This window comes from Dactylosporangium sp. CS-033363 (assembly GCF_050942475.1).
GTDB lineage: Bacteria > Actinomycetota > Actinomycetes > Mycobacteriales > Micromonosporaceae > Dactylosporangium.
In genome coordinates, this window is sequence record NZ_CP192032.1 from 5,757,427 (window position 1) to 5,872,769 (window position 115,343).

A 115,343-nucleotide genomic window follows, 5' to 3' on the forward strand; every position below is an offset into this window, starting at 1 on the left:
GGTCCTCGACCGGCGCGAAGTCCTCGGGGTGGGCGAAGTAGCGGCGCTCGAACGCCGCGTACAGGCCGTACTCGAGCGCGTAGAACGCGTGGTTGTACCGCTCCTCCAGGTGCTCCCGCTCCCAGTCGGCGTCGGCGATCCGGCGGGTCAGGGCGGCCAGGTCCGGTAACCCCAGGTAGTCGAACGCGTCGGCGGCGGCCAGGACCTCGTCGCGGGTGGAGGTGTCGAGGACGGCGGAGGTGCCGCTGCCCATGATCCGGCCGTACGGTTTCGACATCGCGCCCAGCTGCAGGTCGCCGATCCGGCCCCCGGTGGCGTCCATGCCACGGTTCCAGACCTGGACCGAAGCGGGGGAAGAATCCAGCATCGCACGGACGGTACAGTCGGCGCGTGGCCACGGTCCAGGTAACCTTCGTCGATGCCGGCAGCGGCCAGCCGTTCGCCCGCTCCGAGATGCCGGCGGAACAGCTGCCCGAGAGCTTCGCGGCGCAGACCTCCCTCCAGCTCGGCCAGGACCAGTGGGTGGTCGAGCGGGCCGAGCCCGAGACCCGGGCCGAGGCGACCGCCCGCGGGCAGATGGTGCTCACGCTGCGCCGCGTCGAGATGATGGCGCCGCAGGACATTCTGTACTCGCTGCCGACGCTCTGCGCCGAGCTGCCGCCGCTCGCCGACGAGGCCGCCGGGGCCGATGCGCTGGTGCTGCACGAGGACGACTGGCGGCAGGTCGAGCTCGCCTCCCGCGGGAACGCGGCCGCGATCGACGGGGAGCTCGCGGCGATCCGGCGGATCTTCACCGAGCACCGCCGGGGCGCCGGGTTCGACCAGATCCACCTGCGGGAGCTTGCCGCGCTCGGCGAGCCGCTGCCGTCCTGGGCCCAGGTCCGGGCGAACCTGCCGCGGCCCGATCGGGAGCTCGGCGGGGTCCGTTTCCGCGACGCCCCCAACCGCGTCGCCGGATCGTTCGCGCTCGCCTACGGCGCCGGCTCCGTCTGCTACGGCGTCGTGCAGCAGGACCGGGTCACCGTGCTCGGCCTGATCGGCACGCCGCCGGTCGCCGACCTCGCCCGCGCACTGGACCTCGTCGTACTCGACTGGTGCCGAGCCAACGGCTGAAGAGGCAATGATCACGTGGCAGAACGCGGCTCGGCGGGCATGATCAACGGGTGAGTGGTGCGCGCGGCGACGGGCTGGTCGAGGTCGGGGCCGGGGACCTCACCGTCGTCGTGGGGGCGGCGGTGCCGACGAGCCTCAGCCTGTACAAACGGCATGCTGAACTTGCCGAGGACTTTGCGGGGGCGCGGACCGACGGGTTCAGCTTCGTTGCCGTCCGTGACGTCGGGGACTGGCCGCGGCTCGTCGTCACGCAGCGCTACTCCCCCGCCGAGAGCGGGTTCACGCCCGGTGTGCTGCTCGTGCCGAAGCGGCGGCAGGTGTTCGTCGGAGCCGGCACCCGGCTGCTTGCCTACGAGGCCAGGGAGGGCACCTGGCGCCGGCAGTGGGAGGACACCGCCGAGGGCGGCTTCTGGCAGTGGCGGCGCCACAAGAACACCGTGCTCATGAGCGCCGAGCTCGAACTCGCGGCGTGGACCAGCGACGGCGGCAAGCTGTGGTCGACGTTCGTGGAGCCGCCGTGGTCGTACCGCGTCGACGGCTCCACCGTCACGCTCGACGTCATGGGCTCGGTCCGCCGCCTGGCGTTGCGCACCGGCCGGTGAAGCGCCGCCGGGTGCACGCTTCGACGCGGGCGGAAAGGTCGGCGTCGGTGACGCGGCCGGTCCGTGCAGGCCGGCCGGGCGGGGCCGGCCGGCCTGCTCCCCTCGGGTGTGGTGCTACGGGACGGTTTCGATCTGCGCGAGCGTGAACTGCTGGTTGGCGCCCCCGCCGTAGGTCCATTGCTGGATCGTGGCGCCGTTGGCGGTGGAGACGTCCTGGACGTCGAGGGCCTTGCCGCTCACCTTGTTGACGATCTTGACGGTGCCGGTGGCCGCGGTCGTGATCTGCCAGCGCTGGATGTCGGTGCCGCGGTCGTCCCACTGTTCGACGACGGCGCCGTTGGCGGTGGAGGAGCCCCGAATCTGCAGGACCTTGCCGGTACCCGTGGAGACGATCTTGTAGTAGCCGCCGCCCGCGGGCTGCAGCCGCCACCGCTGGTTGGGGTTGCCGACGTAGTCCCACTGCTGGATGGTGCCGCCGTTGGCGGTCGACACGTCACGGACGTCGAGGGCCTTCCCGCTGTGTTTCGCGGCGATCTCGTAGGAGGCGTTGGGGTTGATGGTGGGGTCGCCGGACGGGCTGGCCGTCGGGCTCGGTGAGGCCGTCGCCGTGGTCGTGGGTGACGGGGTGCCGCCGGGCAGCCGGCCGGTGACCTGGAGTTCGTAGAGCGAGTATCCGTAGGTGGTGGCGCGGGCGGTGCCATAGAGGCGCAGGTACCGGCCGGTGCCGTTGACGGTGAGGGCGTCGGTGCCGCCGTCGCCGCTGGTGGTGCTGGAGATGGTGGTCCAGGTGGCGGCGTCGTCGGAGGTCTGGATCTGGTAGGCGCGGCCGTAGGCGGCTTCCCAGTTCAGGGTGACGCTGTCGATGGTGTAGGTACGGCCGAGATCGACCTGCAGCCACTGCGGGTCGCTGAACGCGCTGGACCAGCGGGTGCCGGGGTCGCCGTCGGTGGCGGCCTCGGCGGGCGTGCCGCCGTTCTCGGCCGAGGATGCGGTGGTGGGCCGGCCTTCGGCGAGGTTGCCGGACTGCGGGCAGCCGCTGGTGTCACCGTCGGCGTCCGGCCACAGATAGGTGCCGACGGTCTTGGCGGGCAGCGTGGTGGTGATGTGCTCGCAGCCGGCCCGCAGCGTGAACGGCTGGTCGTTGCCGGTCTGGTTGACCACGACGGTGACGAGGGTGCCGTCGGGGTTGCGGAACGCGACGTCGGTGACGGTACCGGAGTTGCCGTAGTTGCTCTTCACGCGCTGGGCGCCGCGGGCGACGAACTTGGAGAACTGGGCGAAGATGTAGTACTCGGGGAGCGCCCAGTAGGTGTCGGGGCTGCTCGGACTCTGGATGAGCATGCTGGGGTCGGGCGAGCCGGACCACTGCTCGGGTCGGCGGTTCTGGTCGAGCATCGTGACCCAGTCCTGGTACATGATCGACTGGTTGCGGAAGTACTGCACGATGCGGTCGGCGCCGGAGGTACCCCAGACCGCCCGTTCGGTCATCGCCATGTCCTTGCCGGGGTAACTGGTCTTGACCTGGCTCATGGCGGGTGGGTCGCCGCCGTAGTCGTGGAACGCGATGCCGTCGACGGCGTCGAACGCGTCACTGGGTGACCCGGGCCGGCCGAGGACGCCGGCGGCGTAGCCGGGGCCGTCGGAGAAGTTGTGGTCGAACGCCCAGATCCTGGTACTGCCGGCGCCGTTGCCGTTGAGCTCGGCGCGCAGGGCGACGGCGAGGCGGCGTTCCTGGTCGGGGGTGACGGTCATGCCGGGGTAGTCGCCCGGGGCGAACAGCGGCTCGTTCTGCAGGGTGAGGGCGTACAGGGGCAGGCCCTGGGCGGCGTAGGCGGTGACGGCCTTGCGCAGGTAGGTGGCGAAGGTGGGGACCTGGGCGTCGAGCAGCGGGCCGCCGGTGATGGCGTTGTTGGCCTTCATCCACGGCGGCGCGCTCCAGGTGCTGCCGAACAGCAGCAGGTTCGGGTTGATCGCCTTGGCCTCGCGCAGCACGGCGATGATGTTGGAGTCGATGTCCTTCTGGATCGAGAACCGGGACAGGCCGGGATCCGCGGGACCATCGTCGTAGGTGTAGAACTGCCGGGAGGTGAAGTCGCTGGTACCGAGGGGGATGCGGGCGACGTTGAACCCGGCGCCGGTGACCGGGTCGAGGAGCGTGCGCAGGGTCGCGGTCCGCACCGCGGGGCTCATCCGGGACAGGTTGTAGATGGTCGTCTCCTCGAGGGAGGAGCCGACGCCGAGGATCGACTGGTAGCGGGTGTCCGGGTCGACGGTGATGGTCGCCGGTCCGGTCGCGGCGCTCGTGGTCAGGTCGGTCTGCCGGGACAGCCGGTAGGGGGTGGCGGCCAGGCCGGCGGCCGGGTCGGTGAACCAGTTGCCGTCCTTCGGCCCGAACCCGGAGGCCCGGGACTCGGAGCTCCAGTACGCCTGGACGGTGGCTGCGGCGGCCGGTTCGGCGGTGCCGGTGGTGGTGGCGGCGGCGACGGCGGTGCCGGCCAGGACCGTCGCTGCGGCGGCCGCGGCGGCGATGAGCTGCCGGCCGCGTCGGGGTGGGCGGGTCATCGTGGGGTGTCCTCCTACGGGCGGGCGCTCGACGGAGCCGGGCTCCCGGCTGGCGGCGGGAGCCCGGACGCTGTCGCGGTCGGCTACTGGACGGTGAACTGCTGGGCGGCGCCGCCGGTGCAGGACCACTGCTGCAGGCGGGCGCCGTCGCTGGTCGACACGTTGGTGACGTCGAGGCAGTTGTTCGGGTTGTTGCGTGGCGTGAAGTGGTAGCTGCCGTCCGCGTTCTGCACGGGCTTCCACTGCTGGTTGGTGCCGCCGCTGTAGGTCCAGAGCTGGATCTGGGCACCGTTGCCGGTGGCCCCGGCCCCGCCGGCCACGTCCCAGCCGAGGCTGGTCGCGTTGCGGGTCACGACCTTGTAGTAGCCGCCGTCGGTGGGCTGGAACTGCCACTGCTGGTTGTTGTTCCCGGCGTAGCAGGTCCACTGCTGCAGCGCGGTGCCGTTGCCGGTGCCGCCGTTGGCCGCGTCCAGGCACTTGGAGCTGTTGGCGTTGACCACGGAGTACCACCGGGCCGGGTCGATGCCGCCGCCACCGGTCCCGCTCGTGGTGACGTTCACGGTGTTCGAGGCGGCCGAGACGTTGCCGGCGGCGTCGAACGCCCTGACGGTGAAGCTGTAGGCGGTGGACGCGCTCAGACCGGTAGCCGTGTAGCTCGTCGAGGCCGTTGTGGCGATCTGCGTGCCGTTGCGGGAGACGCTGTAGCCGGTGACGCCCACGTTGTCCGTCGACGCCGCCCAGCTCAGGTTCGTCGACGTCGCCGTCGTACCGCTCGCCGTCAGGTTGCCCGGCGCCGACGGCGGGGTCGTGTCGGTGGTGCCCGAGCCGGCCCAGGTGTAGGTCGCGAGCGCGTTCGGCGGCAGGGTCTCGGTGGCGACGTTGCCGTTGAACGTGATGCTGAACGTCTGCGTGCCGCCGCCGTTGTTGCCGGCGATCATCGCGTAGCTGCCGTCCGGGTTGCGGAAGGTGACGGTGTGCACGTCACCGGCGTTGCCGGAGCCGACCCGGACCGCGCCCGGCTTGACGAACTTGCTGGCGTGGCCGGTGATGTAGTACTCGGCGTTGTACGTGATGGTCGTGCCGTCGATCGCGATCGTGCCGGTGCAGGTGCCGCAGCCCTGGTTGTGCGGGTTGCCACTGGAGTCGAGGGCGAGGTTCCACCACGCCAGGCCCTTCGCCCAGTTCTGCAGCGAGGGGATCAGGACGTTCTTCACGTGCCAGTTGAGGGTGTCGGAGAAGTACTGCGACAGCGGCTGCCCGGCGTCGTGGCTGCCGGAGCACTCCGTCATCCACACGTCCTTGTTCGGGAACGCGTTGTGCTGCGTGGTCTGCGCGCCGGCGTCGCCGTAGTAGCAGTGGTACGCCGTGCCGGCCAGGTACTGGGCGGCCGAGCTGCGCATGATGTCCGCGGCGTAATTGAGCTCGGGGTCCTCGCCGAGTTTCTGCGCGGATGCGGTGTCGTTGGGATGCTCGGCCCAGTTGTGGTCAAAGCCCATGATCTTGACGTTGCCCAGACCGTTGGACTGCAGCATCGGCCCGAGGGCGTTGACGACCGCGATCTCGGCCGCCTCCTGCAGGTCCGTGCCGGGGTACCCGAGCGGGGTGCGGTTCTGCGGTTCGTTCTGCACGCTCAGCGCCCAGATCGGCACGCCGGCCGCCTGGTAGGCCTGGATCGACTTGAGCAGGTAGCCGGCGTAGGTGCTGTAGTACTGCGGCAGCAGGTGGCCGCCGACGAGGCTGCCGCTGTCCTTCATCCAGGCCGGCTGCCCCCAGGCCGCGAGCACGACCTTCAGGCTGGGGTTGAGGTTGATCGCCTGTTTGACGAGCGGGATGATCTGCGCCTGGTCGTGCGCGATCGAGAAGTGCGCGAGCGACGGGTCCGTCTGGCCGGACGGCAGGTCGTCGTACGTGTAGAACGGGCCGTCGACGAAGTCGGACGCGCCGAGCGGCTGGCGCAGCCAGCTCATCCCGGTGCCGGACGTCGGGCTGAAGATCGAGGCCATGACCGCGTCGCGCTGGCTCTGCGGCAGCCGGGACAGCAGCACGGCCGAGGAGTCGGTGATCGACGCACCGAAGCCGTCGATGGTCTGGTACGTCGTGTTCGGGTCGACCGTGATGTTGTTGGACTGCGTCGACCCGGTGCCGAACGTCACCGGCGCGCCGGGCGACAGCTTGCGCGACATGTCGGGCGTCGTGACCCACGACGAGATCGTCGGTCCCGTCGCGGCGTACGCCGGCAGCGTGACGAGGCCGACCGCGGTAAGCGCGACGGCGGCCGAAGCGGCCACAAGCCCTCGCCCTTTCCGGACCCGCCATCGGCCGAACACGTGCATGGTCATTGGCATGCCTTCCTTGCCTGGGGGTGCGTGGACCGTCGGGAGTGGCGGCCCCCGGTGCGAGCCTGCTGCAGGTCTGTAACAATTGAAACAAGCCTGAAACATCGAACGACATGGAGCAAACCACCGGCAACCTCGCACGTCAACTGCCATCAATGGCTGGGATTAGGCAACCAGACTTTCTGTTAAGAAGCCGCGTATGTAACAACTGTTGAAACTGTCTGTTGACCTGCGATGGCGCCGCCGGCGCGGCAGCGTCCAGCGACGCGGGCACGGCCCGGAACGCGCCGACAGTCGCGAAGACGTTGCCCTGCAAGGCGTCCGGGCGGGAGCATGATTCGCACGCAGCCGGCGCCACGCATCGACCGGCGCCTGAAACGCCGCGTTTCGGCGGGGAGATGCGATCGCCGCGCGGCCGGTATGCTGCCCGCGTGAAACGTGGCGTTGAAACAGATGGGTAGCCGGCCCGATCGGCGGGTCACGGTCCGGGCGATCGCCGCCGAGACCGGGCTGTCGATCGCGACGGTGTCACGCGCCCTGAACGGGCACCCGCACGTCGCGCCGGACAAGCAGGAAGCCGTCCGGCAGGCCGTCGACCGGCTCGGCCAGCAGGACCCGGGCGGCCCCGCCGCGGCCCGGACCGCGGCCCCGGCCGTGTTCGTGCGCTGCCCGTACGAGCTCACCGACTACTTCGGGCTGATCGTGTCCTCGATCGCCGAGACGCTGCAGCTGCACGGACGCAACGCCATCCTCGACGCCGGCCAGCTCGCGCAGCACGAAACGGTGCTGCCCACCCTCGCCACCCGCCCCGGCATCGACGCCGCCCTCCTCATCCTGCCGCCCGAGCCGGCCGAGGACCTGCAGCACCTGCGCGACCAGCGATTCCCGTTCGTCGTCATCGACCCGCGCACCCCGCCGCCACGAGACATCCCCGCCGTCTCCGCCGCCCACTACAGCGGCGCCCGCGCGCTCACCGAACACCTCCTGGACCTCGGCCACCGCCGCATCGGCGTCCTCGCCGGCCCGCAGAACTGGCTGGCCGGCAAGGCCCGCCTCGCCGGGCACACGTCCGCCCTCGCCGACCTCGGCACGCTGACCGACCCCACGCTCATCCGGACCGCCGAACCCACCGTCCAGTACGGCCAGCGCGCGGCCGACGAGCTCCTCGACCTGCCCGACCCGCCGACCGCCATCATCGGCTTCAACGACAAGGTCGCGGTCGGCATCCTCGCCACCGCCGCCCGGCGCGGCCTGCGCGTGCCCGCCGACCTCTCCGTCACCGGCTTCGACGACATCGACCTGGCCACCGCCACCACGCCGCAACTCACCACCGTGCGGCAACCCTTGCAGGAAATGGGGCGCATGGCCGTCAGCCTCGTCATCCGGCTCCTCGAACAGCACCGCCTCGACGCACTGCACATCGAACTCGCCACCGACCTCGTCGTCCGCGCATCAACGGCAGCGCCGAGCGCCGAGCGCCGACCCGTCCGGTAGCGCCGCACGGAGTGGGCCCGTCGGCGGACCCAGCGCCATGCCGGTGCCGGGCACGAACGGTCGGCGACATGGTCGGCCCGCGGCACATCACACGCGGGCTCGGCTCCGCCTGGGCCGTCACGGTCGCCGCCGGCGGCGAGGAGGCGCTGGAGCCGGCCGCCCGGTCCGCTCCCGACCTGATCGTGTCCGACGTGATGACGCCCCCGCATGGACGGCTTCGCGCTGCTGCGGCGGGTAGGCGCCGACGGGGTGCCGGCCGCGACGCCGGCGAACGGCGGTTCCGGACCCCGCGGCGCCCCTGATCACAGCACCCGCCGCACGCCCGGGATGCGCCGCACCGGACCGGCGATCAGGAAGCAGACCGGCAGCGCGATCGCGGCGCCGAGCGCGAACTTCGCCAGCGACGGCAGGTCCGTGCGCGACAACGCCAGGCCGGCGGCGGTCACCACGATCGCGTGCAGGACGTACACGGGGAAGACGGAGCTCGTGAGGTACCGACGCAGCCTCTTCTGCCTGTTGAGGCGGGCCCGGAAGAACGTCAGCAGGGCGAGCACCAGGCCGACGGCCAGGGTCGAGTCCCACAGGGCGTAGAACAGCGAGGCCAGGGTGCCGCCGCCGAGCCACGCGGACAGGCCGCTGGCGAGGGCGAGAGGCAGGAACACCACGGTGCCGCCGAGCGCGAGGGCGAGTCCCGTCCAGCCTATCCGGGGCGTGGTGGCGGTCAACCAGCCGCGGCGGGCGGCGAGGGTGCCGACCACGAAGAACGAGACGTACTGCGGCAGGTACGCGCAGGTCGGGAAGTCGATGACGGGCACCCGGAACCCGATCGGGATCACGATCCGCACCAGGTACGTGACTGACGCAAGATGAGCACGATCCGCAGGTTGTCCACGAACCACAGGCGCGGGGCGGTGATCTCCATGGATCTGACGCTAGGATCGGTACGGCCGCGCCGGTATGCGCCTGGACGCCGCCTGGAGTGGGCCTGGCCCCACTCGTCGCCGGACGGTCGGCGGGTGCAGAGTGGGCTCATGAAGGTGATCGTGGGCTTCTGGCGGTCCTGCCTGGTGGCGGCCGCCACGCTGCCCGTCGCGGCGGTCTGGGCCGGAGCGGTGTTCGTCGCCGTCCTGTGGCGGCACAACCCCTGGTCGTGGTTCGCGCCCGCGGTGTGGGCGCTCGCCGGCACAGTCCTGCTGTCGCGTCCTGTCTGCCATTGGTACCGCATGCTGGTGCTTCGATGGACGGGCACGCCCATCCCGCCGGGGTACCGCGAGCCGGCCCCCATCACCCGCCTGTCCACCGGGTACTGGTGGAACGGCCACTCCTACGAGCGCAGCCGCCGCCGCGCCGAGCAGGACCAGCGCTTGCGGGGATATTTGACCGATCCGGCGGTACGACGGGACCTGCGTTTCGCTCTTGTTGCTCCGTGCACGGCGGGCGTGGTGTGCGCCGTCCCGCCGGTCGCGCTGGGCCTGGCGTTGCTCGGCGGGTGGTGGCTGCTGTCGGTGCCGCTCGCCGCCGCCACGGCCCCCTTCGCGTGGCGGGTCGCCGCGCCGATCGGCCGGCGGTTCCTCGGCCCCACGCCGGCGATGCGCCTCGCGGCACGGGTGGACCAGCTCACGGCCCAGCGCGCCGACACCACGGTCGCGCAGGCCGCCGAGATCCGCCGCATCGAGCGCGACCTGCACGACGGAGCCCAGGCCCGCCTCGTCGCCCTGGGCCTGTCCCTGGCCACCGCGGAGCGCCTGATGCGCACCGATCCAGACCAAGCCGCAGCGGTACTGCGTGATGCCCGCACCGGCGCCGCCACGTCCCTGAGCGAGCTGCGCGAACTCGTCCGCGGGATCAGCCCGCCGGTGCTCAACGAGCGCGGCCTGGTCGACGCGGTCCGCGCGTTCGCCCTGGACTGTCCACTGGAGACTACCGTCTCGGCGTCCCTCCCCGTGCGGCTCGATCCGCCGATCGAGGCCGCCGTGTACTTCGGCGTGGCCGAACTCCTCACCAACGCTGTCAAACATGCCCGAGCCAAGTCGGCCGCTGTGGTCATTCGCCTTGTTGTAGAGCAGCTGGTCGTCGAGGTGACCGACGACGGCCGCGGCGGCGCGACGATCCCGGCGGCGGGCGGCTTGGCGGGCCCGCGCCGGCGGCTCGCCGCGTTCGACGGGACGCTGGAGGTGGCCAGCCCGCCCGGCGGCCCGACCCGTGCGACCATGACGGTGCCATGCGAATCGTCGTAGCCGAGGACCTGTACCTGCTGCGCGACGGCATGGTCCGGCTGATCGAGGCCTTCGGCCACACGGTCGTCGCCACCGCTTCGACCGGCGAGGAGACCCTCGCCGCGCTGCTCTCGCATCGCCCCGACGTCGCCGTGGTCGACGTGCGGATGCCTCCGGGCCAGTCGGACGAGGGCCTGCGCGCGGCGCTGGCGGCCCGCCGTGAGGTCCCCGGCCTGCCGATCCTGATCCTGTCCCAGCACGTCGAACAGCTCTACGCCCGCGAACTGCTGGCCGACGGGGTGGGCGGCATCGGGTACTTCCTCAAGGAGAGCGTCTTCGACGCCGACCAGTTCATGGACGCCCTGGAACGCGTGGCGGCGGGCGGTACGGCGATGGACCCGCAGGTCATCGCCCGGCTGCTGGGGAGCGGCTCCTCGCAGCGGCTCCTGGACGGGCTGACGCCGCGGGAGCTGGACGTGCTGCGGCTGATGGCCGAGGGCCTGTCGAACCAGGCCATCGGCGGGCGGCTGTTTCTGAGCGAGAGCGCGATCGGCAAGTACACGACGTCGCTGTTCGGCAAGCTCGGCCTGCACGACGACGACACCACGAACCGCCGTGTGCTGGCCGTGCTCGCCTACCTCAACAACCCGTAAGCGCTGCCGACCGGTCAGGTGGCCTCGGGATCGGCTCCGTTGGCCGCTCGGCCGCCGTCGACGGCGAGGACGACGCCGTTGACGAACCCGGCCGCCGGCGAGAGCAGGAACGCGACGGCGTCGGCGACCTCGTGGGCGGTACCGACGCGGCCGAGCGGGTGGAGCGCCGCCATCTGCGCGTCGACCTCGGGGTGCTCGGCCCGGTACTGCTCGAAGCGGCCGGTGCCGATCGAGCCGAGCGCGACCGCGTTGGTGCGGATGCCGGCCGGACCGTGGTCGACGGCGACGGCCCGGGTCAGGCCCTCGATGGCCGCCTTCGCCGTGGCGTACGGCAAGGCGCCCCGAACAGGCCGCTGCGCCTGGTGCGAGGAGACGTTGACGATGGCACCGGGCCGCCGGCAGTCCAGGAAATGATTGACGGCCGCGTGGCAGCCGGTCAGCGCCAGCCGCAGATTCGCGGACACGAGCTCGAGGATCTCGGCCGCCGACGCTCCGGCGAGGCTCGCGTCGCGGAAGACCGCGGCGTTGTTGACCCATCCTGCGAGCGGGCCGGCCGCCTCGGCGGCCGCCGCCGCCAGTCGCGCCGTGTGAGCATCACCGGCGTCGCCGACCAGGGCTGCGATCCGGTCCGACGGCCAATCACCGGGGTCCTGCACGTCGACCACGACGACGTGGCCCTCGACGGCCAGAAGCTCGGCGATGGCGCGGCCGATGCCCTGCGCGCCCCCGGTGACCACGAACGACGGACGAACGTCCACGTCAGCAGTATGCAGGCTTCGCCGCGACCAGGCCCAGCACGTCAGGAACGCCGCCCGGGCCGGCCTCCTCCACACGCTCGAGCCGCAGCCCGGCGGCGACGACCGCGTTGAGCAGATCGGCCAGCGGCACATGCCAGGCACCGACCCGGGCGCGGACGCCGGCCGGGCACCACGCGTCGTACGTGTGGGAGCGGTCGGCGTACCGCGCATCGACCACGACCGCCGGTCGCGCGCTCCAGTCGGCGAACGCCCCGACATAACAGGGATGCACGCCGATGTGGACGAACCGGCCGCCGGGCTGCAGCACCCGGGCGACCTCGCGGAGGACGGCGGCATAGTCCGGCAGGTCGGTGTGCGCGAGGACGCAATCAACCGCCGCAACGGTACCGTCGGCAAACGGCAGCACGGCCGCGTCCGCCCGCACCACCGGGAGCCGCCGCACCGCGTGGCGCAGCTGCCCGCCGGACAGGTCGAGCCCGACCGGTTGCCATCCGAGCGCGGACAGTTCGGCGGCCTGGACCCCGGTACCGCAGCACAGATCCAGGCACACGCCGCTCCCGGTGCCGAGCAGCCGGCGCAACAGGTCCTGCCGGCGCATCGTGTACTCGGCGGCGGCGCCGGTCACGTACTCCTCGTACCAGTCGGCGTGGGCGTCGTAGGCGGCCTTCGTCGTCATCATCGGACCGTAGGCCAGAACCTCCCACGGCACCGACCGAAGCGACCGCCGTTCGCAACCAGCGAACGCGCCCGGATGCGAGGTTGAGTCTCACGCTTGCCCGGCAGAACTTCCTGAGCTTCGGCGCCTGCGACGAGCGAAGCCGGCAGTTCGTCCGTGCACCGCTCGACGCCGAGCGGCCCCGGCCGTAACACCCCTCGCCGTTACCCGCGGCTGTGGATGGCTTCGGGCTCAGGCGGCCGTGACCGCGTTCGCTAGCATCGGCTGCACCGGCGCGCTTGCGTGACGAACGGTCGGTCATCAGCGGACGGGCGGGCGAGGTGGCGGCGCAACGGAACCCGGGCCGACGCTGGTGGGCCGCATCGACGGTGGCGTGGCTGATCGCGACCGGGCTCACCGCCGTGATGTTCACAGGTGGGCTGGCCGGGTGGAATCTCGTCGCTGCCGCTCGTGCACGGCCGGATGGCCATGCCACCCCACCCGGTCCCGACGCATTCGGACCTGGTGACCGGTACCTCCTCGCTTCAGGACTGTTCCTCGCCGCGGCGATCGTGGCCGTGTCGCTGGGGCTGCGGTTGTGGCGGTGGCAGCGAGCCGCGAACCGTCCGGGCGCCCCGATGCGCGGGATTCCGCGCAGCGCCGACAGTGTTGACCGCAGCAACAAGCTGACGGTCGTCTGGCTCGAGTTGTCCGGCGCGGATGGCCGAGTCCGGTACCAGCGGGTCGGCTGGGAGCCTTGGCTCGGCACGATCCGGAAGCCCGTACCGATGGAGGCCTGCCGGACGCCCGGCCCGCGTGCCGGGCACGTGCTCGTGGTCCCGGGGCGGGGAGTGTTGCTGCCGACGAGTCGCACCCTCGACCGGCCGCCCCGGCTGTTGTTCCTCGGCGACCCGCCGAACCCCCGGGTCCGTCGCCGCTGGCCGACGCTCGCCCTGTTCGTGGTCGCGTTCGTGGCCCTCTGGCCGATTGTCCACCTGCCCGTGGCCGCGTTGATCACCGCCGCTCTGGTGCACCTGTGGATGTGGACGGGTGGCTCCCCCGCGCCCGGGATCTTGCCTCGGCTGGCGGCCGCCCGCCGCCGGTAAGCCGACCAGGTGAGCGGTTGTCGACTACGCTGCCCGGACCAGCGGGAGCCGGCCGGAGCGCCCAGGTACGGAGGACGCCGGCGACGACGACGTCGGGCTCCGGCCGAAGCCCTTGCGCCATCAGGTCAGCCGCGTCGTCGAGCCATCCCACCATGCCTTCGGCCTCCAGGCCGAACATGCACAGGTCCGGAGCCCTCAGCGAATGCCAGCGGCGAGATCACGTGGTGGTGGGCCGTCTCGCCGAAGGCCGCTGCGAACCGGCCTGGGAAGCCTCGCTGGTACTGCCCGATGGCCGGCCGCTCCCCAAACAGACCACGATGGTGGGCCGAGGACCGCACCTGCATGTGTTCACCGAAGCGACCTGGTACCGGCTGAGCCTCGATGACCTGTTGACGTAGTGCGCCTCGGCCGGCCGCCGCCCGCCGCCGGTAGGCCGACCAGGCGACTAGGACTGGGCCCACCGTCACGCGGTCTGGATCGAGTAGCCGATCAGACCGACATCGGCGTGCAGTTCCGCGAGCGTCGCGTCGGGGTTCAGCGCCCGCACCACGGCCTCGGTGAGCGGGCGATGCGCGACGATGTGCTCGACCGCCGTACGGTCGATCTCGATCTCGTAGTAGTCGGCGGCGAACTCGGCGAACCGGTCGACGATGTCGTCCAGCAGGATCGCCAGCATGCCGGACCCGTCGATGTCCGTGTCGTACGGGCCGCGTGGCGGCGGGAAGTCGATGCCCTCTCCGGCGTGCCAGCGATCGTCGCCGGCGCGGCGCCAGAGCACCGCGGTGGCAGAGAACTGGCCGTCCTCGTCGCCGAACGCCGGCTCCTCGACCTGGGCACGGAACGCCGAGGGGAGCCCGTCGAGCAGACCGGGCCACAGCTCGTGGTCCTCGTCGCGGTACGGCGTCATCGGGGACTCGTGGTCGAAGACTCGGATGAAGGCGCCCTGCGCGGTGAACACGACGGACCATTCGTCGCCGCTGCCGTTGCTCATCAGCGCCGCCTCGTCGTCACCCCACCGTGTGGTGTAGGCGTAGTACGGCTCGCCGCCGTCGATGATGCGTTCCAGCACCGCGAGGGCTTTGCAGCGGTCGCGCAGCACGTCGATCGGTGGCAGCTTCGCAGCCACGTCGTACACGGTCACCGGGGCGACTCTACGCTGACCATGCGTGCGCCAGTTCCTCGACCAGCCGCTGCTGTTTCGAGCCGTCCGGGGTCGCGGTCACGGCGGTGTACGCCCGGGTCAGCACCGGCGCGCGCTGGTCGGCCGGCAGCGCGGCCGCCAGGCGGATCAGCTGGTCGGCCCGGTCGTCGGCCTCGGTGAGCATCTCGACGGCGTCCAGCGCGGTCCGCACCACGGCGGGCCGGCGGCTGTGCGGTACGTGCGGCACGATCGCGGCCAGCGCCTGTGCGCGCAGCTGCGGGTCGCCGATGCCGGTCGCGGCGGCGACAGCTTGGTCGATGCGGATGTCGCCGAGGTGTGGCGCGATGCCGGCGAGGGCCTGGGAGCGATGGTCCTCGTCGGCCACCTCGAGGAGCGCGGCGATGGCCTCGTCGAGGCGGTCGCCGCTCAGGTACGGGGCGAGGTGTTCGATACCGTCGCAGAGCGCGAGCGGATGGTCGTGCGGGTCCGCCACGCGGAAGGCCTCGTCCACCTGTTCCGCCGTGAGGTACTGGGCGAGGAAGGCGAGGCCACGCCCCCAATCGCGGTCGTGGATCCGCCCGAACAGCGACACCGCGCTGCGCGCCGCGGCGGTGCGCTGTTCGGCCGGGAGGTACGGCACCAGCTTGGCCAGATCCTCGTCGACGTATCTCGGGAGCCGCGCGCCGGTCAGGTCGTCGCCGAGCCGGCGCGGTGCGAGGTAGTCGGCGACCGCCACGGCCAGCCGCTGCGGTGTCGCGTAGGGGGCCACGGACTTCAGCCACGAGTGCGAGTGACTGTCGAGTTCGGCGGCGTCGGCATCCAGTACCACGGCAGCCTGGTCTTGATCTACCAGCGGCAGCAATTCATGCAGGGCGATCCGGCGCAACGTGTCCCCGCCGGACGGCTTCATGAGGACCGCGGTGAGTGCGGCGGCGATCGCTGCCTGACCCCTTGGTTCGGGCAGGTGCGGCGCGACGGCGGCGAGCCCCCGCGCTCGGGCGGCGGGGTCGTCGATCGCGTACGTCGCGGCCTCCGCCGCGACGAGGTACTCGCCGGTCACCGATCGGGCCAGGCTCCCCAGGGTGACGGCCCGCAGGTTCCCGTCCTCGATGGCGCAGACCGTCAGCCATCCCGAGGCCGCGTCCAGCGCTGCGGTCCGCTGCTCGTCGCTCAGGAACGGCGCGAGGCCGATCAGCGCCCAGGGTTGGCCGGCGCCGGCGGCCCGCTGGACGGCGAACGCGACCAGGTCCTGCATGGTGGTGACGGTCTCGCCGGTGTCTGCGCTCACGGCGGTGATCATCGCGCTCCGCCGTCCGGCGCGCGCCACGGGGTGTTGCGGGCGACAGGTAGCTTCTCGACGTGAGCTTCATGGATGGCGTGCATGGCGCACTGGCGATCATGGGCCTGGGCGCGCTCTACTTCGGCTGCCACGTCCTGCTCACCGGCAAGGTCCCCGGCGGCGGCATCACGGCGCCCGCGGAGGTCCGCAGGTACGGCGTCGGGTTCCTCCTGTTCAGCGGCTTCCCCCTGCTGCAGGTCGTCGGGTACCTCGGGACCCGGCTGGGTTTATGGCCGCAGACCGTCCGCGGCCTGCTGCTCCTTGCTGGGTTCGCCCTTGGCGTCACCGTCCTGGTGAAGTTCCGGCCGGTATTCTCGCTGACCAGGTTCCGCCGCCCTGGCGGCGACATTGCCGACCACCACGACTGACGTGAGGCTCACGGGCATGCATGTGGACGACTTCTGGACCTTCCTCGAGCTGTCGCGGCAGGCCGGTCCGAGCCAACCCGAGCGCGAGACCTTCCTGGGCGAGCGGCTCGCCCGGCTCCCCCGCGCGGACCTGCTCGACTTCGTCCAGCATCTGTCCGCGACCCGCGAACCGGCCAACACGTACCGGCTGTGGCGGGCCGCGGACCTCATCGTGACCCAGCCCAGCAGCATGGACTCCTTCCACTACTTCCAGATGTGGCTCGTCGGGCTGGGCCGGCCCGTCTACGAGGCGGCGATCGACGATCCCGACAGCCTCGCCGGTGTACCGGAGGTGGTCCGGTTGGCGGCCGTTCCACACCCGTGGGACGACGAGGACTACCCGGAATGGGAGTCGCTGGAGTACGTGGCGTGCCAGGTCGGCGACGGCCGGGCCGACATCGACGGCGACATCCGCGACGTGGTCGCCGAGGAGCGCCACGTCCGGCTCCGCATGGACCCCGACCCCGACGACGCCGAATGGGCCGGGCTGTCCACCGCCGAACTTGCCCGCCGGTACCCCCGGCTGTGGACGCTGTTCGGCGCAGCCTGGAAGCAGTAGGCCGGAGGTCTGACCATTCGAAGACCTGTATCAGGGACGTGGGTCGAGGCATCTCTCCTGGGAGCAGGGAGGGGCCATGACGTCGCGTCTCGTAGTAGTTGTTCCGTCCATCATGGACGATTTCGGGCCCTGGGAGGGGCTCGTCGGCCGGTTGCAGGCGCTGCCCGGGTACGGCCCCGCCGAGTGTCATTGGGAGCTGATCCGGCACGGCGCGAAGTGGCACTCACGGCGGTCGGTGCTCGACGTGGCCAGGCACGTCGCGGCGAGGATCAACCAGCGGTGGGTGGCCGACGGCGGGTACGACGACGTCGTGCTCGTCGGGCACAGTCTCGGCGGGACGCTCCTGCGGCAGGCCTACGTCGATGACCTCGCCGCGAAGGAACCTACGTGGGCGGCAAAGGTGTCGCGGATCGTGTTGTTCGCGAGCATCAACCGCGGGGTCGCGCTGCCGCGGGCGGCGGCGGTTGCGCGGTGGTTGCCGTACGTGCGGCATTGCCTGTTCCACGATCTGCTGCGCGGGTCGGCGTTCATCGCGAACCTGCGGATCACCTGGATGCGCGAGGTCAACATCCTCGATCATCCGCCGTTGATCGTGCAGTTTCTCGGGGACCGGGACGGGCTGGTGCGGGACGACGACAGCAGCGACATTCAGCAGTTTCCGACCGGCGATCAGGTGATCGTGCCCGACGCGGGGCATGGGGATCTCATCCGGCTCGATCTCGCGCCCGAGCCCGAGCAGCGGTTCGCGCTCGTCGCGAAGGCGTTCACCCGGGCGCTGAAGACGGCCGTGGTGCCGGAGATCGGGGACAACGGGCGGACCGTCGTCATTGTGCTGCACGGCATCCGGGCCGGGAACACCACGTGGGTACGGGACATCGAGGACCATATCAGCCGCACGTACCCCGGCGTGGACGTCGTCGCCGCCAGCTACGGAAGGTTCTCGGCGCGGAAATTCATCTTCCCGGCGATGCGGCGGCGGTTCATCGGGTGGCTCGAGGACGTGTACGCCGAGCGGCTCGCGCTGAACCCGAAGGCGACGTTCCACTTCATCGGGCACAGCAACGGGACGTACCTGCTGGGGCATGGGCTCGCCACGATCCCGGGGATGCGGTTCGGGCGGGTGCTGCTGGCCGGGAGTGTGCTGCCGACGTCGTACGACTGGCGGGCGCGGTTCGAGCGCGGGCAGGTCGGGCACGTCCGCAACGACCGCGCCGCCCGTGACATCCCCGTCGGGGTGCTGTGCGCGGCCCTGCGCGGGCTCGGCATGCGCGACGTGGGCACGGGCGGCGTGGACGGCTTCTACGCGTGGGACAGCGACGCCAAGACCGAGGTCTACTACTACCCCGGCGGGCACAGCGCGGCGCTGGCGGCCGAGAACCTGCCGGCTCTGGCCGCCTACGTCCTCAAGGGTGACACCGCGGCGCCGGCCGGGCTGTCCCGCGATGTCTCCGCCGGGTTTGCGCTGCTGTCGCGGTCGTCGACGCCGCTGGCCTGGCTGCTGCTGTCGGGGCTCGCCGCGGCCGGGGTGGCGCTCGTGCTGCTCGGTCCCCTGGCCTGGCCCTTCAACGCGTTGATCCTGGCCACGGTACTGCTGGCAGCGTTCCTGATCCTCGACCTCGTCTAGTGCAGCGTGGGCCGGTAGACGAACTCCTGGGTGCGCCCGTCCAGCGTGCGGGTCTCGACCAGGTCGAGGTCGAAGTCGGGCGCGCCGGCGAAGATCGGCTCCGTACCGTTGCGGCCGGTGATGACCGGGAAGATCGTGACCTGGACGAAGTCGACGAGGCCGGCGGTCATCAGGGCGCGGTTCAGCGACAGGCTGCCGTGCGAGCGCAGGGGGACGTCCGACTCCTGCTTCAGGCGGGCGACGACATCCACCGCATCGCCGCGCACTACCGTGGCGTCCGGCCAGTCCAGCGGGCCGTCGAGGGTGTTGGAGATGACCGTGGCCGGCAGGTGGCGCATGCGGGTCACCCAGGGGTCGCGGACGTCGGCGTCCTCGGCGCTGGCGGCGAGCATCTGGGCGAACGCGCGGTACGTGTTCGCGCCGAAGACCATGCGCTGGGCGTCCTTGTACAGGCCGAGGCGGTGCTCCAGCAGCTCCGGGCCCTGCTTGCCCCAGTAGCCGGTCCAGTCGCCGGTGGCGGTGCCGAAGCCGTCGAGGCTGCAGAAGACGTCGAAGGTGTAGGTGGCGGTCATGGGGTCCTCCCGGTGAGTTCGGTGTGGCGGGACTGCAGGTAGTCGCGTTCGGTCTCGTTCGTGGCCAGGTCCGCGGCCTCGGCGTAGGCGGCCGCGGCCTCCTCGGTGCGCCCGAGCCGGGCCAGCAGGTCGGCGCGGGCGGCGGGCAGGCGGTGATAGCCGGGCAGCTCGACGTGTTCAAGAGCGGCAAGAGCCAGACCCGGCCCGTGTACTTCCGCCACGGCGACCGCCCGGTTCAGCGCGACGATCGGCGTGGGGGCGATGGCGAGGAGCTGGTCGTAGAGCGCCAGGACCTGCCGCCAGTCGGTGGCGTCGCCGTCGGTGTGCACGGCGTTGATCGCGGCCTGGATCTGGTACGGGCCGGGGCGGTTGCGCCGCAGGCAGCGGCGGACCAGGTCGTGGCCCTCGGCGATGAGCGCGCGGTTCCAGCGGGTGCGGTCCTGGTCGGCCAGCAGCACGAGCTCGCCGCCGGCGCCGATGCGGGCCGGGCGGCGCGCCTCGGTGAGCAGCAGCAGTGCGAGCAGGCCGAGGACCTCGGGCTCGTCGGGCATCAGCGCGGCGAGCTCGCGGGCCAGGCGGATCGCCTCGGCGCACAGGTCGGTGCGGATGTGCTCGGGGCCGGCCGTGGCCGCGTACCCCTCGTTGAACATCAGGTACAGCACGGTCAGCACCGGGGGCAGGCGGTCGGGCAGCTCGTGGGCGTGCGGCACGCGGTACGAGATGCCGGCCTCTTTGATCTTCTTCTTGGCCCGCACGATCCGTTGCTGGATGGTCGGCTCCGGGACCAGGTAGGCGCGGGCGATCTCCGGCACCTCGAGGCCGCCGAGCAGGCGCAGGGTCAGGGCGGTGCGGGCGTCGGGCGAGAGCGCCGGGTGGCAGCAGGTGAAGATGAGCCGCAGCTGGTCGTCGCGCACCGGTCCCACCTCCTCGGGTTCGTCCTGCGCGTACAGCAGCAGGGCCTGGGCGTGCTTGGCCTCGCGGGTCGTCTCCCGGCGCAGCCGGTCGATCGCCCGGTTGCGGGCGGTGGTCACGATCCACGCGCCCGGGTTCGGCGGCGGCTCCTGCCACTTCTCCACCGCGGTGGCGAAGGCGTCCTGGACCGCCTCCTCGGCGAGGTTGATGTCACCGAGGAGGCGGGCCAGGGTGGCGACGCAGCGGCCGTACTCCGCGCGGTAGATGCCCGCCAGATCCATCGCCGCTCAGGCCTGCGACAGCTCGTCGAACGGGCGGACCTCGATCGGGCCGCAGACGGTCGCCGCCTGCGCGGCCCAGGCGAGGGCCTGGTCGAGGTCGTCGCACTTGAGGACCCAGAACCCGGCCAGGTGCTCCTTGGTCTCCGCGAACGGCCCGTCGGTCATCGTCGTGTTGCCGCTGTCGATCCGCACGACGGTCGCGACCTCGGGCGAGACGAGCCCGCCGGCGAAGACCCAGGCGCCGGCGGCCTGCATCTCGTCGTTGATCCGGCCGGTCTCGCGCATCATGTGCTCGGTCTCCTCCGCCGACATCTCGGGCGTGCCCTCGACGTAGAAGACGGACAGCAGGTACTGCTTCATGATCGTGCTCCTTCTGCTCGGTTTCGGGTGGGTGGATCAGGCGGCGAGACGGCGGGCGACGGCGGGGATGACGATCGCGGCGGCGACCAGGTGGGTCAGCATGAGCAGCGCCTTGGTGGCCGGCGCCGAGTCGGCGAGCACGTCCGGCACCAGCGAGAGCGCCGTGAGCACCACCGTGGTACGCACGAACGCCCGCCGCGGCCGCCCCGCGAACCGCGCCAGGGTGACCGCCAGCACCACCCCGACCAACGAGAACATGGCGGTCAGGGTGCCGAACCCGGCCACCGGGATCGGCGCGCCGGCCATGTCGAGGCTGATGCCGGCGGCATGACCGGCGGCGGCGACGGCCATGGTCGCGGCGCTGGCCACGGCGGTGGCGGCGAGCCCGGTGCCGATCAGCGCGGCGTAGGCGGTGGTGGCGCGGCTCGTGGTGGCGGTGGTGGTCATGATGTCCTCCAGCGGGTGTGCGGCCCGGCTCCGTGCCGGCCTCTCACCAGGGCTACGAACGCGACCCGCCCCGATCGACACCTCCGCCGAGATTATTTTCGAGGCGCCGGGTATCCGCATCCGATGCGCCCACTGCTGTTCACCGAGAACGAGTCGTTCTGGTTCGAGACGCTGCGCAGCTTCGGCCACGCCGCGTACGGCGGCGCCGACTTCGGCGAGGTCGCCACCACCGCCCAGCAGATCACCGCCGGCGACTACGACGGCTGGCACGACCAGTGGCTTTCCACCGCCGACCGGGTCGCGACCGGCGCCGACAAGGCCGCCGCGGCCGGGCACCGGGTCAGCGCCCGCGAGGCCTTCCTGCGCGCCTCCAACTACTACCGGTCCGCCGAGTTCTTCCTGCACGGCCACCCCGGCGACCCACGGATCGCACACGCCTACGAACGCAGCGTGACGTGCTTCCGCATCGCGGCGGGCCTCATGACCCCGCCGATCGAGCCGGTCGCGATCCGCTACGAATCAACCACCCTTCCCGGGTACTTCTACCGCGCCGCCGACGAGCCCCGCCCGACGATCGTCATGTGCAACGGCTTCGACGGCACCGTCGAGGAGATGCACTTCTACGGCGCGGCGGCGGCGGTCGAGCGCGGGTACCACGTGCTGAGCTTCGACGGCCCCGGCCAGCCGGGCCCCCGCCACCGCGAGGACCTCGGCTTCCGCCCCGACTGGGAGCACGTCGTCGGCCCGGTCGTGGACTACGCCTTCTCGCGCCCGGAGGTCGACCGGGACCACGTCGCGCTGCTGGGCCTGAGCATGGGCGGCTACCTGATGCCGCGCGCGGCCGCCTTCGAGTCGCGGGTGAACGCGCTGATCGCGATGGACGGCGTGTACGACCTCGGCGACTGGGTGACCGCCGCGCTGCCCGGCTCGCGCGATTCGCTGGACCGGCGGCTGCGGGCCACCGTCGACGAGGACCTCGACCGCGCTCTGGCCGCCGCGATGGCCGCCGACCCGGCCGTACGCTGGCTGATGGAGCAGGGCATGTGGAACTGCAACGCCCCGTCGCCGCGGGCCTTCTGCGCGGGGTTCCTGGAGTACCACCTGCGCGACGGCATCGCGGAGCAGATCGCCTGCCCGACCCTGGTCTGCTCGGCGGAGGACGATTTGTTCTTCCGCGGCCAGCCGGAGCGGCTGTTCGAGCACCTGACGTGCAAGAAGACGCTGATGCCGTTCACGACCGCGGAGGGCGCGGGCGCGCACTGCCAGTCGGGCGCGCAGCGACTGGCGTTCGCCCGCATCTACGACTGGCTGGACGAGGTCTTCGGCCGCCGCTGAACGCGCCGCTCCTGCAGAATGGCGGCATGCCGGTCGTCATCCCCGTGCTCGCCGACATCACTCAGCGGGAGGTGCGGCTCGTCGCCCTCGACGAGACCGTGCAGTAGTACCTCCGCGCACGGTCGGCTCCTTGTTCGAGCGGCTTGCATCCAGTTTCGTGGCGCGCGGCAACCACTACCTCTGGCGCGAACTGCGGGCGCGGTTCGCCGGCACGCCACTGCCCGGCGACGCGGCCACCTTGCACGCGCTGCTCACCGACGCGATCGACGACGTCACCGGCGAACCGCCGGCCGGCCATGAAAACACGGCCTGGCTGGGCGAGGCGGCGACCGTCTACCTGCCCGAGTTCAACCCGGGCCACGGGATGTCCGCCGGCGTCGTGCACCTTCCGTGGTGGATTCACACGGCGATCCCGATGCTGATCGACCGGCACGAGGCGATGCGCGCGGCTGAGGAGGTCCGGGACTCAGGCCGAGATTCGCTCCCGGAGCAACGCGACGCCGTCGCCGGTCAGGTCTTGCAGCGCGGCGGGGCGGCCGCAGATCGCGAGCAGGACCGCCTCGGCGGGGCCGCGGACGGGAGGGCCGTCGCCGGAGGTCCAGTCCAGGTCCGTGGTCTCGAAGCGGAGCCCCTCGATGCGCCCGCGTTTCGGGACGAAGCCCGGCGCCCGCCCCGACACCAGAAAGCGCAGCGACACCAGCAGCCGAGAAGGCTCCAAGGCGTGCGGAAGGCCGAGCGGCCGCCGCATGTCCTGCCCGTGTACCTGCAGATCGGTCAACTGCCCCGCGAACCCCACGATCGGCGGGCGGAACGGGTGCTCGGCCTTGTCGCGCAGCACCGCCGCGATCTCGGCAGGCGGCCGCGCGCCCATGTGCCGGGCGAGGCGGGCGTTCGCCGTATGCAGCCGAAACCCGCTCCGCACCAGGTACCGCAGGGCGAGGGACCCACCGGCCAGCGGCGCGATGAGGTGACCGGCCACGTCGCGCACGGTCCAGTCGCCGCACAGGCTCGGCGTGGCGAGCTGGGCGGGGGTCAGCGATGAGACCAGGTCCGCGATCCCCCGGCGCTCGGCGGCGATCATGCCGAGGACGTCATCCATTCGCGGCGGCGAGGATCTGCACGCGGTCCAGCAGGGCCTCGACGATGCCCTCCAGGACCATGTCGTCGTCGATGCCGGCCAGGTACCGGGCCGACGCCGCGATGTTCGGGTAGCGCTGGGCCGGCAGGGAGCGGTACTCGTGCGACCAGGCGGCCTCGTCGCCCTGGCGGCTCGACTCGTCGAGGGCGGCGTAGGCGCTGCACATCGCGGCGTACGAGAACACGGTTTCCGAGTAGACGAGGTGCTGGAAGGCGGCCTGCTGCTCGGTCAGGCCCGCCTCGCGCAGGGCGCCGAGGACCGCTTCGACGTTGCGGAACTCACCGGGGCGGCGGGTGGTGCGCAGGGCCACGATCGGGGCGATCGCCGGGTGGGCGACGAACATGCGCACCGTCTGGCGGGCGAGCCATTCCAGGCGCGGGCGCCACGGCAGGCCGGGCGGGAGGGCCTCGACGGTGGCGGCGACGAGGCGGTCCGCGACCTCGAGGATGATCTCGTCCTTGTCGCGGAAGTGGCGGTAGATCGCGGTCGGGTCGGCGCCCAATTCCTTACCCAGGCGGCGGACGGTGAGTGCGTCGGCGCCGGCGGTGGCCGCCAGGCGGCTCGCGGTGTCGATGATCAGCTCGGGCGTCAGCGCGGCGCGAGTTCGCAATCAGGGCTCCTGTCCCAATCCGGCGGTCGCCCTCAATCGTAGGGCCCTGTCGGGAAGCTCACGCTCAACACCGTTGTCAACGCCGTTGACTACGCCGTTGACAACGGTGATGATTAGGCGCATGTCCATAGCCTCGCTCGCCGATGTCACCTTCACGCCGTACTGGCTGGAGGACCCGGGCCGGCCCGCCGCCCGGGCGCCGCTGACCGGCGAGCTGACGTGTGACCTGGCCGTCGTCGGCGGCGGGTACAGCGGGCTGTGGACCGCCCTCATCGCCAAGGAGCGCAATCCCGGCCTCGACGTCGTGCTCGTCGAGGGCGACCGGATCGGGCACGCCGCCTCCGGGCGCAACGGCGGATTCTGCGCGGCCAGCCTCACCCACGGCCTGGGCAACGGGCTGCGGCGCTGGCCCGACGAGCTGGGCGAACTGGAGCGGCTCGGGGCCGAGAACCTGGCGGCGATCGAGGCGTCGCTCAGGCGGTACGAGATCGACTGCGACTTCGAGCGGACCGGCGAGCTCGACGTGGCCACCGAGCCCCACCATGTGGCCCAGCTGCGCGCCCATGCCGCGGCGGCCCGGCGGCTCGGGGCCGACGTGGACTTCCTCGACGCCGACGCGCTGCGCGGGGAGATCGACTCGCCGCGGTTCCTGGCCGGGATGTGGGATCGCGACGGTACCGCCCTGCTGCACCCCGCCCGCCTCACCTGGGGCCTCGCGGCGGCGTGCGAGCGGCTCGGCGTGCGCGTGTTCGAGGGCAGCCGGGTCGAACGCCTGGTCCGCGAGGGCGCCGGCGTCGCCCTGCACACCGCCGCCGGAAACACCGCCGGAAACACCGCCGGAAAGTCCGGCAACGGCAACACCGGCGGCGGGAAACTCGTTGCCGGGAAAGTTGCTTTGGGCACGAACGTGTTTCCGTCGTTGCTGCGCCGCACCCGCGCCTACGTGGTCCCGGTGTACGACTACGCGCTGGTCACCGAGCCGCTCACCGAAGCCCAGCGGGAGTCGATCGGCTGGCGCAACCGGCAGGGCATGTCCGACTGCGGCAACCAGTTCCACTATTTCCGGCTCACCCGCGACCACCGGATCCTGTGGGGCGGCTACGACGCCGTGTACCACTTCGGCGGCAAGGTCCGGAAGTCCTACGAGCACCGCCCGGCAACGTACGGAAAACTCGCGGAACAGTTTTTCCTCGCGTTTCCGCAGCTGGACGGGTTGCGATTCACGCACGCCTGGGGCGGCGCGATCGACACGTGCACGCGGTTCTCGGCGTTCTTCGGCACCGGGCACGGCGGGCGGGTCGCGTACGCGGCGGGATTCACCGGCCTCGGCGTCGGCGCCACCCGCTTCGGCGCCGAGGTGATGCTGGACCTCCTCGAAGGGGCCGACACCGCACGCACGCGCACCCGCATGGTCCGCGAGCGGCCGCTGCCGTTCCCGCCCGAGCCGGTGCGCTGGGCCGGCGTGCAGCTGACCCGCCAGGCCATGATCAGCGCCGACGCGAACGGCGGCCGGCGCAACCTGTGGCTGCGCGCCATGGACAAGATTGGCTTCGGCTTCGACAGTTAGGCGACCGCCGCCGGTACCTCCAGTGCATGCTCGGCCAGCCACCCGTCGAACGGCACCGGGGCGCCGGTCCCGTAGCCCTGCGCGTAGTCGACCCCGATCGCGCGCAGGGCCTCGAGGATCTCGGTGTCCTCGACGAACTCGGCGATCGTGCGCAGCCCCATCTCGTGGCTGATCCGGTGCACGGACTCGACCACGGCCCGGTCCAGCGGATCGTGCACGATGCCCCGCACGAACGAGCCGTCGATCTTCACCAGGTCGGCCGGGAACTGCTTGAGGTACGTGAAGCCCGACAGCCCGCTGCCGAAGTCGTCCAGCGCGAACCGGCAGCCCAGCGCCCGCAGCTCGCGGATGAACGCGACCGCCCGCCCGACATCGCCCACCGCCACCGTCTCGGTCACCTCGAAACAGATCGCGCGGGGCGGGACGCCGTGCTCCTCCAGTTCGTCGCGGATGTACTGCAGCAGGCTCGCGTCCCCCAGCGAACTGCCGGACAGGTTGATCGAGAAGACCTCGTCGCCGGGATCGGCGTCGCGGTACCGCTCGGCGAGCCGCTCCAGCGCGGCGCCGATGACCCAGCGGTCGATGGCGGTGACGAGGTTGTACCGTTCGGCGGCCGGCAGGAACACGCCCGGCCCGATGAGCCCGCCGTCGTCGCCGCGCATCCGCACGAGCAGCTCGCCGAACCTGGCGCCGGTCGGGCCGGCGGTGGGGACGATCGGCTGGTAGTACAAGACGAGGGTGTTCTGATTCATGGCGTTCATGAGCCGCTCGGCCCAGTGCGCCTGCCCGCCCTGCCGGGCCAGGTCCTTGTCGCCGGCGGAGACCACGTGCACCCGGTTGCGGCCGTGGTGCTTGGCGGCGTAGCAGGCGGCGTCGGCGGCCCGCATGACGGCCTGCCGGTCGTCGCCCTCGTGGACCGCCGCGACGCCCGCGCTGAGCCCGACGGTGAAGTCCCGGCCCTGATACGGGAACCGGTGCTGGCCCACCACCCGGCGCAGCCGCTCGGCGACGACCGCGGCCTGCTCGGCGGTGCTGCCGTGCAGCAGGATCACGAACTCGTCGCCGCCGACCCGGGCCAGCACGTCCCCGGCCCGCAGCGTGTCCCGCATGAGGTCGGTGACCTGGCACAGCAGCGTGTCGCCGGCCGCATGCCCGCAGCTGTCGTTCACAATCTTGAAGCGGTCAAGATCAAGGAAAACCACCGCGTGTGTACCGTCTGACGCGCCGGCCAGCCGCCGGTCGAACTCGCGCCGGTTGAACACGCCGGTCAGCGGGTCGCGCTCGGCCTCGTACTCCATGCGGGCCGCGATGCGCCGCTCCGCGTCGTGCGCCCGGTCGGCGAAGCTCCAGTTCACGATGGCCGCGACCGCCGCGCCGGCGATGAACAGGGTGTGCACCAGCGCCCACTGCACCGGGTGGTGCTGGGCCTCGGAGTGGTCGTACACCAGCTGCGGCGCCAGCACCCCGACCACGGCGTGCTCGGCCAGCACGAACCCGGCCGCGAGCAGGAACGCCCGCCACTCCTGGTAGAAGGTGATGACGAACAGCATCACGAAGAAGTGGAAGTGCATCTCGATCACGCCGTCGCCGAGCTGGACGAGCACCGCCGAGCTGGCCATCAGCCCCAGCGTGGCCGCCCCGGCGCGCACGTTGCGGGAGAACACCCGCTGCGCGGCCGCGGCGAACGCCACGCCGAGCGGGATGACCGCCAGCGTCGCCCCGCCCACCCCGTGCCCGCGGACCAGGGCGAAGGCGAACAGCCCGCCGATGTGCAGGGCGAGAATCCACAGGATCGCGCGGTGGCGCGGGTTCCACTCGCGGGCCGGCAGGGGGCGGCCGCTGGGCAGAGCGCGCGCGAGCCTCCTGATCCATCCGGTCATGCCGTGGTCATCGACGCCACGCGGGCGCGGCTGAGCGCGGCAACGATTTTTCTCCTGGCGTGAACCGATCGGGCACTCGGCGACGTTTCGCCCCGGGCATGAACCGAACCGGGCACTCGGCAGCGTCTCGCCCCGGGCGTGAACCGATCGGGCACTCGGCAACGTCTCGCCCCGGGCATGAACCGAACCGGGCACTCGGCAACTTTTCGCTCCGGGCGTGAACCGAACCGGGCACTCGATCCGATGAGGGGGTGTGAGGGGAAACGTGACGGAGGACCGGGACCTGCTCCTGCTGATCGCCGGCGGGGACCGCGGGGCGTTCGAGGCCTTCTACCGGCGCCACGGCGTGTGGCTGACGATGCGCCTGCGGTACCGATGTCCGGACCCGGCCGTCGTCGACGACGTCGTCCAGGAGACGTTCCTGGACGTGTGGCGGGGCGCGGCACGGCATCGCGACGACGGCGACGTCCCCGGCTGGCTGTGGCGGATCGGGTCCCGCCGGCTCATCGACGCGATGCGCGGCCACGGCGCCCGGCAGCGCCTGACCCGCCTCCTCGCCCGGCTGCGCGGCCGCGACGAACCCTCGGCCGAGGAACAGGTCCTCGCCGGCGTCGAGCACGGCGACCTGGCCGGCGCGCTGGCCCGCCTCTCCCCCGAGCTGCGCGCCGTCATGCAGGCCACCGTCCTGGACGGCCTGTCCACCGCCGAGGCCGCGGCCCTGCTCGGCATCCCGCCCGGCACGGTCAAGTCCCGCGCCATGCGCGCCCGCCGCCAACTTCGCCAGGAGCTGACATGACCCCCTCCCCCTCGACCGGCGCGTGGCATCAACCCGACGACCTGTCCACTGCCGAGCCCGGCATCCGGCCCGGCATGGCCGAAATAGGCCGCCAGCTCGGCGCGGTCGTAACCCGCCGCCAGCTCGGCAACCCGCTCGGCACAGTCGAAACCCGCCGCCAGCTCGGCAACCCGCTCGGCACAGTCGAAACCCGCCGCCAGCTCGGCAACCCGCTCGGCACGGCCGAAACCCGCCGCCAACCTCGCCTGGAGCTGACATGACCTCCTTCCCCGCGACCGGCGCGTGGCACCTGGCCGCCATCCCGCCCGGCACGGTCACGTCCCGCGCCATGCGCGCCCGCCGTCACATTCGCCTGGAGTTGACATGACCTCCTTCCCCGCGACCGCCGCGTGGCATCTGCCCGACGACGACCTGCACCACTACGCGGCCGGCCGGTGCGCGCCGCCGCTGCTGTGGTCCGTCGAGTCGCACCTGCTGGCCTGCCCCGCCTGCCGGGCCCGGCTCACCGCGGCGGCCGGCCCGGCGCTGCTCGACGACGGCTGGGCCGCGCTGGACGCCGCCCTGGACGCGCCGGTCCCCGGTCCGGTCGAGCGGGTGCTGCGGCGGACCGGGGTGCCCGAGGCCACCGCCCGGCTGCTCGCCGCGACCCCGGCGCTGCGGATGTCCTGGCTGGCCGCGATCGCGCTGACGCTGACCCTCACCGTGCTGTTCGCCTGGGCCGCGGCACCGGTGCTGTTCCTGGCCGCGGCGCCGGTGCTGCCGCTGGTCAGCGTGGCGGCGTCGTTCGGGCCGGGCATCGACCCGACGTACGAGCTGGGCCTCGTCGCCCCGATCGGCGCCCTGCGGCTGCTGCTCCTGCGGGTCGCCGCGGTCGTCGCCGTGAACACGGTCCTGTGCACCGCGGCCTGCCTGACCCTGCCCGACCTGAGCCTCGCCGCGGCCGGCTGGTTCCTGCCGTCCCTGGCCCTGACGGTCCTCGCCCTGCTGCTGGCGACTCGGCTGGGCATGGTCCCGGCGGCGGTCGCGGTCGGCTGCGGCTGGGTCGTGCTCGTCGCGGCCACGCTCTCCGCCCCGTTCACCCCGGCGGGCCAGCTGACCAGCGCCGCCGCCGCGGTCGTGGCGGGGGTGGCCCTCGCCCACCGGGCCCGGACCTACGACCCGTCCCGGCTGTTCCCGCGCCGCACCCTCACGAGGAGACCCCGATGACCACCAGCATGGGCACACACACCGCCGTGCGGCCCTGGATCCGTCCCGGTTGTCACCGCAGCTCCCCCCACGAGGAGACCCCGATGACCACGAGCACCAGCACTCACACCGCCGTGCGGCCGGCCGGCGGCTGCGGCCCACGACCCGCCACGGCCGTCACCGCAGCGCCCCTCACGAGGAGACCCCGATGACCACGAGCACCGGCACTGACACCGCCGTGCGGCCGGCCGGCGGGTGCGGCCCACGACCCGCCACGGCCGTCACCGCACCGCGCCTCACGAGGAGACCCCGATGACCACGAGCACCGGCACTGACATCGCCGTGCGGGCCACTGGGCTGCGGCTGCGGTACGGGCGGACCGTCGCCCTCGACGACGTCACGATCGGGCTGGCGACGGGCGTGACCGGCCTGCTCGGTCCGAACGGCGCCGGCAAGACCAGCCTGCTGCGCATCCTCGCTACCGCCGTGACCCCCGACGCGGGCGAGCTGTCGGTGCTCGGCCACGACCCGCTGAGCGCGCCGGGGCGGCTGAGCGTGCGGCGGCGCCTCGGGTACCTGCCGCAGGACCCCGGCTTCCACCTGACCTTCACCGCCTTCGAGTTCGTCGACTACGTGGCGATCCTCAAGGAGCTCACCGACCGCCGGCAGCGCCACAACGAGGTCCGCCGCGTCCTGGCCGCGGTCGGTCTCGACCAGCACCGCCGCGCCCGCATCCGCAGCCTGTCCGGCGGCATGCGCCAGCGCGTCGCCCTCGCCGCCGCACTGGTCGGCGACCCCGAGCTGCTGATCCTCGACGAACCGACCGTCGGCCTCGACCCGCAGCAGCGGATGCGGTTCCGCGAGCTGTTCGCCGACCTGGGCGAGCACCGCGTCGTGCTGCTCTCCACCCACCAGACCGAGGACGTCATGTCCCTGTGCCGCGACGTCATCGTCATCGACCAGGGCCGGGTCCGCTTCACCGGGCCGCCGACCGGCCTGGCCGCGCTCGCCGAGGGCCGGGTGTGGACGAGCGCGGCGCGCGAACCGGCCGCCCTGGCCTCGTGGCGCACCGGCACCGGCCTGTTCCGCCACGTTGGCGAGCCCCCACCAGGCGCCGAACTCCTGACCCCGACGATCGAGGACGGTTACCTGATGCTCGTCGACGCCCCCGCGGACGGTGATGACCGTGGCTGACCTGCTGCCCGTCGGGTGCGTCGCCGGCGACCCGAGCATTCGTACTGCGGTCCGGGCGAGTTCCGGCGCCGACCAGGGAGCGAGCCGTGACTGAGCTGCTGACCGCGCCGCGCCTCACGAGGAGACGCGGCGCCGACCAGGGAGCGAGCCGTGGCTGACCTGCTGACCGCGCCGCCGGCACCCGTCACCGCCGCGCGGCGGGCTGGGCATGGGTGGGCCATGGTGGCGCTCGCGCGGGCCGAGGCGGTGCGGCTGGTGCGGCATCCGCTCACGATCGTGGCGGTCGGGCTGTTTCTGGCGCCGTGGGTCTACGGCCTTGTGAGCGGCAGCGCCGACGGGTTTCCGGTGCTGCCCGACGCCGCGGTCGATCTGCAGGTGGTCGCCGTGTTCGCGCTCGGCAGCGGGGCGCTGATGACGGCGAACCTGGCGGTGCTGCGGGGGCATCGGCACCGTACCGAGGAGTTCGACGGGACCCTCGTCCTGCCGCCGGCGTGGCGGGTGGGGGCGGTGTTGCTGGCGTTGGTGCCCTATGCGCTGGTGGTGACGCTCCTCGCCGGTGTCCGGCTCGGGGTTCTCGCGCTGCTGCCGGGTGCCGTGGGGCGGCCCGATCCGTTCGAGGTGCTGACCACGCCGGTGGTTGTGGTGCTGTTCGGGGTGGTCGGGGTGCTGCTGGGGCGGCTGGCGCGGTCGGCGGTGGCGGCGCCGCTCGTGCTGGTGCTCATCGTGGTGTCGATGTTCGCCGCGCTGGCCGCCGGGGCGCTGGGGCGTCCGTGGCTGCTGGGGTTGACGCCGATCACGCCGCTGGATCGGAGCTATCCGCTGCCGGCAGCACTCGTGGATCGGGCGTCGGGGCGGCACCTCCTCTACGTGGCCGGGCTGGTCGCCGTGGTCGCGCTGCTGGCGCTGGCCCGGTCCGGGGCCCGGCGCGTGCTGGTGCCGCTCGGCGTCGCCGTCGCGGTGACCGCCGTCGCGGGGGTGGTGCAGTTCCGCGCCGATCCGGGCGTGCAGCGGCTGCGGGCCGAGGTGACCCGGGACCCGGCGCCCGTCGAGAACTGCCGGCAGGTCGGCGACGCACGGTACTGCGCACTCGGCGAGTTCGAGGCCTGGATCCCCTCCTGGGCCTCGGTCGTCGCCGGTGTGACCCGTCCCGCGCCCGCCGTCGCCGGGCCGGCGCTGGTGGTGCGGCAGCGGGTCTGGCTCGTCGGGCGGCCGGACGCGACCGGGTCGTTCACCAGCAGCGCGACCGCCGATGAGGAGCGGGTCGCCGGCTGGCAGGACGCCGACGCCGCGGCCGGGTTTGCCGAGGCGGTCACGATCGGCGCGGACTGGGGGCCGGACCGGGCCGCGGCCACGTTCGCCGGGGCCGTGGCGTACCGGGTGATGACCGGGACCGCCCTCGCGACGCAGCAGCCGATCTGCGGGGCCCGCGGTGCGCTGCTGATCTGGCTGGTCGGGCAGGCCACCCCGGCGGCCGCCCGCGGGCTGCGGGCCGCGGACGACTCCTCGTGGGGTGCGGTGACCCTGTCCGACGAGAGCCTGCTGACGTCCATCGCCGTCCCGGACCGCGACGCGGCCCCGGCGTTGACCCTGCTGACCCGGCCGGTCGACGCGACGACCGCCGTGGTCCGCGCGCACTGGGCGGAGCTGACGGCGGCCGACACCACGCTGGAGCGGTTCGGCGAGCTGCTCGGCGTTCCGGTACCGGCGGCGCCTCCGGCCGAGGAGCGCATGACATGCGCCGCGTGACCGCCGCCCTCGCCCTCATCGGGCCGACCGTGCGGGCCATGCGCCGCGGGCCGCTGCTCGGTGCGGCGGGGGCGGGCCTGCTGGTCGTGGCGGTGCCGGTGGTGCTCGGCGTCGACCTGGGTGTCGACGACCACGCGAACCTGATTCGGCTGGCCGCGGTGTGTGCCTCGGTCGGGCTCGCGTTCGTGTTCGACGACCCGGCGAAGCCGACGACGGTGGTGGTGCCGGTGCCGCGGTGGCTGCCGGCCGCGATCCGGGCCTTGGCGGCGGCGCTGGCCTTCGCGGTGTGGTGGGTCGCGGCGGTGGCGGTCACCGGTGATCCGCACCTGCCGGTGGGCGGGCTGACCCTCGAGGTCGCGACGATCGGCGGCCTGTCGCTGCTGGCCGCCGCGACGGCGTGGCGGTGGGCGGCCCGGGGCGTGGGCGGGCCGGTCGCCGCCCCGGCCGCGTTGCTGCTGGTGCTTGCCGTGGCCCTGGTACCGGTACGACCGCCGATGTTCGTGCCGGCGACGAGCCCGGCCGCGACGTGGGCGGGCGTGCATCACCGCTGGACGGTGCTGTTCCTGCTGATCGCGGCGGCGAGCGTGGTCACCGTCGCCGCCCCTGGGAGGCGGGCGGTGCGTACGCGCGGCGACGCAGGCGACGCCCAGCACGAGCGCTCCATGAGGCGGGCGAGGCGTACCCGCGGCGACGCAGGCGACGCCCAGCACGAGCGCTCCACGAAGCGGGCGGTGCGTGCGCGCGGCGACGCAGGCGCCGCCAGCAGGAGCGCTCCATGAGGCGGGCGGTGCGGGCGCGCGGCGACTCAGGCGCCGCTCAGCAGGAGCGCTCCATGACGAGCCGGTCCTCGCCCGGCCCGAAATAGCCGTCCGTGGCGGAGACGATCCGGAAGTCGAACGCCGCATAGAGCGCGACCGCGACCTCGTTGGCCGGGTCCACGGTCAGCAGCAGCCGCTTGACGCCGGCCCGCTGCATCCCCTCCAGCACGCCGGCCACGAGCGCCGTGCCGATGCCCTCGCGCCGGTGTGCCGGGTGCACGCCCATCGACCACAGCCAGGCCGTGTACGGCTCCTCGGCCACCATGGTCAGCGAGTACCCGACGATGGCGTCGTCCCGCACGGCCACCCGCAGCCCCGACCCGAACGTGTCGACGACCTGCCGCAGGACCGAGTACGGATAGCAGGAGCTCCCGAACAGCTCCTGCTCCAACGCCGTCAATGCCGGCAGATCCGCAAGGGCCGCCCGCCGCAACGCTAATGCAGTATGCAAGAGCGATTGTCTCCCTCGAGATTTATGGACGAATTGTAAATGAGATTGTAATTGATGACCAGCTGCCGAATTTCCTCGGCCTGGAACGTAAAATAGTTCCACTGACCTTCGCCGCGCTCGTTCGATCGGGTCTCGTAGCCGCAGTCGTCGTCCCAAATTATCAGGTCCAGCCGCAAATGCGGCGGCAACTTGTCTCGATGGACGCGAAGTACGTGGACGCCACCTGCGGATTGTTCGCGAGCGAGCCGGTCGAGGTCGTCGTTCCAGTCGTGGTAGATGAAGACCCTCTCGCAATGCACGCCGCGGCGCATCGCCTCCTGGAGGCGTTGCCAGTACTTTTCACCCAGGGGCGAGAGCCACCAATCGAGGTCCACGCTCTGCAGGCTGGTCGACACGATGCTGCGCCGGGACCGGTCGGCCTGCACCACCAGCGGGCCGATTTCCTCGTAGTCGAACAGCACGTGTCCCAATTCGAGCCGGGCCAGTTCGTTGACGCAATTCTCCAGCACCCGGTGGCTCGCCTCGGTCGCGATGGTGTTCGGGTACTTCTCCTCGACCGCGGCCGTCGAGCGGACAATCTTGTCGACCATGTCGGGAATCCACTGGACCCGCTCGATACCGGCGATGATCCGGTTCTGGCGGGTCGTCTTCTGGTCGTCGTGGCGCTCGCGGAGCATCGACTCGACCTGCAGCGTCAGCAGCGTCACCTGCAGGCCGGCGATGAATCCGAGCACCGGCACGACGTTGGTCAGATAGGTGACGGCGAGCCCGGTGCCGACGGCCAGCAGCACACCGGCCGCGAGCCGGACGCCGCTCGACGCATTGCTGTTGGACAACACAGGCCTCCATACGCGTCTCCGTGCAGCGGCAGGCGATCCACTCACCGTAGCGATCGAGGCACACGCGAGGAAGACATCGACCAGGCGACCAGGGGTCGACCGAGCGTCACTTCGAGGTGACGGATGGCTATCCACTACGGTGAATGCGTTTCGTGACCATCGGGGAGGACACGACCATGCAGCCGAACCAGCCACAGCAGGAGCCCATCGATCCGTGGGCCGGGCACGATCCGACGGGGCACGTACCGGTCACCGGCCAGTTTCCCGCGACCGGGTCGATGCCGGGCACCGATCCGTGGGCCGCGCAGAACCCGCCGGCCTACCAGCAGCCGCCGCCGCAGTATCAGCAGCAGCCGTATCAGCCGCCGTACGCGCCGAACCCGGGAGCGGCGGGCGAGCGGCGCAAGGGGCTGTTCGTGGTCGTCGGGGTCGTCGCCGCCATCGTGTTGCTCGCGGTCGCCGGCGGTGTCGTGTGGCTCGTCGGGCAGGCAGGCGGGAAGGGCGATGCCGGGCAAGGCGGCACGCCCGCGGCCGCGGTGGGGTGGAACGTCGGGTCCTGCATCTACGTGTCCAAGAACAGCTGGACCCGGCCCACGCCGAGTCCGCTGACGCCGGAGATCAAGCGGGCGATCGAGCAGTCGAAGCAGTACAGCCCGATCGGCTGCGACGACGCCAAGGCGCTCGCAAAGATCACGGCGGTCGGGACAGTGGGGACCGCGGCGGGGGGCCAGGCAGGCGGCGACGGATGTCCTGACGACACCGACCTGGCCGTGCAGGAGAAGTCCGCCGTCAACGGCAGCAGCGGCAAGGTGTACTGCACCCGCAACGTCAAGGACCCGCACCCCGGCGACCCCGGAGGTGGCGGCGGGGCGATCGTGGCCGGGGACTGTGTCTACGTCGGCAGCACCAACGCGGCCCGGGCGCTCAACGACCAGATCGCCGAGGAGGCGTGCGCCGAGGGGTACTTCGGGAAGGTCACCGCCCGCGCCGCCGACAAGCAGGGGTGCCCGGCGGAGACGATCACCCGCGTCGAGGTCAAGGACGCCAAGGGCGGGGTCCTGTGCCTGGTGCAGGGTGACGGCAAGTCCTACATCGCCAAGCCCGGCGACTGCGTCAACTGGCCCGGCAACCAGTACACGCCGGCGACCAGGGACGACTGCGGGCGCGGGCCGGGCGTGTTCGGGCTCGCCGGGTTCGCCGACGACGCCAAGGGGTGTCCCGCCGGGTCCACCGGACGGCAGCACACCGGGTACGACCGGTTCCTGTGCCTGAAATCGCGGTAGCCGACCGCCGCTCACCGGACCCGCTGGGCGGTCCTCAGCTCGGTCAGGTAGCGCTTGACGACCTGGCCCCCGTGGTCGGCGTCGATGAGCCGCGCGATGGCGTGCAGCAAGCCGTTCCGCTGCGCGTCCGGCAGGGCACGGTGACCGGAGTAGGTCAGCAGCACATCCAGGTAGGCCGCGGTCGAGTACGGCAGCTCCCACTCGTACCGGTGGAAGCTCGCCGGCCCGAACCGCTGCGACGAGGTCAGCTCCCGATCGTCCTGCGCAATGTCCCGGGCACCTTCAAGACGCAGGCCCGGCGGGGTCGAGGGATCGAAGCGCTGGTAACACCGCTGGATCTCGGCGAAGAACGGCTCGGTCCAGGTTCCACCGGCGATGTGGTGGGTTCCCACGGTGGCCAGCAGACCACCGGGCCGCAAGGCGTCGGCGGACTTCGTCACCCGCACGGCCGGATCGATCCAGTGAAACGCCGTCGCGGAGAACACCACGTCGAACGGTTCGCTGGGCAGGGGCCAGTCCTCGAACGCGGCCGTCACGACCTCCACCGAGCCGAACCCGGCCAGATTTCGCCGCGCCACGTCGGCCAGGTCCGCGCCCAGCTCGACGGCCACGATCCGGTAGCCCCGTTCCGCCAGCGGCACGGTCGCCTGCCCGGTGCCGCAGCCGATCTCCAGCACCCTGGCCCCGGACGGTACTCCGGCCGCGACGAGATCATCGAACACCTGCGCCGGGTACCGGGGCCGGGCCCGGTCGTACCGTTCGGCGTCCTCGTCGAAGGTCTCGCGCAGCTCCACGTGGTCAAGAATACGAACGTCACGTCTCCGCAGTCTGCAGGCGGCCCCGGCGCTGGCGCCACAGGCCGCCCAGGACCGTCAGCACCACGATCAGCCCCGTGAGGGCCACGGCGAGCGGGGTGGGCACGGCGTCGACCACGTCGTCGGCCACCGCGATCGCGATCACCGCGGGCACGGCCAGGCTCGGCCACGGCCAGGCCGCGCGCCACCGGCCGGAGGTGCCGGCGACGACGGCGGCGGTGCCCGCCAGGAAGAGGGCCATGCCGCCGTGCAGGGCCCAGCGGGCCGCGTCGGGCAGTTCGTCGGCGGGGTGGACGATGTACTGCTCGGCGCCGACCGCGAAGATCGCCAGGCCCAGGGTGAGCGGCAGGTGGCCGTAGATGTAGGCGTCGGGGACCCAGCTCTCCTGGTCGTCGCCCTCGTCCTCGAGGCGGCGCTTGCCGGCCGCGCCGCCGAGGTCGAAGTAGTTCCACCAGGCGGCGGAGACGGCGACGAAGGCGATGCCGGCCGCGGCGACGGGGGCCGCCCGCCATTCGGTCTCGTGGATGCCGGTGGCGATCGACATGATGGACTCGCCGAGCACGAGCATCACGAACAGGCCGAAGCGCTCCGGCAGGTGGTCGACATGGAGCGGGACGCCGCCGCCGAAGCGGGTGGCGAGGATCGGGGCGGCGGCCTCGGCGAGGAGGCCGGCGGTCCACAGGACGTAGCGGGCCGTACCGTCGACGGCCAGGGACACCGCCCAGAGCGCGGCGCCCGCGGCGATCCCGGCCAGGTAGATGCGGATCGTGGCGCGGGCGTCGGCGACGTGCCGCCACGCCCGCAGGTACAGCAGGAACAGCAGGACCCGGGTGGCGAGGTAGCAGCCGGCGAACACGGCCGCGGTGCCGATGCCCGCCGCCATGCCGATGACCGCGGCGGTGCCGGCGAGCTTGGCCAGGCGATAGATGACGTCGTTGGTGTCGAAGCGGTTGGCGTACAGCGTGACGGTGACCCACGACCACCACGTGACCACGAACAGCCCGGCGAACCTGGCCGCGCCCGCCCACGTGAGGTCCTTGGCCAGGTCGGTGGCGAGTTCGGCCATGACGAGCAGGTACGCCAGGTCGAAGAACAGCTCGAGCCGCGACGCCGACCGCTCGCCCTCGACGCGCAGCTCAGGGGGGCGGATCAGCGGGGCGGGACGATCTTCGTGGTCGGCCATCCCACCCCGTTGCCCCGAACTACCGCTCCCCAAGCATCCCGACGGCCCCGTAGACGGCCACCTCGGCGCCGGTCGGGCGGGGCGGCGGCTCGTTCTCGGAGCGCCAGTCGTTGACCAGCACCACGCCCGGGTCGACGAGCTCGAGGCCCTCGAACAGGGCGCTGAACTCGGCCCGGTCCCGGGGCCAGATGTCGGTCTGGCCGGCCGCGAGCATCCGGTCGTACAGGGCGGCGACGGCCGGCGGCGACGGGTCCTTGGTCGCGTTGCTCGCCACCAGGTAGCTGCCGGGCGGCAGGGCGGCCAGCAGCTCCCGGACGATCGGCAGGCCCGCGCCCTCGCCGTGGATGAAGTGCAGGACCGCGACCAGCATCAGCCCGATCGGCCGGCTGAAGTCCAGGGTGGAGCGGACCTCGGGGTGGGCCAGGATGCGGCCCGGCTCGCGCAGGTCCGCCTCCAGGTACGCGGTGCGGCCCTCCGGCGCGCTGGTCAGCAGCGCCCGGGCGTGGACCATGACCATCGGGTCGTTGTCGACGTACACGACGCGGGTCTGCGGCGCGATGGCCTGCGCGACCTCGTGGGTGTTGTCGGCGGTCGGCAGCCCGGTGCCGATGTCCAGGAACTGCCGGATGCCGACCTCGCCGGCGAGGTAGCGCACGGCGCGCTGCAGGAAGCGGCGGTTCTCCCGGGCGGCGATCGGCGCGCTGGGCCAGGCCGCCGCGATCGCGTCGCCGGAGGCCCGGTCGGCGGCGAAGTTGTCCTTGCCGCCCAGCCAGTAGTTGTACCGGCGGGCGGGATGGGCTACCGAGGTGTCGATCCGCTCAGTGGACACGCGGACAGCGTAGTGCACCGCATAATCGACACTCGATGAACGCTCGGATCTCCAGGCTCCCGGTCGTGGCCGCCGCCACGACGGCCGTGGTCTCGTGCGGGCTGCTCGCGCTCGCGGTCGCCCGCGGCTGGCTCGGGCCGGACGTCGGGCGCGGGAACACGTTCTGCGAGGCGGCGCGGGCCGGGCTGGTGAAACAGCCGGCGAACACGTTCAGCAACCTGGGGTTCGTCGTGGCCGGACTGCTCATCGCGGCCGGCCGGGGCGGCAAGCCGATCAAGACCGTGATGGCCTGCATCGTGGTCCTGCTCGGGCCGGGCAGCGCCGCCATGCACGCCACGCAGAGCGCGGCCGGCGGCGGCCTCGACGTGCTGAGCATGTACCTGATCGCCGCGTTCGCGTTCGCCTACGCCGTGATGCGGTGGCGGCGGGCGGGCTGGGCGGCGATGGGCGTCACCTTCGCGGCGGGGGTCGCGGGCTGCGAGCTGGCCGGGCTGTGGCACGAGCCGATCCCGGTCGTCATGTACGCCGGCAACGTCGCCTTCGGGCTGCTGCTCGCCGCCGCGGCCGGGCTGGAGATCGCGATCATCCGGCGCGGGGAGACCACCGGCCGGCCGGGCTTCGCGTACGCCTCGATCGGCGCGATGCTCGTCGCGTTCGGGGTGTGGAACGCGACCCAGACCTGGCTGTGCGACCCGCACTCACCGGTGCAGGGCCATGCCGTCTGGCATCTGATGACGGGGCTCGCCGCGTACCTGCTGTACCGGTACTACGACAGTGAAAACCCGCGGCCGCCCGGGGGGTGAGCGGCCGCGGTGCCTGGTTACGCCAGAAGGTACGGGCATGAGTTTCGATGCCGCTATGGGTTGGGACCCGGTTGTCCGTACGGAATCGTGTGGACTTGCCACGGGAACCAACCAAGCGCTTTGGCACCGTACGATGCCTGCACGAGCGAAACGGGGGTCACCGATGGCGCTGGCGCCGCCCGACCCCGCGCGGGCGCGTGGCCTCGACGAACTGGTCGGCTGCCTGCGCGGGCTCAAGGTGTGGGCCGGGGACCCGTCGTTCGAGACGATCACGCGGCGGATCAACCAGCGCTGGCGGGCGGCCGGGCGGCGGGCGGACGAGCTGGCGCGGCGCAGTACCGTCGTGGACTGCTTCAAGCTCGGCCGGCGGCGCATCAACGCGGACCTGATGGTCGCGGTGGTGCAGGCGCTGCACGACTATCCCGAGTACCTGGCCCGGTGGCGGGAGGCGCTGCGCGACGGGCGGGTCGGCACCGAGACGGCGGCCCAGATCCGGGTGGCCGACCGGCTGCCGCCCGGGCCCGCCGCGTTCGTCGGGCGGGCGGCCGAGCTGGCCCGCATCGACGGGCCGCTCACCGTGCTGACCGGCATGCCCGGGGCCGGCAAGACCGCCCTGGCCGTGCACGCCGCGCACCGCCTCGCCGCGGACGGGCGCTTCGAGGTCACCGTGTACGCCGACCTGCGCGGCTTCCATCCCGACGCGGCGCTGCCACCGGCGAAACCCGGCCAGGTCCTCGACGCGCTGCTGCGGCTGGCGATCGGCGGGCGGGCCCTGCTGGTGCTGGACAACGCGGCCTCGGCCGAGCAGGTCCACCCGATCCTGGAGGCGTTCCCGGCCGCCGAGGCGCTGGTCACGTCGCGGCGGCGGATCGGCGGGCCCGCGGTCGAGGTCGGTCCGCTCGGCGCTGAGGACGGCGAGCGGTTCCTGCGCACCCGGGTGCCGGGGGTGCCGGTCGGTTCGGACCCTTCGGCGTACCGCCGGATCGCCCTGCACTGCGGCGGGCTGCCGCTGGCCCTGGACCGGGCGGCGGGCGACATCGCGGCGCGGCCCGGCTGGACGGTCACCGACCACGCCGACCGGCTCGACGAGGGCCGCGGGCGCCTGGAGCTCGACGAGGGCCTCGAGGGCGTGTTCCAGCAGTCGTACCGCAAGCTGCCGCCCCGCTCGCAGCTGCTCCTGCGCCGCCTGGCATTGCACCCGGGCCCGGACCTCGGCGCCGGGGACGCGGCCGCACTGCTCGGGGCGGATGCCGAGGCGCACCTGGCCTGCCTGGCCGACGAGCACCTGATCCAGCGCCGTCCGGGCGGCCGGTACGCGCTGCACGGGCTCATCGCCACCTACGCCGCACGGCGAGGCCACGACGAGGACCGCCCCGCCGACCGCGCCGAGGCGATGGCCCGTCTCAAGAACGCCTAGGGCGCCACCGACCCGGGCAGGCGAATCACGGCCCAGACCGTCTTGCCGTGCCCGTCGGCGGCGCAGCCCCAGGCGGTGGCGTTGCGGTCCACGACATGCAGCCCGTCGCCGGGCGGGTCGGCCAGCACCGGATCGCTACGCCGCAGCGGCAGCAGCCGGGCGGGAGCGTCGGGCCGCCCGTCGCGTACGCCCAGATGCAGGTAGCTGCCGCGAAGGCTGACGGTCACGGCAATCGCGGTCCCGGCGTGCACGGCCGCGTTGTGCACGAGCTCGAACGCGACCCGCCGCGCCGCCGCGGTCACCTCCGGCACGCCCCACATCGTGCAGGCGTCCTGGGCGAGCAGCGCGGCCCGGCTCGGGGCGAGGCCGTCGGGGTCCAGCGCGAGCCGGAAGCGCTCCGGCGGCGGCGGGCCGGCCTGGGCGGCGACCCCGGCGCGGGCCCGGTCCTCGAACAGGTGCAGCTTTCGCCGCCAGAACCCCAGGTCGAGCTGGGTGCGCAGCGGCCCGCCGGCCGGGGTCACCCAGAGCAGCAGCACGCCGTAGTACTCGCGGGCGCTGTCGGCCGCCGCCTGGAACATCGAGGCGGCGGTGCCGGTCGGGTCGTCGAACGCGGTGAGGTCGACGATCACCGCGCGCGGGCAGGCGACCAGGGCCTTGCCGATCCAGACCCGCATGTCCAGCTTCTCGGCCAGGGTCAGCCGCCCCTCGACGGTGATCCAGATCAGTTCACGGTCCAGGTCGTGCACGGTCTCGGCGGTGATCACCCGTGCACTCTAATCGGCATTTGTCCGAATTAAACATATTTTCGCGGAAAACGCCGTGAGGGCATCGACGGAGATGATTTGTCGGTCGCGGGTGGCCGTCAGGTCACGCCGCGTTCACCTGTTGCTATCCGGCAACCGATGACATTCCAGTCAGCACCGCGCGGAAGGAACCACGTTTGAGCACCGTCGAGCGTCCCTGTCTCGGCCACGCACTGTTGCGGGAGCAGCCCGCCCTGCACCGGTACGTCACGTCCCTGGTCACCACCGACCCGCACCACGTCGAGGACATCGTCCAGGAGACGCTGCTGCGGGCCTGGCAGGACGCGGACCGGCTGGACCGCGACGCCCGCCCGATCCGGATGTGGCTGTTCCGCACGGCCCGCAACCTGGTCATCGACGCGTGGCGCAAGCGGCGCGCGGTGCCGGCGGGCCTGGCCCCGGAGCTCGGCGTGGACCGGCCCGACCACGGCAACCTGGCCGAGACCGTCTGCGACCGGGTGGTGCTCACCGACGGGCTGCGCCGCCTGCCCGACGCCCAGCGCGAGATCCTGGTGCACGTCCACCTGCTCGGCCGGGCCGGCGAGGACGTCGCCGCCGGGCTGGGCATCCCGCCGGGCACGGTGAAGAGCCGCACCCACCACGCCGTCCGCGCCCTGCGGGCCGTGCTGGAGCAGGCCGCGTGATCGACTTCTTCTCGCGCAATCGGGGCCCGATCAGCCTGCTCATCGGCGGGCTGGGCCTGTTCATTCTGGCCCTGATTCTCGCGACCCGGGCCGTGCGCCGGGCGGGCGGCTGGAAGGTCGTCTTCCGGCGGGCCGGCCGCGAGCTGAGACTGACCGGCGCCGCGTTCGTCCGCCCCTTTCGGCTTTGGCTCCGGTACCGCCTGAGCCTGCGCCGCCTCACGCGCGCCCTCGCCGACCCGGCCACCCGCGCCGACGCCGACCGGGCACTGCGGGCCGCGAGCGGCGGGCCCGCCCAGCCGTACGCGGTGCTCGTCGGCCCCACGTCCACGGCCGTCCTGCTGGCCGGGCGCGACCCGGGCACGCCCCCGGAGCCGTTCGCCCCCGACGAGCACGACCCGCGCCTGTGGTGGGCCGAGCGCGCGGACCTGCCCGAGCCCGACGGCGGCGATCCGCTGCCCGTGGCCCTCGGGATGACGGCGAAAGACCTCGTCGTGTACCTCGACCTGCACACCGGCCCGCGCCTGACCGCCGGCGCCGGCGACCCGCGCACCACCCGCGCCCTGATCCAGGCCATCGCGGCGCAGCTCGGCCTTGTCCTCCCGGCCGGCGCGGTGCAGGTCACGGCGGGCGTGCACCCGCGCTTCCCCGGCACCGAACCGACCGCCGACGCGGCGTTCGTCGTCTGCCCCGAGCCGCCCGCCGAGCCGGTCGCCGCGCGGGTCCTGGCCGTCGGCGGGGCCCGTGGCCAGGCGCGGCTGCTGCGCACCGAGCGCGGCGGGGTGGTGCGCATCGCGGGCGTTCCGCTGACCATCGAGACCGCCGCCCTGCCCCGGGCCGTCGCGCGACTGCTGAAGTCGGAGCCACAGGAAGTACAACCGCGGCCTGTTGAAAAGGCTCCAGAAGTGCCGGTGGTCCAGGAGTTCATGCCGGAGGAGCCGGAGACGGTGACCGGCGTGTCCGCGAACACCGCGACCGTGGCCATCGTCGAGCCGCCCAACGACTTTGACGAGCCCGAATTCGACGACGCGGCCGTGGGCCGGCGAGCCGGGGGAACCGCGTGAAGGTCATGCTCACCGCGTTCGACGCCGAGGAGGGCGCCGCCCGCGACCACATCGTCGACGTGCCCGACGGCGCCACCGTGCGCGGGCTCGCCGACGCCGTCGAGAGCCCCCTCGGCGCGGGCGGGCAGCGGGTCTACCTCGACGACCGGCGCCTGGAACCCGACGCGCCCGTGCGGGGCAGCGGCATCCGGCCCGGCGGCACCATCGGGCTCGGCGCCCCGGCCCCGGCCGCGAAGGGCGTGCGCACCGACCTCACGTCCGGCGGGCCGCTGCTGGCCGAGGTACACCTGGTGTCCGGGCCCGGCGCCGGCGCGACCTGGCGGCTCGGCGCGGGCAGCTTCGAGATCGGCGCCGCCGAGCGGTGCGCGATCCGCATCGGCGGGCCCGAGGCGCCGGCCGGCGGGCTGTGGGTGACGGTCGCGGCCGACGGCGGCGCGCGGTGGCACCTGACCCGGCCCGACGACGGCGTACGGCCCGCCGGCATCGCCCCGCCGCCCGACCCGCACCCGGTCACCGGCCTGCCGACCGCGGCCCGGCCCGTCCGCGGCGCGCTCGGCGAGCGCTGGGCCGACGGCGCCGACCTGTGCGTGGGCCCGGCCCTGCTGCGCCTGAGCGCGCCGGTCGAGCCCGACGCGGCGGTGACCGCCTCCGCCGACGGGTTCGGGCTGGACTACAACCGGCCGCCGCGGATCGCCCCGCACCTGGACGCCGAGCGGGTCCGCCTGCCGGTGCCGCCGGGCCGCACCCCCCGCCAGCCGTTCCCGATGCTGCTCCTGCTCGCCCCGATCGTGCTCGGCCTGGTCCTCGTCGGGGTCTTCCACTCCTACTTCTACCTGGTCTTCATCCTGTTCACGCCGGTCATGGCGATCACCAACTGGATGGTCGGCCGCAAGACCAACCGCAAGCAGCATCAGGAGCAGCAGCAGCGGTACGACCAGCGCCTGCGCAGCCTCGCCGGTGAGATCGACGCCGCGGTGCGCCGCGAGCGTGACGTGCGCTGCATCACCGGACCGGACCCGGCGACCGTCGGGCTGATCGCCACCGGGCCCGGCGCGCGGCTGTGGGAGCGGCGCCGCCGCGACCCCGACCACCTGCTGCTGCGCCTGGGCACCGTGGACGTGCCGTCGGTCAAGGAGATCGACGACCCGGCCCGCGACGAGAACCACCGCACCGTGCGCTGGACGATCCGCGACGTACCGGTGGGCCTGGAACTGCCCGAGATCGGCGTCCTCGGCGTGGTCGGGCCGGCCGAACCCGTGCAGGCGCTGACCCGCTGGTTCGTGGCCCAGTCCGCCGTCCTGCACAGTCCCCGCGACCTGCGGGTCGTCGTGCTCACCACGCCCGAGCGGTCCGAGGGGTGGGGCTGGGTCCGGTGGCTGCCGCACCTGCGCCCGGCCGGCGGCGGTGGCGGCGCGCACGCGGCGATCGGCAACGACCCGGAGAGCATCGCCAACCGCGTCGCCGAACTCGTCGCCCAGGTCCAGGCCCGCCAGCGGGCGCTCGGCTCGTCGATGGGCCGGGCCATGTTCACCGACCCCGACCTGCTCGTCGTCGTCGACGGCGCCCGGGCCCTGCGCGACGTGCCCGGCATGGTGCAGATCCTCGCCGACGGCCCCCGCGTGCGGATCTTCAGCGTCTGCCTCGACGAGCAGGAGCGGCTGCTGCCCGAGGAGTGCGGGGCCGTCGTCGCCGCCGACACCACGGGCCTGACCCTCAAGCGCACCGGTACCGCACCCCTGGAACACATCCGCGCCGACCTGGTGCCGGTGCCGTGGTGCGAGCGGCTCGCCCGGGCCCTGACCCCGCTGCGCGACGTCAGCCCCGAGCACGACGCGGGCCTGCCGCGCGAGGTACGGCTGCTGGACCTGCTCGACCAGGAACCCCCGGACCCGGCCGCCCTGCTCGACCGGTGGCGGCGCCGGCCCGCCTCCACCACGTTCGTGCTCGGCAGCGGCTACGACGGCCCGCTCAGCCTCGACCTCGTCCGCGACGGCCCGCACGGCCTGGTCGCCGGCACCACCGGCTCCGGCAAGTCCGAGCTGCTGCAGTCGTTCGTCGCCTCGCTCGCCGCCACCAACCGGCCCGACGAGCTCACCTTCGTGCTCGTCGACTACAAGGGCGGCAGCGCCTTCCGGGAGTGCGCGCAGCTGCCGCACACCCTCGGCATGGTCACCGACCTCGACGCCCACCTGGTGCAGCGGGCCATGGACTCCCTCGGCGCCGAGCTGCGCCGCCGCGAGCGCATCCTGGCCGCGGCCGAGGCCAAGGACCTGCCCGCGTACCGGGCCAAGCGGGCCGCCGACCCGGCCCTGGCCCGGCTGCCGCGGCTGCTGCTCATCATCGACGAGTTCGCGACCCTCGTCCGGGAGCTGCCGGACTTCGTGCCCGGCCTGATCAGCATCGCCCAGCGCGGCCGCTCGCTGGGCATCCACCTGATCCTCGCCACCCAGCGCCCGGCCGGCGCGGTCACCCCGGACATCAAGGCCAACACCAACCTGCGCATCGCCCTGCGGGTCACCGACACCGTCGAGAGCCAGGACATCATCGACACCGGCGAGGCGGTGCACATCTCCCCCGGTACGCCGGGCCGCGCCCTCATCCGCGCCGGGCACCGCAGCGCCGTGCCGTTCCAGGCGGCCTGGGTCGGCGCCGAGCGGCCCGGCACCAGCCCGGAGGAGCCGGCGGCGCCGGCCGTCCCCGACCGGGTCCGCACCGCGGAGCTGTCCTGGCAGCGGCTCGGCCGGCCGGTGGAGCTGCCGGTCGAGGACGTCGACCCGCTGCTGCCCGGCCCCGTCGTCCCCACCGACCTGCAGGCCCTCGTCGCGGCGATCCGGGCCGCGGCCGAGCGGCTCGACGACTTCGTGCGCCAGCCCAGCCCGTGGCTCGCCGCGCTCGAGGACAAGGTGCTGCTTGAGGAGCTGCCGGCGGTACCGACGCGGAAGGACCGGCATGCGAGCGTGCCGGCGCCGATCCCGTATGCCCTGGAGGACGTGCCCGCGCTGCAGCAGCGGCGGGTGGCCACCGTCGACCTCGCCACGTTCGGGCACCTCTACGTCGTCGGCGCGCCCCGCTCCGGCCGCACCCAGGTGCTGCGGACGATCGCGGCGTCGGCGGCCCGGCGGGCGGCGGTGGCAGACGTGCACATGTACGGCATCGACGCGGCCGGCGGCGGCCTCGCCGCCCTCGAAACCCTGCCGCACTGCGGGGCGGTCGTGTCCCGGCACGACATGGAACGCCTGGAGCGGCTCCTGCGCCGGCTCGGCCGCGAGCTCACCGACCGCCAGGAGCGGGCCGCGAACGCCAACGCGGCCGGCATCGTCGAGCTGCGCCGCCGCCTGCCCGCGGCCGAGCGGCCCGCGCACATCCTGCTGTTCGTCGACGGCTGGGACGCCCTGGCCCCGATCCTCGACGAGCACGACCAGGGCCGGCTGCTGACCGACATCACCCGCCTGGTCCGCGAGGGCGCCGCGGCCGGCATCCACGTCATCGCCACCTCCGAGCGGGCCCTGCTCGGCGGCCGGCTCGCCGCGCACAACGACCACAAGCTGCTGCTGCGCCAGGCCGACCGCAACGACTACCAGCTCGTCGGCATCCTGCCCAGCAAGGTCCCCGGCACCATCGTCGCCGGCCGCGGCTGGCACGTGCTGAGCCGCACCGAGACCCAGATCGCGCTGCTGGACGCCGACGACAGCGCCCAGGCCGAGGCTCTTCGGCGTATCGGCTCTCGCCTGGTTGTCGCTGAGAATTCCTCAAAGCCGTTCCCGGTGGCGCCGCTGCCGGGGCGGGTCGCCTTCACCGACGCGTACGCGCTCGTCCCCGACGCGCAGAAGCGGCCCATGCAGGCCCTGCTCGGCGTCGGCGGCGACGAGGGCGGCGCGGTCCTCGCCGACCTGACCGCCACCTCGTCGTTCTTCGTCGGCGGCCCGGCCGGCGCCGGGCGCAGCAACGCCCTGGCCGCGATCGCCGTGTCGCTGCTGACCGGCGGGACCGGCCTGGTCGTGCTGACCCCGCGCGACTCGCCGCTCAGAGCCCTGGCGCGCCAGCCCCGGGTACGGCTGCTCGACGAGCCGGACCCGGCGGCCGACGCGGTCGCCGCGGCCATGGACGAGCTCGGCGGCCCGGTCGTCGTCCTCGTCGACGACGCGGACCTGCTCACCGCCCCCGCCGCCGACAAGGTCCTGCGCGACGTGGCCGCCGGTGGGCGCGACAAGGGCCGCGCCGTCGTCTACGCCGGGTCGGCCGACGCGCTGTCGATCGCCCTGGGCAGCTGGCTGACCGCGGCCCGCCGCTCCCGCCGCGGCCTGCTGCTCACCCCGCGCTCGATCACCGAGGGCGACGCGATCGGGGCGCGGCTGGTCAGCAGCCAGGTCCGCAACGCCGCCCCGCCCGGCCGGGCGTTCACCGGCGGGCCGGGCGGGGCGGCGATCGCGGTCCAGATCCCGCTGACCGTCCTGCGGGAGGACTGAGCGGCTACTGCAGGATGCGGTAGTCGTAGCCGCCCTTCGCGTCGCCCCGCATGAGGTCGGTGCGGTACTTCTCGCAGTTGCCGGTGGTCGGGTCCTCCACCGGGCACTGGGCGTTGAGGACGACGAGGGAGACGGTCACGTACTGGCCGTCGGGCAGGGTCGTGGTCATCGAGGGCGGTTCGCCGCCCGGGCCGCAGACGCGCCGGCTCGCCGCGTCGCCGAGCCGGGTCCAGACGCCGGTGGACCAGTTCAACAGCCAGAAGGTGCCGCTGCTCGCGTTGCAGTTCCACAGGTCGAGGGTCTTGATGCCGACCTGCGGCGGCGGGTCGGTGTGCCCGCAGACGTTGACGAACCGGTCGGCGTACCCGGTCTTCTCGGCGAAGATGGAGACGCAGAAGTCGGCGTTGGACGGCAGCCCGGTGAAGGTCGCCTTCAGGAACCCGCCGGTGCCGGCGGCGGCCGGGACGAGCTGGGTTCCCCGGCTCGACGCCACCCGGTAGCGGTCCTCGCCGTTGGCGTTGTCGCGCCACTCGAACGTGAGCGAGGTCGGGGTGACGGCGACGACCCGCGCCGCGTCGGCCTGTGGCAGAGCCGGATAGAGCACCAGCACGCAGCTGGCCGGCCCGGTCGCGACCCCGTAGGCGTTGCTGGCCGAGGCCCGGTAGCAGTACGTCTGCCCGCCGGCCGCGGTGCGGTCCTGGTACGTCTGGCCGGCGCCGTTGCCGGTGAAGCTCTGCAGCAGGCCCCACGGCCCGTTGGCGGTCGGCGCGCGGTGCACCTGCCAGGCCGTCGTCTCCACGCCGGGCGTCGCCACCCGGACCTGGGCGAACGGCGTGGCGTCGAGGCCGCCGTTGGTCGCGGTGAGCACCGGCGCCGTCGGCGGGCCGCCCTGCACGACCGTCCTGCAGCCCAGGCTCGTGTCGGCGCCGCCGGCCACGTTGAGCGCGACGACGCAGGCCTCGTAGCTGCCGCGCGGCTGCGGGTAGGTGACGTCGTAGCCGTGGGCGGAGCCGTAGACCGGGAAGACCGCGCCGACGTCGGGCCGGTTGCCCGACGCGGTGAGCGTGGGCTGGACCGCGCCGTTCAACGCGATGCGGACCGCGATCGGCGCGGTGGTGTCCTCGTCGATGGCCCAGCCCTTGACCCGTACGCCGGCCGGTGACGCCGACACCTCGTCGAGGTAGCCCATCGGCGACACCCGCAGCGGCCCGGGCAGGCAGCCGACGCCGTTGGGGGCCACGACACCCTGGTTGAGGGCGATCGCGCAGACCGAGGCGGCGTCCTGGGCCGCATAGCTGCCGCCGAAGGTGCCGGTGCTGCCGACGAGCCAGGTCGTCACGTACGTGGTGCCGACCCTGAGCCGGACCGTCAGCCGGCCGGTCGCGTCGGGGTCGTAGGCCCGGCCGGCGATCGTGAAGCCGGCCGGGGTCCGGCTGAAGCTCGTGATCTCCACCGTCGGCTCGATGCCGTTGTCGCCGGGCGTCTCGCAGACCGGCGGCGGGTTGGGGACGTCGCAGTTCGGGGCGGCCGCGGCCGGTCCCGCGCCGGCGGCGACCAGGCCGCCGGTGAGCAGGAGCGCCGCCGCCGCCAGGCGTAAGAGTCGGGTTCGCATAGCAGCGAGGGTGGACGGCGCCGGTCGTGTCCGGCGAGGTTCCCGGACAGCGGGCGACGGAATGCGGACAGTCACGGGAGGTCACGACCGTCGATTCCTACCGTGGCCGGTGTGAGCCTGGTCGATCCGACGGACGAGTTCGCTGCGCAGCTGCGCGACCTGCGCGCGGCGTGCGGGAACCCGAGCGTGCGCAAGCTCGAGGTCGCGCTGCGCGAGGCCGGTCACCCGTTCCCGCGCTCGACGATCAGCGACAAGCTGGCCGGCGTCTCCCGCCCGTCGTGGGAGTTCGTGCACGCCTTCGTGCTCACCTGCGCCCGGCTCGGTGAGGAAGTAGTCGACGTGCACGACTGGCGGGCCCGGCACCGCCGGATGCTGCGCCGCCTCGCCGCCCGCCGCAGCGAGGACCGGGCCGCCGGCGCCGCCAGCAGCGAGCTCGCCGACCGCCCGCCGCGCCTGGAGCCGGTCTACCACGACACCATGCGCCTGCTCACCGCCGACGGCCCGCACGCGCCGGTCGACCGGTGCGTGCGGGTCGCGCTGGTCCAGGGCGTGCGGTTCGTGGCCCACCTGGCCGGCGTCCGCCCGACGATGACGATCGCGGAGCTGGTGGCGGCGCTGGGCGAGGAGGAGTTCGTCCGCTCCGTCGCCGCCGAGCTGGACTAGCGGGTCAGCTCGTACAGCGTGTTGAACGGGTTCTCCATGTCGACGCGGCGGCAGGCGGCGAAGCCGGCCTCGGCGGACAGGCGGGCCAGGACGGGCTCGGGCAGGCCCAGGGTGCCCAGCCCGGCGCCGCCCTCGGCGAGGGAGGTCGTCATGCAGTACAACATCGAGAAGCCGTAGAGCAGGGTCGCGATCGGCCCCACGTTCTCCACCGTCCGGTCCGAACAGTTGATCTCCAGGCACAGGTAGCGCCCGCCGGGCCGCAGGCCGTCGCGGATCGCGCGCAGCAGCCCGGCCGGGTCGACGGCGTCGTGCACCACGTCGAACGTGGTGATCACGTCGTAGGCCTCGGGCAGGCCGCCGGAGGCGTCGAGCACCTCGTAGCGCAGCCGGTCGGCCACGCCCGCCGCCTCCGCCGCCGCCCGGGCCGCCGCAACGGCGCTCGGCGACACGTCGTAGCCGGTGCCGGTGGCCGTCGGGTAGGCCTTGGCCAGCTCGATCAGGGCCTGGCCGGTGCCGCAGCCGACGTCGGCGATCCGGGCTCCGGCGCGCAGTTTCGCCTCGACCTCGGGTACCAGCGGCAGCCAGAGTTGCACGAGCATGTTGCGGTGCCACTGGGCGGTGAACCGGCTCGTCCCTTCGGCGACGTCGGGGTGCAGCTCGTCGGCCCGGACCCCGCCGCCGTCCCGGAACGCGGAGGCGACGGTGTCGTAGCGCTGGGTGGCGCCGACGAGCTCCTGGTGCACGCCGCCGAAGAACGCCGGGCCGGGCTCGACGGCGAGCGTCGGGGCGTGCTCGGCGGGCAGCTCGAAGCGCTGCTGGGCCGGGTCGTAGCGCAGGTATCCGGCGGCGTGCAGGCCGGCGGCCCACTCGCGCACGTACCGCTCGTCGAGCCCGGCGCGGCGGGCCAGTTCGCCGCTGGTGCCGGGGCCGCCCTTGGCGAGCTCCTTGAACAGCCCGGCCCGGTCGCCGAGCGCGGCGAGCACGACGGTGGCGAAGGCGGCGGTGTCGGCCAGCACGCGCCCGGTGAACTCGGCGGCCTTGGTCTCGTCCATCTGGTACCTCCAAAATCGTTGTTGCCTCCTGCGGCGTTCATCGGCCCGTTCACCCGAGCTGAACACCGCACCGAACGGCCTACGGTGGCCACGTGGAGGTGTTCGTCGGCCGCGAGCACGAGCTGGCGGCGCTGGCCTCGGCGCGGGCGGCCGCGGCGGCGGGCGAGGCGCGGCCGGTCCTGGTCTGCGGCGACCCGGGCCTGGGCAAGACCGCCCTGCTGCGCGAGTTCACCCGCCGCGCCCGGGCCGGCGGCGCCACGGTGCTGTGGGGCGGGGCGTGGGAGGACGGCGGCGCTCCCCCGTACTGGCCGTGGATGCAGGTCCTGCGCCAGGCCGGCGACGACTCGCCGTTCACCGGCGCCGAGTTCGGGTCGCGGTTCGCGCTCTTCGACGCCGCCTGTGCGGTGCTGTCCCGGGCCCCCGCACCGCTGGTGGTGGTGCTCGACGACCTGCACGCGGCGGGGCATCCGTCGGCGCTGCTGCTGCGGTTCGCGGCGGCCAACCTGCCGGGGGTACTGCTCGTGGCGGCCCTGCGCCCGGCCGAGGCGCGACTGGACCCGGGGCTGCGCTCGGTGGTCGCCGCGCTGGAGTCCTCGGGCACGGTGCTGACGCTGCCGGGGCTGGCCCCGGCGGAGATCCGGCTGCTGCTGCCCGACGCGGGTGACGCGGTGCTCGACGCCGTAGCCCGCCGGGGCGAGGGCAGCCCGCTGTTCGTGACCCAGGTCGCTCGGCTGCTCGGACGGGAGGCGGCGACCGTCGAGGAGGTTCCCGTGCCCGCCTCGATCCGCCAGGCCGTGGCCCGGCTGATCGCGCCGCTCGGTCCGGGCGCTCCTGACGTGCTGGCCACGGCGGCCGCGCTCGGCGCCCACGTCGATCCCGCGCTGGTCGCCGCGCTGGAGGAGGAGCCGGCGCGGGCGGTGCTCGACGGTGCGGCGCAGAGCGGCCTGCTGGTGGCCGGGCCGGGGGGTTACCGGTTCGGGCATGCGCTCATCCGGGAGGCGCTGCTGGCCGACCTCACGCCACTCGCGCGGGCCGAGCGGCATCTGCACATCGCGGGCGCCTTGGAGCTTCCGTCGTGGCGTGGGCGGACGGGTGCCGCCGAACTGGCCCGGCACTACCGGCTCGCCCAGGCCACCGGACCCGCCGCCGTGGCCGCTGCCGTGCGATATGCCACGCTCGCCGGGGACGAGGCCCTCACCGCGCTCGCACCCGAGGAGGCGGCCGAGCAGTTCCGGCATGCCCTCGACGCGCTCGGCCGCAGTCCCCGGCCCGAGCCTGGCCAGCGTGGCGACCTGCTGCTGCAGTTGGCGAGGGCCCTGGACGCGGCGGCCGATCCGGGGGCCGCCGCGGTGGTCGGCGAGGCCGTGGAGCTCGCCCGGCGGACCGGTGACAGCGGACAGCTCGCCGCCGCGGCACTGCTCGCCGCGCGGCATCTGGACTTCAACGCGCCCGGTGACTCGATCGCCGCGCTGCTGCGGGAAGCCGCCGAGGCGCTGCCGATCGGCGAGGCCGCGCTGCGGGCTCAGGTGCTGGCACGGCTCGCGTTCGTGCAGGCGCCCGATCTGGAGGCGGCGCGGGTCACCGCCGACGCGGCCGTGGCCGAGGCCGGGCGGGCCGATCCGAGCGAACCGGCGGCGCGCGCGGCCGCCCTGGCCGCGCGGCACCACACGCGGTGGGGTACGCAGGAGCCCGCCGACGCCCTCGCCGACGCGAGCGGCATCGTCGACGCGGCGCGGCGGGCGCGTGATCCGGGTACCGAGCTCGACGGGCGGGTCCTCGTGCTCACCCACCTCCTGGAGGTCGGCGACGGGCCCGCCGCGCGGCGCGTGCTGCCCGAACTGGACCGGCTCGCCGGCACGCTGCGGCACCCCTCGGCGCGGCTCGTCGCGCTGTCGCGGCGGGCCGCCCTCGCCACGCTCGACGGGGACTTCGCCGAAGGGGCCCGCGCGGCGACCGAGGCGTGGGAGGCCGGGCGCCGGGCCGGACTGCCCGACGCCGACGCGGTGCGGTGGGGGCAGGTCCACGCCATCTGGGTGCACACCGACGTGCCCGCCGAGGACCTGGACTGGACGGTGCGGACGCTGCGGGAGCTCGTCGCGCACTCGCATCGGGCGTTCGCGCATGCGCCGGCGCTCGTGCAGTTCGAGGCGGCCGCCGGAGACGTCGAGCAGGCCCGGGGGCGGCTCGACGACCTCGTCGAGCACGGGCTCGACCGGCAGCGGCCCGACATGGTGCTCGTCTGGGCGCTCACCCACCTGGCCGAGGCCGTCTGTGTGCTCGGCGCCGCCGAACATGCCCGCCGGGTGTACCGCGCGCTGCTCCCCTACGCCGGGCGCGCCGCCGTCGAGGCCGGGGCGGTCTCGTGTTCCGGGGCCACCGACTTCTACCTCGGGCGGCTGGCGGCACTGGACGGGGACGCCGAATCCGCCGGGCGGCACTACCGGGTGGCGGAGCGGCTGCACCGCTCGCTCGGGGCGCGGCCGATGCTGGCCCGGACGCTCGCCGAGCTCGGGGAGGTCGCCGAGGCGCGGGCGCTCGCCGGGGCCTGCGGGATGACCCGGCTGCTCGCCCGGCTCGGCGATGCGCGGCTCGTCCTGCGCCTCGAGCAGGACGGGTGGCTCGTCGCGTTCGCGGGCGAGTCCTCCCGGGTGCCCGACAGCCTCGGCCTGCGCTACCTGGCACTGCTCGTGCGCAGTCCCGGCCGGGAGGTTTCCGCCGTCGAGCTCGTACAGCTGGCGGCGTCGACCGGCACCGGCAGTACCGGCGAAGGCTTGGACATGGCCGGTGGTGGACGCGGCGACGAGGTGCTCGACGCGCGGGCCCGCGGCGAGTATCGCCGGCGGCTCGCCGAGCTCGACGACGACCTCGCCGAGGCCGAGCACTGGCACGACCAGGAGCGCGCCGCGCGGCTGCGGGCCGAGCGGGACTTCCTGATCCAGGAGCTCAGCGCGGCCGCGGGGCTCGGCGGGCGGACCCGGCGGCTGGGCTCCGACGCCGAGCGGGCCCGGCTCAACGTGACCCGGGCCATCCGCACCGCCATCGCCCGCATCCGGGAGCGGGCCCCGGCGACCGGCGCCCACCTCGACGCCGCCGTGCGCACCGGGACGCGCTGCTCGTACCGACCCGGCTGACACGGATTGCGAACACCCCGCCGTGTGACACGCGGTGCCGGCCGGGACTCGTGGGGCGGCGCTGGTTGCCGGGTGGTTGCCGGTGTACAGCACCTGAGTGCACCCCTCAACCGGGCGGATGACACGCCGACGTCCCTGTCGACCCATCAGCCGGGTCCAGCCACGACGAGTCAGGGGACACGGAATATGAGCACGGATGCGATGACCACCCACCACGAGCACGCGGCCACCTGCACGGCGGCCCGGCCCGGCCGGCACGCCCGGCACGCCCGCGCGGGCATGGGCGGGAAGGTCCGCCGGGTCACCGCGCTCGGCCTGGCCCTCGGCGGCGCCGTGCTGATCGGCAACGGGGCGTTCTCGAGCTGGACCACGACCGCCGAGGTCAACTCCGGCGGGCTGTCCACGGCCAGCGGTACCCCGACCCTCGTCGACACCAACGGCGGCCAGTTCGTCACCGCCGTGTCGAACCTGCTGCCCGGCGACTACTTCTACCGCTACGTCGACGTACGCAACGACGGCACCCTGACCAGCACCTTCACCGGCAGCGTGGGCGTCACCGGGGACCTCGCCGGGCAGATCGCGGTCGACGCGACGACCTGCACCGCCACCTGGACGACCGTGAACGGCGTCAGCACCTGCTCCGGCACCACCGGCGGCATCGGGTCCGGCACGCCGGCGCTGAACAGCCCCGTCGCCATCAACCACGGCTCCCTCGCACCGGGGGCGGCGGCGACGCAGCACGTGCGGTACAAGTTCACGTTCTCCAGCTCTGCCCCGGCCTCGCTGCAGGGCAAGAGCGGCTCGATCAGCCTGTCGGTGAGCAACGCCCTCGTCGGCGGCAGCGACCGGACCGGCGGCTGACCCAGCCATGCGCCAGGCGGACTGTGCCTGCGGGGGCGGTGAGGAGCGCCGCCGCGGGATCGTGACGCGGACGCTCCTCGCCGTGGCCCTCGTGGCCACCGTCCTGTGCGCCGGCCCCATCCGGCCGGCGCACGCCGCCTGGGGACCGCCGACGACCCGCGCGGCGGCGATGTCCAGCGCCCTGCTCAGCAGCGCCTTCCAGGTCGTCACGGGCGGGGGCGTGCTGAGCGCGGACGGGCGGCAGTACCAGATCGCCAGCCTGCTCGTCGGCGGCAACAGCTACATCGACCTCGTCAACACCTCGACCGTGCCGGCCACGCTCGGGCTCAAGCTGTCGCTGACCACGATCCTGGGCTCCAGCCCGGCCATCGTCTGCTCGGTGGCCTGGAACCAGACCACCAACGCCTGCCCCGGCACGTCCACGACGGTCGGCATCACCGTCACCATCGGCACCACCACCGGCGCCTACACCACGCCCGCGCCGCTGCCGGTCGGCGGCCACATCTACATGAAGGTCGTCAGCGGCGGTATCGCCAGCGGCGTCACCTTCACCGCCGACACCGTCACCGCCGCCCGCACCGCCACCGACAGGAGCGCCGCATGAGCCTCGTCCGCCGTACCGGCACCGCCCTGCTGCTGCTCGCCGCGGCCGCCTTCGCCGTCGCGAGCCTGTTCGGTGTCCGGTTCCTGCCGATCCTGACCGGTTCGATGACCCCGTACTCCCCCGCCGGCTCCCTGGTGGTGACGGTCCCCGTCGACGCCGCCCAGATCCACACCGGCGACGTGATCGCGTTCAAGCCGCCGGCCCCGTTCGTCGTCAACGGCGGCCGGCCGGTCATGCACCGCGTGCAGACCATCGGCACGGCCGCCGGCAAGCCGTTCATGACCACCAAGGGCGACGCGAACCAGCAGGCCGACCCGTGGCAGGTGTCCCTCGACGGCGGGCAGTTCCGCAAGGCCGTGTTCGTGGTACCGCACGTCGGGCGGATCTTCGCCGGCGGCGTGCAGTCGAACCTGATGCTGGTGGCCGGTGGGGTCGCCCTGACGATGGGCCTGGGCACGCTGCGCACCCCGGCCCCGGCGCGCCGCTGCTGCTGACGCTTGTCAGGCGGGCGGCTGCCAGCCGTGCTCGATGATGTCCATGATGCGCCCGGCCGCCGCCTCGGGGTCGGGGTGATGCTTGGCGAGGGTCGGGATCTGCAGGAAGAACCGGGCGAGGGTACGGCAGGCGAGGTCGTCGTCCGGGAGGCCGTACTCGCCGGCGATCGCGGCGCCGAGCCGCTCGGCGTGCCGGGTCCACATGCGCTCGGCGTACTCGCGCAGCGCCGGGGTGCCGTCCACCAGCGCGGTGAACCGGGCCAGCTCCGGCGACGTGCCGACGGGCAGCCAGGTGCCGCGCACGTACCCGCGCAGCGCGTCGAGCACGCCGGTGCCCGGGGCGCGTTCGCGCACGGCGGCGACCAGCCCCGCCTCCCGGTCCTGCTCCTCGTCGAAGACCAGCGCCTCCTTGCCCGGGAAGTGCTTGAACAGCGTCGTGGTGGACACGTCGGCGGCGTCGGCGATGTCGCGGATGCTGACCTGGTCGTAGCCGCGGGCCAGGAACAGTGCCAGGGCGGCGTCGGCGATCGCCTGGCGGGTGGCGGCCTTCTTGCGCTCGCGGCGCCCTCCTTCACTCATAGGTTGACTCTATCACTAAGTTGAGTCATTGCACTTTTGTACTGAGTCTGCTGTTCTGAGGTCATGCTGCACATCATCGGAGCGGGGCCCGGTGGACTCACCTGCGCCCGCATCCTGCAACGGCACGGCATCGACGTCACCGTCCACGACCGCGACGCCGGCCCGGACGCCCGCAACCAGGGCGGCACCCTCGACCTGCGCGCCGAGGACGGCCAGCTCGCGCTGCGCGAGGCCGGCCTGTTCGACGAGTTCCTGCGGCTCGCCCGGCCCGAGGGGCAGGAGATGCGCCAGGTCGACACGACCGGCGCGACGCTGTTCCACCATGTGCCGGAGGCGGGCGAGCTGTTCAAGCCCGAGATCGACCGCGGCCAGCTGCGCGACCTGCTGCTGCACTCCCTCGAACCCGGCACCGTGCGGTGGGGCCGGTCCCTGCGGGCCGTCGGCCCGGCGGTGGACGGCGTCCGGGAGCTGCGCTTCGCCGACGGGACGACCGAGCAGGCGGCGCTCGTCATCGGGGCCGACGGGGCCTTCTCGCGGGTGCGGCCGGCGGTTTCGGCGGCGGTACCGCAGTACAGCGGCGTGAGTTTCCTCGAGGCCTGGTTCACCGGCGTCGAGGACCGGCACCCGGACCTCGCCGCGTTCGTGGGCTCCGGCAGCACCGCCGGGGCCGACGGCGAGCGCGGCCTGTTCGCCCAGCGCAACAGCGGCAGCGCCATCCGGGTGTACATCATCCAGCGCGTCGCCGCCGGCTGGCTCGCGGAGGCCGGGCTGGGCATCGGCGACACCGAGGCGATCCGCGCCCGGCTCCTCGACGCGTTCGCGGGCTGGTCGCCGCTGCTGCGCCGGCTGATCACCGACAACGACGGGCCGTATGTCGAGCGGCCCATCTACGCACTGCCGGTACCACATGGGTGGGAACACGATCCGACCGTCACCCTGCTCGGCGATGCCGCGCACCTCATGCCGCCGCTGGGTGTCGGGGTCAACCTGGCGATGCTCGACGCGAGCGACCTCGCCCTGTCCCTCGCCGCGCATGCGGACCTCGGCGAGGCGGTGCGGGCCTACGAGGCGGCGATGCTCCCGCGCTCGGCGGACATGCAGCGCGCGACCGAGGGCGGCGCCGAGTTCCTGCTCTCCGCCGAGGTGCCCGATTTCGGGTACGGCGAGCAGGCCTGACGGCGCCGCCTCGCGCGACTCAGCTGCCGGCGCTGCGGATCTTGCCCGCCATGTCCGTGTCCATCTCCTCCATCGAGGTGCGGATGTCGCGGAACTGCTTGGCGAAGTCGTTGATGCCCTTCATCGCGGCGAGCAGCGAGGTGTTGAACTTCTCGTAGGACTCCTTCATCGCCGGGCTGGACTGCTGGAACACCAGGCCGTCCTCGAGCAGGTTCGACACGTCGCTGCGCAGCGACTCCAGCATCGGCAGGATGTCGCGGACGGCGCCGTCGAGGCGGGTCGACGTCGCCTCGATCTTCTCGTAGTCGAGGGAGATGTTGGGCATTGGGGCGGACTCCTAAAACATCGGCGTCGGATAATATGTGTCGTCCACGGGCTCGGTCTTGCTCGTCTCGTCCCACTTGGCGTAGCGGTCGGGGCGCGAGTACTCGGTCACCGTGCCGTCCGGCTCGCTGACGGTCATGGTGCCGCCGCCGTTGTCGTTCAGCGCGATGACGGTGTGCGTGGTCTTGCCGTCCTGATCGGTGGTGTCGGTCGTCGACGAGCCGTGCTCACCGGTCGTGGTCACCGAGTGCGTCGTGCTGCCGTCGCTGAAGACGGTGTCGGTGGTGTAGTTCTTGCCGCCGTCGCTGTACGTGGTCGTCGAGGTGTACTTCTGGTCGCCGTTGACGACCGTCGTCTCCTCCTTGACCACGTTGTTGTGCTCGTCCAGCGTCAGGTGCGTGTGCACCGAGCCGGTGGCGGTGTTGATCGTCATGTCGGTGGGCGGCGGCCCCGGGTCGGTCGCCGAGCAGAAGTCCGGCATCGTGCCGTCGGCGCCGGGGACGCAGTCGCCGCGGTGGCCCTGCAGGTAGTCCCACTCGGCCTTCTTGTCCTTCCACCGGTCCAGGTCGAGGGTGGAGCCCATCATCCCCATGCCGTCGGCGATCTGGGCGTCGACGTCGAAGTACCCGTCGGCCACGGCGCCGAAGATGTCGCCGAGCTCGCGCAGGTCGTCCTCGGCCTTGCTCATCGGGTGCTGCGCCCGCCGGTACAGGCTGCGGAAACTCTCGGCCAGTCCCTCGTTGCCGAAGACCGCGTCGCTGTCGCCGTACTCGATGCTGCCGACCTGCGAGAACACGGTGTCGCCGAGCCGGGGCCCGATCCGGTCGGCCAGGTCGTGCAGGTCCTTGCGGGCCTGGTGCAGCAGCCCGTAGTCGATCGCGAAGTCGGGCAAGGCGGCGCTCCTTCCGGGGGTCCCGCCTCGACCACGTCTGAGCCCGCCCTGCGGTTCACCCGCGTTTCAGAAGCTGACCAGCACGATCCCGGCGACGACGATCCCGGCCGCGACGGCCCGCCGCGCGCCGAGCCCCTCCTGGAAGAACACGGCCCCGATGAGCGCTCCGATGACGATGCTGGTCTCCCGCAGCGCCGCGATCGCCGCGGTCGCGCCGCTGGTCTGGGCGACGAGCACGAGTCCGTACGCCACGAGCGACACCAGCCCCCCGCCGACCCCGATGGCGACGGTGCCGAGCCCGGTCGTTTGCAGCTCGCGCCGCCGCCGGATGAGGGCGATGACCGGCAGGACCGGCCCCTGCAGCAGGAACATCCAGGCGGCGTACACGGGAACGGGGCTGACCTGCACCGCGGTAGCGTCGATCACGGTGTACGCGGCGATGGCCACCCCGGTCGCCACCGCCGCCCCGACCGCGCGCCGGTCGCGCCGCCCGCCCCGCGCGAGGCTGAGCAGTCCCAGGGTCACCACGAGGATGCCGGCGGCCTGCACGAGCGGCAGCCGGTGCCCGAGCGCCACCTCGACAACCGCGACGAGCCAGGGTGCGGTACCGCGGGCGATCGGGTACGACTGGCTGAAGTCCCCGAGCTCGTAGCTGGCCCACAGCAGCAGGACGTAGACGACGTGCACGGCCGCCGAGGTCACGACGTAGGGCCAGGCGGCGGCCGGGGGCAGCCCGAGCAGCAGCGCCCCGGCTCCCCCGGCCCCGACGTAGGCGAGCCCGATCAGCGCGAAGCCGACCAGCCGATCCTTGACCCCGTGCGCGAGGGCGTTCCAGGTCGCGTGCAGCACGGCGGCGAAGAGCGTGAGCGCGATGACGTGCGCGTCCATTGTGGAGGCTCCTTGGCGTCGGCCCACCGTTCGATGGGCACGTCGGAAACGGAGCCCTCCGGGTTTCTATCCCTTCAGGTGTCGGCCGCGGCCATAGCTGTGTATGGCGCTGACGACCGTGGCGCCGCTCGGTCCAGACCCTGACCGCCCTGATTGTGGGGCAGAAGGCGGGCGGCAGACGGAACCCAAGGCGCAACCACGTGCTGCCTCGACCCTAGTGGATCTGTCCCGGGACGTCACACCGCCGGCCTGTGATCCGGGTCGCCGCCGGTCGTCGCGTCACGGCACACCGTAGATGCCGGGCGCGGTCACGGCGGCGTCGTCGATCGTGTTCGGGTCGACGCTCCACCGCCCGGCCATGGCCATCACGTGGGACTCGGACGGCGTCGTGGCGAACCAGGTGTCCCACTCCTCCTCCGACCACAGCTCCATCCCCGGTTCCATGCCGCGGGTGCCGACGCCCAGCGCGACCTCGTCGGCGGTCGGCTCGCCGAGGAACATCGGCACGTCACCGCGTTCGCCGATGAAGCAGTACCCGCGCAGCAGCTCCCCGCCGGCGGCCCGCGCCCAGGCGTGGTACTCGGGGACCCGCTCGTTGGCGAAGAACTGGACCTCCCCCAGGCGCCGGCTGAGCTCGCACAGCCACCCGGGAAAGCGCGGGTCGGTCGCGTCGAACCCGGCCGGGACGTCCATCCGGCCGTGCGCGAGCGTCCAGCCCGGGACCGGCGCCGCCACGTACACGCCGGACTTGTACGCCCGGTCGGTGCCGTCCGCCCAGCCGAGCACCTGCCGCTCCCGCAACGCGAGCGCGTCGGCGACCTCGTCCACGGTCCGCTCGCGCACCGCCAGCCACGACGTCTTGTAACTGAACCCGGCCACGGGCCCGATCATCGCAGAACCGGCCTGGGTCATGCTGACCCGATGGAGCTGACGTGGCTGGACGGGCCGACGCTGGACGCGGTTCGCAACGGGCTGCGCGCGGTGTCCGATGCGATCGGCCCGCTGCCCGACCCGACGACGCACACCGAACCTGTGCCGGCGCAGTTCGTGACGCAGTATCAGCGACTGACCGGCACAACGGTCGACCTTGACCGCGTCATGGCCTGGCACCTGCGCACCGTCCTCGGCAACGCGCTGTGGCGCACCGAGGCCGGCGTCGCGTTGCCCGACGGGCGCACCCCGGCGCAGTGGGTCGACGACCCGACCGGCCGGTTTCAGGCCACCCGCGACAGCGCGCTGTTCGCCACGTCACGCGTCACCTGGCAGTTGTGATCGGCCTGGGCCGGCGTCAGGCTCGGCAGGAACTGGTAGTACCCCCAGACCAGCGTGTCCGCGCGGCGGGCCGCGTACTGGCACAGGCGCATCGGGACCGCCTGATCGGCATCGGTGACCAGGTTCGCGCACGACTCCTCGGCGGGCGACTCGCCGTTCGTGACCGGCGCCTGGGTGACGCTCTTGTCGCAGGCCCACCGAAGCCCGACCGCGGAGTCCTCCCGCCGCTGGGCCGGGCTTCCGGTGTACTCCTTGTTGATGTTCAGCCGCAGGACGCTCCAATCCCCACGGCTCACGTTGCTGACCTCGCACACACCGCCGGAGCCCGCATCGTCGGACGTGGTCAGCTCCGAGACGCTGATGGACCCGTCGGGAACAGCGGCATCGAGCAGCCCCGCGTCGAACAACGAGCAGACATTGCTCGTACCGAGCACAGGCGCACTGTCCCCGCAACCAGCCAGGCTGCCCAGCACGGCGGCCGCCAGTACCAACCGGATGGCGCTGCGTGCTGTAGAACGGCGAGCATGATTGTCGTCGTGACGGGCCCCAGCGCGGCGGGGAAGACGATCTGGTGCTGCGAGCACCATCCGGCCGACACCGTGCCCGAGTACGTTCCGGCCGCCGGAGACCTCGCCGGCCCGGACCCCGCCGAACAAGCGGCGTTCTGGTGCGACGTCAACGCGCGACGCTGGTCGCAGGCCCTGCACCGGGAGCGCGCCGGTGGACTCGCCGTCTGTGACGACGATCCGCTCAAGCTGCACTACAGCTGGTCGCTGGCCCGCATCGGCGCCCTCTCCCGGCATCACTGGCGGGCCGAGGTCGACGCGCACCGGCAGGCCGTGGCCGAAGGCCGGCTCGGGTTCGCCGACCTGATCCTCGTGTCCACGCCACCGGAAGAGGAACTCCGCCGGCGTCGCGACGCGGATCCCACGCGCCGACGACGCAACTTCGACCTCCATGTCCGCCTCGCCGAACCCCTGCGGCAATGGTACGAGGCCGTCGAGCGCGCCGGCGCGGCCCGGGTCGTCTGGGGACTGCCGCCGACCGGCCTGCCGGCGGCGCCACTCGGTCCAGCGGCGGACCGCTACAACCTCGCCGCCTTCGACGCCGTCCTGACCGAGTTGCCTGGCGGGGATACTTGGTGGCTGTGACGATCAAGGCGCTGATCTTCGACTTCGACGGCCTGTTGATGGACACGGAGAGCACGCTGCTCGAAAGCTGGCGTTGGGAGTGGCGGCGGCACGGTCTGGAGCTCGACCCGGCCGGCTTCTTCGCCGACCACGGCGGTGATGCGAACGAGCCGCGGTACGTGGCGCTGGCGGCGGCGGCCGGACCGGCCTACGACCGCGGTGCCAGCCACGCGTTGCGGATGGCGTACCGGGCGGAACTGAACGCGGCGCTGGACCCGGCCCCGGGCATCGTCGACTGGCTGGAACGGGCCGCGGAGCTGGGACTTCGGCTGGCGGTGGCGAGCAGTTCGGCCGTGTCCCACGTGGGCCCGATGTTGGATCGGGTGGGGCTGCGCGCGCGGTTCGAGGTGCTGGCGACCGGCGAGGAGGTGGCCGCGCACAAGCCGGACCCGGCGGTGTATCTGCTGGCGCTGGACCGGCTCGGGCTCCAGGCGCGCGACGCGGTCGCGTTCGAGGACACCGAGCACGGCGTGGCCGCGGCGCAGGCGGCCGGTCTGCGCTGCGTGGCCGTGCCGAACCCGCATGCCGACCACGCCCGCTTCGCGGCCGCCGATCTCCTCCTGGCGAGCGCCGCCGAACGGTCCCTGGACGAGGTCCTGGCCGCGCTTGAGCTCACCGCGTGAACTCGGCCCGCCGGCGGGGGTCGCCCGGGTCAACCCACGGTTCCGCGCACCTGGTCGAGCAGCGCGCCCGGGTCGGCGGGGACGGTGTCGGCGCGCCACGCGATGTGCTGGTCCGGGCGGACCAGGACCAGGTTGGCCCCGTACCGCGGCCGCAGCCCCCGGTCGCGCAGATCCAGCTGCCGCAACGGCACGCCGCGCTCGGACGCCGCGTCCACCAGGCCACGAACCTCCTCGGAGCCGGCCAGGAGGAGCAAGGTCAGGCCGGGGCCGAGGTCGTCGTAGAGGGAGTGGCCGGGGCCGAGCCAGGTGTGGGGCAGGCGCGACCCGCCGCCCGCGGCGATGGCGGGACTGGCCAGGGCGATGTCGAGGACCAGCTCGAGGGAGTGGAACTCGGCGTGCTTGGTGGCCTGGATGCGCGCATCGGCGGCGTGCCGGGCCGCCTCGCTGGCGTCGAGGTTGTCGGCGAGCAGTTCGGTGGTCAGGACCGACATGTTCGCGGTCGCCTCGCGGATGACGCGTTCCTGGACGGGGCGGCGTTCAGTCTCGTACGTGTCCAGGAGGTCGTCGCCGGACCACCCGTCCAGGACGGCGGCCAGTTTCCAGCCCAGGTCGACCGCGTCGCCCAGGCCGGTGTTGAGGCCGTGCCCGCCGAACGGTGGGTTGAGGTGGGCGGCGTCGCCGGCCAGGAAGACGCGCCCGTTGCGCATCCGGTCAGCGATCTGCATCCGGGCGGTCCACGGGTCCGTGGAGCGCACCCGCGCCGGGACGGGACGGCCCACGGCGGCGTCGATGATGGCCTGGGCGGTTTGTTCGCCGGTGTCGCGGTCCACGCCCATGGCGATGAGCCACCAGGTGCCGGTCCGGTCGATCGGGCCCATCAGGGCGGGCGCCGCCGGGTTGATGATCCAGTAGTGGACGGCCGGGCCGTGGCGGACGTGCTGCCACAGGTCGGGGGCGTCGAAGACCATGCCGAAGTTGGGGCGCAGGGCCAGTTCTCCGACATAGTCGGCGCCCATCTGGGGGCGGGTGACGCTGCGCGGGCCGTCGGCGCCGATGAGGTACTGCGCCGTGACCGTCGAGCGGGCGCCGTGCTCGTCGGTGAGCACTGCCCGTACAAGAGCGGCGTCTTGTTTGAAACCCTCGAGCCGGAAACCGGTGGCGAGGGTGCAGGGCGGCAGTCGGGTGACGGTCTCGCGCAGCACCTCCTCGAGGACGTATTGCGGGACCTGCTGGCCGAGTTCCGGGAACCGGTCGCCGTCGGGGACGAGGCCGAGGACGCCGGTGAAGCGGGACAGTTCGTGGCCGGTGAGCGAGGTGCAGAACACCACGTCCTGCGACCAGCTCGTCGGCAGGGGGGCCAGGGCGCGCAGCCGGTCGGCGATGCCCCAGCGGCGCAGGTGCTCCATGGTGCGCACGTTGAGGGTCTTGCAGCGCGGCCGCGCGTGGGACACGGCCGCGCGCGGTTCGGCGACGAGGCACTGCACGCCGCGGCGGCCGAGTTCGACGGCGGCGGCGAGACCGACCGGGCCGCCGCCGGCGATGAGGACGGGGACGTGCGCAGGGAGCACTAGCGGCGCTCCGCCCAGGCGGCGCACTCCTCGGCGAACGCGAGCTGGCGCAGGTGCAGGGCGTGGCCCAGGGTGTGGTGGTCGATGCTGTGCCCGGTGCCGCGGGCGACGGCCGCCTCGACGAACGGCGCGTTGCTCAGCATCCCGGCGAACCGCGCGACATGTTCCGGCGCGCTGTCCCAGAGCATGTCGTGCTCCGCAAGAGCATTGTGCACCGGTACCCGCACCAGCGGCGCCAGCCCCGCCAGCCGCTCGGCCGGCCAGGCCGGGGCCTGGATGAGCTCGCGGACGGGTACCGGCGCGTAGGAGTCGTGGGCGGCCTTGACCGCCTCGGCGGTGAACGTGCCCTCGGGACCGAACATGACCTTGTCCCGCTCCTCGTACGGCAGGTCGATCGTCCCGTCGGGCGGCAGGGCGGCGAGGGCGTGCGCGGCGCCGTTGCTGTTGAGTTCGGCGCCCATGCCGGTGACCGACATGCCGATCAGGCCGAAGCGCGGCTGCGACGCGGCAACCATCGTGGCGATCATACCGCCGATGGAGTGCCCGACGAGGAAGACGCGGTCGGCGCCGGCCCGCTCGGCGGTCAGCGCGATCGCCTCGGCGAGCAGGTCGGCGTGCCGGTCGAAGGTGTTCTCGGCGGGGGCGAGGGCGGTGCTGCCGCCGTACCCGGGGCGGTCGAAACTCACGACCCGGTAGCCGGCGGCCGCGGCGGTGTCCATGAACGAGCCGTGCGCCGAGCCGGGCACGGCGAAGTAGCGTCCGGTGTACGTGCCGCCGTGCAGGGCGGCGATCAGCGGGCGGGCGGATGCGTCGGGGCCGGCGGTGTTGGCGGTGATGGTGAGGCCCTGGACGGTGAGCTCCATCGGGATTCCTTACTGCTCGACGAAGTGGTGGCGCATAGTGCCGATGCCGGCGGCGTGGGTGACGAGTTCGTCGCCGACCTGCAGCAGCTGTTTGGGGGTGCGGGCCCAGCCGATGCCGCTGGGGGTGCCGGTGAAGATGAGGTCCCCGGGCAGCAGGGGGACGACGGCGGAGAGGTACTCGACCAGCTCCGGTATCGAGAAGATCATGTCTGCGGTCCGGCCGTCCTGCATCTGGCGGCCGTTGACGAGGCAGCCGAGGGCGATGTCGTCGCGGTCGGCGAACTCGTCGGGCGTGACCAGGACAGGTCCGATGGGCGCGAACCCCGTGAAGGACTTGCCGAGGTTGAACTGCTGCGGCGGCGACCCGGCGAACTGCAGCTCCCGTTCGGAGAGGTCCTGCCCGGCGGTGAGGCCCGCGACGTACGACCAGGCCTCCTCGCGCGCCACCCGCTCGGCGCGGCGGCCGATCACGGCGACGAGCTCGGCCTCGAAGTCGACCGAGCCGGCCGGGCGGGCGATGGCGCCGGACGGTCCGGTGACCGAGGCCGGGAACTTGGTGAACACGACCGGGCGCTCCGGCAGGGCCAGCCCTGATTCCGCGGCGTGGTCGCGGTAGTTCAGGCCGATGCCGAAGATCTGCGGCGGGCGCGGGACCGGCGGGCCGAGGCGGGCCTCGTCGATCGCGACGTCGGGCGGGCCGTCGAAGGCGGCGGCCCAGGCGGTGAACTCGTCCCAGCGCGCGTAGACCGCCTGGATGTCGGCCGGGAAGCGGCCCCGGCTGGCGGTCTCGACGTCCGCCGCGGCCTCGGGGGTGCGGCCGAGGGCGAGTCGGTTGTCGAGGTTGTAGATGCGCATGAGGACCTCCGGGCTCCCGTTGCCGGAACCCTAGGCCTTATATGTGATAACAGCAAGCGCTACTTCGGCGGCCGCCCACGACGGCGCGGCGCGGCCGGCGCGGCCGACGCGGCCGGCTCAGCGACAGGCGCACGCAGCGCCAGCAGCGCCGTCTGCTCGTTGCGAGCCAGATGCTGGTGTACCGCCGCCGCCACGACCTCCGGATCGCGCTGCCGGAACGCGTCGAGCAGCTCGACGTGCGCATGCTCGCGCCGCTGGTGCTCGTCCGGGTCCGGGTCGAGCCGCCCGAACCCGATCCGGATGTAGCGCTCCGCGGCCCGCCACAGCGTGGTGAGAATCCGCAGGTCCCAGCCGGTCGCGGCGGGCGCGAGCAGGGCAAGGTGGAAGGCGTGGTGCGCCTCGTAGATCTCGTGGATCGTCCGCTCGCCGGCGCCGAAGCCCAGCGCGTCCTTCTCCAGGCGGTCCAGCTCGTCGGGTGCGAGCAGCCGGCACGAGCGCTGCGCGATCTCGGGCTCGAGGCGCCGGCGCAGGCGGTAGATGCCCTGCAGCTCCTCGAGGTCGAGCGGGGCGACGACGGCGCTTCGGCCCGGGCGCATGTGCACCAGGCCCTGGCTCTCCAGGCTGCGCAGCGCCTCGCGCACCGGAATGATGCTGACCTGCAGCATCTCGGCCACCTCGCGGAGGCTGAACTCGCGGCCGGGGGCCAGGTCGCCGGCCAGGATGGAGCGGCGCAGCTCGGCCATCACCTGCTCAGCCACGGAGCGGGACTCGATCGGGCGGACGGCCGCCCCCGGCTGCTCCACGCTGACGTTCGCCTCCCCTGCCGGCCTCGTGGCATCAACTATATGGCTGCGGCCCTCTTGCGCGCATTCGTGCGCTGCACCACTATGGCTCACGTTATATGTGATAACACGGAGGTGGTCATGACGGCGGCACTGCAGGAAGTCGAACAGCGCGTCCTGTGGCTGGCCACGGCGATGATCGACCACGCCAACCGGGTGCGGCCCAACGCCAGCGGGCTCAAGGTCGGCGGCCACCAGGCGTCCAGCGCCTCGATGGCGACCATCATGACCGCGCTGTGGTTCGGGCACCTGCGGCCCGAGGACCGGGTCTCGGTCAAACCCCATGCCTCGCCGGTACTGCACGCGATCAACTACCTGCTCGGCGAGCTCGACGAGCCGTACCTGCGGACCCTGCGCTCCTTCGGCGGCCTGCAGAGCTACCCCAGCCGCTCCAAGGACCCCGACCGCGTCGACTACTCGACCGGCTCGGTCGGCATCGGCGCGACCGCACCGATCTGGGGCGCCCTGGCCCGCCGCTACGTCGGCACGCTCGGCGACGGCGCGGGCGGGACCGGCCGGCAGTACTCCCTGGTCGGCGACGCCGAGCTCGACGAGGGCGCCTGCTGGGAGGCGATCCTCGACCCGATGGTCGCCGGGCTCGGCGAGGTGTGCTGGATCGTCGACCTCAACCGCCAGTCGCTGGACCGCGTGGTGCCGCAGATCGCCGCCGACCGGCTGCGCGCCATGTTCGAGGCGGCCGGGTGGCAGGTGCTCACCGCGAAGTACGGCCGGCTGCTCACGGAACTCTTCGAGCGCCCGGGCGGCGACGGGTTGCGCCGCCGCCTCGACGCGATGTCCAACGCCGAGTTCCAGCGGCTGCTGCGGTGCACGCCGGCCCAGCTGCGCGAGCGGCTGCCGGACGCACCGGCGGTACAAACGCTGCTGGACGACCTCGACGATGCGACCCTGGGCGCGGCGCTGCGCAACCTCGGCGGCCACGACCTGCAGACCCTGGGCGCGACCCTGGACGCGATCGACGACGACCGGCCGACGGTCGTGTTCGCCTACACGGTCAAGGGCTACGGCCTGGCCACCGAGGGGCACCCGCAGAACCACTCCTCGATGCTCACCGAGGCCCAGCTGCGCGCGCTCGCCGACCGGGTCGGCACGTCCCTCGACGCGCCGTGGGAGCGCTTCGACCCGCAGAGCGCCGCCGGGCAGCTGTGCGCCGAGACCGCCGCCCGGCTGCACCGCTCCCCTGCGGTGGCGCGCCCGCCCGCCGAGGTGCCGGCCGACCTCGGGCGGACCCCGGCTGGTACCGCCTCCACCCAGGCCGCCCTCGGCCGCGCCCTGCTCGACCTGACCCGCCAGGCGCCCGAGGTCGCGAGCCGGGTCGTGACCGCGGCCCCCGACGTCGCCTCGTCGACCAACCTCGGCGGCTGGATCAACAAGGTCGGCGTCTGGTCGGCCGACAACCGCCGCGACTGGTTCGACGACGACCCCGAGACCATCCTGCACTGGCGCGAGCGCCCCGGCGGCCAGCACATCGAGCTCGGCATCGCCGAGGTCAACCTGGTCGGCCTGCTCGGCGAGCTCGGCGCGACCTGGAGCCGCTGGGGCGAGCCGCTGCTACCGATCGGCGTGCTCTACGACCCGTTCGTCGAACGCGCGCTGGAACCCTGGTCGTTCGGCATCTACGCGGGCGGCCAGTCGATCCTCGTCGGTACCCCGGCCGGCGTCACCCTCGCCGCGGAGGGCGGCGCCCACCAGTCGATCAAGACCCCGTCGATCGGCCTGGAACAGCCCGGCTGCACCGCCTACGAGCCGGCGTTCGCGCTCGACCTCGAATGGTCCCTGCTCGCTGCCCTGGGCAGGCTCGGGCGGCCGGGTGGCGAGTCCGCGTACCTGCGGCTGTCCTCCCGGCCGGTGGACCAGGCGCTGGCCGCGGTGCCCACCGATCCGGCCGCCCGGGAACGCCGCCGCCGGCAGGTCGTGGCCGGCGCCTACCCGCTGCGCCGCGCGCCCGGCACCCCCGCGGTGACCATCGCCGCCATGGGTGCGCTGCTGCCCGAGGCCCTCGCCGCCGCCGACCGGCTCGCCGCCCTCGACGTCGCCGCCGACGTGGTGTGCGTGACCAGCCCCGGTCTGCTGTTCCGGGCCTTCCAAGCCAGAGCCGGCTTCGGTACCGCCCAATCGTGGATCCTCGACGCCGCCTTCCCGCCCGACCGGGCGGCGCCACTGCTCACCGTCCTCGACGGGCACCCGCACACCCTCGCCTTCCTGGCCGGGCTGCACCGGGTCCCGGCCCGCCACCTCGGCGTCACGTCCTTCGGCCAGTCCGGCGAACTGGACGCCGTCCACCGCCACCACGGCATCGACACCGACAGCCTGGTGCGTGCCGCGCTCGACCTCACCTTCTGATTGGAGCCGTTCCGATGACACCCCTGTCCCGCGACGAACTGATCGCCCGCAACCTCGCCGTGGTCGAGGACCACTTCCACAACGAGACCCCCGACACCATCGACAAGGCGATCGCCGGGTACACCGACGACATCGTCTGGGAGGTCCCCGCCCGCGGCCTCGTCCTGCGCGACCGCGAGGAGGTCAAGCAGGAGTACCTGAACATCTTCGGCTCGATGACGATCCACAAGATCACGAACCTCTACCGGTTCGCCACCGAGGAGTGGGTCTTCGACGACAGCATCTTCGAGTGGACGCTGACCGGCGACGGGTTCCGCAACTGCCCGTACCCGGTCGGCACGCGGGTCAGCATCCGCCTGCTGCACGCCTTCCAGTGCCGCGACGGCAAGATCTGCCGCGAGAACGGCTACGAGATCTGGCGCCGCGCCGACGACACCGCCCGCGTCAACGACGACGTCCCGGAGGGCGCACACGTCGAGGTGTTCTCCTGACCCCCGACGGCGCGGCGCCGCCCTGTCTCATGTGCGACCTGGAACGTGGCGACGGCTCGGGGACGGTCTTCCGCGACGAGCACTGGGCGGCGCAGATCGTGCCCGGCTACGACGTCCCCGGCTGGTACATCCTGCGCGCCCGCCGCCACGCCGAACGCATCACCGCACTGGACCCGGCCGAGCTCGCCTCGTTCGGCCGGCGGGCCCAGGACCTGGTGGCCGCGGTCACGGAGGTCACGTCGGCGCCGGCCACGTATCTCATGGTCTTCGGCGAGAACTACCCGCACTTCCACGCGCTGATCGCCGCGCGGGGCGCCGACGTCCCGGCCGAGCTGCGCGGCGGCAACATCATGGCGTTGCGGAGCAGCCATACGGACGCTTCCGCCGCTTTTGGTCTCCTGCCCGGGGTGCAGGCGGCCTATGCCCGCCGGGCGGCCACATGAGTGCCACGGTGATCACCGGCGTGCGGGTGTTCGACGGCGCTCGGCTCGGCTCGCCGGTCGACGTCGTCATCGCGGACGGCCTGATCAGTGACGGGCCGCCGCCGCCCGACGCCGTACGGGTCGACGGGGCCGGCGGTGCGCTGCTGCCCGGGCTCATCGACACCCACGCGCACGTCCATGCGCGGGCGCAGCTGGAGAGCATGGCCGCGTGGGGCATCACCACGGTGCTCGACATGGCGGCGCCGGACCTCGCGGCCACCATGGCGCTCAAGGGGCAGCCCGGCCTGCCGGCGCTGTTCACGGCCGGGCGCCCGGCCAGCGGGCCCGGGTCGATGTTCGTGACGAAGATGGGGCATCCGGCCTCCTCCGCCGTGAGCGGGCCGGACGATGCCGCGCGGTTCGTCGCGGACCGGGTCGCCGACGGCTCCGACCACATCAAAATCATCGTCGAGGACCCACGGTTCCCGGGCGCGAAGCCGCTCAGCGAGGCGACGGTCGCCGCGATCGCCACGGCCGCCCGCGCCGCCGGCCTCGTCAGCGTCGCCCACGTCGTGAGTCCCGGCACCTTGCGCACCGCCCTGGCCGCCGGCGTGGATGTGCTCACCCACACCGCGGTGACGAGCGGCCTCGACGACTTGGAGGCGCTCATCGCGGCGCGGCCGGTCACGCTCATCCCGACCCTGGGCATGATGGACGGTGTCGTCGGTTCGATCGGCCGGCGCCTGCCGATCCGGCTGCTCTCGCTTTTCGTGCCGTCGATGCGGATGCGGTACCGGCATGCGGAGGAGACGGTCGCCGCCTTCCACCGCGCCGGGCGGGTCGTCCTGGCCGGGACCGACGCCAATGACGAGCCGAACGCGCCGTTCCAGGTGCCGCACGGGCCGTCGCTGCACGACGAGCTCGCCCGCCTCGTCGCGGCCGGGCTCACTCCCGTCGAGGCGCTGCTGGGGGCGACCGCGCGGGCCGCTGAGGTGTTCCGGCTGCCCGACCGCGGCGTCATCGCCCCCGGCCGGCGGGCCGACCTGCTGCTCGTCGGCGGCGACCCGACCCGCGACATCACCGCCACCCGCGACATCCGCGCCGTGTGGATCGGCGGCGTCCTCGTCCGGTCGCCGGAAGGGAGCCTGTCGTGATCCTGGTGACCGCGGCCGGCGTCCTTGCGCGCTCGCTCGAACGGAGCCTGTCGTGATCCTGGTGACCGCGGCGAACGGCAATCAGGGCCGCCTGCTGGTGCCGAAGCTGCTCGCGGGCGGCGCATCCGTGCGGGCGTGCGTGCGCAGCGAAGCGTCCGCCGCCCGCTTGCGCGCCCTCGGCGTCACCGAGGTGCTCGTCGGCGACCTGAGCGAACCCGCGTTCGTCGCCGCGGCCGTGCAAGGTGTCGACAAGGTGTACCACGTCGGCCCGACCCTGCACCCCCACGAACGCGCCATGGGCCTGAACCTCGTCGACGCGGCGGCCGCGGCCGGCGTACGGCACTTCGTCTTCAGCTCGGTCCTGCACGCCGTCACCACGGCCCTCGTCCAGCACGAACTCAAGCGCGACGTGGAGGAGCACCTGCTCTCCTCGGGCCTGGAGTTCACCATCCTGCAGCCGGCGAACTACATGCTGCCGCTCAAACTGCGCCCGGCCTTCGAACGCGGCGTCTTCGAGCTGTCCTGGTCCCTGGAGCGCCGCCAGTCGATGGTCGACCTGGACGACCTGACCGACGTCGCCCGCCTGGTCCTGACCGGCGGCGCCTCGCATCACGCGGCGACGTACGAGCTCGTCGGCCCCGGCCGCTTCACCGCCCACGAACTCGGCGCCGTCATCGCCCAGGTCGTCGGCCGCCCGATCGAGGTCCGCGAGATCGACGCCGACACGTACCTGCGGTCCTGGGTCGGCGACGCGAACCCGGCCGACGTGGCCCACGAGCTGCGCGTGCTGCGTTCGATCACGGCGCGGTACAGCAGCCACGACTTCGTCGGCAACCCCAACACCCTGACGTGGCTGCTGGGCCGCCCGCCCACGACGTTCGAACAGTACGTGCGCCGCCAGTACGACCAGTACGTCCGGCGGGAGGGCCCATGGAGCTGACCGGCAACACGATCCTGATCACCGGCGGCGGCACCGGCATCGGCCGCGGCCTGGCGGAGCACCTGCACCGGCGCGGCAACCAGGTCATCATCGCCGGCCGCCGCCTGGAGATGCTCGATTCGGTCGCGGCGGCCAATCCGGGGATGCGGGCCGTGCGCCTGGACGTGTCCGACCCGGCGAGCATCGCCAGTGTTGTGCCGCGGGTGCTCCGCGACCACCCGGCGCTCAACGTCCTGGTGAGCAACGCGGGCGTGATGCACGCCGACGACCCGGCCGCTCCCGTCGACGACGCGGTACTCACCGCCACCGTGGCGACGAACCTGCTCGGCCCGATCCGCTTGATCTCGGCGTGCATCTCGCATTTGCGCGCCCAACCGGCCGCGACAATCGTCACCGTCTCCTCGATGCTCGGGTACGCCCCGCTGGCCAGTTCGTCCATCTACTCCGCAACGAAGGCGGCGCTGCACTCGTACACGCTGTCGCTGCGGTACCGGCTGCGGGGCACTTCCGTGGAAGTGCTGGAGGTCGCGCCGCCGTACACGCGGACGGCACTGATGGCGGTGAACCTCTCCGATCTGCGGGCCATGCCACTGGCCGACTTCCTCACCGAAACCATGCAGCAGCTGGAGACCGGCGAACCGGAGGTCCTGGTGGAGCGGGCCCGGGCCCGGCGCGACGCCCAACGCCCAGACGAGATCGGCGTGACGGAACGCTTCAACGACCTGATGCGCTCCTGACCAGCGGCAGTGCTTGGATGGCATGAGCACCGCATACCGTTCAGCAGACCAGAATTGCTTCCGCTTGATGTCCACAATCGCCCACCGGTGCGGCAGCTCTGTGCTGTTTCAGGTCGACCATCCTGCAGTCACTCTGGTGCGCTCCAGACTAGGCTTGTGCCTGCGCTTTCAATGCCGAGAGCGCCCACTTGGAGACTGCAGGATTACCAGGCAGGTCCGTAAGGTCGACGGCCGTCCACCGGGCTTCGGAGATCTCAACACTTGGAGACAGCTCGTCCGAGATCGCGTTTAGCCTGGCAATCTTCAGGTATCCGAGTTTGCCATTGTTGGCGGTCAGATTTTCCTCCGGCACGAGGGCGGACGGCTCCAACTCAACGCCTTCTGTCCAAAGTCGCCCATCCCATTGACCTGTGCGCATACTTTTGCGATAGTTGAAGACAACGCCGAAGTTGACCGGAGCGCGCGATCGCGCACCTTCGCGCACTATGCAACTGTCGTCTCATGTTGAGAGACGAACCGCTCGCCGGAACAGGTTGCCAACTATGGATATTACCCGGTGCCATATGGCCGCCGCGCGAACCTCACAATGGAAAGTCATTACTCCATGGCGCGTCGAGCAAATCGGGGTCCACGCCCGCCTCTAGGACGACCTCTAACGCCGACCACGGCACCGGCACCGGTACCGGTACCCGAGAAGGCCCGCATTGCGGCAGGTCCAACTGGGCGTCGCTGCAGCTTCTTGGCCTGGTCGTTGAGGTCATACTCGGGGTTGGCCGCGTCCTGGGCCGCTTTCTCAAACCCGGACGCGGTGAAGCACGACTTGGTGCGACAAACGCTCCTTCAACGCCTACCGCACGCGCCGAACATGGGGTCGCTACAAAGTTTCGCCGAGCGATTCCGAACCCATCAAAAACCGAATTCAGACGGAACTACAGCAACCTTTCTCCGGAACGCGTCGAGGACCAGGTCACCCTCGTTGAGCATTTCCTCCAGGCCGACTTCCTTCGAATCGTCATAATCGGAAGTCCCATGGCTTTCTACCAAGTCCGCAAGAAGGTCTGCGACCGCGAGTAAGTCGAGGTAGCGGAAACCAGCCACAGCGAGCTCAAACTCTGCCGGTTCGATAACCTCCATCGCAAACCCCAGGCCACCACCCATCATCGCGTTAAAGGCTCGCAGGACATGCGACAGCTTCGCGACCCCTACCGGCACACCTGCCGGAACGGCGCCTTCGATGCTGTAGTCGACTGCCTCGTTGTACGCATCATCAAATGACTTCACCACTACACATCCCCCGGCAGGCCCTCTTTGCCATACGTCTTCAACGTGTTGATAACATACATTCCAAAGTCAAACTGCTGATTAAACGGCATACCTGTGAGCATTTTCCGAATTGATTCGTTACCCGTCCAATTGAAGGTCTTGGAGTAATAGCCGTTCTTCGCAAAGTTGATCTTACTGTCTAGCAGCATCATGTTATCTGGATGGTTAATCCACTCTTGCGGAAACCCAGACTTTCCTGCCTGGGTCTGTTCTACAACGTGCTCCCAGTTGAGGGTTTCACCAGGCCCTGCAAAGTCCCTGGCTGGCCCCATTGCGGCTACCCAACCTCCGGCCTTGTCGTAGTTCGGGAATCCTTCCGCAGCACAGGTACAAGAGGGTCCACCGCAGTTGTGGACGAGGAGTGGCTCATTGCCGGCTATCACATAGTACGAGTGGACGGTCGCGACGGTGAGGTTCCGCATCCACGAGCTGCCAGCATAGCTGTGGACCGCCAGGAGCGTTATCGATCCGGTTGGTGTCCGAAGCTGATGCCTCGCAACGAGGTCCCCGGCGGCGACCCATGCACCGGCTGTCTCGTCCCAGATGGGATGGTGCGCGGTGGTGTGCACGATCGCGGTAGATCCACTGGCACTTCCGTTGGCGAGCCCGGCGTCCGCCACCACAACACCGGTCGCCGCCACGCCAGTCCCGGCGAGGACGGTGAGGTCGGTGAGCTCGGTGTCCTTGTTCAGGTGCAGATCGGTGACGGGCTCCCCCACCGTGAGATCATTGGCGGGATCCGTGCTCAGGACCCGGTCTCCGACTTTGATGTCTTCGATGGCCTTCGTACTGCCATCGGCCATCAGCACCGGCGTTGCTGGAGCAAAACTGTTTCCGGGAGCTGTGCACCCTTCACGTTTCGCCGGCGCAGCCGTCTCGTCAGGTGCCGCCGACGAGCCTCTGGCACCACGAGCTGCTCGAGCCCCACCGAGGACGCCGCCCGTTATCGCCCCGCTCACCGCGCCACCGACAGCACCCTCACCTGCCGCGGCCGCGAACCCGCCGGCGGAACAGTCATGAGCACGGACGCAGGTTGAGCCGTACTCGGCCGCACCCGAGGCTGCGCCGATGAGGCCGCCGGTGAGCGCGCCGCCGACGGCTTCGCGGATGGCCCCTGCGGTGACCTTGGCCGCGAGGGACGAGGCGCCGTTGCCGACGATCTTCGAGGCGAGCGCGCCGCCGACTTTGGAGGCGGCGCCGCCCAGCGCGCCGCCGAGGCCACCAGCCAGGGCACCGACACCGACGCTGACCGCGGCGTCGATCCAGACCTCTTTGCTGAGCATGTCCTTGCCCTGCAGGTAACTCGTGCTCAGCGAACTCACCAGGCCACCGAGAGCGCCGCAGCCGATCGCGCCGGGAACGGACAAGGCACCGCCGGAGGCGACCGTGACAGCCGTTTCGCAGATAACGCCAACAACAGCGCCGGCGATGGTGCCGAGAAGGCCGGCGTTGCGGCAGGTCCAACTGGCGTCGCACTGCAGCTTCTTGGCCTGGTCGTTGAGGTCCTGCTCGTGGTTGGCGGCGTCCTGGGCCGCTTTCTCAAGCCTGGATGCGGTGTAGGCGGCGACGTCGTCCAGTTCGTCGGGGTGCGCCGAGTTCTTCGACTCGTCGATCTGCTGGGCGATGTCCCGTGGGTCGATGCCTTGCAGGACCTCCCGCTTGATGACGATCCCGTCGATGCTGACGTAGCCGTCGTCGGTCTCGATCAGGGTGGTGCAGTTGGCGAAGTAGTTCGCCGTGCCGTCCGGGTTTCGTGGGCAGGACTGCTGCTCGTAGAGCTGTTCGCCGTGCTGGCCGTGCGCGAGGGTCGGTTTCCCGTCGTTCGGGCCATGGACCGTGGGCCTGTGGCCGGCGCAGCCGCTGCCGTTCGAGTAGTAGGAGTTGGGTCCGCAGGCCGGGCCGCTGAGGTCGAGGTTGAGGCCCGCGGTGATCCAGTGGGTGCCGGTCCATTCGTACTGTGGTCCGGAGCCCTGGTCGTGGTAGTGGCCGGTGAGGTCGGTGTCGCCGAGCGGGTTGCCGCTGTAGGCGAACGGGTTGGCGTCGCCGGAGTTCGGGCTCGGGCTGTTGGCCACGGAGTCGCGGGAGTCGAACTGGCCGGTGTCGGGGTTGTACCACCGGGCGGCCATGTTGACCCGGCCGCTGGAGGACTCGGTCCAGCCGGACTGGAAGCCCAGGTTCCCGGCCGGCGTGTTCGAGGCGGTGACCTTGCCGAGCGGGTCGTAGTTCGTGGAGCCGCTCAGCACCGTGGAGGTGGCGGTGAACTGGCCGACGACGTCGAGGTGCTGGTCCGTCCAGGAGTACAGCGACGCGCTGCTGGTCTTCGTCCCGATCAGGCTGTCGTCGGGGCTGCGGGTGTACTTGTTGGTGCCGTCGCCGGCGAGGGTGTTGCCGGCGCCGGTGTAGGACAGCCCGGCGATGACGAGGCGGCCGAGGGCGTCGTAGGTCCGGGTCGCCGTGCCCTGGGTGATGGCCTGGTCGAACGCGTCGGAGGTCGTGTTGGTGGTGCCCGTGGCGGCGACGGTGGACTTCAGGGTGCCGCGGGCGGTGTAGCTGTAGGTGTTGCCGCCGCCGGTGGTGAGCCGGTCGCGAGCGTCGTAGGCGAAGGTGCGCACGCCGTTCTGGGTGCGGTTGCCCGACGCGTCGTAGCCGTAGTTGGTGGTGGCGAAGCCGTTGTTCCAGGACGTGAGCCGGTCGGACCAGTCGTAGGTGTACGTGTTCGCGGCCGATCCGGCGAAGCCCGCGGTGGTCTTCGACGTGATGTTGCTGTTGTTGTCGTAGCCGTAGCCGATCGAGGCGACCGTGGCCGACGCCGAGGTCTTCAGCGTGTCCGAGGTCAGACGGTGCAGTCCGTCGTAGCCGAAGGTGCGCTGGTTGCCGCCGTTGTAGGTGATCGATGCGAGCTGGTTGAGGGTGTTGTAGCCGACGGTGAGGTTGACGCCGGTGCCGCTGTTCGTGACCGTCCCGAGGCGGCCGAGGCTGTCGTACGTGTAGCCGGTGGTGCCGGCGGCGTCCGTGCGCGTGGTGACCTGCCCGTCGGCGTTGTAGCCGAACGAGGATGCGCCGGACGGGCCGGTGGTGGACAGCAGCAGGCCGCGGTCGTCGTAGGCGAAGGTGTCGGTGCCGCCCGGGGCGGAGGCGCTGGTGACCCGTCCGTCGAGGTCGTAGCCGAAGGTGCGGCTGGTCGTGGTGGCCTCGGCGCCGGCGCCGGTCTGGCCGGTGAGGTTGCCGACGGTGTCGTAGGCGTTGGTGAGGGTGACGCCGCCGGGTTTCGTCGTGGTGGTGGCACGGGCGTTGGCGTCGTAGGCGGTGGTGAAGGTGCGGTCGGGGAGGTTCGGGTAGGCCGGGGTGCTGGGCTCGATCAGCGATTCCGGCAGATTCCAGCTGTTGTACGTCGTGATGAACGGATTCCCGCGCCCGTCGGTGTAGCGCGTGCGGTTGCCGGCGGCGTCGTAGCCGTAGGTGGTCGTGATGGAGGTGGTCGCGGTGACCGGTTCGACCTGCGACACGAGCGCGTTGGTGGCGTCGTAGGCGAACGTCGTGGTGTGCCCCCGCGGATCGGTGGAGGACACCATGTTGCCGTTGCGGTCGTAGGCGGTGCTCGCGGTCGTCAGCTGGTTGTTGCCGGCGTCGTACGCCGACGCCCGCACGGGCCGTCCGGCACCGTCGTAGGCCGCTGTCGTGTAGGTGTTGTCGGGTGCGGTGGTCCGGGTCACCCGACCGGCGAGGTCGTAGGTGTAGCCGGTGGTGTGGTTGAGTCCGTCCTTGACGGTCAGGGTCTCGCCGACCGTGTTGTAGGTGTAGGACGTGGCGACGTTGCCGGCGGTGGTGACCGTCGACAGCCGGCCGGCCGGCGCCGCGTAGGTGTAGTTGGTGGTGTACGCCTGACTGCTCGGTTGGCGGACCACCTCGGTGGCGGTGACCTTCCGGCCGAGGTAGTCGTAGGTGGACTGCGCGACCGCGCCCGTCGGGTCGGTCACCGAGAGCACATCGCCGAGCTTGTCGTAGGTGGTGTGGGTGACGCCGGTGTCGGGTCCGGTGACCGTGGCGAGGTTGCCGAGCTGGTCGTAGGCGTAGGTCGTCTGGTGGCCGAGCGGGTCGGTGGTGGTGGCGACCTCACCCAGCTTCGTGTACGTGCGGTAGCTGGTCGCGACGATCGGCGTCGAGGAACCCGGGGCGGTGTAGGACGGCGCCGTGCTCGATACGGGCCGGCTTTCTGCGTCGTAGGCAATGACCGCGCGACGGCCGTTGGCGTCGACCTGCTCGACCGGGTTGCCGAAGGTGTCGTACCCGGTCATCGTCACCGGATGGGCGAGGACCGCGGTGCCGCCGCTGGTCTCGGTGTTGACGGCCGGTGCGGTCAGCGCGACCCGCTTGCCGGCCTCGTCGTAGTCGAACGTCGTGACGTTGCCGTTCGGGTCGGTCTGGGTCGCGGCGAGTCCCAGGTCGTTGTACGTGTAGCGCGTCGTGGGCCGGTTCGTGGCGAGCGCAGTACCGTTGCGGCCGTTGCTGTGCAGGGTCGCGGCCTCGGTCGCGCTGATCGTCCGCTGATACACCTGCACGTTGGCCACGGCGCCGTTGAACCATTCGGCGGCGGCGCCCGCGGTGTGGCCGCGGCCGATGGCGACCGGGCCGGCGGCGTTCCACCGGCCGGTGAGGGTGGCGGTGCCGGCCTGACTTCCGTCGACGTACAGCGTCATGGCGCCGGTGGCGGCGTCGAACACGCCGGTGAGGTGGACCCAGGCCCCGGCGGTCGCGCCGGTGGAGGAGGTGGCCTGGGTGAGGGTGCCGCCGTCGCTGCCGCTCATCGCGAACGACCATTTGCCGGTGCTGGAACTGTACTTCAGGGCGTAGCCGGCCCCGTTGGTGCCTTCCTGCGACACGACTGTCTGGGTGCCGGTCAGGTTCGCGGGTTTCGCCCAAGCCGACACCGTGAAGCTCTGGGTGGTGTTGACGGCCGGTCCGCTGGTGGCGACGGCGGCACCGGACCCGTTGAACGTCGCCTCGGGCGACCAGGCGAGGTCGGCGGTGGCGTACCCGGTCTGCTGACGGCCGGAGGTGTCGACGACGGTGGCTCCGTAGGCGGTTTCCCCGCCGATCAAGGGCCACCAGCCGGAGGGGCTGCCGGCGCTGTCGTCATAGGTGGTGGACGATGTGACGTGGCCCGCCACGTCGTAGGAGGCGCTGCCGCTGATCGATGCCCCGGTGCCGTCAGTGAGCCGGGTCGACAGGATGGCGTCGTCCGGGGTGTAGACGTACGTCGTGGTCCGGTTGACGCCGGTCGGATCAAGGGTTGCCGAGGTCAGGCGTTTGGCCGCGTCGAAGGTGTAGCTGGTGGTCGTGGTGTTGTCGTTGGTCTTCGTCGAGATGACGTTGCCGGCGGCGTCGTAGGTGTTGTTCGTCTTGACGTACGACGTGTCGTGGACCGGGTCGGTGCGGGTCTCGGTTGCTGTGAGCCCGTTGTCGGTGTACGTGAAGCTGGTGACCCAGCCCATCGCGTCGGTCACCGACGCGAGCCGGCCGCTGCCGTCGTAGGCGCGCGAGGTCAGCACCAGGTTGGTCGCGGCACTCGGGTTGACCGGATCACCGGTGTAGCCGACGAGGGTGGTGGTGAGCAGTTTGCCGTCGGCGTCGTACAGGAAGTCGGTCTCCTGGCCGGTCGCGTCGACGATCTTGTTGGCGTTGCCGTAGGCGTCGTACCCGTACGTTGTCTTGGCGTTGGTCGCGTCCGTGGACGAGGCCATCTGGTCGTGACTGTTGTAGGTCGCCGACTGGGTCCGTGGCGCGTCGCCGCCGGTGAGGTCGGCGGTCGTGCGGGTCAGGACCGCGCCCGATTCGGTGTAGCTGGTGTTGACCTGAGCGGTGTGCACGGCGCCGGTGACCCTGTCGAGTACCGGTGGGCTCGTGACGGTGACGAGCCGGTTGGCTTTGTCGTAGACGAACGTCGTGGTGAGGTTCGCGGACCCGGACGACTGGGCGGAATGGAAGGTGACCGCGGTGTTGTCGGCCAGGTTGGTGTCGTAGTAGGCGTACTGGGTGGCGACAGTGCCGTCGGCGTTCTCAACGCCGACCCCGGCGGTGCTGCCGAGCTCGAGCGGTTCGTCCGAGTCCAGCCCTTGATAGTTGGTGGTGACGTCACCGTTCGCCTCGTTCAGGACCACCTCGAAGCTGACGCGTTTGGTGCTGTCGGCGTACAGCTGCATGTCGCGCCACTCGATGACGAACTGGCGGTTCGGTGCGGCGCCGACGGTCTTGGTCGCGATCCACGAGGTGGTGTCGGCGATGAGGTCGGTCCAGAACGGGTAGATCGCGGCGTTGGGCGCGGCGGCGTCGGGCAAGGCCGTGGCCTGGCTGTCGCTCTCACCGTGGTCGGTGAACGACATCTCGCCGTTCGTGGAGATCCACGCGCTGCTGTACTGCTGGCCGTAGAACGAGAACGCGAACGGCAGGGTGACCTGGGCGTAGTCGTCGTCACCGGTCAGCCCGGTCGCGGTGTCGGCCGGTAAGTAGGTCTTCGTGGACGTCGACGCGGTGTAGGAGCTGACCGGACTGCTGCCGGGGTTCGAACCCCGGGTGATCGTCGTGGTCAGGGCCCGGCCGAGGTTGTCGTAGGTGTAGTTGGTGACCAGTCCGGACGCGTCGATGGTCTGCGCGACGTCGCCGTTGTGGAAGTACTTGGTGGTGCTGACCGAACCGCCCGGGGTGGTGGCCGTCGTCGCGAGGCCGGGCGGGGCGAATCCGCCGTCGAGGGCCGCGACCGTCGTGCCGTCGGTGTAGGTCGTGGTCGTCTTGCGGCCGTTCGGATAACCGGGAAGCGGCGGGCCGGTGACGCCGATGACGTTGCCCTTGGCGTCGTACTGCATCGTCGTGAGGTAGGCGTTGTCGGTCGCCGACGACGAGCGCCCGTCGCGGATGGTCGAGATCAGATCGTTGAGCGGATTCGGGTCGAGCGCGGTGGACGTGTCGTCCGGCAGGTACGTGTAGTACAGCGTCGAGCAGGTGTTCGTGGCCTGGTTCTGGCAGGTGGTGCGGGAGACCAGGTTGCCGCGCACGTCGTGGCCCTGCGTCTCGGTCTTACCGGCGCCGTCGGTGACGGTGTGCAGGAACCCGCCGGTGTCATAGCCGTAGGTGGTGGTGTTGCCCAGGCCGTCGGTGAGCGAGATCGGCCGTCCGCCGTTGGCGAGATCGTTGACGTAGGTGATCTGCTTGTTCGTCGGGTCGGTCACGACCGAGGTCGCGATCGGCATGTTGTTGGCGTCCTTGGCCCACGCCGGCGCGGCGATCTGCCACGTGCCGCCGTTGTGGTCGATCACCTGGTTGACCCGGCCGTTGCTGCTGTCGTAGCCGACCTGCGCGAACGTGCTGCCGGTCCGCTCGCTGATGGTGCTCAGCAGCTTCGTGCTCGAGTGTCCCGCGTTGTACAGCGCGGCGACGGTCTGCGGGTCGAGCCACTGGTCGTAGAACGCGACCTCCGCCATCGAGCCGTTGAAGTACAGCGGCGTGGCGTTGTTGCTCCCGGCGTGTGAGTTGTCGGCCCAGCCGCCGCCGATGAACCCGGCGCCCAGGTAGATGTTGTCGGCCAGGTGGTCCAGCGCCTGGATGGTGCCGTTCTTCGTGTCGACCTGGGTGCCGTCGAGGTACAGCGCCTGCTTGCCACCGGCGCCGGAGAGCACCGCCTGATGCCACACCCCGTCGGCGACGTTCCCGCCCGCCGGCGACGCCATCGTGGTGATGTTGTTGTCCCAGAAGGTGCCGCGCAGCTGGCCGGACTGGCCGATGTACATCGCCGGCACATAGCCGCTCGTCGCCGGGGACGACGTGATCGGGCCGCCCTGGTAGCTGAACAGCACCGAGTTCTTCGTGCTCGTCTTGAACCACAGGCTGATGGTCTGGAATCCGAGGTTGTTCACCAACCCCGGCGGAAGCGTGACGCTCGACGACGTGCCGTTGAAGGTGGCGGTCTTGCTCGTCGAGCCGGGCAGGGCAGAGGCACCGCCGAGCGTGACGTTGGTGTACGTGCCGTTGTCGGCGCCGGCGTTCGCCAGCACGGTGCTGGTCGCCGCCGTGCCCGACGTCTCTCCCAGCCGCCAGTACGAGTGCGGCGCGGTGTTCTGCACCATCTGGGCGTAAGGCGACCCGGTCGTATAGGCATAGGTGACACACGCGGTCGCCGACGTCGGCGGGCAGACCTTCGTGAGCTGGTCCCCGCTGTAGGTGTACGTCCAGGTCTGTACTGAGTTCGGGTCGCCGGTCGTCGCCGGGTCGCTCGCGGCCGTCGTCACGTGTGGGCTCGCGGCGCCGGTCGGCGTCTGCCAGGTGAGGTGGATGGCCCGGCCGGAGGCGCTCGAGGTCATCGTGGTGATGTGCCCCGAGGTGTACGCGAACGTCTCGGACCGCCCGGCCGCGTCGGTGATCGACGAGATGCCGTACGCGCCGCCGCCGAGGGTCTGCGTGAACGAGTACGTGGTGCCGTTCTTGTCGATCAGTGTGTAGCCGCCGCCGCTCACCGGTGTGAAGGTGGCGAACCGGCCCTGCGGCGGGACGAACTTGCCGTCGTTGTTCCGCCCGAACGCGACGTCGCTGCCCTCGGGGTAGGTGACCGTGACCGTGGTGACCGCGCCCGTGTTCGTGTCGTACTGTTCGGCCGCCCTCGCGTCGAGCAGGCTCGCCCATCCGGCGCCGAAGGCCTCCGCGATCCGCGGGTCCGAGCTGTTGTAATTGCGCTGCACCGCCAGCGCCGGCCCGGGCGTGGCGACGGTGAGGTCCGTCCCACTGCTGGTGTAGTTGCCGACCCGCGCGTCGTAGCCCTGCCCACTGGTGTTCTGCGACAGCCTCGAAAGGATCTGTGGCTGCGGGACACCGGTGACGAGGGTGTGGATCGCCGCCGACTGGTCGGAGTACGCCCCAACGCCGTCTTGGACCTCGACGGTCCACGAGTACACCTTGCCCCAGCTCAGGACGCCGGCGGGCACGGTGTAGCGGCTGGCGCTCGTGAAGCCCGACTGGTTGACCTCAACCGGATGGCTGTCCGCGTCCGGCGTGTAAATGTGGAAGTTGTACTGCAGCGGCGTGCCCGGCCAATTGTCGGGGTCCGAACCGTTGGCCACCAACTGCGGGGTGAGCGTCGGGGTGTTGTAGTTGTCCGGCGGGTACTGCGCCGCGACCACCGGGCGCACGTTGTCTTCGTAGGTGACGTCGATGTGCGGCGCGTTCGCGCCGGCGTCGGCGGAGTCGAACTGCTTCCACGCGTTCTCGTTCGTCATGCTCGCGCTGAGCGCCACGCCATAGTTCGCGTCGCCGCGCACCCAGGCGTCGAAGGTGGACGCGTCGAGGTCGACGCCCATCCACGAGCCGACATTCGGGTTCTTGCCGGTGTTGGCGCAGGTGGCCGCGGTCGCCTTCTGGGAAAGGGAGCCCATCTGGTTGTCCCACGCGGGGCCCGGGAACGAGATGGAGGCCGGGTTGTAGTTCTGGAACACGTGGTAGACGTTGAAGGCGGCGGCGCTGCTGCACTGGTACGCCCAGATGTTGAACAGCCACAGCTTCACGGCGGTGACCCGCCGGTTGGCGAACCCGTTGGCGAAGCCGTCGAACTTCAGGAACGAGTTGGCGTGCGCGTTGCCGTTACCGCCGACGTCCGACGTGCCGACGCGCAGCGTCGCCTCGTGCGAGTTGTCGCCGGGATTGCTCGGCTCGACGTACGTGTCGGAGCTGGTGTTCCACGAGGGGGCAACAGTCGGGTCGACGAAGACGGGGAAGACCCGGGCCGGGTCCTGCAGCCACGCGGTGTCGACGCTGACCTGCAGGGCGGGTGCGCCGTCGACGGTGGTGAGCCGGTAGGTCACGGCGTTGGACCGCGCCGGGTCGCCGGTATGCGGGTCCACATTGGAGTCGACCATGTAGCCGGCCGGCACCGTGCCGGTCACCACACCCGCGCCGTCGACCAGGGAGATCGACCCGTCGAGCTCCGCCCGTGCGGTCAGCCCCTGCAAGGCCAACGGGAAGGTCCAGGTGTCGGCCGCATCGGCCGAGTGCAGGACGATGGTCTCCTTCAGCCCGCGGGGCATCATCCGCAGGCGCAGGTCCGTCCCCGGCAGCACACCGCTGTACGTGGCCGTGTCGCCGTCGATGGTCGCCGGAACGTCCGCCGCGCCGGAAAGCCGGAACGCGAAGCGGTGCGCCGCGTCGAACTGCAGGCTGCCCAGCGTCGCGTCGCCGGCCTTCGGGCCGAGGTCGAGGCCGACGTCGTTGGCCCGCTGACGCAACCGCCCGCCGGAGCCGGCGGCGATCGAGGTGTCGATCGGGGTCCAACTGCCATCGGCGGCGCGGTAGTTGACGTCGCGCTGGTAGATCTGCTTCGTCACGCTGCCGTCGGCGTTGTCGAACACGTCCGTTCTGGCGTCCGACAGCTTGGCCGACCGCTTCGACGTGGACTTGTCGAACTTGCCCGCCTTCGGCGCCGTCGCCGTCTGCGTCTGGGCCTGCACGTGCGGGGTGTACGGGGGCAGTTCCCCCGCACCCTTGCCGGGGGCGTGGCCGTTGCCGCGGCGCGCGTCGGTCGATCCGGCGGGCACGGAATGCGCGGCGCCGGTCGCCGTCCCGTCCTGCTGCCGGGGTGTCGGGGGCAGCGGCGGCGCTGACCAGGACCAGGGCTGGCCGAGCCAGTCGGTCAGCCAACCCACCGGCCAGCCGGCCATGGCCTGCGTACCGGGGCGGCCCTGCGGAATGCCGGACACCATGACCAGCACGATCGCGATGACCGTAGCGACCCGGCGCCCGATTCGGCCGGTCAGGCCTTTTCGGGCACGGCGACGACCAGGAATGACCGAATTCATGTCGGCCAACCTCCCCCGTTTATGCAGATTTACGGGCGCCATCTTTATGGTTTGCAATCCGCATTGACAAGGGCACGTGGCACTGTATGGTTAACACTCCTTACTAATACAAATTTGTCGAAATTTGGACAGACTGACTCAAGAAAATCGGACATTGTCGGCCAAGATCACCGAACGCGCCCGAAGGGCCCGTCTGCCGCAGGAAATCGACGGGGCCCCACGGAGTGACGCGATCCGGTACGGTGCTGTCGGACCACAGAAAGGCTCAGTCAATGGCACGCGCGAACCCAGCAAGCCGCATATCAGCACGTCGCCCGCGTACGGTCTGGATCGCCGCCGTAGCCTGTGTCGTTGGCGTCGCGGCAATCATCACCTGGGCGGTGTGGCCCGAGTCACAGGACGCGCCGCGGTCGCGGCAGTACAGCGAATACACCGCCTGCCTGCTGACCGACACCCAGGGACCGCAAGGGCCGGACGCCGCACCGATCTGGCGCGGCATGCAGAGCGCCTCGCTCAAAACCCACGCCCAGGCACAATTCCAGCAGGTGTCCGATCCGTTAACGCTGGATAATGCCAGATCGACACTTGCCGGTATGACACAAGGCCGATGTAATCTTGTCTTCGCTGCCGGCGACAAGCCAGTTGCGGCAATCCGGGAAGACGCCAAGAAGTATCCTTCGGTGCACTTCTACCTGCTCGGCGGCGGCGCCGACGCGACGAATCTCACCCACCTGCCGTCGTCAATAGACAAGATTTCGACCGCGGTCGCCGACACCATCATCAAGGCTGCTGGCCAGGCTTAACGCACACCGATTCTCATCACATCCAGGAGGGGTCTGCAGCGTCGGGCACGTGGCACTCGGCGATTTCGGTACTGCCGGGATGCAGGTCGGGTCATCGCGGCATCCCGAGCGTCGGCCGGGCCATGTCTACGCGCGGGCACGAGACAACCATGTCCCTGCAGCGGAACTGGGTGGTGCCTGGTTGATCGGCCCGGGTGGCGATCGAGGCGGCCAAAGGCTCGCCGGCAGCGCCTCCCACAGACCTCGGCCGTCAACGCGCGACAACAGCGGCCGACGGCGGGCAAAGCGCGGCGGGCGGCGGCCCCGAACACCGTCCTGCCGAGTGCGGCGAGCACGGCGAATGACGTACGCGACGGGCCTCAGCGCAGAGCCGGCAGCACCTTGGCGCCGAAGGTCTCGATGAACGGCATCAGGTCCTGCCCGACATGATGCAGATAGATCCGGTCGAAGCCGAGCGACGCATACCCCCGCAGCCACGAGGTGTGCGCCTCCAGGTCGGCCGAGACGTTGACCACCTCGCGCACCTGCTCGACCGTCACGTGCTCGCTGACCACGTCGAACTGCTCCACCGTCTCAAGGTCCCAGCACACCGGCGGCCGGAACACGTTGCTACGCCACTGATCGTGCGCGATCGCCTCGGCCTCGGCCGAAGTCGGGGCCCAGCTCAGATGCACCTGCAGGCACACCGGCCCACGCCCGCCCGCGTCGCGGTACGCCGCGATCATTGCCCGCAGGTGCTCGTCCGGCGCATTGACCGTGACCAGCCCATCAGCCCAGCCCGCGCACCAAGCGGCGGTCCTCGTACTCACCGCAGCCCCGATCAGCGGCGGCGCCTCGGCCGGCCGGGTCCACAACCGCGCCCGGTCGACCGTGACCAGCCCGTCGCGAGTCACCTCGTCACCGGCCAGCAGCGCGCGGATCACCTCCACCGACTCCAGCAGCCGCGCCTCCCGGACCTCCTTACGCGGCCACGGACCCCCGGTGATGTGCTCGTTGCTGTACTCCCCGCTGCCCAACGCCGCCCAGAACCGCCCCGGGAACATGCCACCGAGCGTCCCGATCGCCTGCGCCACGATCGCCGGGTGGTAGCGCTGCCCCGGCGCGTTGACCACACCGAACGACAGATTCGTGGCCTGCAGCGCCGCCCCCAGCCACGACCAGGCGAACGCGGACTGCCCCTGCCGGCTGCTCCACGGCGCGAAGTGGTCGGAACACATGGCGGCCTCGAAACCGTGCCGCTCGGCCGCGATCACGGCGGCCAGAAGCTCGGCGGGCGGGATCTGCTCGTGCGACGCATGGATTCCGTACTCCGTCATAACCCAACGCGTTACCCCCGCCGCCGCTTCGGCAACCATCCATCGCCACGTGACAGAAGCCCGCCCGGAGGCGAGGCGTCAGCAGGGCGTGCTGCGAGGGTTCGTCGGCAGGGACGTGTCCTCGATGGTGACCTTGGCCGTGGCCGCGCCCTTCACCGGCACGTGCGCCGTCACCGCGATCGCCCAGTCCACCGTCACCTCGCGGTACTTGCCGGTCGGGAAGCCCGGGAACCCGAACTGCACGGAGACCGTGGTGGTGCCGACCACGCACGGGCGGCTGGCCGGGGACGGCGAGTTGTACAGCGTCTGCGCGGCGCTCGCGTTGAAGCGGGCCAGGACGGTGCCGTCCTCGAGCAGTACCGGCTGCATGGTCAGGCCACCGGCCGGCTTCCACACGAGCGCGTTGTAGAACTGGCCGTTGGCGCCGACGAAGCCCGGGATGCCCGCCAGGAACGAGGTGCCGCTGCTCGACAGGGCCAGAACCTCGTCGGTACCGAGGGCCTTGCTGTCGGTCACCCGCTGGCCCCAGGCGACGTAGCGGGCGGGCAGGGTCGAGGGGTCGGCGACCAGTTCGGGCGGCGCGGGCAGGCTGCCGTCGGCATTGATCTTCGGCTTCGGCACGTTGGCGGCGATCTTCGACTCGATCAGCTCCGACATCATCCAGGGCTGGTCGGCCGCCGTGCGGGTGAACCGGGCGTACACGTAGACGATGCTGCCGTCGGCGAGCTTCAGCTGGGCGGTGGCGAGGAAGTACGCCGGGTACTTGGTCTGCCCCGGCGGCACGCCGATCTCGATCTGGCTGAGCTCGCCGCCCTTCGCGCCCGGGATGTCGAGCAGGACCGAGAGCACCGGGCGGGCGTCGGTGACGATGTGCGTGTCGCTGCCGCCGCGGGCCTCGTCCCAGGTGGACACGAGGATGACGCGGGCCGACTCCTGGGTGATGACCTCCTGCGACGCGGCGGCGGGCGTCGACGGGGTCACCGCGAGCACGACGCCGACCAGGACGGCGGTGGCCGCGCCGACCAGCGGCAGGACGCCGCCGGCCGAGCCGCTCGACACCGAGGTGGCGGTCGACGTCGCGGTGGCCGTGGTACCGCTGCCCACCGCGGTGAGGCCGGCGGCGCTGGTGGCCACGGGTACCGACGCGGCGCCCACCTCGGCGGCGCCGAGCGCGGTGATCCCGGTGCCCGCGGTGGCGACGCCCGCCCCGACCGCGCCGGCCGCCGCGAGCGCCCCGCCGGGGATCAGGATCGCGCTGGTGGCCGCGCCGAGCGTCATCCAGTCGGTCCCGTAGGCGGCGGTGGCCGCCTCGCTCAGCTCGGCCAGGAACGCCTCGGCGCTCGCCGGACGCCCCGCCGGGTCGACCGCCAGGGCCCGCTCGATCAGGGCCGCCAGCTGCGGGTGCAGCCCGGCCGGGGCGGCGGGCGGCGCGTCCGGGGCGACGACCGGCACCTGGCCGGTCAGCAGCTCGACCAGCACGACGCCGAGCGTGAACAGGTCCGAGCGGGCGTCGAGCGGTTCGCCGCGGCGCTGCTCGGGGCTGAGGTACTGGGCCGAGCCCTCCGCCGCCGGCACCGGCTCGGCGCCGGGGCGGGCGGCGCCGAAGCTCGACAGGACGGTACGACCGGAACGATCGAGGTAGATGGTGTCGGGCCGCACGTCGCGGTGGACCAGCTCGAGGCGGTGCAGGGCGATCAGCCCGTTCGCCGCCCCGGCGACCGCGGTGAGGGCCTGTTGCGGGGTGAGCGGGGTGCCGGCGGCGAGCACGCGGCGCAGCGGGGCGCCGTCGATGTCCTGCGTGACCACGACGGGCGGCGTGGCGGCCCCGTGCAGGCGCAGGCAGTGCTCGTCGTCGAGCAGGCGCATGACCTCGGCGTCGCGGGCCAGCGCGGCCAGCACGGCCGGGTCGCCGGCGCACTCCGGCCGGGGCATCCTCAGCAGGACCCGGGTGACGCCGTCGGGCTCGACGGCGCGATAGACGACCTCGGTCTCGCTTTGGGTGAAGAGCGCTTCGACGGTACGGCCATCAAGCGCGACATGCGTCGGCGGGACGAACGCCACCGGCGCGCCGGCGGCCGGACGCGGGCGGCGGCGGGTGAGCGGCAGCAGCAGCGCCAGCACCAGACCGGCGAGCGGCCCGAGCCAGATCAGCCCGCTCGACGGGCTCAGCGCGCCGGACTCGTGCAGGACCAGTCCCTCACCGGCGCCGGCCAGCAGGCCCAGCGGCGCGGCCAGCAGGGCGCGGCGGCCCCAGCCGCCGGCCGGGCGCCGGGCGAGCAGCACCGTGAAGAAGCCGCCGACCAGCGCCAGCACCAACCCGACGATACCGGCGACGCTGGTGTACGCGCTGCGGTCGCTCGTCAGCGCCAGCGTCGTGTGGCAGCCGGCACCGGCCACGGTGACCTCGACGGTGCGGGTGAAGCTGCCGAACAGCGGCGGCTGGGATGCGTTGACGTACCGCCCCTTGGCGGCTCCGGAGGCCGCGGGCAGGTCGAACCGCAGCCCGAACACGGAGGCCGTCGCCGTGACCGGGGCCGAACCGGTCGTCGAGTCGACCACCAGCACCGGCCGGCCGCCCGGCACCGTCCACGCGGTCTGCCCGTCCAGCCGGGCGCCGGCCAGCTCGTGCGCCGGCTGCTTGGGCAGCTGCTGGTGCAGCCGGTCGGCGTCGGCCGCGGACCCGGCGGCGACCCCGGTGATGGCGCAGCCGGCGGTCGGGCCGGCGGGGGCGGCGGTGGCCTCGGACGGCGCGGCGAGGACGGTGGACAACGCGGCGGTGAGCAGCCCGGCCGCCGTGGCGAGCCTGGTGCGCTGGATGAGACGCATCGGGGTCGAACCTTTCGCTGACGCAGCTGCGGACCGGCGCGGAAACGCTTTGGTGGCACAGAACGTACGCAAGACGTAGCCAGAACGAACCGAGCATTCAGGCGGCCGCGTTCGCCTGTTCGGTCCGACCGTTCGGTGATCGTCCCGGCCGCCGTAACGGCCATTGCCGTGTCAGCTATCGGACAGCTTCCCGGCCCCGCGGCGGGCTCTACTGTGGCGGCATGATCGGCGGGGGGTACCGGCTGGGCGTCGACTTCGGCACGTCGACCACCGTCGCCGTGCTCGCCTGGCCCGACGGACGGACCCGCCCGCTCACCTTCGACGGCTCCCCGCTGCTGCCCTCCGCCGTCTACGCCGATCCGGACGGACCGCTGCTGGCCGGCCGGGACGCGCGGCACTGGGCCCGGCGGCATCCGGAGCGCTTCGAGCCGTACCCGAAACGGCGCATCGACGACGGCACGGTCCTGCTCGGCGAGCGCGAGGTCGGCGTCGTCGAGCTGTTCGCCGCCGTGCTGTCCAGGGTCGCCGCGGAGGCCGAACGCGTCGCCGGCGGTACACCGGAACAGGTCACGGTGACGTGCCCGGTCAGCTGGGGCCGCATCCGCCGGGAGCTGCTCGTCCGGGCCGCGCTCGAGGCAGGTCTGCCGCGCCCGGCGGTGGTCGACGAACCGGTCGCGGCGGCGGCGTACTTCGCCACGGTGCTCGGCACCGACCTGCCCGTCGGCGCCCACCTCGTCGTGTACGACCTGGGCGCCGGCACGTTCGACGCGACCGTGGTCGCCCGCACCGCCGACGGCTTCGCGGTCGTGGCGAGCACCGGCCTGGCCGACCGGGGCGGCCTCGACATCGACGCCGCCGTCGTGGAGCACCTGCGCACCGCGTACGCCGACCAGGCCGAAACCTGGCAGCAGCTGACGGAAGCGGCGCACCGCGACGACTGGCTGGACCTGGCCGAGCACGTCCGCGACGGCAAGGAGATGCTCTCCCGTACCGCGTCGACGTTCGTCCGGCTGCCGCTGCTCGACGTGGACGCGCCGCTGGGCCGCGAGGAGCTGGACGGACTGGCCGCCCCGGTCCTCGACGAGACCGCCGCCGCGGTCGCCACCGCGCTGCGCGACCTGCCCGCCCCGCCCGCGGCGCTGTTCCTGGTGGGCGGGGCGAGCCGGATGCCGCTGGTGTCCACGGTCGTGCACCGCAGCACCGGCCTCGCCCCAGTCGTCATCGAACAGCCGGAGCTCATCGTCGCCGAGGGCGCCCTGCACGCCGTCACCGCCGAACCGCCCGCGCCGCCGCTTGCGCCCGTTCTTGCTCCCGCTCCTGCTTCTGCTTCTGTAAGCCCACCTCCGGCGCCCCGGGCGAGGCCGCGGGACTATGTGCGGCCGGCCCTGATCCTGATGGCGATGGCGCTCGTGGTCGTCGTCATCCCGGCGATCGCCACCGCCGCCGGCGCCGAGGCGCTGGGCACCGGACTGCGCACGCCACTGGGCCCGGCCGGCTTCCTGACCGGCCTCGCGTTCGTGGCGATGCTGGCGTTGCCGGTCACCGCGGCGGCCGTACCCCTGCGGACCGGCCCGCCGCCGACGGGACGACTGCTCGCCCTGGCCGCCACGGCAAGCGCCGCCCTGCTGGTGGTCCTCACCAGCGCGGCCATGGTCAACAGCGGCGCGTCCGGCCGCATCGGCGAGCCCGGGCACGGCGCCTTCCGCCACGTCCTGACCGCCGCCGACCGCTGGCTGCCCCTGCTCGCGATCGCGGCCGGCCTCGCCGTCATCGCCGCGGGCCTGCGCGGCCTGGCCACCCGCCGCCCCCTCGACGTCCTCGGCTCGACCGGCCCGGACGCGTACGCGCTGGCGGCCGCGGCGGGCACCGTCCTCGGCGCCGCCGCCCTGACCCACTGGTACGCCCGGCCCGCCCCCGACCCACCGGCCGGTCAGCCGGGCCTCGTCGTGGAGGTGGCCCGCCCGGCCGACGACCCGGTGCTGTACCTGGCCCACCGGATCCTCGCCGCCGACGGCTGGACCGCCGCGACGCTGTGGCTGGCGCTCGCCCTGGGCGTGACGGTGGTGCTGACCGCCCTCGTGTTCGCCGGGGCGGGACTGCGCGAGGCGGTGGCCCTGTTCCCGCCGCGCGTCCGCCAGTACCTCGCCGGCACCGTGTACGGCCTGTGCCTGACCGCCGGCGCCTACCTCGCCTATCACGCGGTCGCCGAGGTCAGGTACTGGTCGGCCCCGGCCTCCCCCACCGACATCGCCGTCGCGGTCGGCGACGGCGTCTGGCGGTTCGGCCGGTGGCCCGCGGCCGTGCTGATCGCGGTCGCGGCGCTGGCCGGCCTCGCCCGATCGGCACGGGGTCCGCGGCTGCTCCCGGCCGGCCGCACGCGCGGGGCCCGCAAACGCTGACCGCACACCTCGGCGCTGCGCGGCTGCTGCCGCTCCCCGCCCGGCGGGGCTGATCACGGCGACGATGGCGTCGTGCTCGCCCGCGAGGTACCGGCAGCCGCGGAAGCGATCGGTGACAGCGGCCGCGGCCGGTTCCGGGCGGCGCGGCCATCGCAGGAGGATGAGGCCAATGGGTGCGGCCAAACCGTCCAGCGTGGCGACGTCGGCGCCGCGGGCCGGCGGCCGAGCTCGGCGGCGACGTCGCGTACGGTCTCGTCGTCGTCGAAGTCCACGACGGTGTCGCCGCGGACGGTGTCAGGTGATGCCCGGTGGGGCTGACCGTCCGCCCCGGCGGACCCGGCGCTTGACTCACGCCGGCACTGCGACCTGACCGACGCCATGGATGAGCTCCATCGCTGGACAACCTGGGAGGCGCGCGAGATGGATGCCACGAAGGACCGGCATTGGCTGGTCGTGGAACACGAGCGGTTCGTTGCGCGCTTCCTCCACCCTGGCAGCGATGACCTCGAGCAGATTCAGGACCAGGACATCTACGTCACCGTCACCGGCGGCCCGACCTACTACGTGTCCCTCATGACCCTCGGCGCCATCGACGCGGTGCTGCGCCGCTGGGCTGCCACCCGCGAGAATGCCGGCGGCGGCTACTTCTGGTCGACTGACCTGGTCATCATTCCGCGACCGGGCATCACGGCCATGATCGAGGCGATCGCGGGGTTGATCCACGACGACGAACTCGGTGATGCGTGCCGGACGATCCCGAGCGAGGAGGAACAGGACCGGATCTAGTTTCCCTTGCCGTAGACACCATGCCGGCGGGCGCCCACCGGGGTCGGTGGGCGCCCTGAGCGGAAAGTGCGTCACCCGTAGGTGATGTCGCTCTTGTTGACTTTGCAGTTGGCGTCGTTCCAGCCCTCGCCGAGGTAGCTCGGCTCGCTGCCCTTCGCCACACCCTTGTACTTGCCACAGATGACGGTGCTGGAGCTGTTCAGCACGCGCACCCGGGTGATGGTCGCGACGTCGCCCCAGTTGGAGTTGATGCCCACGACGTAGTCGACGTCGTCGACGATCACGTTGTCGACCTTCACGTTGCGGGTGTAGGAGTTCGTGCAGTTGCCGCAGGCGCGGTACAGCTTGCCGGTCCCCTTGAGGTAGAAGCCGCTGATGCTGACCGTGCCGTTGCCGTTGTGCTGGAACATCTTGTCGCTGCCGGAGCGGGCGCCGCCGCCGATGACGTACGACGTGCCGCCGTTGGTCTGCAGGAACGTGGCGCCGTCCTCGCCGATGTCGTTCCACCACACGTTGCGGATCGTGCAGGTGCCGAGGCAGTGGATGCCGTCGCCGGCCGGGGCGCCGATGATGACGTTCTGGATCGTGGCGCCGTTGGCCAGTTCGAACATCGGGTCCTGGCTCTCGGACTGGCTGCCGTCGCCGATGCAGCAGTAGGTCTTCATCCCGCCGTCGAACGTGCCGGAGACGCTCTTCGTGCTCGACAGCGAGACGTTTCCTGCGGACGACGGCCACGACGTGGTCGGGTTGCCGCCGCCACCGCCGCCGGTCGAGGTCGGGGTCGGGGTCGGGTTGCCGCCCCCGCCGGTCGCGGTCGGGGTCGGGTTCGAGCCGCCGGAGGCGTAGGTCTCGAACTCGGCGATCCGGGGTGCGCTCGAGGCGCCGGTGATGTCCAGCGTGATCTTCTTCAGCGAGGTCGACGAGAAGGTGATCGTCGCCGGGGTGCCGCTGCCGCTGGCCAGGACCGCGCCCGAGTCGTAGTTGAGCAGGCGCCAGGCGCTGATGGAGCCGCCGCCCGAGGCCGTGCGGATGACGGCCGAGGAGACCGTCTTGGCGCTGCTCCACTTGACCGAGATCTGGCCGGTACTGCCGCTGGGCGACCAGTACGTGCCGGTGTTGCCGTCGATCACGTTGCCGTAGCTGGTGCCGCTGGCCTTGCTGGAGCCGTCCGCGCCGGCGCCGATGCTGAGGTTGTCCGCCGCCGCGGCGTTGGGGATCTGCATCGCCAGCGTGACGGCGGCGACCGCGACCGCGGCCGCACCGCCCGCCAACCAGCGTACCGAGACTGGGGCTCGTCTCATCCGTGCTCACCTTTCCGAGGGTCGTTGGGGGTCAGGAAAGCGCTTTCCTGGCACCGTAGACATGGACCGGGGTCAACACAAGGAGGCGTGCCGTTTTGCGGGGGTTTGGGCGTGAAACGTGGTGAAAACCGCAGGTCAGCCACCGGGGCCGGGAAAGTTTCAGCCCCGCCGGGCAGGTGGCCAGGCCATCCGCGGCATCCCGTTGACGCCGAGCTCCTGCCGTGCGCCTACTGAAGCGGTTCAGCAGACCCACGCCAGGAGGCGCACCCCCAATGCATCGATCCCGGTTCGCGCTCGTCGTCGCCGTCTGTGCCGCCCTGATCGCGGCCGCCGTCGCGGTGCCGCTCGTGCGCGCGTCCGCCGCCACCGCCGGCTTCGTCAGCCGCTGCGGCATCCACTTCTGCCTGGGCGGGCACACGTACTACTTCGCCGGGGCCAACGTCTACGACACGTTCACGTACGGCGGCAGCTACGGCGACACCGAGACGCAGTGGATGGACAAGGCCCGCATCGACAACCACATGGCCGAGATGGCCGCCGACGGGGTCACGGTGCTGCGCACGTGGATGTTCGACCACGAGCAGTGGCACGGCTTCGAGCCCAGCAAGGGGGTGTACAGCGAGCAGCAGTTCGCCGAGTTCGACTACATCCTCTACTCGGCCGCGCAGCACAACATCCGGGTCATTCCCGTCTTCGAGAACTACTGGGAGGCCTACGGCGGCATCGACACCCGCCTGTCGTGGGAGGGCCTGGGCACCGGGCAGGCCAACCGGTGGCGCTTCTTCAACGAGTCGGCGTGCCCGGGCTGCTTCACGCAGTACAAGAACTACGTGAACTACGCGCTCAACCGGACGAACCACTACACCGGCGTCAAGTACAAGGACGACCCGGCCGTGTTCGCGTGGGAGCTGATGAACGAGCCGCGGTACGAGGGCCAGGGCACCGCCGAGAACGTCAACGGCACCACCCTGCGCAAGTGGGTCGACACGATGGCCTCCTACATCAAGGGCATCGACGGCAACCACATGGTCGACGCGGGCCTGGAGGGGCACGGCACCAAGTACGGCTTCGGCGGCGACGAGGGCAACCCGTTCGTGGCGATCCAGCAGTCGCCGTACATCGACTTCACCTCGGCGCACCCGTACCCGAACGAGGGCTGGGCCAACCTCACGCTGGCGCAGACGGTCACGCTGATCAACGCCTGGCTGTCCGACTCGCACAACGTGGTCGGCAAGCCGTTCTTCCTCGGCGAGTTCAACACCATGGGCGTGGACCGCAGCACCTGGTGGACGGCCATCTACAACGACCTGCAGACCCAGGACGCCGACGGCAGCGCCTTCTGGTGGTTCCCGGACGCCCAGGCCGGCGGCGACAACTACAGCGTCAAGCACGGGGTGCCGGAGCTGTCGGTGTTCAAGGCGCACTCCGCGTACATGGTGTCCAAGAGTGGTGGGAACCCCCCGGTGTCGACCAGCCCGAGCGCGTCGCGGTCCGCGTCAACAAGCCCGAGCCCGTCGCGGTCCGCGTCAACAAGCCCGAGCCCGTCGCGGTCCGCGTCAACAAGCCCGAGCTCGCCGCCGCCCGCCGGGACCGGGTGCAAGGTCGGGTACACCCTCAACGACTGGGGCTCCGGCTTCACCGCCACCGTGACCGTCACCAACGCGGGCACCGCGCCGATCACCGGCTGGACGCTCAAGTGGGCCTTCGCCGGCAACCAGGCGGTGAGCAACGCCTGGAACGCGACCGTCACGCAGTCGGGCACCGCCATGACGGCCACGAACATGTCCTACAACGCCACCATCCCGGCCGGCGGCAACACGCAGTTCGGCTTCCAGGCCTCCTACACCGGCACGAACGCGGTGCCGGCTCAGTTCACCCTCAACGGCACGGCCTGCGCCAAGGCCTGACCCGTCGCGCTACAGCGGGGAGCGCAGGATTCCGCGCGACAGGGCGGCGGTCACGGCGGCCGTACGGTCATTCACCCCGAGCTTCACGAATGCCCGTACCAGGTGCGTCTTGACCGTCGCCTCGCTGATGAACAGCGCGCGGCCGATCTCCGGGTTGGACAGCCCGTGGGCGACGAGGCCGAGCACCTCGGCCTCCCGCGGCGTGAGCTGCTCGGCGATCGGCGCCGCGCGGCGGCCGGCCAGCCGGGCGGCGATCGGGGGCGCGAGCACCGACTCGCCCCGGGACGCGGCGTGGATCGCGTCGACGAGCTGCGCCAGCGGGGTGTCCTTGAGCAGGTAGCCGACCGCGCCGGCCTCGATGGCGCGCAGGATGTCCTCGTCGGTGTCGTACGTGGTGAGGACCAGGACCCGGACGCCGGGAAAGCGGGCGGTGATGCGCGCGGTCGCCTCGGTGCCGTCGACGCCCGGCATCCGCAGATCCATGAGGACGACGTCGGGCTGCAGGGTCGCGGTGAGGGTCCAGGCCTCGTCACCGGACGCCGCCTCCCCGACCACGTGCAGGTCCTCGGCCAGGTCGAGCATGCCGCGCAGCCCGAGCCGGACCACCGGGTGGTCGTCGACGAGCAGGACCCTGACCGTCACCGGGAGTCCTGCAGCCGGACCACCGGATGGTCGTCGACGAGCAGGACCCGGACGGTCACCGGGAGTCCACGGGCAGGGGCAGCTCGACGCGGACGGTCGTGCCCGCGCCCGGCGCCGAGACGACCGTGCAGGTGCCGCCGAGTGCGATGACCCGGTTGCGCAGCCCGGACAGGCCGTAGCCGCCGGGCCCGCGGCCGGGTTCGAAGCCCTGCCCGTCGTCGCTGACGGTGAGCGCACCGGGTGCGAGCACGATGCGCACGGACGAGGCGCCGGCGTGCCGGCGGACGTTGGCGAGGGCCTCCTGCGCGGCCCGCAGGAACACGGCGTCGCGCTCGGGCCCGCCGCCGCCCGCCTGCTCGTCGATCTCGACGGCAACGGGGGTGCCGGTGTCGCGGGTGTGCCGCTCGGCCAGCCGGGTCAGGGCCTCGGCCAGGCTGTGCGCGCTGAGGTCGGGCGGGCTCAGCGCGGCCACCAGGGAGCGCGCCTCGGCCAGGTTCTCCCGGGCGGTGCGTTCGATGAAATCGAGCTGATCCGGTACCGGTGTGTCGTCGCGCTGCAGCGCCAGCCGGGCGGACTGGGTCAGCATGAGGATGCTGGTGAAGCCCTGCGCGAGGGTGTCGTGGATCTCGGCGGAGAGCCGCTCCCGCTCGGCCGTGATGCCGGCCGCGTGCCGTTCGCGGGCCAGCGCGGCGCGCGTCTCGATCAGCTCGGCGATGAGCGTGCTGCGGGCGCGGCTCTGCGAGATGAGGGCGGAGATGTAGGCGCCGATCAGCCCGGCCGACAGCACCGGGACGACGACCGTCGGCAGGATGGCCGCGACGGTGCCCGCGGACAGTCCGAAGTGGACGAACATGGCGGCCACGAGCACCGCGGCGAGGATCCCCAGCACGATCAGCCGGTCGCGCCACCGGCCGAGGAGCAGGAACAGGTGCAGGAACAGCACCGATACCAGGACCGTGCCGACCATCGTCACCATGACGAGCCCTGCGAAGAGCACGAGGGCCCCGGCGAGCTGGACGATGCCCCGCCGCTCACCGCGCCGGCCGACGGCGGTTGCGCCGACCTGCCAGTACCAGAGCAGAAAAAGACACAGCAGGAGGGACGCCAGCAGGCGGGCGCGCGTGGTCAGGGAGTCGTCGGTCCAGACCAGCGCACCGGTGATGGCGGGAGCCGCCACCGCCACGAGGTGCCAGACGGCCTGGAACCGGTCCCACGCGTGCCCGCCCGGCGGCGGTTCGGTCAACGGTCCTCCCGGCCGGTCCAGCGGAACGTCAGCAGACACAGCCCCAGCCCGACGATCACCCACGCCCCCAGCATGAGGGCAACCCGGCCCAGTTCCCAAGTCCCGGCGGGCTCGTTCGCGGCGAACGAGTCCGGCAGGAAGACCGAGCGCATGCCCTGCGCCATCCATTTCAGCGGGAAGATCGCCGCGATCTGCTGCATCCACGGGGGCAGGCTGGTGAACACGAAGAAGACGCCGGAGATGAACTGCAGCACCAGCGCGACCGGGGTGACCACGGCCGGGGCCCGCTTGGCCTCCCGCGGGATGGAGGAGAACGCGATCCCGCACAGGGTGCAGGCGGCGATGCCCAGCAGCGACACCCACAGCAGGGTGAACCACTGCCGGCCGGTGGAGGGCAGCGTCACGTCGAAGAACGCGGTCGCGATGGCCAGCATGATGGCGCAGCCGCCCACGCCGATGAGGTACACCATGACGACCTTGCCGATGAAGTACGCGCCGGGCGGCATCGGCGCGCCGTAGAGCCGCTTGAGCACGCCCCGGTCGCGTTCCATCGGGATCTGCACGGCGAGGGTCTGGAAGCCGTTGGTGAGCTGCGCGGCGGCGATCATGCCGGCCACGAAGTACTGCGTCAACGTCACCCCGGGCGCGACGTCGTCGCCGCCGAAGACCGAGCCGAACACGACCAGCAGCAGGATCGGCAGCGCGAAGGAGAAGATGACCGACTCGCGGCCGCGGAAGAACTGGCGCAGTTCCATGCCGCTGCGCAGCAGGCCGAGTCGCAGCGTGAGGGTCATGCCGTCTCCTGGATCATCGAGAGGTAGGCGTCTTCCAGCGACGGCCGGGTGACCGTCAGCTCGGGCACCTCGCCGCCGAAGCGGGCGACGAGGTCGGCGACGAACTTCGCCGGGGTGTCGGTGTCGTGCTCCTGCGGGCCGTCGGGTGCGGCCCAGCGGACCTTCGCCGCCGCGGTGCCCCGCCCGCCGAGCGTGGCCGGCGTGGCGACCGCCATCAGCCGGCCGCGGGCGATCACCCCGACCCGGTCGGCGAGGGTCTCGGCCTCGTCGAGGTAGTGGGTGGTGAGCAGGATCGTGGTCCCGCCCGCCGCGAGGTCCCGGATCAGGTCCCAGAACTCGCGGCGGGCCTGCGGGTCGAAGCCGGTCGTCGGCTCGTCGAGGAACAGCAGCTCCGGCCGGCCGATGATGCCCAGCGCCACGTCGAGCCGGCGGCGCTGCCCGCCGGACAGCACCTTGGCCCGGTCGTTGCGCTTGGCGTGCAGCCCGACCCGTTCGATCACCTCGTCCGGGCTCGCCGCGTCCGGGTAGTACTTTGCGAAGTGCCGGACCACCTCCTGGACCGTGAGCTCCTCGAACTCGCCGGTGGACTGCAGCACGATGCCGATGCGGGAGCGCCAGCCCAGCGGGCGCCGCTGCGGGTCGACGCCGAGGACCCGGACGTGACCGTCGCTGCGCTTGCGGAAGCCCTCGAGCATCTCCACGGTCGTGGTCTTGCCGGCCCCGTTCGGGCCGAGCAGGGCGAACACCTCGCCCCGTTTGACGGTGAGGTCGAGCCCGTCGACCGCGTGGCTCGCGCCGTAGGTCTTGCGGAGGCCCCTGGCCTCGATGGCGTATGCATCGGTCACGATCTCCATCGTGGCCGATGCATACCGTCAGCGGGTCAACCGGTCGATGGACGCACCAGGTGGTCGGCCTCGGCCTGGACCTCGTCCAGCGAGTCGGGAATCTCGGCCCCGGCCGCGGCGTCGGGCAGATCGTCCTCCATCCGGTGCAGGGGGCGGTAGGCGAGGCCGAGCGCGCCCCAGATGACGAGCAGCACGCCGCAGGCGAGCAGGATCAGGCCGGTACCGCGGGCATCCCCGACCCCCACGACCCGCCCGACGGTGCCGGCGAGCGCCCCGCCCGGCCGCAGCAGCGGCGCGACGGCGTCGGTGAACGGCGGCGCGGTCAGGAACGCGACCGGGGTCATCGCCACCGCCAGCATCTGGTTCGTGGCGAGTACCCGGCCCTGCAGTTCCAGGCCGACCTTGACCTGGATGATGGCGAGCCAGTGGGCGTTGAGGACGGTGAGCGAGCCGTACCAGATGAGGCTGCCGACCGCCGCGAGCGCCGTGGAGGGCCGCAGCCCGACGAGCGCCGCGCCGAGGCCGACGCCGATGACGAAGCCGACCATGCCCGTGGCGCGGCGTTGCGCCCCGCCCCACAGCACCATGGCGAGGGCGCCGAGGCCGGCCCCGACGCCGCTGAACGCGGTGACGACGCTGACCGCGGTGGTGCCGCCGAACGCATAGACCGTCGGTACGGTCACGGCGAGGGCGAGCATCGCGAGGTAGTTCTCGACCACGAAGAACACGATCATGATCATGAGCGGGCGGCGCCGGACGAGGTACCGCCAGCCGCCGACGATGGCCCGCACGAAGGTCTCCTCCTGCCGGCGGAAGAGCCGGTCGGGCAGGCGCACCAGCAGCAGCGTGCCGACGCCGACGAGCAGCGACACCACGTCGACGGCGACCACCCACGGCATGCCCAGCGCCGTGATCAGCGCGCCGCCCGCGAGGGGGGCGATGAGCATGCCGATGCCGGGGCCGAGGTTCGCCAGGGCGTTGGCCTGGCCCAGGTACGGCTTCGGCACCAGCTGCGCGACGGCGGCCAGGTAGGCGGGCCGGTGGAAGGCGGTCACCGCGGACAGCAACCCCGCGAGGAGCCCGACGCTCCAGATCTCCAGCCGGCCCAGGGCCAGGAGGGTGACCACGGCGGACATGACCACCGCGCCCGCCCCGTTGCAGGCCAGCATGATCCGCCGCCGGTCGATGCGGTCGGCCACCGCCCCGCCGACGGGCAGCAGCAGGATGGAGGGCAGCAGGGCCAGCATGGTGACGAGGGCATAGTCGGCGACGCGGCCGTTCTGCTGGTACGCCCACACGCCCAGCGCGAACGAGCTCAGCGCGGCCCCGATCAGCGACGTGGTCTGCCCGGCCGTCATCACGTAGAACTCGCGCAGGTCGCGGCGCGCCCGCCCGCCGGTCACCGCGGTGCTGACCGCCTCCGGGGTCCGGCCGGCGCCCCACTCCTGCAGCGCCCCGGCGATCTGTTCGGCCGCGGCCGCCGCCTGGTGCTTGAGGAAGTAGTGCCCGGCCCGGGGCAGCACCGCGAGCGCGACGCGGTCGGCGAACGCGCCCCATTCCGCAAAGCGTTCCTGGTACAGCTCGGTCGAGCGGTCCCGCGCGCCGATCAGGCACAGCACCGGCGCCCGCAGCCGCCTCCGGTCGGGCCGGGTCAGCTCGCGGGTGAACCAGGTCTGCGACTCGTCGACGTCGTGGCGCAGGCTGCGCAGGATCACGCCGGCGTCGAGGCCCTCGTCGTCGTCGAGCCCGCCGAGCGTGCGCAGGAAGTCGCGGTACGCCCGGTCGGAGGTGAACCAGGTGGCGTGGAAGCGCCGGTGCAGCCAGGACGACACCCGCCCGGGCAGCCGCGCCGCCGGGAAGCTGCCGCCGACGACGAGCCCGGCGACCTCGCGGCCCTCGGCCTCCAGGCGCAGCGCGAGCTCGGTGGCGGCCGCCGAGCCGACGCAGTGGCCGTAGACCAGCACCGGGCCGGTCGGCAGGTCCGCCACCACCCGGTCGATCAGCTCGGCCAGCGGCAGCGGCGGCTCCTCGGGCCGGGCCGGGTCGTGCCCGGGCAGCTCGATCGCCAGCACCGCCGCGCCGGGCAGGCGCGCCGCGAGCTCGGTGGCCAGCGGCCCGTACGCCGCGGCCGAGCCGCCGCCGTAGGGCACGCAGACGACGGTCAGGGTCGCCTCGGCCGGGCCGGCGAGGCGGTGCAGCAGCCCGGTCGAGCCGGTGTCGCCGTCGAGGTACGCGGCCAGCTCCCGCACGGTCGGGCTGGTGAACAGGTCGATGACGCGCAGCTGCGGGTCGATGGCCCGCACGGCGCGCACGGCCTTGAACGAGTCGCCGCCGAGGGCGAAGAAGTCGTCGTCGAGCCCGACCTCGGCGCCGTCGAGGACCTCGGCCCAGGCCGCGGCGACCCGCAGCTGCGTCGGGGTTTCAGGGGCGACCCGGGTCGCGGCGCCCGGCGGCTGCGGTGCGGGCAGCGCGGTGCGGTCCACCTTGCCGTTGGCGGTCAGCGGGAGCCGGTCGAGGACCACGAATGCCGAGGGCACCATGTAGTCCGGCAGCCGCTCGCGCAGCGCCGCGCGCACCGCGCCGGGGTCGGCGGTGGCGGGCGTGATCCAGGCGGCCAGCCGCCGGGTGTGGGCCTCGCCGACCGGCAGGACCACGGCCTCGCCGACGCCGGGGACCCCGCGCACGGCGGTGGCGACCTCGTTGAGCTCGACCCGGAAGCCGCGGATCTTCACCTGGTCGTCGACCCGGCCCAGGATCTGCACCAGGCCGTGGGCGTCGCGGCGGACGCGGTCGCCGGAGCGGTACCAACCCTGCTGGAAACGCTCGTCGTGGAGGTTGAGGTAGCCGCGGGCCACGCTGGGGCCGCCGATGCGCAGCTCCCCCGGCACCCCGTCGGGCACCGGACGGCCCGCCCGGTCGGTGATCCGGCATGTGACGTCGGCGAACGGCCGTCCGATGGGGACGGTGCCGATGCGGCGCTCGGCCGGCACCTCGCGCACGTCGCAGCCGAGCACGGAGACGGTCGTCTCGGTCGGGCCGTAGTGGACCTGCACCTCGAGGTCGGGGCGGACCCGCTCGATGCGGTCGACGAGCTCCCACGGGCAGGGTTCGCCGGCCAGGATCAGCAGCTCGCGGGGCAGCAGCGCGGCGAGGTCGCCGTGCGCGGCGAGGAGCTCCAGGTGGCTCGGGACGAGCTTCATCGCGTCGACCGGGTGCTCGGCCAGGTAGGCCGCGAACGCCTCCGGGTCGGTGGCGGTCTCGCGGTCCACGAGGTGGGCCACGCCGCCGGTGGCCAGGGCCCCGAACAGGTTGGTCATGCCGAGGTCGGCGGCGTGGGTGGAGACCAGGGCGTAGGAGCCGTGCGGCCCGATGCGCTCGGCGACCGCGTACAGGTAGTGCACGATGTTGCGGTGCTCGACCATGACGCCCTTGGGCCGGCCGGTCGAGCCGGACGTGAAGATGAGGTACGCGAGGTGGTCCACCGGCACCACCACGGCCTCGGCCGGCTCGCCGGTCACGTCGGCGACGACGATCGCCGCGCGGCCCGGGACACGGCCCGCGAACCCGGCCTCTGTGAGCACGAACCGGACCTGCGCGGCGTCGAGGATCTCCGCGACGCGGCCGTCCGGGTATCCGGGGTCGACGGGCAGGTAGGCGGCGCCGGCCTTGAGGGCGCCGAGCATCGCCACGGGCAGGGCCGTGCCGCGTTCGGTGAGCACCGCGACCGGTTCTTCGGGCCGGACGCCGGCCGCCAGCAGCCGGGCCGCCACCGCCCCGGCGCGCCGGTCCAGTTCCGCGTAGGTCAGCCGCCCGTCGGCGGCGACCACCGCGGTCGCGTCCGGTGTCGACGCGGCGTGCCGGGCGATGAGCTCGTGCAGCGGCCGGTCGAGGGGGTAGGACGCGGGCGGGCCGTCCGGGCCGGGCCGCACCCCGGGCTCCAGCGCCAGCTCGCCGACGGGCCGGTCGGGCTCGGTGACCAGGCCGGTCAGCAGGGCCAGGTACCAGCCGGCCAGCCGCTCGGCAGTCGGCTCGTCGAACAGGTCGGCGCGGTACACCAGCGGGCCGCGGTAGCCGTCGTCCGTTCGCGAGAGGGTGAGGCCGAGGTCGTACTTCGCCGTCTGGTTCGGCAGCTGCACGCCCTGCGCCCGCAGGTCCGGCATGCGCGTGGCCATGGCCGGCTGCTCCAGCACGTTGAGCATCACCTGGAAGATCGGCGTGTGGCCGAGGGTGCGCTCGGGCTGCAGCCGCTCCACGATCCGCTCGAACGGGGTCTCGGACTGGGCGAGCGCGTCGATGGCCGTCGCGCGGACCCGGTCGAGCAACTCCCGGCCGGTCGGGTCGCCGGCGCAGTCGGTGCGCATGACGACGGTACCGATGAAGCAGCCGACCATCCGTTCGAGGTCCGGGTGGTGCCGGCCCGCGACCGGCACGCCGACCGGGATGTCGTCGGTGCCGCACACCCGCGCGAGGAGGGCCTGCAGCGCGGTGAGCAGCACCATGAACGGGGTGGCCCCGCAGGCGTTGGCGAGGGCGGCGATCCGGACGGCGAGCGCCGCGGGTACGTGCACCGCCACCTCCCCGGCCGCGTGCCCGGCGACCGCGGGGCGGGGCCGGTCGGCCGGCAGGTCCAGCACCGGCGCCAGGCCCTGCAGCCGCTCGACCCACCGGTCCAGGGCCGCGGCCGACGGTTCGCGGCCGGCCTGCCAGCGGGCGTAGTCGGCGTACTGCAACCCGGGCGCGTCCGGCGCCGCCCGGCCCTCGACGCGGGCCGCGTACAGCTCGGCGATCTCGCGCAGCGCCAGGTCGACCGACCACTCGTCGAACGCGATGTGGTGCACGACGAGCAGCAGTACGTGCTCGTCCGGCCCCTCGGGGCGGATCAGCGCCCGGAACGGCGGCTCCTGCTCCAGCCGGAACGGCCGCGCCCGGAACGCCAGCAGTTCCCCGCCGGTCTCGACCGGCACGTCGTCGGCGGCGCCGAGCACCGCGGCCGGCACGCCGTCGCGGTCCACGAACCGGGTCCGCAGTACGTGGTGGCGCACCGCGAGGTCGCGGATCGCGGCGGCCAGCGCGGCCACGTCGAGCGGGCCGGTCAGCCGCACGGTGCCGGTCACGTGGTAGGCGTCGCTGTCGGGCTCCAGCTGGTGCAGGAACCACAGCCGGGTCTGGGCCGGCGACAGCGGCGCCGGCGCGTCCCGGTCGGGGGACGCGGGAATGGTACTGGCGGTCCGCGCGGTGTTGCGGCGCGCCGCGGCCAGCCGCTGCTGCAGCGCGGAGCGCTGGGTGTCGGTGACGGTCACGCCGGCGTCTCCTCGTCCGACAGCAGCAGCGTCTCCAGCGCGGCGGCGAAGTTGGCCAGGACGGGCTGCTCGAACTGCAGCCGCACCGGTACCGCGAAGTCGAGCGCGTCGCGGAGCCGGCCCACGACCAGGGTCGCGGACAGGGAGTGCCCGCCCAGGGCGAAGAAGTTGTCGTACACCGACAGCTCGTCGCGGTGCAGCACGCCGCTCCACACTTCGGCGACCAGTTGTTCGGCCTCGGTGCGCGGGGCGACCCGCTGCTGCACCTCGTCCCGCGGCTCGGGCAGCGCGGTGCGGTCGACCTTCCCGGAGGCGTTGACCGGCAGCGCGTCGAGGGTCATCCAGCGCCGCGGCACCATGTAGTCGGGCAGTGCCGCCCGCAGCAGGGTCTCCAGGGCCTGCGTTTCCAGTGCCGAACCCGGCTCCGGTACCACATAGCCGACGAGATGCGCGTCGCCGGTCGGGTCGGCGACGGTGACGACGGCCTCCTTGATGCCAGGCGCCGCGCGCAGCTGCGACTCGATCTCGCCGAGCTCGATGCGGTGCCCGCGCACCTTCACCTGGTGGTCGCGGCGGCCGAGGAAGTCCAGCAGCCCGTCGTTGCGCAGGCGTACGAGGTCGCCGGTGCGGTAGCAGCGCTCGCCGGGGCGGACCGGGTCGGCGACGAACGCGGCCTCGGTCAGGTCGGGCCGGCCGTGGTAGCCGCGGGCCAGCCCGGCCCCGCCGATCCACAGCTCGCCGATGGTGCCGGGCAGCGCGAGCCGGCCGGCGGCGTCCACGACGTAGACCCACTCCCCCGCCATCGGGGTGCCGATCGGCACGGTGTCGCCGACGGGCGCGGTGACCCGGTACATGGTGGACACGACGGCGGTCTCGGTCGGGCCGTAGCCGTTCCAGCACTCGCCGAGCCGGGCGGTGAGCTCGCGGGCGAGGGCCGGGTCGAGGGCCTCGCCGATGGCGACCCCGCGCACCTGCGGCGAGCGCCAGCCGGCGGCGACGAGCATCCGGAACGTGGTCGGGGTCGCGGTCATCACGGTCACGCCCGACTCGGCGATGCGCGCCGCGACGAGGTGCCCGTCGACGGCGACGCCGCGCTCCAGCAGGACGAGGCGGGCGCCCATGCCGAGGCCGCACCACAGTTCGAACCCGGCCACGTCGAACGAGAGCGCGGTCAGGCCGAGCATCACGTCGTCGGGGGTCACCGGTACCAGGTCGCAGTTGGCGGCGACGAACGCGGCGAGCGCGCCGTGGTCGAGCTCGACGCCCTTGGGCCGGCCGGTGGAGCCGGAGGTGTAGAGGATGTAGGCGAGGTCGGCGGGGCCGGGCGCCAGGAGTTCGCCGGGCTCGGTGGCGAGGGCGTCGGCGAGGTCGACGAGGACGGCGCCGGTGCCCTCGACGAGCGGGCGGGCCACGTCGAGGGTCTCCGCGGCCGCGAGGACGACCGTCGCGCCGGAGTCCTGCAGCTGGTACCGCAGCCGCTCCGCCGGATGGTCGGGCTCCAGCGGCACGTAGGCCGAGCCGGCCTGCCAGACGCCGAGCAGCGCGGCGGGCAGGTGCCGGTCGCGGGGCAGGCAGATCCCGACGGGCGTGCCGGGCCCGGCGCCGTGGGCGCGCAGGGCGGTCGCGATCCGGGCGGCGGCCGCGGCCAGGTCGCCGTAGCTCAGGGTGCCGCCGGTGGCGTCGACGGCGATCGCGGCGGGGCGGGCGGCGGCCTGGGCGAGGACTGCCCGCAGTACCGTGGCGGCGGCATTTTCGGGCAGGGCGGGACCGGTGCCGAGGGCGATCAGCTCGGCCCGCTCGGCGCCGTCGAGCAGGTCGAGCTGGGAGAGCGGGCGGTCGGGCTCGGCCAGCATCCCGTCGAGCAGGGCGAGCAGCCAGCGGGACCAGCGCTCGACGGTCGCCCGGTCGAACAGGTCGCGGCGGTAGTGCAGCTCGCCCTCGTACCCGGCGCCCTCGGCCTGCAGCGACAGGCTCAGGTCGAACTTGTTGAAGTCGAGCGGGGCGTCGAGCCGCTCGGTGCGCACGCCCGGCAGCACCGGGTCGTGCTGGGCGGTCTCGAGCAGGTACAGCATCGACTGGAAGATCGGCGTCGTGGCGGTGGAGCGCTCGGGGGCGACGGCCTCCACGACCCGCTCGAAGGGCGCGGTGGCGTGCGCGAAGGCTTCGAGGGTGGTCTCCCGGACGCGGTCGAGCAGCTGCCGGCCGGTCGGGTCGCCGGACAGGTCGGTGCGCATCACGAGGGTGTTGATGAAGCAGCCGACGACGCTCTCGGTCGCGCGGTGGTGGCGCCCGGACTCGGGCACGCCGACCGCGACGTCCTCGCTGCCGCCGAGCCGGCTCAGCAGCGCCTGCCAGGCCGCGAGGACCACCATGAACGCCGTCGCGTTGCCCTCCCGGGCCGTCTCACGGATGCGCTCGGCCAGGGCCGGGGACAGCTCGAAGGGCAAATAGCCGCCGCTCCAGTCGGCGACGGCCGGATAGGGCCGGTCGACGGGCAGCGGCAGCACCGGGGCGAGCCCGGCGAGCCGCTCGACCCACCAGCCGACGTGGTCGTCCCCGGTCCGCGTGGACTGCCATTCGGTGATGTCGGCGTACTGCAACCGCGGCGCGGCCGGCGCCGCCCCCTGCCCGAGCCGGGCGGCGTAGAGCGCCCCGAGCTCGTCGAAGAGCAGCCCGTGCGACCAGGCGTCGGTGGCGATGTGGTGCACGGTCAGGGCCAGCACGTGCTGCTCGGCGCCGAGCCGGAACAGCGCGGCCCGCATCGGCGGCTCACGGTCCAGCGCGAACGGCCGGCTCACCTCGGTGCGCAGCGCCGCGTCCAGCTCAGCCTCGTCGATGTCCACAAGGGACAGTTCGATCCGGTCCGCCGGTACCGCGATCGCGTGCCCGGGCGGCGCGATGACGCTGCGCAGGACCTCGTGCCGCTCGGCGACCTCGCGCAGCGCGGCCAGCAGCGCGGCGGCGTCGAGCGGGCCGGTCAGCCGCAGGACCGAGGGCACGTGGTAGATCGACGGGTTGTTCTCGAACTGCGCGTTGAACCACAGCCGGGCCTGCGACGGCGACAGCGGCTGCGGCGCGTGCGGGTCGGCCCGGCGCGGGATCTCCGCGTCGGCCCGGGCGGCGGCGCGGGCGGCCGCGACCCGCCGCTCCATGAGGGACCGTAAGGTGTCCTGGTCAGACAAGGTCATCGTGATTTCCCTATATGCCAGTGGCCGGTTCGGCCACGATCTCGTCCATGACAAGCCGCTCGAGCTGCCCCGCGAAGCTCGCGAGGACCGGATGGTCGAACAGCAGCCGCACGGGAACCGCGCAGCCGAGCGTCTCGCGCAACCGGCCGACGGCCCGGGTCGCGGCGAGCGAGTGCCCGCCGAGCCCGAAGAAGCTGTCGTCGGCCCCGATGCGGTCGGTGGTGAGGATCTGCGCCCAGACGTCGGCGACCAGCTGCTCCATGACGGACTCGGCCGGCCGGTGCGGCCGGTCCTCGCCGGGCTCGGGCAGCGCGCCGAGGTCGACCTTGCCGCTGGGCGTCATCGGCAGCGCGCCGAGCACCACCCAGCGGTGCGGCACCAGGTACGCGGGCAGGTGGGCGCGCAGATGGTCGGCGGCCTGGTCGGCGGTGACGGGCCCGGCGACGTAGCCGATGAGGTGCGCCTCCGCGCCCTGCCCGCGGGCGACGACGACGGCGTGCTCGACGTCGGGGTGGGCGCGCAGGACGGCCTCGATCTCGCCGAGCTCGACCCGGTACCCGCGGATCTTCAGCTGGTGGTCGCGGCGGCCGACGAACACGATCTCCCCGTCCGCGCGGCGGTGGACGAGGTCCCCGGTGCGGTAGCAGCGGCCGCCGGGCACGACGGGGTCGGGCACGAACGCGGCCGCGGTCAGGTCCTGCCGGTTGTGGTAGCCGATGGCCGGGCCGGCGCCGCCGATCCAGAGCTCGCCGGGGACGCCCGCCGGGACGAGCCGGTCGAGGGCGTCCATGACGTAGAGGCGCTCGCCGGGCATCGCGTGGCCGATCGGCACGGCTTCGCCGACCTCGTGCACGCGGTACGCGGTCGACAGCACCGTTGCCTCGGTCGGGCCGTAGGTGTTCCACAGCTCGCCGACCAGCGGGAGCAGCTCGCGGGCCAGGGCGGGGTCGAGGGTCTCGCCGGCGGCCCACACGCGCAGGTCGTCGCCGCCGGTCCAGCCTGCGGCGAGCAGCGTGCGGAGGATGGTCGGCGGCACGTTCATGACGGTCACGCGGTGCTCGGCGATCTGGCGGCGCAGGCGGTAGCCGTCGACGGCGCTGTCGCGGTCGACGACCACGCAGGACGCGCCGGTGCCGAGCGAGGACCAGATCTCGGCGCAGGAGACGTCGAAGCTGAGGGTGGCGACGGCGAGCATCCTGTCCCCGGGGCCGAGGCCGGGTTCGACGCGGAGCGCTTCGGTGAGGGCGGCGAGGCTGGACTGGGCGACGGCGACGCCCTTCGGTTTGCCGGTCGAGCCCGAGGTGTACAGGAGGTAGGCCCGGTCTTCAGGCCCGACAACGGGCAGCACGGCGGCGACCGCTGCAGGTGTCCGGTCGAGGTCCAGCGCGGCCGGTCCGGCGGCTGAGGCGGTCGTGGTGCGGCACAGGACGGTTGTCGCGCCGCCGTCCGCGACCAGCCAGGCCAGGCGGCCGGGCGGGAGTTCCGGTTCCAGCGGGAGGTAGGCCGCGCCGGCCCGCCACACGCCGAGCAGCGTTGCCGGCACGCGGTGGTCGCGGGGCAGGCACACGCCGACGACGTCGCCCTGCTCGATGCCGCGGTCCAGCAGGATCGCGGCGATCGCGGCCGAGTCGTCCCACAGCTGCCGGAACGTCATCTCCCCGTCGGCGCCGACGACGGCGACCTCGTCGGGGCGCTGCCGCACCTGCCGTTCGATCGCCTCGACGGCCGTGGCCGGCGCGCCTTCCGGGATCGGCGGGCCGGCGGCCAGATCCAGCAGGTGCGCCTCCTCGGCCGGGGTGACCAGCGGCACGCGGTGCAGGGGGCGGTCGGGGTCGGCGGTGACCTCGGCGAGCGTGCGCAGGAGCCGGTCGGCGAACGCCTCCACCCAGGCGCGGGTCGTCAGGCCGGTGTCGTACTCCACCTGCAGCTCGACGCCGTCGGCCGTCTCGTTGACGAAGACGGTCAACGGGTTCTGCGCGCCGCCGCAGCCCAGCTCGCCGAGCAGCTCCAGCCGCACTCCGTCCCGCTCGACCCTTACCGGCATCCCGGCCGGCTGCACGGACAGCACGACCGGAGTCAGCATCGACCCGCGCGACTGCGAGCCGACGGCGGCGAACAGCTCGTCCGTCGACGGCCGGGGCCGGTCCAGCGCCCGGGCGGTCGCCGCCGACGCGGCCGCGACCGTGGTCCTTACCGTTGCCGCGGGATCCAGTCGCAGCCGGATCGGCAGGACGTCGACGAGCGGGCCGATGACCCGGTCCAGTTCGGGCCCGGCGCGGCGGGCCGCGACGACGCCGACAAGGACATCCCGGCGGGCGGTGAGGCCAGCGAGGAGCAGCCCGAGGGCGCTGAGCCAGTCCGCGAACGCGGCGGCGCCGTTCGGGACGGGGCGGGTGATGCGCTCGCCGTGGAAGCTGCCGGTCCCGGAGAACAGCTCACTGGGCGGCGACGCCCCGGCCAGCTCGTCCCGCCAGGCGTCGGTCGCGCCGTGCTGTGTGAGTGCGAGGTCGCCGACCTGTACTGGCGGCGGCGCCACGGTGCCGGGCGCGGCCAGCTCCGTGGCGAGCTCGGTGAGGAACGCGCCGGTGGACCAGCCGTCGAAGGCCAGGTGATCGGCGACGACCACCAGCTCTGAGAGGTCTTTGGCCAGCCGGATGAGCGCGACCCGCAGCAGCGGTTCGGTACCGGTCAGGTCGAAGGCGTGCCGGGCGATCGCGGCTGCGGGTCCGTCGCGCAGGTCGTGCTCGATGACGGGAACGTCGGTCCACCCGCCCACGACGGCGATCGGCTCACCGTCGCGCTCGACGATCCGGCTGCGCAGTACCTCGTGCCGCGACACCACCGCCGCGAGGGCCGAACGCAGCGCGGGCACCTCGACCGGCCCGGTGAGCCGGACCCGGAACGCCACCGTGGTCGCCTGCGGCACCGAGCCGAGCTGCCGCAGTGTCCACAGGCCGCGCTGGGTCGGCGTCAGCGGGTACTCCAGGACGCCCTCATGCCGCACCGGTCCACCCGCGGCCGGCGTCGAGGTTGTCCGGATGAGTGCGGCGAGGGCGGCGACGGTCGGATCAGCCAGAAACCCGGCCAGTGGCACCGTCGTCGCGTACTCCCGCCCGGCCAGCGCGCAGACCCGGGCCGCGGCGAGGGAGTGCCCGCCGAGGTCGGTGAACCGGTCGTCGACCCCGATCTCGTCGATGCCCAGCACGCCGCCGACGATCGCGGCGAGCCGCTCCTCGACGGGCGTGCGGGGCGCGACGAACTCGGTCTCTTCCGCGCGCCGGGCCGCGAGCGCCGGCAGGGCGACCCGGTCGATCTTGCCGTTCGGGCTCAGCGGCAGCCGCTCGCCGATCGCGAACCGGGTCGGCACCAGGTGCTCCGGCACCCGCCGCCGCAGCCACGCCCGCAGGTCCCGCTCGTCGAGGCCGGTCGCCTCCACATGCCCGACGAGGTACGACACCCCGTCCCCGTCGGCGGCCGCAACGACAGCGGCGCGGCGCACGGCCGGGTGGCCCGCGAGCACCGCCTCGACCTCGCCGGGCTCGACCCGGTACCCGCGGATCTTCACCTGGTCGTCGGCGCGCCCGGCGAAGCGCAGCACGGCCCCGTCGGCGCGGACGAGGTCGCCGGAGCGGTACCAGCCGTCGCCGAACCCGCCGCGGTCGCGGTTGAGGTAGCCGCGGGCGACCACCGGCCCGCCGATCCACAGCTCCCCCAGCTCGCCGTCGCCGACCGGCCGCCCGTCGCCGTCGCGCACGGACAGGACGGCACCCGCGATCGCCTGCCCGATCGGCGGCTCGCCGGTGTCGTCCCGGCCGACCTCGGCGATCGCGCACGTCGTGGTGCACTCGGTCGGGCCGTAGAGGTTGAGCACCCGGCGTACTCCCGGGTTGGCGTAGATCCGCTCGACGAGGGCCCGGGTCAGCGGCTCCCCGCCGGCGAACACGGCCCGCACGCCGTCCGGCAGCGGCTCGCGCAACAGGGCGGCGAGCGCGGACGGTACACCGTAAACGGTCCTGACCTCGTCGCGGGCCGGCAGCGCGGGCAGCGCGAGCACGTTCTCGGCGAGGATGACCGTGCCACCGGTCGCGAGGGGCAGGAACAGCTGGGTGATCGACGGATCGAAACAGATGGACGCGGTGGCGAGCATGCCGCTGAGCTCTTCCGCGGTGTAGGCCCCGGCCTCGTACCGCAGCAGGTTCATGGTGTTGCGGTGCTCGACGACGACCCCCTTGGGCCGGCCGGTGGAGCCCGACGTGTAGATGACGTACGCGGCGTCGCTGCCGTCGCCGGGCCGCTCGAGCGGCGTCGCATCGGCGTCCGCGGCGATCTCGTCGACGTGCACCGCGACGGCGTCCAACCCGGGCAGCGCCGTGCCGCGCGTGGTGGCGACGAGCCGCATCTTCGTGTCGGCGGCGATGTACGCCAGCCGCTCGGCCGGGTACGCCGGGTCCATCGGCACATAGGCGGCCCCGGTCTTCAGCACGCCCAGCAGCGCGGGCAGCAGGTGCTCGTCGCGGCCCAGGCACACGCCGACGAGCGCACCGGGCCCGGCTCCCGCCGCGGCCAGTACCCGGGCGATCCGGTTCGCGCGGGCGTCGAGTTCCGCGTAGCGCATACGGACGGCGCCGGCGATGACGGCAACCCGGTCCGGCGTGCGCCTCGCCTGCGCTTCGACCTGTTCGTGGACACGCTGAAACACGCGCAGCCCTCCCCAAATTCGGACGGCCGTGCGTTAGCCGTTTTCCTGATGGAAATAATGCCGCATCAATTCAAGGCCATACTCGGCCACATCAACTACGATAAATGTCCCGCGATCGCCGCAAACGCGGCCTCACCTCGCCGAACCGGCAGCGGGTGGCCTGCGGGAAGGCCAAACCCTAGTCAGCACCCTAGCGGCGATTTGATCAGAATCGCCCGACGTGCGAGTCCAAGCACCTGGCACGAATTGGGGTTGCGGCGCCGTTGACGCGGCCGGCTATGCGGTGCATCCCTTCACTTCGAAGCGCTGGTTCGTCTGGCTGATTGTTGGATGTGAGTCCGGGACCGGGACCGCCACAGTGGTCGGTGAGGCATCGACGCGTGGAGAGGGTCGCCGTGGCTGCTGGCCGGTCGGTGGGTTGGTTGGGTCGGCGCGGACTGGTCGCGATCGGCGTCGGGCTGGTCCTCGCGGGCGGCGTGACCGCGGCTCTGGCGAACTTCGTACCGTGGTTCGCGGCGGCGGGTCTGGGGGCGCTGTCGGGTGCCGGCGGCCTGTACGGGGGTGCGCTGCTCCAGCGCCGCGGCGGTGCCCAGCAGCGGGAGGCCGCATGGCGGGCGGTGACGACGCCTGGCCCCGACGGCGACGCGGCCGACGCCGACGACACCGTGGGCGGGCTGCTGTCGGCGGGCCGGGCACTGGTGCCGTACAGCGTGCTGCACGAACCGCTCGCGGCCCGGGTGGTGCGGTGGGCCGACGGCGGCGGGGATGTGGCCGAGCGCGTGTTGCACGTGGACGGGCCGCCCGGCGTGGGCAAGACACGGCTGCTGGTGGAGGCGGCCGGCCGCAGTCCGGTGCGGTTCGGCTGGGTGCGGCCAGGATGCGGGGTTCCGGCGGTGGCGGCGGCGGCCGCGCTGGACGAGCCGGTCATCCTGGTGCTCGACGACGCGGAAACGCGCGACGACGTGGCCGCCGCGTTGACGGCCTGGTCGGATCTGGACAGTCCGAAGGTCCGGCTGGTGGTGGCCGGGCGGGTCGACCGGGTGTGGTGGTCGGGCCTGCGAACGGGACTGCCGGGCCGGGTCGTGCTGCTGCTGCCGTACCAGGCGCAAATGACGGTGCCGGGGTTGGTCAGCGACGACGAGGGTCAGCGGCAGATGTTCACGCGGGCCCTGCGCTACTTCACGGCGGCGGGCGCGCCGGTACCGAAGGCGGTGTGGCAGCCGGTGCAGCCCCCGCCGTCGACCGCGTTGCTGCACGCCGGCGCGGCCTGGGCGGCGCTGACCGGCACAGCCGGGCTGGTCGATGCCGCAGCGGTCGTCGACGCGGTGTTCGAGGCCGAGCGCGATCGGTGGCTGGCCGCGGCGAAGCGGGCCGGGCTCGGCGGGCTGCCGCTGCGGCTGTTCGACCAGGCCGTGGTGCTGGCCGCTCTGGTCGGTGCGACCGACGCGGACGCGGCACACCGGCTCATGGCCCACCTTCCCGGCTTCAAGCCCGGGGACGGCGAGGTCGCCGAGCGCATGGCGGACTGGTTGCGCGGGGTGTACC

General features: G+C 72.5%; 91 protein-coding genes (2 of these 91 only partly in view). 45 read left to right on the forward strand and 46 right to left on the reverse strand.

Annotated features, from left to right (window positions below; all coding sequences use genetic code 11):
* Positions 1-367, reverse strand: partial view of a hypothetical protein gene (locus tag ACQPZ4_RS26635; protein ID WP_433040660.1) — the 5' portion only. It extends 194 nt beyond the left edge of the window; 367 of the gene's 561 nt are visible here — the first part of the coding sequence; the start codon lies at positions 365-367; its stop codon lies beyond the left edge, outside the window.
* A gap of 23 nt (positions 368-390) precedes the next feature.
* Between ACQPZ4_RS26635 and ACQPZ4_RS26640 the strand changes: the two genes are divergently transcribed.
* Both ACQPZ4_RS26640 and ACQPZ4_RS26645 read left to right on the forward strand, forming a co-directional pair.
* Positions 391-1,113: a hypothetical protein gene (locus ACQPZ4_RS26640; protein WP_433040663.1), complete on the forward strand. Its 723-nt coding sequence runs from the start codon at positions 391-393 to the stop codon at positions 1,111-1,113.
* Positions 1,114-1,163: 50 nt separating this feature from the next.
* Positions 1,164-1,715: a hypothetical protein gene (locus ACQPZ4_RS26645; protein WP_433040666.1), complete on the forward strand. Its 552-nt coding sequence runs from the start codon at positions 1,164-1,166 to the stop codon at positions 1,713-1,715.
* Between the two features lie 114 nt (positions 1,716-1,829).
* Here the strand turns inward: ACQPZ4_RS26645 and ACQPZ4_RS26650 are convergent, their stop codons facing one another.
* Both ACQPZ4_RS26650 and ACQPZ4_RS26655 read right to left on the reverse strand, forming a co-directional pair.
* Positions 1,830-4,277: an RICIN domain-containing protein gene (locus tag ACQPZ4_RS26650; RefSeq protein WP_433040668.1), complete on the reverse strand. Its 2,448-nt coding sequence runs from the start codon at positions 4,275-4,277 to the stop codon at positions 1,830-1,832.
* Between the two features lie 83 nt (positions 4,278-4,360).
* Positions 4,361-6,565, reverse strand: a complete 2,205-nt coding sequence (locus tag ACQPZ4_RS26655) for an RICIN domain-containing protein (protein WP_433040671.1) — start codon at positions 6,563-6,565, stop codon at positions 4,361-4,363.
* A gap of 486 nt (positions 6,566-7,051) precedes the next feature.
* On the opposite strand from ACQPZ4_RS26655, the gene ACQPZ4_RS26660 reads away from it, so the two are divergent.
* Positions 7,052-8,107: a LacI family DNA-binding transcriptional regulator gene (locus ACQPZ4_RS26660; protein ID WP_433040674.1), complete on the forward strand. Its 1,056-nt coding sequence runs from the start codon at positions 7,052-7,054 to the stop codon at positions 8,105-8,107.
* A 302-nt stretch (positions 8,108-8,409) separates the two neighbouring features.
* Here ACQPZ4_RS26660 and ACQPZ4_RS26665 read toward each other — a convergent pair whose 3' ends face one another.
* Positions 8,410-8,943: an acyltransferase family protein gene (locus ACQPZ4_RS26665; RefSeq protein ID WP_433040677.1), complete on the reverse strand. Its 534-nt coding sequence runs from the start codon at positions 8,941-8,943 to the stop codon at positions 8,410-8,412.
* Between the two features lie 195 nt (positions 8,944-9,138).
* On the opposite strand from ACQPZ4_RS26665, the gene ACQPZ4_RS26670 reads away from it, so the two are divergent.
* Positions 9,139-10,344 (forward strand): histidine kinase, encoded by a 1,206-nt coding sequence (locus tag ACQPZ4_RS26670; RefSeq protein WP_433040680.1) that lies wholly within the window; start codon positions 9,139-9,141, stop codon positions 10,342-10,344.
* Positions 10,329-10,976: a response regulator transcription factor gene (locus tag ACQPZ4_RS26675; protein ID WP_433040683.1), complete on the forward strand. Its 648-nt coding sequence runs from the start codon at positions 10,329-10,331 to the stop codon at positions 10,974-10,976. Before ACQPZ4_RS26670 ends, ACQPZ4_RS26675 begins: the two co-directional genes overlap by 16 nt.
* A gap of 14 nt (positions 10,977-10,990) precedes the next feature.
* Here the strand turns inward: ACQPZ4_RS26675 and ACQPZ4_RS26680 are convergent, their stop codons facing one another.
* Both ACQPZ4_RS26680 and ACQPZ4_RS26685 read right to left on the reverse strand, forming a co-directional pair.
* Positions 10,991-11,734 carry an SDR family NAD(P)-dependent oxidoreductase gene (locus ACQPZ4_RS26680; protein WP_433040686.1) on the reverse strand — a complete coding sequence of 248 codons (744 nt, stop codon included), beginning with the start codon at positions 11,732-11,734 and terminating at the stop codon, positions 10,991-10,993.
* A gap of 1 nt (position 11,735) precedes the next feature.
* On the reverse strand, positions 11,736-12,410 hold the full coding sequence (locus ACQPZ4_RS26685) for a class I SAM-dependent methyltransferase (protein ID WP_433040689.1): 675 nt from the start codon (positions 12,408-12,410) through the stop codon (positions 11,736-11,738).
* 83 nt (positions 12,411-12,493) lie between these two features.
* Between ACQPZ4_RS26685 and ACQPZ4_RS26690 the strand changes: the two genes are divergently transcribed.
* From ACQPZ4_RS26690 to ACQPZ4_RS26700, 3 genes are all read left to right on the forward strand, one after another.
* Positions 12,494-12,601, forward strand: a complete 108-nt coding sequence (locus tag ACQPZ4_RS26690; RefSeq protein WP_433040692.1) for a CPCC family cysteine-rich protein — start codon at positions 12,494-12,496, stop codon at positions 12,599-12,601.
* An 87-nt stretch (positions 12,602-12,688) separates the two neighbouring features.
* Entirely contained in the window at positions 12,689-13,495 is an 807-nt protein-coding gene (locus tag ACQPZ4_RS26695) for a hypothetical protein (RefSeq protein WP_433040695.1), read from the forward strand.
* A gap of 221 nt (positions 13,496-13,716) precedes the next feature.
* Complete coding sequence (locus ACQPZ4_RS26700) at positions 13,717-13,893, forward strand: hypothetical protein (protein ID WP_433040698.1); 177 nt, start codon at positions 13,717-13,719, stop codon at positions 13,891-13,893.
* 65 nt (positions 13,894-13,958) lie between these two features.
* Here the strand turns inward: ACQPZ4_RS26700 and ACQPZ4_RS26705 are convergent, their stop codons facing one another.
* Together ACQPZ4_RS26705 and ACQPZ4_RS26710 are read right to left on the reverse strand one after the other, a co-directional pair.
* Positions 13,959-14,636, reverse strand: coding sequence for a hypothetical protein (locus ACQPZ4_RS26705; protein ID WP_433040701.1), 678 nt, complete (start codon positions 14,634-14,636; stop codon positions 13,959-13,961).
* Positions 14,637-14,646: 10 nt separating this feature from the next.
* The gene (locus ACQPZ4_RS26710) at positions 14,647-15,924 is read right to left on the reverse strand and encodes a hypothetical protein (protein WP_433040704.1); all 1,278 of its coding nucleotides are present in this window, start codon (positions 15,922-15,924) and stop codon (positions 14,647-14,649) included.
* Positions 15,925-15,995: 71 nt separating this feature from the next.
* Here ACQPZ4_RS26710 and ACQPZ4_RS26715 point away from each other — a divergent pair, with 71 nt between their 5' ends.
* The 3 genes from ACQPZ4_RS26715 (at position 15,996) to ACQPZ4_RS26725 (ending at position 18,565) form a co-directional block, all read left to right on the forward strand.
* Positions 15,996-16,343: a hypothetical protein gene (locus ACQPZ4_RS26715; RefSeq protein WP_433040707.1), complete on the forward strand. Its 348-nt coding sequence runs from the start codon at positions 15,996-15,998 to the stop codon at positions 16,341-16,343.
* A 16-nt stretch (positions 16,344-16,359) separates the two neighbouring features.
* Positions 16,360-16,941, forward strand: a complete 582-nt coding sequence (locus ACQPZ4_RS26720; protein ID WP_433040710.1) for a DUF4240 domain-containing protein — start codon at positions 16,360-16,362, stop codon at positions 16,939-16,941.
* Between the two features lie 76 nt (positions 16,942-17,017).
* Positions 17,018-18,565 (forward strand): lipase family alpha/beta hydrolase, encoded by a 1,548-nt coding sequence (locus ACQPZ4_RS26725; RefSeq protein ID WP_433040713.1) that lies wholly within the window; start codon positions 17,018-17,020, stop codon positions 18,563-18,565.
* Here the strand turns inward: ACQPZ4_RS26725 and ACQPZ4_RS26730 are convergent.
* Genes ACQPZ4_RS26730 through ACQPZ4_RS26745 form a run of 4 tightly spaced genes read right to left on the reverse strand, consistent with a single transcriptional unit; the run spans position 18,562 to position 21,137 of the window.
* Complete coding sequence (locus tag ACQPZ4_RS26730; RefSeq protein WP_433040716.1) at positions 18,562-19,137, reverse strand: dihydrofolate reductase family protein; 576 nt, start codon at positions 19,135-19,137, stop codon at positions 18,562-18,564. The two genes, ACQPZ4_RS26725 and ACQPZ4_RS26730, sit on opposite strands and share 4 nt — an antisense overlap.
* Positions 19,134-20,330 carry an RNA polymerase sigma factor gene (locus tag ACQPZ4_RS26735; RefSeq protein WP_433040719.1) on the reverse strand — a complete coding sequence of 399 codons (1,197 nt, stop codon included), beginning with the start codon at positions 20,328-20,330 and terminating at the stop codon, positions 19,134-19,136. Before ACQPZ4_RS26735 ends, ACQPZ4_RS26730 begins: the two co-directional genes overlap by 4 nt.
* 6 nt (positions 20,331-20,336) lie before the next feature.
* Positions 20,337-20,690, reverse strand: coding sequence for a YciI family protein (locus tag ACQPZ4_RS26740; RefSeq protein ID WP_433040722.1), 354 nt, complete (start codon positions 20,688-20,690; stop codon positions 20,337-20,339).
* A gap of 36 nt (positions 20,691-20,726) precedes the next feature.
* Positions 20,727-21,137: a DUF6069 family protein gene (locus tag ACQPZ4_RS26745; protein WP_433040725.1), complete on the reverse strand. Its 411-nt coding sequence runs from the start codon at positions 21,135-21,137 to the stop codon at positions 20,727-20,729.
* Positions 21,138-21,260: 123 nt separating this feature from the next.
* Between ACQPZ4_RS26745 and ACQPZ4_RS26750 the strand changes: the two genes are divergently transcribed.
* A complete protein-coding gene (locus ACQPZ4_RS26750; RefSeq protein WP_433040728.1) occupies positions 21,261-22,472 on the forward strand; it encodes an alpha/beta hydrolase family protein in 1,212 nt (403 codons plus the stop codon).
* Positions 22,473-22,938: 466 nt separating this feature from the next.
* Here ACQPZ4_RS26750 and ACQPZ4_RS26755 read toward each other — a convergent pair whose 3' ends face one another.
* A complete protein-coding gene (locus ACQPZ4_RS26755) occupies positions 22,939-23,571 on the reverse strand; it encodes a maleylpyruvate isomerase family mycothiol-dependent enzyme (protein WP_433040731.1) in 633 nt (210 codons plus the stop codon).
* Positions 23,564-24,220, reverse strand: coding sequence for a TetR/AcrR family transcriptional regulator (locus tag ACQPZ4_RS26760; RefSeq protein ID WP_433040734.1), 657 nt, complete (start codon positions 24,218-24,220; stop codon positions 23,564-23,566). Before ACQPZ4_RS26760 ends, ACQPZ4_RS26755 begins: the two co-directional genes overlap by 8 nt.
* A gap of 121 nt (positions 24,221-24,341) precedes the next feature.
* On the opposite strand from ACQPZ4_RS26760, the gene ACQPZ4_RS26765 reads away from it, so the two are divergent.
* A complete protein-coding gene (locus ACQPZ4_RS26765; RefSeq protein ID WP_433040737.1) occupies positions 24,342-25,787 on the forward strand; it encodes an NAD(P)/FAD-dependent oxidoreductase in 1,446 nt (481 codons plus the stop codon).
* Here ACQPZ4_RS26765 and ACQPZ4_RS26770 read toward each other — a convergent pair.
* Positions 25,784-27,667, reverse strand: coding sequence for a putative bifunctional diguanylate cyclase/phosphodiesterase (locus tag ACQPZ4_RS26770; RefSeq protein ID WP_433040740.1), 1,884 nt, complete (start codon positions 27,665-27,667; stop codon positions 25,784-25,786). The two genes, ACQPZ4_RS26765 and ACQPZ4_RS26770, sit on opposite strands and share 4 nt — an antisense overlap.
* A 265-nt stretch (positions 27,668-27,932) precedes the next feature.
* Between ACQPZ4_RS26770 and ACQPZ4_RS26775 the strand changes: the two genes are divergently transcribed.
* The 6 genes from ACQPZ4_RS26775 (at position 27,933) to ACQPZ4_RS26800 (ending at position 33,367) form a co-directional block, all read left to right on the forward strand.
* Positions 27,933-28,463, forward strand: a complete 531-nt coding sequence (locus ACQPZ4_RS26775) for an RNA polymerase sigma factor (RefSeq protein WP_433040743.1) — start codon at positions 27,933-27,935, stop codon at positions 28,461-28,463.
* Positions 28,460-28,723, forward strand: a complete 264-nt coding sequence (locus ACQPZ4_RS26780; protein WP_433040746.1) for a hypothetical protein — start codon at positions 28,460-28,462, stop codon at positions 28,721-28,723. The genes ACQPZ4_RS26775 and ACQPZ4_RS26780 overlap by 4 nt, the downstream gene beginning before the upstream one ends.
* A gap of 103 nt (positions 28,724-28,826) precedes the next feature.
* A complete protein-coding gene (locus tag ACQPZ4_RS26785) occupies positions 28,827-29,669 on the forward strand; it encodes a hypothetical protein (RefSeq protein WP_433040749.1) in 843 nt (280 codons plus the stop codon).
* A 291-nt stretch (positions 29,670-29,960) separates the two neighbouring features.
* Complete coding sequence (locus tag ACQPZ4_RS26790) at positions 29,961-30,842, forward strand: ATP-binding cassette domain-containing protein (RefSeq protein WP_433040752.1); 882 nt, start codon at positions 29,961-29,963, stop codon at positions 30,840-30,842.
* Between the two features lie 150 nt (positions 30,843-30,992).
* A complete protein-coding gene (locus ACQPZ4_RS26795) occupies positions 30,993-32,588 on the forward strand; it encodes a hypothetical protein (RefSeq protein WP_433040755.1) in 1,596 nt (531 codons plus the stop codon).
* Positions 32,576-33,367, forward strand: a complete 792-nt coding sequence (locus ACQPZ4_RS26800) for a hypothetical protein (protein WP_433040758.1) — start codon at positions 32,576-32,578, stop codon at positions 33,365-33,367. Before ACQPZ4_RS26795 ends, ACQPZ4_RS26800 begins: the two co-directional genes overlap by 13 nt.
* Before the next feature lie 37 nt (positions 33,368-33,404).
* Here ACQPZ4_RS26800 and ACQPZ4_RS26805 read toward each other — a convergent pair whose 3' ends face one another.
* Both ACQPZ4_RS26805 and ACQPZ4_RS26810 read right to left on the reverse strand, forming a co-directional pair.
* Positions 33,405-33,806 (reverse strand): GNAT family N-acetyltransferase, encoded by a 402-nt coding sequence (locus ACQPZ4_RS26805; RefSeq protein WP_433040761.1) that lies wholly within the window; start codon positions 33,804-33,806, stop codon positions 33,405-33,407.
* A 35-nt stretch (positions 33,807-33,841) separates the two neighbouring features.
* Positions 33,842-34,693, reverse strand: a complete 852-nt coding sequence (locus tag ACQPZ4_RS26810; RefSeq protein ID WP_433040764.1) for a hypothetical protein — start codon at positions 34,691-34,693, stop codon at positions 33,842-33,844.
* A gap of 146 nt (positions 34,694-34,839) precedes the next feature.
* On the opposite strand from ACQPZ4_RS26810, the gene ACQPZ4_RS26815 reads away from it, so the two are divergent.
* A complete protein-coding gene (locus tag ACQPZ4_RS26815; RefSeq protein ID WP_433040767.1) occupies positions 34,840-35,979 on the forward strand; it encodes a hypothetical protein in 1,140 nt (379 codons plus the stop codon).
* Positions 35,980-35,990: 11 nt separating this feature from the next.
* Here ACQPZ4_RS26815 and ACQPZ4_RS26820 read toward each other — a convergent pair whose 3' ends face one another.
* Genes ACQPZ4_RS26820 through ACQPZ4_RS26830 form a run of 3 tightly spaced genes read right to left on the reverse strand, consistent with a single transcriptional unit; the run spans position 35,991 to position 38,806 of the window.
* Positions 35,991-36,773 (reverse strand): class I SAM-dependent methyltransferase, encoded by a 783-nt coding sequence (locus ACQPZ4_RS26820; protein WP_433040770.1) that lies wholly within the window; start codon positions 36,771-36,773, stop codon positions 35,991-35,993.
* A gap of 19 nt (positions 36,774-36,792) precedes the next feature.
* A complete protein-coding gene (locus ACQPZ4_RS26825; RefSeq protein WP_433040772.1) occupies positions 36,793-37,977 on the reverse strand; it encodes a low temperature requirement protein A in 1,185 nt (394 codons plus the stop codon).
* A gap of 19 nt (positions 37,978-37,996) precedes the next feature.
* A complete protein-coding gene (locus ACQPZ4_RS26830; protein WP_433040775.1) occupies positions 37,997-38,806 on the reverse strand; it encodes an SAM-dependent methyltransferase in 810 nt (269 codons plus the stop codon).
* A 35-nt stretch (positions 38,807-38,841) separates the two neighbouring features.
* Here ACQPZ4_RS26830 and ACQPZ4_RS26835 point away from each other — a divergent pair, with 35 nt between their 5' ends.
* Entirely contained in the window at positions 38,842-39,609 is a 768-nt protein-coding gene (locus ACQPZ4_RS26835) for a ceramidase domain-containing protein (protein WP_433040778.1), read from the forward strand.
* Between the two features lie 163 nt (positions 39,610-39,772).
* Positions 39,773-41,026, forward strand: coding sequence for a hypothetical protein (locus ACQPZ4_RS26840; RefSeq protein ID WP_433040781.1), 1,254 nt, complete (start codon positions 39,773-39,775; stop codon positions 41,024-41,026).
* Here the strand turns inward: ACQPZ4_RS26840 and ACQPZ4_RS26845 are convergent.
* Positions 41,023-41,790, reverse strand: a complete 768-nt coding sequence (locus ACQPZ4_RS26845) for an ATP-binding protein (RefSeq protein ID WP_433040784.1) — start codon at positions 41,788-41,790, stop codon at positions 41,023-41,025. The genes ACQPZ4_RS26840 and ACQPZ4_RS26845 overlap by 4 nt on opposite strands.
* A gap of 176 nt (positions 41,791-41,966) precedes the next feature.
* Here ACQPZ4_RS26845 and ACQPZ4_RS26850 point away from each other — a divergent pair, with 176 nt between their 5' ends.
* The 3 genes from ACQPZ4_RS26850 to ACQPZ4_RS26860 are packed head-to-tail and all read left to right on the forward strand — an operon-like array spanning position 41,967 to position 48,000.
* On the forward strand, positions 41,967-42,473 hold the full coding sequence (locus ACQPZ4_RS26850) for a sigma-70 family RNA polymerase sigma factor (RefSeq protein WP_433040786.1): 507 nt from the start codon (positions 41,967-41,969) through the stop codon (positions 42,471-42,473).
* Positions 42,470-43,534 (forward strand): hypothetical protein, encoded by a 1,065-nt coding sequence (locus ACQPZ4_RS26855; RefSeq protein WP_433040789.1) that lies wholly within the window; start codon positions 42,470-42,472, stop codon positions 43,532-43,534. Before ACQPZ4_RS26850 ends, ACQPZ4_RS26855 begins: the two co-directional genes overlap by 4 nt.
* Positions 43,535-43,539: 5 nt before the next feature.
* Positions 43,540-48,000 carry an FtsK/SpoIIIE domain-containing protein gene (locus tag ACQPZ4_RS26860; RefSeq protein WP_433066665.1) on the forward strand — a complete coding sequence of 1,487 codons (4,461 nt, stop codon included), beginning with the start codon at positions 43,540-43,542 and terminating at the stop codon, positions 47,998-48,000.
* 4 nt (positions 48,001-48,004) lie between these two features.
* Here the strand turns inward: ACQPZ4_RS26860 and ACQPZ4_RS26865 are convergent, their stop codons facing one another.
* Complete coding sequence (locus ACQPZ4_RS26865; protein ID WP_433040792.1) at positions 48,005-49,612, reverse strand: hypothetical protein; 1,608 nt, start codon at positions 49,610-49,612, stop codon at positions 48,005-48,007.
* Between the two features lie 111 nt (positions 49,613-49,723).
* On the opposite strand from ACQPZ4_RS26865, the gene ACQPZ4_RS26870 reads away from it, so the two are divergent.
* Entirely contained in the window at positions 49,724-50,275 is a 552-nt protein-coding gene (locus tag ACQPZ4_RS26870) for a hypothetical protein (protein ID WP_433040795.1), read from the forward strand.
* On the opposite strand, the gene ACQPZ4_RS26875 is transcribed toward ACQPZ4_RS26870, so the two are convergent.
* A complete protein-coding gene (locus ACQPZ4_RS26875) occupies positions 50,272-51,327 on the reverse strand; it encodes a class I SAM-dependent methyltransferase (RefSeq protein WP_433040798.1) in 1,056 nt (351 codons plus the stop codon). The two genes, ACQPZ4_RS26870 and ACQPZ4_RS26875, sit on opposite strands and share 4 nt — an antisense overlap.
* A gap of 92 nt (positions 51,328-51,419) precedes the next feature.
* Between ACQPZ4_RS26875 and ACQPZ4_RS26880 the strand changes: the two genes are divergently transcribed.
* The 4 genes from ACQPZ4_RS26880 to ACQPZ4_RS26895 all read left to right on the forward strand — a co-directional run bounded on the left by ACQPZ4_RS26880 (position 51,420) and on the right by ACQPZ4_RS26895 (position 56,417).
* Positions 51,420-54,458 carry an ATP-binding protein gene (locus tag ACQPZ4_RS26880; RefSeq protein ID WP_433040801.1) on the forward strand — a complete coding sequence of 1,013 codons (3,039 nt, stop codon included), beginning with the start codon at positions 51,420-51,422 and terminating at the stop codon, positions 54,456-54,458.
* Positions 54,459-54,644: 186 nt separating this feature from the next.
* A complete protein-coding gene (locus tag ACQPZ4_RS26885; RefSeq protein ID WP_433040804.1) occupies positions 54,645-55,319 on the forward strand; it encodes a hypothetical protein in 675 nt (224 codons plus the stop codon).
* Between the two features lie 61 nt (positions 55,320-55,380).
* Entirely contained in the window at positions 55,381-55,923 is a 543-nt protein-coding gene (locus ACQPZ4_RS26890; protein ID WP_433040807.1) for a hypothetical protein, read from the forward strand.
* Positions 55,920-56,417, forward strand: a complete 498-nt coding sequence (locus tag ACQPZ4_RS26895; RefSeq protein ID WP_433040810.1) for a signal peptidase I — start codon at positions 55,920-55,922, stop codon at positions 56,415-56,417. Before ACQPZ4_RS26890 ends, ACQPZ4_RS26895 begins: the two co-directional genes overlap by 4 nt.
* A 6-nt stretch (positions 56,418-56,423) precedes the next feature.
* On the opposite strand, the gene ACQPZ4_RS26900 is transcribed toward ACQPZ4_RS26895, so the two are convergent.
* Positions 56,424-56,996, reverse strand: coding sequence for a TetR/AcrR family transcriptional regulator (locus tag ACQPZ4_RS26900; protein ID WP_433040813.1), 573 nt, complete (start codon positions 56,994-56,996; stop codon positions 56,424-56,426).
* Between the two features lie 63 nt (positions 56,997-57,059).
* Between ACQPZ4_RS26900 and ACQPZ4_RS26905 the strand changes: the two genes are divergently transcribed.
* Positions 57,060-58,172 carry an FAD-dependent oxidoreductase gene (locus ACQPZ4_RS26905; RefSeq protein WP_433040816.1) on the forward strand — a complete coding sequence of 371 codons (1,113 nt, stop codon included), beginning with the start codon at positions 57,060-57,062 and terminating at the stop codon, positions 58,170-58,172.
* Positions 58,173-58,191: 19 nt separating this feature from the next.
* On the opposite strand, the gene ACQPZ4_RS26910 is transcribed toward ACQPZ4_RS26905, so the two are convergent.
* From ACQPZ4_RS26910 to ACQPZ4_RS26925, 4 genes are all read right to left on the reverse strand, one after another.
* Positions 58,192-58,497 (reverse strand): WXG100 family type VII secretion target, encoded by a 306-nt coding sequence (locus tag ACQPZ4_RS26910; RefSeq protein WP_350617783.1) that lies wholly within the window; start codon positions 58,495-58,497, stop codon positions 58,192-58,194.
* A 12-nt stretch (positions 58,498-58,509) separates the two neighbouring features.
* A complete protein-coding gene (locus ACQPZ4_RS26915; RefSeq protein ID WP_433040819.1) occupies positions 58,510-59,388 on the reverse strand; it encodes a hypothetical protein in 879 nt (292 codons plus the stop codon).
* Between the two features lie 66 nt (positions 59,389-59,454).
* Complete coding sequence (locus tag ACQPZ4_RS26920) at positions 59,455-60,276, reverse strand: EamA family transporter (RefSeq protein WP_433040822.1); 822 nt, start codon at positions 60,274-60,276, stop codon at positions 59,455-59,457.
* Between the two features lie 279 nt (positions 60,277-60,555).
* On the reverse strand, positions 60,556-61,155 hold the full coding sequence (locus ACQPZ4_RS26925; protein ID WP_433040825.1) for a hypothetical protein: 600 nt from the start codon (positions 61,153-61,155) through the stop codon (positions 60,556-60,558).
* Between the two features lie 42 nt (positions 61,156-61,197).
* On the opposite strand from ACQPZ4_RS26925, the gene ACQPZ4_RS26930 reads away from it, so the two are divergent.
* Positions 61,198-61,548 carry a hypothetical protein gene (locus ACQPZ4_RS26930; RefSeq protein ID WP_433040828.1) on the forward strand — a complete coding sequence of 117 codons (351 nt, stop codon included), beginning with the start codon at positions 61,198-61,200 and terminating at the stop codon, positions 61,546-61,548.
* Here ACQPZ4_RS26930 and ACQPZ4_RS26935 read toward each other — a convergent pair.
* Complete coding sequence (locus tag ACQPZ4_RS26935; protein WP_433040831.1) at positions 61,491-61,982, reverse strand: hypothetical protein; 492 nt, start codon at positions 61,980-61,982, stop codon at positions 61,491-61,493. The genes ACQPZ4_RS26930 and ACQPZ4_RS26935 overlap by 58 nt on opposite strands.
* Positions 61,983-62,072: 90 nt before the next feature.
* On the opposite strand from ACQPZ4_RS26935, the gene ACQPZ4_RS26940 reads away from it, so the two are divergent.
* Positions 62,073-62,699, forward strand: a complete 627-nt coding sequence (locus ACQPZ4_RS26940; protein WP_433040833.1) for a hypothetical protein — start codon at positions 62,073-62,075, stop codon at positions 62,697-62,699.
* Positions 62,690-63,361 (forward strand): HAD family hydrolase, encoded by a 672-nt coding sequence (locus tag ACQPZ4_RS26945; protein ID WP_433040836.1) that lies wholly within the window; start codon positions 62,690-62,692, stop codon positions 63,359-63,361. Before ACQPZ4_RS26940 ends, ACQPZ4_RS26945 begins: the two co-directional genes overlap by 10 nt.
* A 29-nt stretch (positions 63,362-63,390) precedes the next feature.
* On the opposite strand, the gene ACQPZ4_RS26950 is transcribed toward ACQPZ4_RS26945, so the two are convergent.
* Genes ACQPZ4_RS26950 through ACQPZ4_RS26965 form a run of 4 tightly spaced genes read right to left on the reverse strand, consistent with a single transcriptional unit; the run spans position 63,391 to position 67,450 of the window.
* Complete coding sequence (locus ACQPZ4_RS26950; RefSeq protein ID WP_433040839.1) at positions 63,391-64,929, reverse strand: FAD-dependent monooxygenase; 1,539 nt, start codon at positions 64,927-64,929, stop codon at positions 63,391-63,393.
* Positions 64,929-65,792: an alpha/beta hydrolase gene (locus ACQPZ4_RS26955; RefSeq protein ID WP_433040842.1), complete on the reverse strand. Its 864-nt coding sequence runs from the start codon at positions 65,790-65,792 to the stop codon at positions 64,929-64,931. Before ACQPZ4_RS26955 ends, ACQPZ4_RS26950 begins: the two co-directional genes overlap by 1 nt.
* A gap of 9 nt (positions 65,793-65,801) precedes the next feature.
* On the reverse strand, positions 65,802-66,647 hold the full coding sequence (locus ACQPZ4_RS26960; protein WP_433040845.1) for a fumarylacetoacetate hydrolase family protein: 846 nt from the start codon (positions 66,645-66,647) through the stop codon (positions 65,802-65,804).
* Positions 66,648-66,706: 59 nt separating this feature from the next.
* Positions 66,707-67,450, reverse strand: a complete 744-nt coding sequence (locus ACQPZ4_RS26965) for a GntR family transcriptional regulator (RefSeq protein ID WP_433040848.1) — start codon at positions 67,448-67,450, stop codon at positions 66,707-66,709.
* Positions 67,451-67,570: 120 nt separating this feature from the next.
* On the opposite strand from ACQPZ4_RS26965, the gene ACQPZ4_RS26970 reads away from it, so the two are divergent.
* The 6 genes from ACQPZ4_RS26970 to ACQPZ4_RS26995 are packed head-to-tail and all read left to right on the forward strand — an operon-like array spanning position 67,571 to position 73,594.
* A complete protein-coding gene (locus ACQPZ4_RS26970; protein WP_433040851.1) occupies positions 67,571-69,850 on the forward strand; it encodes a transketolase-like TK C-terminal-containing protein in 2,280 nt (759 codons plus the stop codon).
* Positions 69,851-69,864: 14 nt separating this feature from the next.
* On the forward strand, positions 69,865-70,341 hold the full coding sequence (locus ACQPZ4_RS26975) for a nuclear transport factor 2 family protein (RefSeq protein WP_433040854.1): 477 nt from the start codon (positions 69,865-69,867) through the stop codon (positions 70,339-70,341).
* Between the two features lie 29 nt (positions 70,342-70,370).
* Entirely contained in the window at positions 70,371-70,784 is a 414-nt protein-coding gene (locus ACQPZ4_RS26980; RefSeq protein WP_433040857.1) for a hypothetical protein, read from the forward strand.
* Entirely contained in the window at positions 70,781-71,917 is a 1,137-nt protein-coding gene (locus ACQPZ4_RS26985) for an amidohydrolase family protein (protein WP_433040860.1), read from the forward strand. Before ACQPZ4_RS26980 ends, ACQPZ4_RS26985 begins: the two co-directional genes overlap by 4 nt.
* Before the next feature lie 52 nt (positions 71,918-71,969).
* On the forward strand, positions 71,970-72,857 hold the full coding sequence (locus tag ACQPZ4_RS26990; RefSeq protein ID WP_433040863.1) for an SDR family oxidoreductase: 888 nt from the start codon (positions 71,970-71,972) through the stop codon (positions 72,855-72,857).
* Positions 72,848-73,594 carry an SDR family oxidoreductase gene (locus ACQPZ4_RS26995; RefSeq protein WP_433040866.1) on the forward strand — a complete coding sequence of 249 codons (747 nt, stop codon included), beginning with the start codon at positions 72,848-72,850 and terminating at the stop codon, positions 73,592-73,594. Before ACQPZ4_RS26990 ends, ACQPZ4_RS26995 begins: the two co-directional genes overlap by 10 nt.
* Before the next feature lie 148 nt (positions 73,595-73,742).
* On the opposite strand, the gene ACQPZ4_RS27000 is transcribed toward ACQPZ4_RS26995, so the two are convergent.
* The 3 genes from ACQPZ4_RS27000 to ACQPZ4_RS27010 all read right to left on the reverse strand — a co-directional run bounded on the left by ACQPZ4_RS27000 (position 73,743) and on the right by ACQPZ4_RS27010 (position 85,749).
* Positions 73,743-74,078: a hypothetical protein gene (locus ACQPZ4_RS27000; RefSeq protein ID WP_433040869.1), complete on the reverse strand. Its 336-nt coding sequence runs from the start codon at positions 74,076-74,078 to the stop codon at positions 73,743-73,745.
* Between the two features lie 422 nt (positions 74,079-74,500).
* The gene (locus ACQPZ4_RS27005) at positions 74,501-74,875 is read right to left on the reverse strand and encodes a hypothetical protein (RefSeq protein WP_433040872.1); all 375 of its coding nucleotides are present in this window, start codon (positions 74,873-74,875) and stop codon (positions 74,501-74,503) included.
* A gap of 2 nt (positions 74,876-74,877) precedes the next feature.
* Positions 74,878-85,749: a LamG-like jellyroll fold domain-containing protein gene (locus ACQPZ4_RS27010; protein WP_433040875.1), complete on the reverse strand. Its 10,872-nt coding sequence runs from the start codon at positions 85,747-85,749 to the stop codon at positions 74,878-74,880.
* 272 nt (positions 85,750-86,021) lie between these two features.
* Between ACQPZ4_RS27010 and ACQPZ4_RS27015 the strand changes: the two genes are divergently transcribed.
* The gene (locus ACQPZ4_RS27015; protein WP_433040878.1) at positions 86,022-86,552 is read left to right on the forward strand and encodes a hypothetical protein; all 531 of its coding nucleotides are present in this window, start codon (positions 86,022-86,024) and stop codon (positions 86,550-86,552) included.
* Positions 86,553-86,911: 359 nt separating this feature from the next.
* Here ACQPZ4_RS27015 and ACQPZ4_RS27020 read toward each other — a convergent pair whose 3' ends face one another.
* Both ACQPZ4_RS27020 and ACQPZ4_RS27025 read right to left on the reverse strand, forming a co-directional pair.
* Positions 86,912-87,868 (reverse strand): TIGR03885 family FMN-dependent LLM class oxidoreductase, encoded by a 957-nt coding sequence (locus ACQPZ4_RS27020; protein ID WP_433040881.1) that lies wholly within the window; start codon positions 87,866-87,868, stop codon positions 86,912-86,914.
* A 78-nt stretch (positions 87,869-87,946) separates the two neighbouring features.
* Positions 87,947-90,694, reverse strand: coding sequence for a serine/threonine protein kinase (locus ACQPZ4_RS27025; protein WP_433040884.1), 2,748 nt, complete (start codon positions 90,692-90,694; stop codon positions 87,947-87,949).
* A 221-nt stretch (positions 90,695-90,915) separates the two neighbouring features.
* Here ACQPZ4_RS27025 and ACQPZ4_RS27030 point away from each other — a divergent pair, with 221 nt between their 5' ends.
* Together ACQPZ4_RS27030 and ACQPZ4_RS27035 are read left to right on the forward strand one after the other, a co-directional pair.
* A complete protein-coding gene (locus tag ACQPZ4_RS27030; RefSeq protein ID WP_433040887.1) occupies positions 90,916-93,093 on the forward strand; it encodes an Hsp70 family protein in 2,178 nt (725 codons plus the stop codon).
* Between the two features lie 378 nt (positions 93,094-93,471).
* Entirely contained in the window at positions 93,472-93,879 is a 408-nt protein-coding gene (locus tag ACQPZ4_RS27035) for a hypothetical protein (RefSeq protein WP_433040890.1), read from the forward strand.
* 71 nt (positions 93,880-93,950) lie between these two features.
* Here ACQPZ4_RS27035 and ACQPZ4_RS27040 read toward each other — a convergent pair whose 3' ends face one another.
* Complete coding sequence (locus tag ACQPZ4_RS27040) at positions 93,951-95,180, reverse strand: pectate lyase (RefSeq protein ID WP_433040893.1); 1,230 nt, start codon at positions 95,178-95,180, stop codon at positions 93,951-93,953.
* A 272-nt stretch (positions 95,181-95,452) separates the two neighbouring features.
* On the opposite strand from ACQPZ4_RS27040, the gene ACQPZ4_RS27045 reads away from it, so the two are divergent.
* Complete coding sequence (locus tag ACQPZ4_RS27045) at positions 95,453-97,087, forward strand: cellulose binding domain-containing protein (RefSeq protein ID WP_433040896.1); 1,635 nt, start codon at positions 95,453-95,455, stop codon at positions 97,085-97,087.
* A gap of 9 nt (positions 97,088-97,096) precedes the next feature.
* Here ACQPZ4_RS27045 and ACQPZ4_RS27050 read toward each other — a convergent pair whose 3' ends face one another.
* The 7 genes from ACQPZ4_RS27050 to ACQPZ4_RS27080 all read right to left on the reverse strand — a co-directional run bounded on the left by ACQPZ4_RS27050 (position 97,097) and on the right by ACQPZ4_RS27080 (position 113,798).
* Entirely contained in the window at positions 97,097-97,669 is a 573-nt protein-coding gene (locus ACQPZ4_RS27050; protein WP_433066668.1) for a response regulator, read from the reverse strand.
* A gap of 115 nt (positions 97,670-97,784) precedes the next feature.
* Positions 97,785-98,972, reverse strand: a complete 1,188-nt coding sequence (locus ACQPZ4_RS27055; protein ID WP_433040899.1) for a sensor histidine kinase — start codon at positions 98,970-98,972, stop codon at positions 97,785-97,787.
* On the reverse strand, positions 98,969-99,766 hold the full coding sequence (locus ACQPZ4_RS27060; protein WP_433040902.1) for an ABC transporter permease: 798 nt from the start codon (positions 99,764-99,766) through the stop codon (positions 98,969-98,971). The genes ACQPZ4_RS27055 and ACQPZ4_RS27060 overlap by 4 nt, the downstream gene beginning before the upstream one ends.
* Entirely contained in the window at positions 99,763-100,620 is an 858-nt protein-coding gene (locus ACQPZ4_RS27065; RefSeq protein ID WP_433040905.1) for an ABC transporter ATP-binding protein, read from the reverse strand. The genes ACQPZ4_RS27060 and ACQPZ4_RS27065 overlap by 4 nt, the downstream gene beginning before the upstream one ends.
* Before the next feature lie 26 nt (positions 100,621-100,646).
* Positions 100,647-105,911: a non-ribosomal peptide synthetase/MFS transporter gene (locus ACQPZ4_RS27070; RefSeq protein ID WP_433040908.1), complete on the reverse strand. Its 5,265-nt coding sequence runs from the start codon at positions 105,909-105,911 to the stop codon at positions 100,647-100,649.
* The gene (locus ACQPZ4_RS27075; protein WP_433040912.1) at positions 105,908-109,099 is read right to left on the reverse strand and encodes a non-ribosomal peptide synthetase; all 3,192 of its coding nucleotides are present in this window, start codon (positions 109,097-109,099) and stop codon (positions 105,908-105,910) included. Before ACQPZ4_RS27075 ends, ACQPZ4_RS27070 begins: the two co-directional genes overlap by 4 nt.
* A 10-nt stretch (positions 109,100-109,109) precedes the next feature.
* The gene (locus ACQPZ4_RS27080) at positions 109,110-113,798 is read right to left on the reverse strand and encodes an amino acid adenylation domain-containing protein (protein ID WP_433040915.1); all 4,689 of its coding nucleotides are present in this window, start codon (positions 113,796-113,798) and stop codon (positions 109,110-109,112) included.
* A 422-nt stretch (positions 113,799-114,220) separates the two neighbouring features.
* Here ACQPZ4_RS27080 and ACQPZ4_RS27085 point away from each other — a divergent pair, with 422 nt between their 5' ends.
* Positions 114,221-115,343 carry the start of a tetratricopeptide repeat protein gene (locus ACQPZ4_RS27085; protein WP_433040918.1) on the forward strand. Its footprint extends 1,565 nt past the window's final position, so 1,123 of the gene's 2,688 nt are visible here — the first part of the coding sequence; it begins with the start codon at positions 114,221-114,223; its stop codon lies beyond the right edge, outside the window.

What these genes read in the sequence shown, in the direction of transcription:
- ACQPZ4_RS26910 (WP_350617783.1), bottom strand. Translation starts at nt 58,497, where the DNA reads ATGCCCAACATCTCCCTCGACTACGAGAAGATCGAGGCGACGTCGACC.
- ACQPZ4_RS26685 (WP_433040689.1), bottom strand. Translation starts at nt 12,410, where the DNA reads ATGACGACGAAGGCCGCCTACGACGCCCACGCCGACTGGTACGAGGAG.
- ACQPZ4_RS26970 (WP_433040851.1), top strand. Translation starts at nt 67,571, where the DNA reads ATGACGGCGGCACTGCAGGAAGTCGAACAGCGCGTCCTGTGGCTGGCC.
- ACQPZ4_RS26785 (WP_433040749.1), top strand. Translation starts at nt 28,827, where the DNA reads ATGACCTCCTTCCCCGCGACCGCCGCGTGGCATCTGCCCGACGACGAC.
- ACQPZ4_RS27045 (WP_433040896.1), top strand. Translation starts at nt 95,453, where the DNA reads ATGCATCGATCCCGGTTCGCGCTCGTCGTCGCCGTCTGTGCCGCCCTG.
- ACQPZ4_RS26650 (WP_433040668.1), bottom strand. Translation starts at nt 4,277, where the DNA reads ATGACCCGCCCACCCCGACGCGGCCGGCAGCTCATCGCCGCCGCGGCC.
- ACQPZ4_RS26995 (WP_433040866.1), top strand. Translation starts at nt 72,848, where the DNA reads ATGGAGCTGACCGGCAACACGATCCTGATCACCGGCGGCGGCACCGGC.
- ACQPZ4_RS26885 (WP_433040804.1), top strand. Translation starts at nt 54,645, where the DNA reads ATGAGCACGGATGCGATGACCACCCACCACGAGCACGCGGCCACCTGC.
- ACQPZ4_RS26745 (WP_433040725.1), bottom strand. Translation starts at nt 21,137, where the DNA reads ATGACCACCACCGCCACCACGAGCCGCGCCACCACCGCCTACGCCGCG.
- ACQPZ4_RS26900 (WP_433040813.1), bottom strand. Translation starts at nt 56,996, where the DNA reads ATGAGTGAAGGAGGGCGCCGCGAGCGCAAGAAGGCCGCCACCCGCCAG.
- ACQPZ4_RS26755 (WP_433040731.1), bottom strand. Translation starts at nt 23,571, where the DNA reads ATGGATGACGTCCTCGGCATGATCGCCGCCGAGCGCCGGGGGATCGCG.
- ACQPZ4_RS26875 (WP_433040798.1), bottom strand. Translation starts at nt 51,327, where the DNA reads ATGGACGAGACCAAGGCCGCCGAGTTCACCGGGCGCGTGCTGGCCGAC.
- ACQPZ4_RS27050 (WP_433066668.1), bottom strand. Translation starts at nt 97,669, where the DNA reads ATGCTCGACCTGGCCGAGGACCTGCACGTGGTCGGGGAGGCGGCGTCC.
- ACQPZ4_RS26975 (WP_433040854.1), top strand. Translation starts at nt 69,865, where the DNA reads ATGACACCCCTGTCCCGCGACGAACTGATCGCCCGCAACCTCGCCGTG.
- ACQPZ4_RS26750 (WP_433040728.1), top strand. Translation starts at nt 21,261, where the DNA reads ATGCGCCCACTGCTGTTCACCGAGAACGAGTCGTTCTGGTTCGAGACG.
- ACQPZ4_RS26770 (WP_433040740.1), bottom strand. Translation starts at nt 27,667, where the DNA reads ATGACCGGATGGATCAGGAGGCTCGCGCGCGCTCTGCCCAGCGGCCGC.
- ACQPZ4_RS26960 (WP_433040845.1), bottom strand. Translation starts at nt 66,647, where the DNA reads ATGCGCATCTACAACCTCGACAACCGACTCGCCCTCGGCCGCACCCCC.
- ACQPZ4_RS26825 (WP_433040772.1), bottom strand. Translation starts at nt 37,977, where the DNA reads ATGGCCGACCACGAAGATCGTCCCGCCCCGCTGATCCGCCCCCCTGAG.
- ACQPZ4_RS26955 (WP_433040842.1), bottom strand. Translation starts at nt 65,792, where the DNA reads ATGGAGCTCACCGTCCAGGGCCTCACCATCACCGCCAACACCGCCGGC.
- ACQPZ4_RS26840 (WP_433040781.1), top strand. Translation starts at nt 39,773, where the DNA reads ATGGCGCTGGCGCCGCCCGACCCCGCGCGGGCGCGTGGCCTCGACGAA.
- ACQPZ4_RS26835 (WP_433040778.1), top strand. Translation starts at nt 38,842, where the DNA reads ATGAACGCTCGGATCTCCAGGCTCCCGGTCGTGGCCGCCGCCACGACG.
- ACQPZ4_RS27075 (WP_433040912.1), bottom strand. Translation starts at nt 109,099, where the DNA reads ATGACCTTGTCTGACCAGGACACCTTACGGTCCCTCATGGAGCGGCGG.
- ACQPZ4_RS26980 (WP_433040857.1), top strand. Translation starts at nt 70,371, where the DNA reads ATGTGCGACCTGGAACGTGGCGACGGCTCGGGGACGGTCTTCCGCGAC.
- ACQPZ4_RS26675 (WP_433040683.1), top strand. Translation starts at nt 10,329, where the DNA reads ATGCGAATCGTCGTAGCCGAGGACCTGTACCTGCTGCGCGACGGCATG.
- ACQPZ4_RS26905 (WP_433040816.1), top strand. Translation starts at nt 57,060, where the DNA reads ATGCTGCACATCATCGGAGCGGGGCCCGGTGGACTCACCTGCGCCCGC.
- ACQPZ4_RS27030 (WP_433040887.1), top strand. Translation starts at nt 90,916, where the DNA reads ATGATCGGCGGGGGGTACCGGCTGGGCGTCGACTTCGGCACGTCGACC.
- ACQPZ4_RS26985 (WP_433040860.1), top strand. Translation starts at nt 70,781, where the DNA reads ATGAGTGCCACGGTGATCACCGGCGTGCGGGTGTTCGACGGCGCTCGG.
- ACQPZ4_RS27025 (WP_433040884.1), bottom strand. Translation starts at nt 90,694, where the DNA reads ATGCGTCTCATCCAGCGCACCAGGCTCGCCACGGCGGCCGGGCTGCTC.
- ACQPZ4_RS27035 (WP_433040890.1), top strand. Translation starts at nt 93,472, where the DNA reads ATGGATGAGCTCCATCGCTGGACAACCTGGGAGGCGCGCGAGATGGAT.
- ACQPZ4_RS27015 (WP_433040878.1), top strand. Translation starts at nt 86,022, where the DNA reads ATGGCACGCGCGAACCCAGCAAGCCGCATATCAGCACGTCGCCCGCGT.
- ACQPZ4_RS26860 (WP_433066665.1), top strand. Translation starts at nt 43,540, where the DNA reads ATGCTCACCGCGTTCGACGCCGAGGAGGGCGCCGCCCGCGACCACATC.
- ACQPZ4_RS27065 (WP_433040905.1), bottom strand. Translation starts at nt 100,620, where the DNA reads ATGGAGATCGTGACCGATGCATACGCCATCGAGGCCAGGGGCCTCCGC.
- ACQPZ4_RS26920 (WP_433040822.1), bottom strand. Translation starts at nt 60,276, where the DNA reads ATGGACGCGCACGTCATCGCGCTCACGCTCTTCGCCGCCGTGCTGCAC.
- ACQPZ4_RS26735 (WP_433040719.1), bottom strand. Translation starts at nt 20,330, where the DNA reads ATGGATCTGGCGGGCATCTACCGCGCGGAGTACGGCCGCTGCGTCGCC.
- ACQPZ4_RS26670 (WP_433040680.1), top strand. Translation starts at nt 9,139, where the DNA reads ATGAAGGTGATCGTGGGCTTCTGGCGGTCCTGCCTGGTGGCGGCCGCC.
- ACQPZ4_RS26865 (WP_433040792.1), bottom strand. Translation starts at nt 49,612, where the DNA reads ATGCGAACCCGACTCTTACGCCTGGCGGCGGCGGCGCTCCTGCTCACC.
- ACQPZ4_RS26940 (WP_433040833.1), top strand. Translation starts at nt 62,073, where the DNA reads ATGATTGTCGTCGTGACGGGCCCCAGCGCGGCGGGGAAGACGATCTGG.
- ACQPZ4_RS27020 (WP_433040881.1), bottom strand. Translation starts at nt 87,868, where the DNA reads ATGACGGAGTACGGAATCCATGCGTCGCACGAGCAGATCCCGCCCGCC.
- ACQPZ4_RS26725 (WP_433040713.1), top strand. Translation starts at nt 17,018, where the DNA reads ATGACGTCGCGTCTCGTAGTAGTTGTTCCGTCCATCATGGACGATTTC.
- ACQPZ4_RS26930 (WP_433040828.1), top strand. Translation starts at nt 61,198, where the DNA reads ATGGAGCTGACGTGGCTGGACGGGCCGACGCTGGACGCGGTTCGCAAC.
- ACQPZ4_RS26780 (WP_433040746.1), top strand. Translation starts at nt 28,460, where the DNA reads ATGACCCCCTCCCCCTCGACCGGCGCGTGGCATCAACCCGACGACCTG.
- ACQPZ4_RS26765 (WP_433040737.1), top strand. Translation starts at nt 24,342, where the DNA reads ATGTCCATAGCCTCGCTCGCCGATGTCACCTTCACGCCGTACTGGCTG.
- ACQPZ4_RS26730 (WP_433040716.1), bottom strand. Translation starts at nt 19,137, where the DNA reads ATGACCGCCACCTACACCTTCGACGTCTTCTGCAGCCTCGACGGCTTC.
- ACQPZ4_RS27010 (WP_433040875.1), bottom strand. Translation starts at nt 85,749, where the DNA reads ATGAATTCGGTCATTCCTGGTCGTCGCCGTGCCCGAAAAGGCCTGACC.
- ACQPZ4_RS26815 (WP_433040767.1), top strand. Translation starts at nt 34,840, where the DNA reads ATGCGTTTCGTGACCATCGGGGAGGACACGACCATGCAGCCGAACCAG.
- ACQPZ4_RS26720 (WP_433040710.1), top strand. Translation starts at nt 16,360, where the DNA reads ATGCATGTGGACGACTTCTGGACCTTCCTCGAGCTGTCGCGGCAGGCC.
- ACQPZ4_RS26740 (WP_433040722.1), bottom strand. Translation starts at nt 20,690, where the DNA reads ATGAAGCAGTACCTGCTGTCCGTCTTCTACGTCGAGGGCACGCCCGAG.
- ACQPZ4_RS27060 (WP_433040902.1), bottom strand. Translation starts at nt 99,766, where the DNA reads ATGACCCTCACGCTGCGACTCGGCCTGCTGCGCAGCGGCATGGAACTG.
- ACQPZ4_RS26895 (WP_433040810.1), top strand. Translation starts at nt 55,920, where the DNA reads ATGAGCCTCGTCCGCCGTACCGGCACCGCCCTGCTGCTGCTCGCCGCG.
- ACQPZ4_RS26790 (WP_433040752.1), top strand. Translation starts at nt 29,961, where the DNA reads ATGACCACGAGCACCGGCACTGACATCGCCGTGCGGGCCACTGGGCTG.
- ACQPZ4_RS27040 (WP_433040893.1), bottom strand. Translation starts at nt 95,180, where the DNA reads ATGAGACGAGCCCCAGTCTCGGTACGCTGGTTGGCGGGCGGTGCGGCC.
- ACQPZ4_RS26800 (WP_433040758.1), top strand. Translation starts at nt 32,576, where the DNA reads ATGCGCCGCGTGACCGCCGCCCTCGCCCTCATCGGGCCGACCGTGCGG.